This window comes from Enterobacter sp. RHBSTW-00975 (genome assembly GCF_013615235.1).
Lineage (GTDB): Bacteria > Pseudomonadota > Gammaproteobacteria > Enterobacterales > Enterobacteriaceae > Enterobacter > Enterobacter ludwigii.
The window spans coordinates 573712-689054 of sequence record NZ_CP055883.1 but is presented as its reverse complement, the minus strand read 5'-3'; the positions used below and the strand labels follow the sequence as shown (position 1 = coordinate 689054).

Annotated in this window: 115 protein-coding genes, 3 tRNA genes, 1 pseudogene and 1 other annotated feature (2 of these 120 only partly in view); of the genes and pseudogenes, 60 read left to right on the top strand and 59 right to left on the bottom strand. The window is 55.3% G+C overall.

The window, feature by feature from the left end:
* The 6 genes in view from lptD to apaH are tightly spaced (at most 53 nt apart) and all read left to right on the top strand, a layout consistent with a single transcriptional unit that may run on beyond the window.
* Positions 1-312 carry the end of an LPS assembly protein LptD gene (gene lptD, locus HV340_RS03325; protein ID WP_059306549.1) on the top strand. Its footprint begins 2040 nt before the window's first position, so the window shows 312 of its 2352 coding nt (coding positions 2041-2352); its start codon lies beyond the left edge, outside the window; its stop codon occupies positions 310-312.
* A 53-nt stretch (positions 313-365) separates the two neighbouring features.
* Entirely contained in the window at positions 366-1652 is a 1287-nt protein-coding gene (gene surA, locus HV340_RS03320; protein WP_014168597.1) for a peptidylprolyl isomerase SurA, read from the top strand.
* The gene (gene pdxA / locus HV340_RS03315) at positions 1652-2638 is read left to right on the top strand and encodes a 4-hydroxythreonine-4-phosphate dehydrogenase PdxA (protein WP_020882559.1); all 987 of its coding nucleotides are present in this window, start codon (positions 1652-1654) and stop codon (positions 2636-2638) included. The genes surA and pdxA overlap by 1 nt, the downstream gene beginning before the upstream one ends.
* Positions 2635-3456: a 16S rRNA (adenine(1518)-N(6)/adenine(1519)-N(6))-dimethyltransferase RsmA gene (rsmA, locus tag HV340_RS03310; RefSeq protein WP_014168595.1), complete on the top strand. Its 822-nt coding sequence runs from the start codon at positions 2635-2637 to the stop codon at positions 3454-3456. The genes pdxA and rsmA overlap by 4 nt, the downstream gene beginning before the upstream one ends.
* A 3-nt stretch (positions 3457-3459) precedes the next feature.
* Positions 3460-3837: a Co2+/Mg2+ efflux protein ApaG gene (gene apaG, locus HV340_RS03305; RefSeq protein WP_014168594.1), complete on the top strand. Its 378-nt coding sequence runs from the start codon at positions 3460-3462 to the stop codon at positions 3835-3837.
* Between the two features lie 4 nt (positions 3838-3841).
* Positions 3842-4690 carry a bis(5'-nucleosyl)-tetraphosphatase (symmetrical) ApaH gene (apaH, locus tag HV340_RS03300; protein WP_014168593.1) on the top strand — a complete coding sequence of 283 codons (849 nt, stop codon included), beginning with the start codon at positions 3842-3844 and terminating at the stop codon, positions 4688-4690.
* Positions 4691-4729: 39 nt separating this feature from the next.
* On the opposite strand, the gene folA is transcribed toward apaH, so the two are convergent.
* The 8 genes from folA to HV340_RS03260 form a co-directional block, all read right to left on the bottom strand.
* Positions 4730-5209, bottom strand: a complete 480-nt coding sequence (gene folA / locus HV340_RS03295) for a type 3 dihydrofolate reductase (protein WP_008502023.1) — start codon at positions 5207-5209, stop codon at positions 4730-4732.
* Between the two features lie 114 nt (positions 5210-5323).
* Complete coding sequence (gene kefC, locus HV340_RS03290; RefSeq protein WP_025205450.1) at positions 5324-7189, bottom strand: glutathione-regulated potassium-efflux system protein KefC; 1866 nt, start codon at positions 7187-7189, stop codon at positions 5324-5326.
* On the bottom strand, positions 7182-7712 hold the full coding sequence (gene kefF, locus HV340_RS03285) for a glutathione-regulated potassium-efflux system oxidoreductase KefF (protein ID WP_020882557.1): 531 nt from the start codon (positions 7710-7712) through the stop codon (positions 7182-7184). Before kefF ends, kefC begins: the two co-directional genes overlap by 8 nt.
* 105 nt (positions 7713-7817) lie before the next feature.
* The gene (locus HV340_RS03280; RefSeq protein ID WP_010427047.1) at positions 7818-8051 is read right to left on the bottom strand and encodes a YgdI/YgdR family lipoprotein; all 234 of its coding nucleotides are present in this window, start codon (positions 8049-8051) and stop codon (positions 7818-7820) included.
* A 138-nt stretch (positions 8052-8189) separates the two neighbouring features.
* Positions 8190-11414, bottom strand: coding sequence for a carbamoyl-phosphate synthase large subunit (gene carB / locus HV340_RS03275; protein ID WP_014168589.1), 3225 nt, complete (start codon positions 11412-11414; stop codon positions 8190-8192).
* A gap of 18 nt (positions 11415-11432) precedes the next feature.
* Positions 11433-12581 (bottom strand): glutamine-hydrolyzing carbamoyl-phosphate synthase small subunit, encoded by a 1149-nt coding sequence (carA, locus tag HV340_RS03270; protein WP_020882556.1) that lies wholly within the window; start codon positions 12579-12581, stop codon positions 11433-11435.
* Between the two features lie 454 nt (positions 12582-13035).
* Positions 13036-13857, bottom strand: a complete 822-nt coding sequence (gene dapB, locus HV340_RS03265; protein ID WP_047955034.1) for a 4-hydroxy-tetrahydrodipicolinate reductase — start codon at positions 13855-13857, stop codon at positions 13036-13038.
* 133 nt (positions 13858-13990) lie between these two features.
* Positions 13991-14998: a LacI family DNA-binding transcriptional regulator gene (locus tag HV340_RS03260; protein WP_020882554.1), complete on the bottom strand. Its 1008-nt coding sequence runs from the start codon at positions 14996-14998 to the stop codon at positions 13991-13993.
* A gap of 188 nt (positions 14999-15186) precedes the next feature.
* On the opposite strand from HV340_RS03260, the gene HV340_RS03255 reads away from it, so the two are divergent.
* From HV340_RS03255 to HV340_RS03235, 5 genes are read left to right on the top strand one after another with little or no spacing between them, the layout of a single operon-like run.
* Positions 15187-16929 (top strand): class I mannose-6-phosphate isomerase, encoded by a 1743-nt coding sequence (locus tag HV340_RS03255; RefSeq protein WP_063925660.1) that lies wholly within the window; start codon positions 15187-15189, stop codon positions 16927-16929.
* A 2-nt stretch (positions 16930-16931) separates the two neighbouring features.
* On the top strand, positions 16932-17360 hold the full coding sequence (locus tag HV340_RS03250) for a PTS fructose transporter subunit IIA (RefSeq protein WP_025205457.1): 429 nt from the start codon (positions 16932-16934) through the stop codon (positions 17358-17360).
* 9 nt (positions 17361-17369) lie between these two features.
* Positions 17370-17864: a PTS sugar transporter subunit IIB gene (locus tag HV340_RS03245; protein WP_025205458.1), complete on the top strand. Its 495-nt coding sequence runs from the start codon at positions 17370-17372 to the stop codon at positions 17862-17864.
* 10 nt (positions 17865-17874) lie between these two features.
* Positions 17875-18672 (top strand): PTS sugar transporter subunit IIC, encoded by a 798-nt coding sequence (locus HV340_RS03240; protein WP_086463026.1) that lies wholly within the window; start codon positions 17875-17877, stop codon positions 18670-18672.
* On the top strand, positions 18672-19490 hold the full coding sequence (locus tag HV340_RS03235) for a PTS system mannose/fructose/sorbose family transporter subunit IID (protein ID WP_040018597.1): 819 nt from the start codon (positions 18672-18674) through the stop codon (positions 19488-19490). Before HV340_RS03240 ends, HV340_RS03235 begins: the two co-directional genes overlap by 1 nt.
* A gap of 26 nt (positions 19491-19516) precedes the next feature.
* Here HV340_RS03235 and HV340_RS03230 read toward each other — a convergent pair whose 3' ends face one another.
* The 8 genes and pseudogenes from HV340_RS03230 to HV340_RS24390 form a co-directional block, all read right to left on the bottom strand.
* Positions 19517-20287, bottom strand: coding sequence for a glucose-6-phosphate isomerase family protein (locus tag HV340_RS03230; protein ID WP_063925662.1), 771 nt, complete (start codon positions 20285-20287; stop codon positions 19517-19519).
* Positions 20280-20834 carry a glucose-6-phosphate isomerase family protein gene (locus HV340_RS03225; protein WP_063925663.1) on the bottom strand — a complete coding sequence of 185 codons (555 nt, stop codon included), beginning with the start codon at positions 20832-20834 and terminating at the stop codon, positions 20280-20282. The genes HV340_RS03230 and HV340_RS03225 overlap by 8 nt, the downstream gene beginning before the upstream one ends.
* Before the next feature lie 158 nt (positions 20835-20992).
* On the bottom strand, positions 20993-21943 hold the full coding sequence (gene ispH / locus HV340_RS03220) for a 4-hydroxy-3-methylbut-2-enyl diphosphate reductase (RefSeq protein ID WP_020882547.1): 951 nt from the start codon (positions 21941-21943) through the stop codon (positions 20993-20995).
* 1 nt (position 21944) lies between these two features.
* The gene (gene fkpB, locus HV340_RS03215; protein WP_020882546.1) at positions 21945-22394 is read right to left on the bottom strand and encodes an FKBP-type peptidyl-prolyl cis-trans isomerase; all 450 of its coding nucleotides are present in this window, start codon (positions 22392-22394) and stop codon (positions 21945-21947) included.
* 92 nt (positions 22395-22486) lie between these two features.
* Positions 22487-22987, bottom strand: a complete 501-nt coding sequence (gene lspA / locus HV340_RS03210) for a signal peptidase II (protein ID WP_020882545.1) — start codon at positions 22985-22987, stop codon at positions 22487-22489.
* The gene (gene ileS / locus HV340_RS03205) at positions 22987-25803 is read right to left on the bottom strand and encodes an isoleucine--tRNA ligase (RefSeq protein ID WP_063925664.1); all 2817 of its coding nucleotides are present in this window, start codon (positions 25801-25803) and stop codon (positions 22987-22989) included. Before ileS ends, lspA begins: the two co-directional genes overlap by 1 nt.
* 34 nt (positions 25804-25837) lie before the next feature.
* Positions 25838-26776 carry a bifunctional riboflavin kinase/FAD synthetase gene (gene ribF, locus HV340_RS03200; RefSeq protein WP_014168574.1) on the bottom strand — a complete coding sequence of 313 codons (939 nt, stop codon included), beginning with the start codon at positions 26774-26776 and terminating at the stop codon, positions 25838-25840.
* Positions 26777-26783: 7 nt separating this feature from the next.
* Positions 26784-27002, bottom strand: a pseudogene (locus tag HV340_RS24390) (DUF2575 domain-containing protein).
* Between the two features lie 102 nt (positions 27003-27104).
* Between HV340_RS24390 and rpsT the strand changes: the two are divergent.
* Complete coding sequence (gene rpsT, locus HV340_RS03195) at positions 27105-27368, top strand: 30S ribosomal protein S20 (protein ID WP_008502037.1); 264 nt, start codon at positions 27105-27107, stop codon at positions 27366-27368.
* Between the two features lie 59 nt (positions 27369-27427).
* Here the strand turns inward: rpsT and nhaR are convergent, their stop codons facing one another.
* From nhaR to dnaK, 4 genes are all read right to left on the bottom strand, one after another.
* Positions 27428-28327, bottom strand: coding sequence for a transcriptional activator NhaR (gene nhaR / locus HV340_RS03190; protein ID WP_014168572.1), 900 nt, complete (start codon positions 28325-28327; stop codon positions 27428-27430).
* Positions 28328-28384: 57 nt separating this feature from the next.
* Positions 28385-29560 carry a Na+/H+ antiporter NhaA gene (nhaA, locus tag HV340_RS03185; RefSeq protein WP_181216289.1) on the bottom strand — a complete coding sequence of 392 codons (1176 nt, stop codon included), beginning with the start codon at positions 29558-29560 and terminating at the stop codon, positions 28385-28387.
* 181 nt (positions 29561-29741) lie between these two features.
* The gene (gene dnaJ / locus HV340_RS03180) at positions 29742-30887 is read right to left on the bottom strand and encodes a molecular chaperone DnaJ (RefSeq protein ID WP_020882543.1); all 1146 of its coding nucleotides are present in this window, start codon (positions 30885-30887) and stop codon (positions 29742-29744) included.
* A gap of 87 nt (positions 30888-30974) precedes the next feature.
* A complete protein-coding gene (gene dnaK / locus HV340_RS03175; RefSeq protein WP_014168568.1) occupies positions 30975-32888 on the bottom strand; it encodes a molecular chaperone DnaK in 1914 nt (637 codons plus the stop codon).
* 297 nt (positions 32889-33185) lie between these two features.
* Between dnaK and satP the strand changes: the two genes are divergently transcribed.
* On the top strand, positions 33186-33752 hold the full coding sequence (gene satP / locus HV340_RS03170) for an acetate uptake transporter (protein WP_049023055.1): 567 nt from the start codon (positions 33186-33188) through the stop codon (positions 33750-33752).
* Here the strand turns inward: satP and HV340_RS03165 are convergent.
* From HV340_RS03165 to tal, 3 genes are all read right to left on the bottom strand, one after another.
* The gene (locus HV340_RS03165) at positions 33729-35051 is read right to left on the bottom strand and encodes an MFS transporter (protein WP_181216288.1); all 1323 of its coding nucleotides are present in this window, start codon (positions 35049-35051) and stop codon (positions 33729-33731) included. The genes satP and HV340_RS03165 overlap by 24 nt on opposite strands.
* A 122-nt stretch (positions 35052-35173) precedes the next feature.
* On the bottom strand, positions 35174-35761 hold the full coding sequence (gene mog, locus HV340_RS03160) for a molybdopterin adenylyltransferase (protein ID WP_020882540.1): 588 nt from the start codon (positions 35759-35761) through the stop codon (positions 35174-35176).
* A gap of 111 nt (positions 35762-35872) precedes the next feature.
* The gene (gene tal, locus HV340_RS03155; RefSeq protein WP_014168563.1) at positions 35873-36826 is read right to left on the bottom strand and encodes a transaldolase; all 954 of its coding nucleotides are present in this window, start codon (positions 36824-36826) and stop codon (positions 35873-35875) included.
* A 262-nt stretch (positions 36827-37088) separates the two neighbouring features.
* On the opposite strand from tal, the gene HV340_RS03150 reads away from it, so the two are divergent.
* Positions 37089-38519 carry a sodium:alanine symporter family protein gene (locus HV340_RS03150; protein ID WP_181216287.1) on the top strand — a complete coding sequence of 477 codons (1431 nt, stop codon included), beginning with the start codon at positions 37089-37091 and terminating at the stop codon, positions 38517-38519.
* 66 nt (positions 38520-38585) lie between these two features.
* A complete protein-coding gene (yaaA, locus tag HV340_RS03145) occupies positions 38586-39359 on the top strand; it encodes a peroxide stress protein YaaA (RefSeq protein WP_025205476.1) in 774 nt (257 codons plus the stop codon).
* Positions 39360-39390: 31 nt separating this feature from the next.
* Here the strand turns inward: yaaA and HV340_RS03140 are convergent, their stop codons facing one another.
* The 7 genes from HV340_RS03140 to yjjY form a co-directional block, all read right to left on the bottom strand.
* Positions 39391-39690 (bottom strand): DUF2502 domain-containing protein, encoded by a 300-nt coding sequence (locus tag HV340_RS03140; RefSeq protein ID WP_020882537.1) that lies wholly within the window; start codon positions 39688-39690, stop codon positions 39391-39393.
* A 211-nt stretch (positions 39691-39901) separates the two neighbouring features.
* Positions 39902-41188, bottom strand: a complete 1287-nt coding sequence (gene thrC / locus HV340_RS03135) for a threonine synthase (RefSeq protein WP_020882536.1) — start codon at positions 41186-41188, stop codon at positions 39902-39904.
* 3 nt (positions 41189-41191) lie between these two features.
* A complete protein-coding gene (gene thrB / locus HV340_RS03130; protein WP_014168558.1) occupies positions 41192-42121 on the bottom strand; it encodes a homoserine kinase in 930 nt (309 codons plus the stop codon).
* Position 42122: 1 nt separating this feature from the next.
* Entirely contained in the window at positions 42123-44585 is a 2463-nt protein-coding gene (gene thrA / locus HV340_RS03125) for a bifunctional aspartate kinase/homoserine dehydrogenase I (RefSeq protein WP_059306843.1), read from the bottom strand.
* A 24-nt stretch (positions 44586-44609) separates the two neighbouring features.
* Positions 44610-44727, bottom strand: a sequence feature (Thr leader region).
* On the bottom strand, positions 44666-44734 hold the full coding sequence (thrL, locus tag HV340_RS03120; RefSeq protein WP_015572623.1) for a thr operon leader peptide: 69 nt from the start codon (positions 44732-44734) through the stop codon (positions 44666-44668). Its footprint overlaps the feature before it by 62 nt.
* A gap of 211 nt (positions 44735-44945) precedes the next feature.
* A complete protein-coding gene (locus HV340_RS03115) occupies positions 44946-45632 on the bottom strand; it encodes a tRNA/rRNA methyltransferase (protein ID WP_032679596.1) in 687 nt (228 codons plus the stop codon).
* Positions 45633-46031: 399 nt separating this feature from the next.
* The gene (gene yjjY / locus HV340_RS03110) at positions 46032-46172 is read right to left on the bottom strand and encodes a protein YjjY (protein WP_001541509.1); all 141 of its coding nucleotides are present in this window, start codon (positions 46170-46172) and stop codon (positions 46032-46034) included.
* A 95-nt stretch (positions 46173-46267) separates the two neighbouring features.
* Here yjjY and arcA point away from each other — a divergent pair, with 95 nt between their 5' ends.
* Positions 46268-46984 carry a two-component system response regulator ArcA gene (gene arcA / locus HV340_RS03105; RefSeq protein WP_003856501.1) on the top strand — a complete coding sequence of 239 codons (717 nt, stop codon included), beginning with the start codon at positions 46268-46270 and terminating at the stop codon, positions 46982-46984.
* Positions 46985-47026: 42 nt separating this feature from the next.
* Here arcA and creD read toward each other — a convergent pair whose 3' ends face one another.
* Genes creD through creA form a run of 4 tightly spaced genes read right to left on the bottom strand, consistent with a single transcriptional unit; the run spans position 47027 to position 51034 of the window.
* Complete coding sequence (gene creD, locus HV340_RS03100; RefSeq protein WP_059306844.1) at positions 47027-48379, bottom strand: cell envelope integrity protein CreD; 1353 nt, start codon at positions 48377-48379, stop codon at positions 47027-47029.
* Positions 48380-48435: 56 nt separating this feature from the next.
* Positions 48436-49860, bottom strand: a complete 1425-nt coding sequence (gene creC, locus HV340_RS03095; protein WP_059306845.1) for a two-component system sensor histidine kinase CreC — start codon at positions 49858-49860, stop codon at positions 48436-48438.
* On the bottom strand, positions 49860-50549 hold the full coding sequence (creB, locus tag HV340_RS03090; RefSeq protein ID WP_014168553.1) for a two-component system response regulator CreB: 690 nt from the start codon (positions 50547-50549) through the stop codon (positions 49860-49862). The genes creC and creB overlap by 1 nt, the downstream gene beginning before the upstream one ends.
* Positions 50550-50563: 14 nt before the next feature.
* Complete coding sequence (gene creA / locus HV340_RS03085) at positions 50564-51034, bottom strand: protein CreA (RefSeq protein WP_014168552.1); 471 nt, start codon at positions 51032-51034, stop codon at positions 50564-50566.
* 211 nt (positions 51035-51245) lie between these two features.
* Between creA and robA the strand changes: the two genes are divergently transcribed.
* Positions 51246-52115, top strand: a complete 870-nt coding sequence (gene robA / locus HV340_RS03080) for an MDR efflux pump AcrAB transcriptional activator RobA (RefSeq protein WP_059306846.1) — start codon at positions 51246-51248, stop codon at positions 52113-52115.
* On the opposite strand, the gene gpmB is transcribed toward robA, so the two are convergent.
* Positions 52112-52759, bottom strand: coding sequence for a 2,3-diphosphoglycerate-dependent phosphoglycerate mutase GpmB (gene gpmB, locus HV340_RS03075; protein ID WP_014168550.1), 648 nt, complete (start codon positions 52757-52759; stop codon positions 52112-52114). The genes robA and gpmB overlap by 4 nt on opposite strands.
* A 50-nt stretch (positions 52760-52809) precedes the next feature.
* Here gpmB and yjjX point away from each other — a divergent pair, with 50 nt between their 5' ends.
* A complete protein-coding gene (gene yjjX, locus HV340_RS03070; RefSeq protein WP_014168549.1) occupies positions 52810-53325 on the top strand; it encodes an inosine/xanthosine triphosphatase in 516 nt (171 codons plus the stop codon).
* On the opposite strand, the gene trpR is transcribed toward yjjX, so the two are convergent.
* Both trpR and sltY read right to left on the bottom strand, forming a co-directional pair.
* Positions 53316-53645 (bottom strand): trp operon repressor, encoded by a 330-nt coding sequence (gene trpR / locus HV340_RS03065; protein ID WP_020885267.1) that lies wholly within the window; start codon positions 53643-53645, stop codon positions 53316-53318. The two genes, yjjX and trpR, sit on opposite strands and share 10 nt — an antisense overlap.
* 54 nt (positions 53646-53699) lie before the next feature.
* Entirely contained in the window at positions 53700-55637 is a 1938-nt protein-coding gene (sltY, locus tag HV340_RS03060; RefSeq protein WP_014168547.1) for a murein transglycosylase, read from the bottom strand.
* A 227-nt stretch (positions 55638-55864) separates the two neighbouring features.
* On the opposite strand from sltY, the gene ettA reads away from it, so the two are divergent.
* The gene (ettA, locus tag HV340_RS03055; protein WP_014168546.1) at positions 55865-57532 is read left to right on the top strand and encodes an energy-dependent translational throttle protein EttA; all 1668 of its coding nucleotides are present in this window, start codon (positions 55865-55867) and stop codon (positions 57530-57532) included.
* A gap of 67 nt (positions 57533-57599) precedes the next feature.
* On the opposite strand, the gene HV340_RS03050 is transcribed toward ettA, so the two are convergent.
* On the bottom strand, positions 57600-58499 hold the full coding sequence (locus HV340_RS03050; RefSeq protein ID WP_025205491.1) for a LysR family transcriptional regulator: 900 nt from the start codon (positions 58497-58499) through the stop codon (positions 57600-57602).
* Between the two features lie 108 nt (positions 58500-58607).
* Between HV340_RS03050 and HV340_RS03045 the strand changes: the two genes are divergently transcribed.
* Positions 58608-59609, top strand: coding sequence for a zinc-binding alcohol dehydrogenase family protein (locus tag HV340_RS03045; RefSeq protein ID WP_020885270.1), 1002 nt, complete (start codon positions 58608-58610; stop codon positions 59607-59609).
* A gap of 58 nt (positions 59610-59667) precedes the next feature.
* Here the strand turns inward: HV340_RS03045 and nadR are convergent, their stop codons facing one another.
* Genes nadR through serB form a run of 3 tightly spaced genes read right to left on the bottom strand, consistent with a single transcriptional unit; the run spans position 59668 to position 63301 of the window.
* A complete protein-coding gene (nadR, locus tag HV340_RS03040) occupies positions 59668-60900 on the bottom strand; it encodes a multifunctional transcriptional regulator/nicotinamide-nucleotide adenylyltransferase/ribosylnicotinamide kinase NadR (protein WP_014168543.1) in 1233 nt (410 codons plus the stop codon).
* A 35-nt stretch (positions 60901-60935) separates the two neighbouring features.
* Positions 60936-62321: a DNA repair protein RadA gene (gene radA, locus HV340_RS03035; RefSeq protein ID WP_181216286.1), complete on the bottom strand. Its 1386-nt coding sequence runs from the start codon at positions 62319-62321 to the stop codon at positions 60936-60938.
* An 11-nt stretch (positions 62322-62332) separates the two neighbouring features.
* Positions 62333-63301 carry a phosphoserine phosphatase gene (gene serB, locus HV340_RS03030; RefSeq protein WP_020885272.1) on the bottom strand — a complete coding sequence of 323 codons (969 nt, stop codon included), beginning with the start codon at positions 63299-63301 and terminating at the stop codon, positions 62333-62335.
* 117 nt (positions 63302-63418) lie between these two features.
* On the opposite strand from serB, the gene HV340_RS03025 reads away from it, so the two are divergent.
* The 9 genes from HV340_RS03025 (at position 63419) to HV340_RS02985 (ending at position 72761) form a co-directional block, all read left to right on the top strand.
* Positions 63419-64063, top strand: coding sequence for a YtjB family periplasmic protein (locus tag HV340_RS03025; protein WP_020885273.1), 645 nt, complete (start codon positions 63419-63421; stop codon positions 64061-64063).
* A gap of 39 nt (positions 64064-64102) precedes the next feature.
* A complete protein-coding gene (gene lplA, locus HV340_RS03020) occupies positions 64103-65119 on the top strand; it encodes a lipoate--protein ligase LplA (protein WP_059306847.1) in 1017 nt (338 codons plus the stop codon).
* Positions 65120-65527: 408 nt separating this feature from the next.
* Positions 65528-66220: a DUF1120 domain-containing protein gene (locus HV340_RS03015; protein WP_020885274.1), complete on the top strand. Its 693-nt coding sequence runs from the start codon at positions 65528-65530 to the stop codon at positions 66218-66220.
* A 271-nt stretch (positions 66221-66491) separates the two neighbouring features.
* On the top strand, positions 66492-67202 hold the full coding sequence (locus HV340_RS03010; protein WP_014168535.1) for a DUF1120 domain-containing protein: 711 nt from the start codon (positions 66492-66494) through the stop codon (positions 67200-67202).
* A 251-nt stretch (positions 67203-67453) separates the two neighbouring features.
* Positions 67454-68170 (top strand): DUF1120 domain-containing protein, encoded by a 717-nt coding sequence (locus tag HV340_RS03005; protein WP_014168534.1) that lies wholly within the window; start codon positions 67454-67456, stop codon positions 68168-68170.
* Between the two features lie 71 nt (positions 68171-68241).
* Positions 68242-68946, top strand: a complete 705-nt coding sequence (locus tag HV340_RS03000) for a fimbria/pilus chaperone family protein (protein WP_044867940.1) — start codon at positions 68242-68244, stop codon at positions 68944-68946.
* 15 nt (positions 68947-68961) lie between these two features.
* Positions 68962-71376 (top strand): fimbrial biogenesis usher protein, encoded by a 2415-nt coding sequence (locus tag HV340_RS02995; RefSeq protein WP_032681696.1) that lies wholly within the window; start codon positions 68962-68964, stop codon positions 71374-71376.
* Positions 71373-71942, top strand: a complete 570-nt coding sequence (locus HV340_RS02990; protein ID WP_223398459.1) for a hypothetical protein — start codon at positions 71373-71375, stop codon at positions 71940-71942. Before HV340_RS02995 ends, HV340_RS02990 begins: the two co-directional genes overlap by 4 nt.
* Before the next feature lie 117 nt (positions 71943-72059).
* Positions 72060-72761, top strand: coding sequence for a DUF1120 domain-containing protein (locus HV340_RS02985; RefSeq protein ID WP_063925670.1), 702 nt, complete (start codon positions 72060-72062; stop codon positions 72759-72761).
* Between the two features lie 46 nt (positions 72762-72807).
* Here the strand turns inward: HV340_RS02985 and deoD are convergent, their stop codons facing one another.
* The 4 genes from deoD to deoC form a co-directional block, all read right to left on the bottom strand.
* On the bottom strand, positions 72808-73530 hold the full coding sequence (gene deoD / locus HV340_RS02980; RefSeq protein ID WP_059306849.1) for a purine-nucleoside phosphorylase: 723 nt from the start codon (positions 73528-73530) through the stop codon (positions 72808-72810).
* A 104-nt stretch (positions 73531-73634) separates the two neighbouring features.
* A complete protein-coding gene (gene deoB / locus HV340_RS02975; protein WP_020885280.1) occupies positions 73635-74858 on the bottom strand; it encodes a phosphopentomutase in 1224 nt (407 codons plus the stop codon).
* A 53-nt stretch (positions 74859-74911) separates the two neighbouring features.
* On the bottom strand, positions 74912-76234 hold the full coding sequence (gene deoA / locus HV340_RS02970) for a thymidine phosphorylase (RefSeq protein WP_020885281.1): 1323 nt from the start codon (positions 76232-76234) through the stop codon (positions 74912-74914).
* Between the two features lie 56 nt (positions 76235-76290).
* The gene (gene deoC, locus HV340_RS02965; RefSeq protein ID WP_020885282.1) at positions 76291-77070 is read right to left on the bottom strand and encodes a deoxyribose-phosphate aldolase; all 780 of its coding nucleotides are present in this window, start codon (positions 77068-77070) and stop codon (positions 76291-76293) included.
* A 261-nt stretch (positions 77071-77331) separates the two neighbouring features.
* Here deoC and HV340_RS02960 point away from each other — a divergent pair, with 261 nt between their 5' ends.
* Positions 77332-78879, top strand: coding sequence for a YjjI family glycine radical enzyme (locus HV340_RS02960; RefSeq protein WP_059306850.1), 1548 nt, complete (start codon positions 77332-77334; stop codon positions 78877-78879).
* Positions 78854-79714, top strand: a complete 861-nt coding sequence (locus HV340_RS02955; RefSeq protein WP_059306851.1) for a YjjW family glycine radical enzyme activase — start codon at positions 78854-78856, stop codon at positions 79712-79714. Before HV340_RS02960 ends, HV340_RS02955 begins: the two co-directional genes overlap by 26 nt.
* Here the strand turns inward: HV340_RS02955 and HV340_RS02950 are convergent.
* From HV340_RS02950 to HV340_RS02915, 8 genes are all read right to left on the bottom strand, one after another.
* Positions 79709-80491 carry a TatD family hydrolase gene (locus HV340_RS02950; RefSeq protein WP_181216285.1) on the bottom strand — a complete coding sequence of 261 codons (783 nt, stop codon included), beginning with the start codon at positions 80489-80491 and terminating at the stop codon, positions 79709-79711. The genes HV340_RS02955 and HV340_RS02950 overlap by 6 nt on opposite strands.
* Entirely contained in the window at positions 80488-81540 is a 1053-nt protein-coding gene (locus tag HV340_RS02945; RefSeq protein ID WP_063925671.1) for a patatin family protein, read from the bottom strand. Before HV340_RS02945 ends, HV340_RS02950 begins: the two co-directional genes overlap by 4 nt.
* Positions 81541-81660: 120 nt before the next feature.
* Positions 81661-81822, bottom strand: a complete 162-nt coding sequence (locus HV340_RS02940) for a DUF1328 domain-containing protein (RefSeq protein ID WP_003856556.1) — start codon at positions 81820-81822, stop codon at positions 81661-81663.
* Positions 81823-81951: 129 nt separating this feature from the next.
* The gene (gene osmY, locus HV340_RS02935) at positions 81952-82569 is read right to left on the bottom strand and encodes a molecular chaperone OsmY (RefSeq protein WP_020885287.1); all 618 of its coding nucleotides are present in this window, start codon (positions 82567-82569) and stop codon (positions 81952-81954) included.
* A 303-nt stretch (positions 82570-82872) separates the two neighbouring features.
* Entirely contained in the window at positions 82873-84462 is a 1590-nt protein-coding gene (gene prfC / locus HV340_RS02930) for a peptide chain release factor 3 (protein ID WP_014168520.1), read from the bottom strand.
* 91 nt (positions 84463-84553) lie between these two features.
* Positions 84554-85231: a pyrimidine 5'-nucleotidase gene (yjjG, locus tag HV340_RS02925; RefSeq protein WP_014168519.1), complete on the bottom strand. Its 678-nt coding sequence runs from the start codon at positions 85229-85231 to the stop codon at positions 84554-84556.
* Between the two features lie 19 nt (positions 85232-85250).
* Entirely contained in the window at positions 85251-85694 is a 444-nt protein-coding gene (gene rimI / locus HV340_RS02920; RefSeq protein ID WP_025205607.1) for a ribosomal protein S18-alanine N-acetyltransferase, read from the bottom strand.
* Positions 85663-86076, bottom strand: a complete 414-nt coding sequence (locus HV340_RS02915) for a DNA polymerase III subunit psi (RefSeq protein WP_014168517.1) — start codon at positions 86074-86076, stop codon at positions 85663-85665. Before HV340_RS02915 ends, rimI begins: the two co-directional genes overlap by 32 nt.
* A gap of 102 nt (positions 86077-86178) precedes the next feature.
* Between HV340_RS02915 and rsmC the strand changes: the two genes are divergently transcribed.
* The 4 genes from rsmC (at position 86179) to HV340_RS02895 (ending at position 87701) form a co-directional block, all read left to right on the top strand.
* Positions 86179-87207 (top strand): 16S rRNA (guanine(1207)-N(2))-methyltransferase RsmC, encoded by a 1029-nt coding sequence (gene rsmC / locus HV340_RS02910; RefSeq protein ID WP_014168516.1) that lies wholly within the window; start codon positions 86179-86181, stop codon positions 87205-87207.
* Between the two features lie 173 nt (positions 87208-87380).
* Positions 87381-87467: transfer RNA gene (locus tag HV340_RS02905), tRNA-Leu, on the top strand.
* Positions 87468-87495: 28 nt separating this feature from the next.
* Positions 87496-87582: transfer RNA gene (locus HV340_RS02900), tRNA-Leu, on the top strand.
* Between the two features lie 32 nt (positions 87583-87614).
* Positions 87615-87701 (top strand) — tRNA-Leu (locus HV340_RS02895).
* A gap of 40 nt (positions 87702-87741) precedes the next feature.
* On the opposite strand, the gene HV340_RS02890 is transcribed toward HV340_RS02895, so the two are convergent.
* Positions 87742-88011 carry a DUF1435 domain-containing protein gene (locus HV340_RS02890; RefSeq protein ID WP_059306528.1) on the bottom strand — a complete coding sequence of 90 codons (270 nt, stop codon included), beginning with the start codon at positions 88009-88011 and terminating at the stop codon, positions 87742-87744.
* A 215-nt stretch (positions 88012-88226) separates the two neighbouring features.
* On the opposite strand from HV340_RS02890, the gene HV340_RS02885 reads away from it, so the two are divergent.
* On the top strand, positions 88227-89291 hold the full coding sequence (locus tag HV340_RS02885) for a GGDEF domain-containing protein (protein ID WP_025205608.1): 1065 nt from the start codon (positions 88227-88229) through the stop codon (positions 89289-89291).
* A 94-nt stretch (positions 89292-89385) separates the two neighbouring features.
* A complete protein-coding gene (fhuF, locus tag HV340_RS02880) occupies positions 89386-90174 on the top strand; it encodes a siderophore-iron reductase FhuF (protein WP_020885292.1) in 789 nt (262 codons plus the stop codon).
* 47 nt (positions 90175-90221) lie between these two features.
* On the opposite strand, the gene HV340_RS02875 is transcribed toward fhuF, so the two are convergent.
* Positions 90222-91568, bottom strand: a complete 1347-nt coding sequence (locus tag HV340_RS02875) for a PTS cellobiose transporter subunit IIC (protein ID WP_014168512.1) — start codon at positions 91566-91568, stop codon at positions 90222-90224.
* A 328-nt stretch (positions 91569-91896) separates the two neighbouring features.
* On the opposite strand from HV340_RS02875, the gene HV340_RS02870 reads away from it, so the two are divergent.
* Complete coding sequence (locus HV340_RS02870) at positions 91897-92355, top strand: YbaK/EbsC family protein (protein WP_014168511.1); 459 nt, start codon at positions 91897-91899, stop codon at positions 92353-92355.
* A 38-nt stretch (positions 92356-92393) separates the two neighbouring features.
* Here the strand turns inward: HV340_RS02870 and bglJ are convergent, their stop codons facing one another.
* On the bottom strand, positions 92394-93029 hold the full coding sequence (gene bglJ, locus HV340_RS02865) for a DNA-binding transcriptional activator BglJ (protein ID WP_032681707.1): 636 nt from the start codon (positions 93027-93029) through the stop codon (positions 92394-92396).
* Positions 93026-93763: a LuxR C-terminal-related transcriptional regulator gene (locus HV340_RS02860; protein WP_014168509.1), complete on the bottom strand. Its 738-nt coding sequence runs from the start codon at positions 93761-93763 to the stop codon at positions 93026-93028. The genes bglJ and HV340_RS02860 overlap by 4 nt, the downstream gene beginning before the upstream one ends.
* Before the next feature lie 411 nt (positions 93764-94174).
* Between HV340_RS02860 and HV340_RS02855 the strand changes: the two genes are divergently transcribed.
* The 13 genes from HV340_RS02855 (at position 94175) to HV340_RS02795 (ending at position 104511) form a co-directional block, all read left to right on the top strand.
* On the top strand, positions 94175-94951 hold the full coding sequence (locus HV340_RS02855; protein WP_014168508.1) for a threonine/serine exporter ThrE family protein: 777 nt from the start codon (positions 94175-94177) through the stop codon (positions 94949-94951).
* Positions 94942-95415: a threonine/serine exporter gene (locus tag HV340_RS02850; RefSeq protein WP_059306530.1), complete on the top strand. Its 474-nt coding sequence runs from the start codon at positions 94942-94944 to the stop codon at positions 95413-95415. The genes HV340_RS02855 and HV340_RS02850 overlap by 10 nt, the downstream gene beginning before the upstream one ends.
* A 67-nt stretch (positions 95416-95482) precedes the next feature.
* Positions 95483-96124, top strand: coding sequence for a TetR family transcriptional regulator (locus HV340_RS02845; protein ID WP_059306531.1), 642 nt, complete (start codon positions 95483-95485; stop codon positions 96122-96124).
* Positions 96125-96165: 41 nt separating this feature from the next.
* A complete protein-coding gene (locus tag HV340_RS02840) occupies positions 96166-96618 on the top strand; it encodes a MarR family transcriptional regulator (RefSeq protein WP_059306532.1) in 453 nt (150 codons plus the stop codon).
* Between the two features lie 84 nt (positions 96619-96702).
* Entirely contained in the window at positions 96703-97131 is a 429-nt protein-coding gene (locus tag HV340_RS02835; protein ID WP_059306533.1) for an organic hydroperoxide resistance protein, read from the top strand.
* Between the two features lie 148 nt (positions 97132-97279).
* A complete protein-coding gene (gene dnaT / locus HV340_RS02830; RefSeq protein ID WP_025205613.1) occupies positions 97280-97825 on the top strand; it encodes a primosomal protein DnaT in 546 nt (181 codons plus the stop codon).
* Positions 97822-98559, top strand: coding sequence for a DNA replication protein DnaC (dnaC, locus tag HV340_RS02825; protein ID WP_014168503.1), 738 nt, complete (start codon positions 97822-97824; stop codon positions 98557-98559). Before dnaT ends, dnaC begins: the two co-directional genes overlap by 4 nt.
* 85 nt (positions 98560-98644) lie before the next feature.
* Positions 98645-99127, top strand: coding sequence for a DUF2501 domain-containing protein (locus tag HV340_RS02820; RefSeq protein WP_059306534.1), 483 nt, complete (start codon positions 98645-98647; stop codon positions 99125-99127).
* A 269-nt stretch (positions 99128-99396) separates the two neighbouring features.
* Positions 99397-101688: a phosphatidylglycerol--membrane-oligosaccharide glycerophosphotransferase gene (opgB, locus tag HV340_RS02815; protein ID WP_014168500.1), complete on the top strand. Its 2292-nt coding sequence runs from the start codon at positions 99397-99399 to the stop codon at positions 101686-101688.
* 261 nt (positions 101689-101949) lie between these two features.
* On the top strand, positions 101950-102489 hold the full coding sequence (locus tag HV340_RS02810) for a helix-turn-helix transcriptional regulator (protein WP_040018564.1): 540 nt from the start codon (positions 101950-101952) through the stop codon (positions 102487-102489).
* A gap of 270 nt (positions 102490-102759) precedes the next feature.
* On the top strand, positions 102760-103500 hold the full coding sequence (locus HV340_RS02805) for a winged helix-turn-helix domain-containing protein (protein ID WP_014168498.1): 741 nt from the start codon (positions 102760-102762) through the stop codon (positions 103498-103500).
* 1 nt (position 103501) lies between these two features.
* Positions 103502-103975, top strand: a complete 474-nt coding sequence (locus HV340_RS02800; protein ID WP_068795238.1) for a hypothetical protein — start codon at positions 103502-103504, stop codon at positions 103973-103975.
* A 29-nt stretch (positions 103976-104004) separates the two neighbouring features.
* Complete coding sequence (locus HV340_RS02795) at positions 104005-104511, top strand: GNAT family N-acetyltransferase (RefSeq protein ID WP_181216284.1); 507 nt, start codon at positions 104005-104007, stop codon at positions 104509-104511.
* A 67-nt stretch (positions 104512-104578) separates the two neighbouring features.
* On the opposite strand, the gene tsr is transcribed toward HV340_RS02795, so the two are convergent.
* Positions 104579-106243 carry a methyl-accepting chemotaxis protein gene (gene tsr, locus HV340_RS02790; RefSeq protein WP_032682055.1) on the bottom strand — a complete coding sequence of 555 codons (1665 nt, stop codon included), beginning with the start codon at positions 106241-106243 and terminating at the stop codon, positions 104579-104581.
* A gap of 85 nt (positions 106244-106328) precedes the next feature.
* Complete coding sequence (gene hpaR / locus HV340_RS02785; RefSeq protein WP_014168494.1) at positions 106329-106769, bottom strand: homoprotocatechuate degradation operon regulator HpaR; 441 nt, start codon at positions 106767-106769, stop codon at positions 106329-106331.
* A gap of 269 nt (positions 106770-107038) precedes the next feature.
* Here hpaR and hpaG point away from each other — a divergent pair, with 269 nt between their 5' ends.
* The 9 genes from hpaG to hpaB form a co-directional block, all read left to right on the top strand.
* Positions 107039-108316 carry a 4-hydroxyphenylacetate degradation bifunctional isomerase/decarboxylase gene (gene hpaG, locus HV340_RS02780; protein ID WP_063925677.1) on the top strand — a complete coding sequence of 426 codons (1278 nt, stop codon included), beginning with the start codon at positions 107039-107041 and terminating at the stop codon, positions 108314-108316.
* The gene (gene hpaE, locus HV340_RS02775) at positions 108313-109779 is read left to right on the top strand and encodes a 5-carboxymethyl-2-hydroxymuconate semialdehyde dehydrogenase (RefSeq protein ID WP_014168491.1); all 1467 of its coding nucleotides are present in this window, start codon (positions 108313-108315) and stop codon (positions 109777-109779) included. Before hpaG ends, hpaE begins: the two co-directional genes overlap by 4 nt.
* Positions 109780-109781: 2 nt before the next feature.
* Positions 109782-110639, top strand: a complete 858-nt coding sequence (gene hpaD, locus HV340_RS02770; RefSeq protein WP_020885307.1) for a 3,4-dihydroxyphenylacetate 2,3-dioxygenase — start codon at positions 109782-109784, stop codon at positions 110637-110639.
* Between the two features lie 9 nt (positions 110640-110648).
* Positions 110649-111029, top strand: coding sequence for a 5-carboxymethyl-2-hydroxymuconate Delta-isomerase (locus HV340_RS02765; RefSeq protein ID WP_020885308.1), 381 nt, complete (start codon positions 110649-110651; stop codon positions 111027-111029).
* Between the two features lie 78 nt (positions 111030-111107).
* Positions 111108-111911 (top strand): 2-oxo-hept-4-ene-1,7-dioate hydratase, encoded by an 804-nt coding sequence (gene hpaH / locus HV340_RS02760; protein ID WP_020885309.1) that lies wholly within the window; start codon positions 111108-111110, stop codon positions 111909-111911.
* Between the two features lie 9 nt (positions 111912-111920).
* Positions 111921-112718: a 4-hydroxy-2-oxoheptanedioate aldolase gene (gene hpaI, locus HV340_RS02755; RefSeq protein WP_063925679.1), complete on the top strand. Its 798-nt coding sequence runs from the start codon at positions 111921-111923 to the stop codon at positions 112716-112718.
* Between the two features lie 21 nt (positions 112719-112739).
* Complete coding sequence (hpaX, locus tag HV340_RS02750) at positions 112740-114092, top strand: 4-hydroxyphenylacetate permease (RefSeq protein WP_047356938.1); 1353 nt, start codon at positions 112740-112742, stop codon at positions 114090-114092.
* Positions 114093-114101: 9 nt separating this feature from the next.
* The gene (hpaA, locus tag HV340_RS02745; RefSeq protein WP_181216283.1) at positions 114102-115013 is read left to right on the top strand and encodes a 4-hydroxyphenylacetate catabolism regulatory protein HpaA; all 912 of its coding nucleotides are present in this window, start codon (positions 114102-114104) and stop codon (positions 115011-115013) included.
* Between the two features lie 164 nt (positions 115014-115177).
* A protein-coding gene (gene hpaB, locus HV340_RS02740; RefSeq protein WP_014168483.1) for a 4-hydroxyphenylacetate 3-monooxygenase, oxygenase component crosses the window boundary here: on the top strand, positions 115178-115343 show its beginning. It continues 1397 nt past the right edge of the window; only the first 166 of its 1563 coding nucleotides appear in the window; the start codon lies at positions 115178-115180; its stop codon lies beyond the right edge, outside the window.

The window sequence follows — 115343 nt, the reverse complement described above, 5'->3', positions numbered from 1 at the left end:
ATCTCGCAGGTGGGTGGCGCAGCGAGCTGGCCAATCGCCGATCGCTGGTCAATCGTCGGTGCTTACTACTTTGACACCAACACCAGTAAACCTGCTGACCAGATGGTTGGTCTGCAATATAACTCCTGCTGCTACGCGCTACGTGTCGGTTACGAACGTAAGCTTAACGGCTGGGATACCAAGAATGAACAGGGCAAATACGATAACGTGATTGGCTTTAATGTCGAACTGCGCGGCCTGAGCTCCAACTACGGCCTGGGCACGCAGCAGATGCTGCGCTCGAACATTCTGCCGTACCGCAGTTCCTTGTAATGTGCTTAATTTGCAACGTAATCCGCTTTGCGGTTAATTGAAATGGAAAAAGTATGAAGAACTGGAAAACGCTGCTGCTCGGTGTCGCTATGGTTGCGAATACCAGCTTCGCGGCCCCCCAGGTTGTTGATAAGGTCGCCGCTGTGGTTAACAACGGCGTCGTGCTCGAAAGCGACGTTGACGGTTTGATGAAATCTGTGAAGCTCAATTCGGGTGAAGCAGGTCAGCAACTTCCGGATGACGCTACCCTGCGCCACCAGATCCTGGAACGTCTGATCATGGATCAGATTGTCCTGCAAATGGGTCAGAAAATGGGTGTGAAGGTCACTGACGAGCAGCTCGATCAGGCCATTGCTAACATCGCGAAACAGAACAACATGAGCCTGGACCAGATGCGCAGCCGTCTGGCCTATGATGGCATCAGCTATGCAACGTACCGTAATCAGATCCGTAAAGAGATGCTGATTTCGGAAGTACGTAACAATGAAGTCCGTCGTCGCGTCACGATCCTGCCTCAGGAAGTGGACGCGCTGGCAAAACAGGTGGGTAACCAGAACGACGCCAGCACCGAACTGAACCTGAGCCACATTCTGATCCCGCTGCCAGAGAACCCAACCTCCGACCAGGCTGCGGAAGCTGAAAGCCAGGCGCGTTCGATTGTCGAGCAGGCACGTAACGGCGGTGACTTTGGCAAACTGGCCATCACCTACTCCGCTGACCAACAGGCGCTGAAAGGCGGCCAGATGGGCTGGGGACGTATCCAGGAGCTGCCTTCCATCTTTGCCCAGGCGCTGAGCACGGCGAAGAAAGGTGACATCGTGGGTCCCATTCGTTCAGGCGTGGGCTTCCACATCCTGAAAGTGAACGATCTGCGCGGTCAGAGTCAGAACATTTCGGTTACCGAAGTTCACGCTCGCCATATTCTCCTCAAGCCGTCACCTATCATGACTGACGATCAGGCGCGCGTGAAACTGCAACAGATTGCTGCAGACATCAAGAGCGGAAAAACCTCGTTTGCGAATGCCGCGAAAGAGTTCTCTCAGGATCCCGGCTCTGCTAATCAGGGCGGCGATCTGGGCTGGGCGGCCGCGGATATCTACGATCCTGCGTTCCGTGACGCACTGATGAAGCTGAACAAAGGCCAGATGAGCGCCCCGGTGCACTCCTCCTTCGGCTGGCATCTGATCGAACTGTTGGATACCCGCAATGTTGATAAAACGGACGCGGCGCAGAAAGACAGAGCCTACCGCATGCTGTTTAACCGTAAGTTCTCTGAAGAAGCAGCAACCTGGATGCAGGAACAACGCGCCAGCGCTTATGTGAAAGTACTGAGCAACTAATGAAACAGCATCGTGTTGTGATCACTCCCGGCGAACCTGCCGGGATTGGGCCTGACCTCGTTGTCCAGCTCGCCCAGCGCAGCTGGCCGGTGGAACTGGTTGTCTGCGCTGATGCAACACTGTTACAAGACCGGGCAACGCTGCTCGGTCTGCCTTTAACGCTCATCCCCTACGTTGAAGGCCAGCAGCCTGCACCACAGCAAGCCGGCACGCTTACGCTTCTTCCTGTTCCACTTCGTACTCCCGTCATCCCGGGTCAGCTCAGTACCGAAAACGGCCACTATGTTGTAGAGACGCTGGCGCGTGCCTGCGACGGTTGCCTGAAGGGCGAATTTGCCGCCCTGATCACCGGTCCCGTGCACAAAGGCGTTATCAACGAGGCGGGGATACCGTTTACCGGGCACACGGAGTTCTTTGAAGAGCGCTCGCACAGCCCGAAAGTGGTCATGATGCTGGCGACAGAAGCAATGCGCGTTGCCCTCGTGACGACCCATTTGCCCATCAGGGCCATTCCGGATGCCATTACTCCGTCTCTTTTACGGGAGATCATCGGGATCCTGCATCACGACCTGCAAACCAAATTCGGCATCAAACAGCCGCATGTGCTGGTCTGCGGCCTGAACCCGCACGCCGGTGAAGGCGGGCATATGGGTACCGAAGAGATCGACACCATTATTCCGGTGCTTGAAGAAATGCGGGCAAAAGGGATGAACTTAAGCGGGCCGTTGCCTGCCGATACCCTTTTCCAGCCAAAATACCTGGATAATGCGGACGCCGTGCTCGCGATGTACCACGATCAAGGCCTGCCCGTGCTAAAATACCAGGGCTTTGGCCGCGGGGTGAATATCACCCTCGGTTTACCTTTTATTCGAACGTCCGTTGACCACGGTACTGCGCTGGATCTGGCAGGCCAGGGGAAAGCGGATGTCGGCAGTTTTATTACGGCGCTTAATCTCGCCATCAAAATGATTGTTAATACTCAATGACTAATCGAGTCCATCAGGGCCACTTAGCCCGAAAACGCTTCGGGCAAAACTTCCTCAACGATCAGTTCGTGATCGACAGTATCGTGTCTGCCATTAATCCGCAGAAAGGTCAGGCTATGGTCGAAATCGGCCCGGGTCTTGCCGCTCTGACTGAACCCGTAGGCGAACGCCTGGACGAACTGACCGTTATCGAACTCGATCGCGATCTCGCCGCACGCCTGCAAACTCATCCGTTCCTGGGGCCAAAGCTGACGATTTATCAGCAGGATGCCATGACCATGAACTTTGGTGAGCTGTCGGAAAAAATGGGCCAACCGCTGCGCGTGTTCGGTAACCTGCCGTACAACATTTCCACACCGCTAATGTTCCACCTGTTTAGCTATACTGATGCCATTGCCGACATGCACTTCATGTTGCAAAAAGAGGTGGTTAACCGCCTGGTTGCAGGGCCGAACAGTAAAGCGTATGGTCGTTTGAGCGTGATGGCGCAATATTTCTGCAACGTGATCCCGGTGCTCGAAGTACCGCCAACCGCCTTTACGCCGCCACCAAAAGTGGACTCTGCGGTAGTGCGTCTTGTACCGCATAAAATAATGCCGTACCCGGTGAAAGACCTGCGCGTGCTGAGCCGCATTACTACTGAAGCCTTTAACCAGCGCCGTAAAACGATCCGTAACAGCCTGGGCAATCTGTTTACCGTTGAAGTGCTGACTGAGTTGGGTATTGACCCGGCAATGCGTGCAGAAAATATTTCCGTAGAACAGTACTGCAAGCTGGCTAATTACATCAGCGAAAATGCGCCGCCGAAGGAGAGTTAAGCCATGATTGATTCGCCCCGCGTATGTGTCCATGTACAAAGCGTTTATGTTGAATCCCAGTCTTCACCGGATGAAGAACGTTTTGTCTTCGCTTACACCGTGACCATTCGCAATCTGGGGCGGATGCCTGTGCAACTGCTTGGGCGCTACTGGCTTATCACCAACGGCAACGGCCGCGAAATCGAAGTTCAGGGTGAAGGTGTGGTTGGTGAACAGCCCCACATCGACCCTGGCGAAGAGTATCAATATACCAGCGGTGCCGTGATCGAAACGCCGCTGGGTACCATGCAGGGCCATTACGAAATGGTCGACGTCGATGGCAATGTGTTCCGCGTTGCTATTCCTGTGTTCCGTCTCGCCGTTACAACACTCATTCATTAATCTAATGTCTACATATCTGATTGGCGACGTTCACGGTTGCTACGATGAACTGATCGCATTGTTAAAACAGGTCGACTTTACGCCTGGACAAGATACGCTCTGGCTGACGGGCGATTTAGTGGCGCGTGGCCCTGGCTCGCTGGACGTTCTACGCTTCGTCAAATCACTGGGCGACAGCGTGCGCATGGTACTGGGCAACCACGATCTGCATTTGCTGGCCGTCTTTGCCGGGATCAGTCGCAACAAACCCAAAGATCGTCTCTCGCCTTTGCTGGATGCCCCGGACGCGGATGTTCTCATCAACTGGCTACGCCGCCAGCCGCTGCTGCAGATCGATGAAGAGAAAAAACTGGTCATGGCGCATGCCGGGATCACCCCTCAGTGGGATCTTGAGACGGCGAAAACCTGTGCGCGTGACGTTGAAGCGGTGCTGGCAAGCGACTCGTATCCTTTCTTCCTCGACGCGATGTACGGCGATATGCCGAATCACTGGAGCGAAGATCTTAGCGGTCTGGCCCGCCTGCGCTTTATTACGAACGCTTTCACCCGCATGCGTTTTTGCTTCCCGAACGGGCAGCTGGATATGTATTGCAAAGAGACACCGGAAAGCGCACCTGCGCCTCTTAAACCGTGGTTTGCCATTCCCGGTCCGGTGACCAACGCCTATAACGTGGTGTTTGGCCACTGGGCGTCGCTTGAAGGAAAAGGCACACCGGAGGGGATCTACGGTCTCGATACCGGCTGCTGCTGGGGTGGAGAGTTAACCTGCTTGCGCTGGGAAGATAAAACGTACTTTGTTCAGCCATCCAACCGACAGCTGGACTTAGGGGAAGACGAGGCCGTTGCCTCCTGATGAGGATTTCCCTCCCCCGGACGGGAGAGGGACATTCACTTAGCGACGTTCCAGAATTTCGAAGCAGTAGCTGTGGGAGTTCTGCGCATCCGCGTCGTGGAATTCACTGAAGACAGATTCCCACTCATCAGGATCGTAGTCCGGGAAATGCGTATCCCCTTCCACTTCCGCATCAATGTGGGTCAGATACAGCTTCTGTGCTTTCGGCAGGAACTGTTCGTACACACGCCCACCACCAATCACCATGATCTCCTCGGCATTACCGCATGCGGCAATGGCCTCGTCTACGGACTTCACCCATTCGACGCGATCGTCAGTGCCAGGCTGGCTACTGATAACGATATTTTTACGGCCCGGTAATGGACGACCAATCGACTCCCAGGTCAGGCGGCCCATCACTACCGGCTTGTTTAACGTAGTACGTTTAAACCATGCGAGATCGGCAGGCAGGTTCCACGGCATGGCATTTTCCATACCGATAACACGGTCCACCGCCAGCGCTGCAATCAGACTGATCATTGAAAATTTCCCGGATGCAAAAAATTGCCGCCACTATACGGAAAGCTTAATCTTTCGTCGACTGGCGGCTGAGTAAAGATAGAGAAATTTTTTAATATTGCTGGCAACTCCACTTCACGCGGAAGGTTTACTCTCCGGTTCGTCCGCCGGATCGCCGGTATGCTTGCCCTCTTCCGTGCCCTGCCAGCCGTGACGCTGGATAAGCGACAGGTGATTGCGGTCCTCGTTAATGATTTCCGTCAGCATCGCGCTGGTGCGTTTAAACACCGCTGCACGCTCGGTGGCCGTGCTGCCCGCCATCGCCGCCATCTCTTCCACCATCTCGGTATTAAAGCGGCGGAAAAGGTCCGCACGCTCACGTGCTTCATAGGCCCCTAGCCCCAGATTTTCCAGCGCCATCCGGCCAGACTTGAGCGCACCTTCGAACGTTTCACGCTCTGGCGCCTCCACCCCTGCCTGACGCAGCCGGATGTAGTGATCCACATCGCGGGCGCGGGAGATAATGGTCAGCTCGGGGAAGTGCTCCTTGACCAGCTCCACCATCTGCATGCTGGTCTCCGGATCGTCGATCGCGTTAATCAACACTTCGGCTTTCGCCGCCCCGGCGGACTCCAGCAGATCGACACGCGTTGCATCCCCGTAAAACACTTTCATGTCGAATTTCCGCAGGGTCTCAACATGGTCGGGATCGTGGTCGAGGATCACCATTTTGACCCCGCTCGACAACAGCAAACGGCCCACGATCTGCCCGAAGCGACCAAACCCGGCGATGATCACCCGTGGCTGCTCCTCGTCGATCTCGTCGGCTTCGCGTTCTTGCTCGCTCCCCGTTTTTTCCAGACGCGCCAGCACCACCAGCAGAACAGGCGTTGCGGCCATCGACAGTGCGACGGCAAGCGTCAGCGCTTTCGCCCACTCAGCATCCAGTACGTTGGCCATCTGCGCCGCGCCAAAGACCACGAATGCAAACTCACTCCCCTGCCCCAGCAGTACGGCAAACCAACGACGCTGCTTGTTAGGCACCGTTAATGGACGCGCTATCAGCCACAACATGCCCATCTTAATGACCAGGAAACCGACCAGCAGGATGAGGATCCGCAGCGGATGCGTTACCAGCGTGCCAAAGTCGATAGACATCCCCACGCCGATGAAAAACAGCCCCAGCAATAATCCCTTAAACGGCTCGATATCACTTTCCAGCGCATGGCGATATTCAGAACTGGCCAGCAGCACCCCTGCCAGGAACGCCCCCATAGCCATCGATAAGCCGGCTTCCTCGAGCAGCAGACCAAAGCCAAACACCAGGAACAGCGCAACGGCACTGAAAACTTCACGCAGGCCGGAGCGAGCGACAAAGCGCAGCAACGGACGGGTCACGTAGCGGCCAAGCAGAATAACCAGCGCCAGGGCACCAACCACTTTCAGCGCGGAAAGCGCAAAAGCCCCCATGGTCGTTGAAGCACCGCTTGCGGCCAGCAGCGGGATCATCGCCACCAGCGGGATGGCGGCAATATCCTGGAACAGCAGCACCGAAAACGCGCTGCGCCCCATCTGAGAGACCGTCAGGTTACGCTCGTTCATTGCCTGCATGGCAATGGCCGTAGAGGAGAGTGCCAGCGTCAGGCCGATGAGAGTCGCGACTTTCCAGTCCATGCCCAGCAGGATACAGAACCCACCCAGCAGCAGACCACAGGCCACCATCTGCAACGCTCCCCCACCAAATACCGAAGCGCGCAGTTTCCATAACCGCCGGGGATCCAGCTCCAGGCCAATTACAAACAGCATCAGCACGACGCCGATCTCAGCGAAATGGAGAATCGCCTCGGCATCGGTCACCAGACGGAAGCCCCACGGTCCAATGACACAGCCGGCAATCAGGTAGCCCAGCACCGAACCCAGCCCCAGACGTACCGCCACGGGTACAATCAGCGCAGCCGCGCCGAGGTAAATCAGCGCCTGTATCAGCGTATGGCTATCCATTGTTCGCCTCCTGCCACTCAAGTAACCGTTGTTTATAATGGCGTGCCTGCGCCTGCAACGTCTCATCATCGCAAACGAACGTACAGTGCATCGCAAAAGGAGGGAGCCAGTTCAGCCCACAATAGAGCGCCGTCGCCTGCAGCGGCTGTGACAGCACCTCAAAGCCCGGGAAAGCACCAATATCGAAGTGGCTTTCTCCCCCGCCGGTGGTCACGGCCCACATCAGGCTTTTACCTTTAAGCGCGTGACCGTTGTGGCCATACGCCCAGCCGTGGGAAAAGACTTTATCGATCCACAGTTTGAGGAGCGGAGGGGTGCTGTACCATTGCATCGGATGCTGCCAGATAATTAAATCGGCACGAGAGAGCGCCTCCTGTTCGGCGGCGATATCGATATTAAAATCGGGATAAAGTTGATAGAGGGAACGTATCTCTACGTTATCAAGCGTCCTTACCTGCTCAAGCATCCGTTTATTTGCATGCGAGTGATGCGGATACGGATGTGCGTAAATTATCAGAATCATTAATTAGCCTGTTGTTTTACTGCCTTCTTTTACCAAAAGAGTGTAGTCAGTAATTCAACAGGCTAATAGTGAATATTATTGACGGGCTAACGTCAGAAATCTGAACTAGTTATCCAGTTCGCCCATGGATTTCACCTGGTCACGGTTGATCTGTTCAGTTTGACCCGTTTCGGCGTTTTTATAGGAAACCAGACCGGTGTCATCATCGACCTGCGGCTTACCGTCAGTCACTATCGTACGGCCATCCGTGGTTTTTACTGCCTGATTAGATGAACAGCCCGCAACGGTAAACATGGCGGTGGCAGCCAGAACGGATGCAATCAGTAGTTTATTTTGCATGGTGTTTTCCCCTGCTCTCAGTTGAATTTCGTTATCGACCTAACCATTTTAGGCTAACTGACTGAATGCGGTTGGAAAACCAGAAGGTTCTGAAGGTGGGAATAATACCCGGCAGCGAATACTGCCGGGTATGTTGGCTTACTTGTTAATCTGAGCGTGCATTTCCTGAACGGAAATCACCTTCTCGGTGGCATCAGCGTTCAGTGCCATCGCGGTGGCGAAACCACCGTTCAGGGTGGTGTCGTAATGCACTTTGTACTGCAGCGCGCTGCGGCGAATCAGCTTGGAGTCTTCAATCGCCTGACGACCTGCGGTGGTGTTAATGATGTAGGTGTATTCGCCATTCTTGATGCGATCCTGAATGTGCGGACGACCTTCATGCACCTTGTTCACCAGACGCGGATTAATGCCCGCTTCACCCAGCACAATGGCCGTGCCGTGGGTTGCATCCAGCTCGAAGCCCTGTTTCAGCAGCTTAGCCGCCAGGTCAACCACGCGCTCTTTATCGCCTTCGCGAACAGAGAGCAGCGCACGGCCAGATTTTTTCATGGTGGAGTTACTGCCTAACTGCGCCTTCGCAAACGCTTCTGCGAAGGTGCGGCCCACGCCCATCACTTCCCCGGTAGAACGCATTTCTGGCCCTAACAGCGGGTCGACGCCCGGGAATTTGTTGAACGGCAGTACCACTTCTTTCACCGAGTAGTACGGTGGGATAATTTCTTTCGTCACGCCCTGCTGTGCCAGCGTCTGGCCCGCCATCACGCGCGCCGCCACTTTCGCCAGCGGAACACCGGTAGCTTTAGAGACGAACGGTACGGTACGTGCTGCACGCGGGTTCACTTCAATCAGGTAGACTTCGTTGTCTTTGACAGCGAACTGGACGTTCATCAGACCGCGAACCTGCAGTTCGAAGGCCAGCTTCTGCACCTGCTGGCGCATCACGTCCTGAATTTCCTGGCTCAGGGTGTACGCTGGCAGGGAACATGCGGAGTCACCGGAGTGAACGCCTGCCTGTTCGATGTGCTCCATGATACCGCCAATCAGCACCATTTCGCCGTCACAGATGGCATCCACATCCACTTCAACGGCATCGTCGAGGAAGCGGTCGAGCAGAACCGGCGCATCGTTGGACACGCTCACTGCCGTCTGGAAGTAACGACGCAGATCAGCTTCGTCGTAGACGATTTCCATCGCGCGGCCGCCCAGCACGTACGAAGGACGTACCACCAGCGGGTAGCCAATCTCTTTCGCCTTCTCAACAGCCATCTCGATAGCGGTGACGGTGGCATTGGCCGGCTGTTTCAGCTTCAGACGGTCAACCGCCTGCTGGAAACGTTCACGGTCTTCTGCACGGTCGATTGCATCCGGGCTGGTACCGATTACCGGCACACCAGCGGCTTCCAGCGCGCGCGCCAGTTTCAGTGGGGTCTGGCCACCGTATTGCACGATTACGCCTTTAGGCTTCTCGATACGCACGATTTCCAGCACATCTTCCAGCGTTACCGGCTCAAAGTAGAGGCGGTCGGAGGTATCGTAGTCGGTCGACACGGTTTCCGGGTTACAGTTGACCATGATGGTCTCGTAACCGTCTTCGCGCAGTGCCAGGGAGGCATGAACGCAGCAGTAGTCAAACTCGATGCCCTGGCCGATACGGTTAGGACCGCCGCCCAGCACCATAATCTTGTCGCGGTCGACGGACGGATTCGCTTCACACTCATCTTCATACGTGGAGTACATGTAAGCGGTGTCGGTCGCGAACTCCGCTGCACAGGTATCCACGCGTTTGTAGACCGGGTGCAGGTCATACTGGTCACGCAGCTTGCGGATTTCCGCTTCACGTACGCCCGCCAGTTTGGCCAGACGCGCATCGGCGAAGCCTTTACGCTTCAGTACGCGCAGGAAGTCAGCGTCCAGGCCATTAATGCCCAGGTCCGCGACTCTTTCTTCCAGACGTACCAGCTCTTCAATCTGCACCAGGAACCAGCGGTCGATGTTGGTCAGGTTGAACACGCCATCAACAGAGAGGCCCGCACGGAACGCATCGGCGATGTACCAGATACGCTCTGCGCCTGCGTCTTTCAGCTCGCGGCGAATTTTGGTCAGCGCTTCAGGGTCTTCCAGGCTCACTTTCGGGTCAAAACCCGTGGCCCCCACTTCCAGGCCGCGCAGCGCTTTCTGCAGGGATTCCTGCTGAGTACGCCCAATCGCCATCACTTCGCCAACAGATTTCATCTGTGTGGTCAGACGGTCGTTTGCGCCGGCGAACTTCTCGAAGTTAAAGCGAGGGATCTTGGTCACAACGTAGTCGATGGACGGCTCGAAGGACGCTGGAGTGCGGCCACCGGTGATGTCGTTCATCAGCTCATCGAGGGTATATCCTACCGCCAGTTTCGCGGCCACTTTCGCAATCGGGAAGCCGGTGGCTTTCGAGGCCAGCGCGGAGGAGCGAGAAACACGCGGGTTCATTTCGATAACAATCAGGCGACCGTTTTTCGGGTTCACCGCAAACTGAACGTTAGAGCCACCCGTTTCTACGCCGATTTCACGCAGTACCGCCATCGAGGCGTTACGCATGATTTGATACTCTTTGTCGGTCAGCGTCTGGGCTGGCGCTACGGTGATGGAGTCGCCGGTGTGGATACCCATCGCATCGAAGTTTTCGATGGAGCAGACGATGATGCAGTTGTCGTTTTTATCACGCACCACTTCCATCTCGTACTCTTTCCAGCCAATCAGCGATTCATCAATCAGCAGCTCTTTGGTGGGGGAGAGATCCAGACCGCGTTCACAAATCTCTTCGAACTCTTCGCGGTTGTAGGCGATACCGCCGCCGGTGCCACCCATGGTGAAGGATGGACGGATGATGCACGGATAACCAACGTCAGCCGCAACAGCCAGCGCTTCTTCCATGGTATGTGCGATACCGGAACGCGCGGTGTCGAGGCCGATTTTCTTCATCGCCACGTCGAAGCGACGACGGTCTTCAGCTTTATCAATGGCGTCGGCTGTCGCACCAATCATGGTCACGCCGAACTCTTCCAGCACGCCCTGACGCTCCAGCTCCAGCGCGCAGTTCAGCGCCGTCTGGCCGCCCATGGTAGGCAGAACCGCGTCCGGACGCTCTTTTTCGATGATTTTGCGTACCACTTCCCAGTGAATCGGCTCGATGTAGGTTGCATCTGCCATTTCCGGGTCGGTCATGATGGTGGCCGGGTTAGAGTTCACCAGGATAACGCGGTAACCCTCTTCGCGCAGGGCTTTACACGCCTGGGCACCGGAGTAGTCGAATTCGCAGGCCTGGCCGATCACAATCGGGCCAGCGCCAAGGATCAGGATGCTTTTTATGTCTGTACGTTTTGGCATGGTCTTCTCGGCTCCTGATTATTTAGCGGTCTTACGGTATTGCTCAATAAGTTCGATGAAGTGATCGAACAGCGGCGCGGCATCGTGCGGGCCCGGGCTGGCTTCAGGGTGACCCTGGAAGCTGAACGCTGGTTTATCGGTACGATGAATCCCCTGCAGGGTGCCATCGAACAGAGACTTGTGGGTCACGCGCAGGTTAGCCGGCATTGACGCCTCATCCACTGCGAAGCCGTGGTTCTGTGCCGTAATCATTACCGTGTTGTTATCGATATCTTTCACCGGGTGGTTCCCACCGTGGTGACCGAACTTCATCTTCACGGTGTTAGCACCGCTCGCCAGCGCCAGCAGCTGATGACCCAGACAGATGCCGAATACCGGGATATCGGTTTCCAGGAAGGATTTGATGGCGTCGATAGCGTAATCGCACGGTGCCGGGTCGCCAGGACCGTTGGACAGGAAGATACCGTCCGGATTCATCTTCAGTACCTCTTCAGCAGAGGTTTTCGCCGGGACGACCGTCAGGCGGCAGCCGCGGTCGACCAGCATACGCAGGATGTTGCGCTTGGCACCAAAATCGTACGCCACTACGTGGAATGGCAGGTCGCTCTCTTTTTTCGCTTCCGGCAGGTCTCCCGCCAGCGTCCAGCTTCCCTGCGTCCAGCTGTAGGCTTCTGCTGTGGTCACTTCTTTCGCCAGGTCCATGCCGTTCAGACCCGGGAAAGCTTTCGCTTTTTCCAGCGCCAGGGCTGCATCGAGGTTATCTCCTGCGATGATACAACCGTTTTGTGCACCCTTCTCGCGCAGCAGACGCGTCAGCTTACGGGTATCGATATCAGCAATCGCCACGATGTTATGGCGCTTCAGGTAGGAAGAGAGGTCCTCGGTATTGCGGTAGTTGCTGGCAATCAGCGGCAGGTCGCGAATGACCAGGCCTTGCGCATGTACCTGAGAGGATTCTTCGTCAGCAGCATTGGTGCCGACATTGCCGATATGAGGATAAGTAAGAGTAACGATTTGGCGAGAATAGGAAGGATCAGTGAGGATTTCTTGATAACCGGTCATTGAAGTATTGAAAACGACTTCCCCAACCGCCGAACCCGTTGCCCCTATGGCCCGACCGATAAACTGGGTTCCGTCTTCCAGAACCAATAGCGCTGACTTAATCAAAACACCCTCCAGAGAATATTCACTCACTTTATTTGCATATTAATTCATAACCGCGTCATGAATCAATGCAAATGTGTTGCCAGCGGATTTTTGGCAAACGGCGGCATTCTGGGGATTTGGTGGCTAAAAGTCAACTTAAAACGGAGATTTGTCATATTCTTTTGCGAGCCTGAGAGAGCCAGGAGAGCTTAAGCGGCAAAAAGATCAGGTAAATCACTGCGGGAAACGCTTGCGCGGCAAGTTTAATGGGAAAGACCGCTTCGTGGCATCAAAAAGTGGACCAGACGGTCAAAATTTACATTCAGATAACACAAAACACGTGGAAGAGATGAATTTTAGTGTGCAAATTAATAAAATTACTATGAAACACATAAAATAAAAGGGCAATAAAATATTGCCCTATGCAATCAAAGCATTACGACTGCAATAACCACATCACGATGGGTAATAACGGTTACAAATTATTGAGATCAAGCACATCTCGCATATCAAAAAGACCATTTCCCTTGCCTTTTAACCACAAGGCGGAGCGTACAGCGCCATTTGCAAACGTCATCCGGCTGGATGCCTTATGCGTAATCTCGACGCGTTCCCCAATATCGGCGAACATCGCCGTATGTTCGCCGACGATATCGCCCGCGCGGACGGTAGCAAAACCAATCGTGCCGGGAACACGTTCACCGGTGTGCCCTTCACGGGTGTAGACCGCGCAGTCTTTCAAATCTTTATCCAGTGCATGAGCAATCGCTTCCCCCATCGCCAGCGCCGTACCGGATGGCGCGTCGACTTTATAACGATGGTGCGCTTCAACAATCTCAATGTCGGTATAACTGCCCATGACCTTCGCTGCCTTCTCCAGCAGCTTCAGCATGACGTTCACCCCCACGCTAAAGTTTGCGGCGAAGACAATCGCAATCTCGTGTGAGGCATCCTGAATGGCCTGCTTCCCGGCATCATCAAAACCGGTGGTGCCGATCACCATTCCTTTACCGTGCTGACGGCAAAATGCCAGATGCGTGAGCGTGCCTTCCGGACGGGTAAAATCGATGAACACATCAAAGTCATCTTTTACCGCCTCCAGGCTGCTCTGCACGGTAACGCCTGTCTTACCCGCGCCCGCCAGCTCACCCGCGTCAGCGCCAAGCAACGATGAGCCGTCACGCTCCAGCGCCGCGCCCAGTGCCACGCCATCCATCTGTAGTGCCGCCTGAATCAGCTGGCGACCCATACGTCCACCCGCGCCCGCAATGGCGACACGGATCTGTGCATCATGCATAGTTATTCTCTTACGTTAAAATGATGTAAACCGTTTTCAGATTAACCAGCCTTTGCAGATGCTGCCAACTGAAAACGACGATAATTAGAATTTAATGATAAACAGGAAGAAATATCAGCAAAAGGCATAATCTTCAGCGAAAACCGCACGATTCGCGGACCACCAGCGCGGGCGGTAAAATAATGCGTTTCGCCGGCTCCCGGTTCCCCTGTATCCGGCTGAAAAGCAGCTCGCCGGCCTTACGCCCTATCTCCTTCGCGGCAACGGAGACGGTAGTCAGTGCAGGCTGTACCAGCCCGGCCTCGGTAATATCGTCAAAGCCCACCAGGGCAAAATGACGTCCCGGCTCGCGTCCCATTTTGCGTAAACACTGCATAACGCCAAGGGCAACAATGTCCTGGTAACACACTGCCGCGGTAATCTGCGGATGGTTCATCAACAACGCTTCCGCCACGCGCGCGCCATCACTCTGGCTTGCCTGTGAGGTGACGATCCATTCGGGATTCGGCGTCACACCATACTCCAGTAATTTACTGGTAAATCCGCCGATACGCTGAGCGCGAGACCCCGAATTCAGGCTACCGCCGATAAAGGCAATCTGACGATGCCCCATCCTCAGAAGATGCTCTGTCGCCATTTGCGTGCCAAGGAAGTTATCGGTTCCCACAAAATCAAAGTCCGGATCGTTTAGCGGTCGCACGACCATAATTGCCGGAATATTGCGTCGCTTAAGACCATCGAAAAAGGCCTGCGGGGTTTCTCGCGCGGCACACAGCACCATGCCACAGACGTTGTTACGCATCAGCGAATCCACAAACTTTTGCTGTCGCTCGGACGACTCTTCGCTGTTTGCCAGAAACAGCAGAAGGTCGTGGCGTTCCATCTCATGGCTTAGACCTGCCGTCATTTCGCCATAAAAAGGGTTCGTGATGTCATGCAACAGGAGCCCCACCTGATTACTGCTGCGGTTTCGCAGGTTGGCTGCCGTCTGATTGTAAACATAGCCCGATTCATCCAGCGCCTGAAGTACGCGCTCCCGGGTCCGTTGCGAGATCCGCCCTTTATTACACAGCACCATTGATACGGTGGCGGTTGAAACCCCGGCGCGTTTTGCCACATCAGCCAGCGTGATACCCGTCATGATCGCTCCTTGTCGTTCACATCAGATTAATCGAATAACCTCAATTTTGCACTTTTGCGCGTGAGCCTCTTCACATAATGGCCGCCTTTTCGCCACTTATCGCCAGAACTGGCGGGTTAATCGCGTTAATCACCCTTCCCAAACAAGGTTAATCGAATAACCTTAAGCAACGAAGACGGAGAGAAAAGATGGCAACTTACGATAAATTCCCGGAAGTCGCAGTAGAGGGGTATGACGATTGTGCCTGGCAGGGCTGGGACGCGATTGTGCGCGAGCTTACCCACAGAGCGGGTCAATATACACGAATCGTGCTGGTCATTGACTGCTACCCCGGCGTCAGGCTGGAGGAACTGGAGACAAAACTGCTGCCAGCATTGGGAGCCACGCTGACGCTCAATGCCGAACAGATTCGTCTCGACGAACATGCTTTAAGCGGGTTGCTGGCCCGACATCTCACTGACGACCGCGTCTTCGGCGTGCTCTCCTGTCACCAGCTCGAGGAATTCATCGACCCGGTGAAACGCGAGGCGTTGCAGGCGCAGGTCGAACGGTGCCGCGAAGGGATAATCGTTATTTACGGGCCGGGTGCCGCGCTGGTTACTGCAGGCGATATTCTGGTCTACGCCGATTTACCGCGCTGGGAGATCCAGCAGCGCATGCGCAGCGGTGAACTGGCTAACTGGGGCGCGGCTAACCAACACGAGGATATTCTGCGTCGCTATAAACGCGCCTTTTTCATCGAGTGGCGCGTATTCGATCGTCACAAAACCCCGCTGCTACGGCGTACTGATTATCTCCTGGATACCACCCAGGCGGATAATCCGGCGATGGTCGGCGGCGATGCGCTGCGCGCCGGGTTGCAACACACCACCCAACGTCCTTTTCGTGTAGTGCCCTTTTTCGACCCCGGCGTCTGGGGCGGACAATGGATGAAACAGAAATTCGATCTCGATCCCTCTGCGCCTAACTACGCATGGTGTTTTGACTGCGTGCCCGAGGAAAACAGCCTGTTGCTTCGTTACGGCGCGGTGCGGATCGAGATCCCCTCTCAGGATTTGGTGCTGCTGCATCCCCGGGCGCTGCTGGGTGAAAAAGTGCATGCCCGTTTTGGTGCGGAATTTCCCATCCGCTTTGATCTGCTAGATACCCTCGGCGGGCAGAACCTGAGTTTTCAGGTGCATCCGACCACGGAGTACATACAGCAGCATTTTGGTATGCATTACACCCAGGATGAGAGTTATTACATCCTTGAGGCAGAGCCAGGGGCTCAGGTGTATCTGGGGACCCGAACGGGTACCCGGCCCGAAGAGATGATGGACGACCTCAGACGGGCCAGCCGCGGTGAAAAGCCGTTCGACGACGCCCGCTTCGTCAATCATCTTGCGGCGAACAAACACGATCATTTTTTGATCCCCGCCGGTACGGTTCACTGTTCTGGAGCAGGAACCGTGGTACTTGAGATCAGCGCCACGCCTTACATTTTCACCTTCAAGCTCTGGGACTGGGGACGACTGGGAATGGATGGGCAGCCCCGCCCGGTTCATCTGGCACATGGCGAAAAGGTGATCGACTGGCAACGCGATACGCAGTGGATAGAACAGCATCTTGTGAATCAGTGTGAACCCCTCGGCGAAGGCACCGGCTGGCGCGAAGAGCGGACCGGGCTTCACGAGCGTGAATTCATCGAAACGCGTCGCCACTGGTTCATTGAACCGGTGACGCACTCCCCCCACGGAGGCGTGAATGTCCTTAATCTTGTTGAAGGTGAAGAGGCGACGGTAGACAGCCCCGGCGGCGCATTCGCCCCGTTCGTCGTGCACTACGCAGAAACGTTTATCGTCCCCGCTGACGCAGGCGAATACCGTATTTCTCCGTCAGGGCCGAGCTGCGGTAAATCCATTGCCACCATTAAAGCCTGGGTAAGAGGTTAACCATGATTCACATTATTGTGGCGACACACGGCCCGCTGGCCACCGCCCTGCTGGAAAGCGGAAAAATGGTGTATGGCGATCTTCCTCATCGACAGGCGGTATGTCTGAATGCACAGGCTGGCATAGCGGGGTTTCGCCGTGATTTCGCTGCGGCATACCACCGCGCAGGTGCGGGCGCAGACGGCATCGTCGTCCTGTGCGATATGCAGAGCGGAACACCGTGGAATGTGGCCTGCGAATACGCGTTTAATCCCCAGACGCATCCACCGGTCGCCGTGGTGGCGGGAGTCAACTTCCCCATGCTCTTGCTCACCGACGACATTCTGATGGCCCGGGATGTCCATGCCGCCGCCGCGCAGCTCATCGAATTAACGCAGCCCACCCTGGTTCAGGCAAAACGGGTGGAATCCGCCCAGAACGACGATTTCTAAGGAGCTTATATGAGCATTTCGTTTGTACGTATTGACGACCGGGTGATCCACGGGCAGCTCGTCACGCGCTGGGCCAAAGAGCTGCCCTGTGATGGCATCGTGGCAATTGACGATGCCGTCGCGGCCGATCCGCTGCTCTCGTCGGTAATGAAAGGCGCGGTGTCAGATACCAGAGTGTGGCTGTTCGATACCCTGACCGCCATCGAAAAGCTGCCGAAAGTGATTGCCAGCGATAAGCGCTACTTCGTGATTGGCAAATCGCCTGTCACCCTGCAACGCCTTGAACAGGCAGGCATAAGCCTGAAGAACGGCAATGGCAAAATTAACGTCGGGCCAATGAGTGCCCGCGCCAACACCACCACCATTGGCCCTAATCAGTCCGTAACGCCAGAGGAGGCAGCAGCCTTTGACTGGCTGACTGAACAGGGACATGCCATCGAGTTTCGTCTGGTGCCCGATGCCAGTTTTTACAGCTGGCAGGACGCCCGGCAAAAACTGAAATAAGGAGCGCATGATGATTTTCGAAGCTTCTCTCATCGGTCTGCTTTGCTATCTCGGTGCACTCAGTAGTCCCTGGCTGTTTGGCCTGACGGGCGGCTGGTATCTCATCTCCCGCCCGCTGGTTTCGGGGATGCTGGTGGGCCTGATTCTGGGCGACGTTAAAACCGGGATCATGATTGGTGTGGCGGTGCAGGCCGTTTATATCGCGATGGTCACCCCCGGCGGTTCAATGCCTGCCGACCTCAATTTTGTCGCTTATCCTGCTATCGCGCTGGGGATTCTGTCGGGCAAAGGGCCAGAGGTGGCCGTGGCGCTGGCGGCGACCATTGGCATTGCCGGAACGATACTGTTTAACGCCATGATGGTATTGAACTCGTTCTGGAACCACCGCGCCGACGTGGCGCTTGAGCGCGGGGATGAGCGCGGAATTTATCTTAACAGCGCGGTCTGGCCACAGGTGATGAACTTTGTTCTGCGCTTTGTGCCGACGTTTATCGCCGTCTATTTTGGCGCGCAGTACATCAGCGAGTTTATGGACAGTCTGCCCGGCATCGTGCTTTCGACCATGAACGTGCTGGGGGGCATCTTACCGGCCGTTGGGATCGCCATCCTGCTTAAGCAGATCATCAAAAGCTACAGCATGCTGATCTACTTCCTGGTGGGCTTCATATGCATTGTGTTCCTGAAGCTCAACATGGTGGCGCTGGTGATTGTGGGCGCCCTGCTGGCGTTAATTCATTACAACTACAAGCCGGAAGCGCCGCAGGCTGTCACGCCGGGTAGGCCCGCCGACGATGAGGATGAATTCTGATGGAAGACCGTAAACTGACCCGAAAAGATCTGCGCCGCTGCTGGCGAGCGTGGATGATGCATAACCTCTCTTCGATGAGCTTCGAGCGTCTGGAATCGTTCGGCTTCTGTCTGAGCATGTTACCGGTCGCCAAAAAACTCTACCCGGATGCCGCCCAGCGCACCGAGATGCTGCGCCGCCACGCCTCGTTTTACAACACGGAGCCGCAGATCGGTGCCATCGTAAACGGTATGGCGCTTGGGCTGGAAGAGAAAAAAGCCAACGGCGAGCCCATTGATGGCGAAACGATCAATACCCTGAAGGTGGGGCTGATGGGACCAATCGCGGGGATTGGTGACTCAATGATCCCCGGCATGCTGATCCCCATTTTGCTGAGCATCGGTATGGCACTTGCCGCCGGAGGAAATGTTCTTGGCCCGTTGTTCTACACCGTCGCCTGGCTGGCCATCATTATCCCGGGATCCTGGTTTCTGTTTCTGAAAGGCTACCAGATGGGCTCAGGATCGGTCGAGATGCTGGTGAGCAGCAAGTCAACGCGACTGCGCGAAGCTTTGTCTCTGCTGGGTGTATTTGTGATGGGCGGCGTGGCGGCAAGCTACGTTAAGCTGGGCACCGGGCTGGAATTTATCACCCGTGACGGGGTTAACATCCATGTTCAGCAGATGCTTGACGGTATCTTTCCGCAGCTATTACCGCTTCTGGTGGTTCTGGGCACCTGGTATCTGATGGCAAAACGTGGCGTCTCCCCGGTCAGGGCCATGATTGTGTTGCTTGCGCTGGCGGCGCTGGGCGTCGCATCAGGTCTGTTTGCCGGATAAGACAGCCGGGGCAATGCCCCGGTTTTTTATGGGTGGAAGTTATGCCACAGTTCAGCCACTTTATCCGGGCGAGAGATAAACTGAAAGCGAGCAGGATCGGCAATAAACTGCGTATAGACAGGCTCATCCGTCAGGCCGAATTCGCTGTAGCGACGCGGTGTGATCATCTGTAGCCGCCCCGGCAGATAATGCGTGTTGTGCTGCCAGATGATATGGCTCCCCTGCAGCAGCGGATACCAGGCCAGTCCTTTACGCGCCCGCACAGCATCATATTCAAAACCATATTCCCTGTCGCACCACGCACCGAAGGTCAGTGGTTCATCCGGCGAGGCAGAGATAGTGGCATGCCCCCAGCCAGGCGGAACCAGCACCTTTTCGCCCGGCCCGGCCAGTACGGCGAAACAGCGCCCGGGATCGTCCGCAACATACTCCTGCATATAGATAATGGCGCGCCCCTGCCAGATTTCATACAGCTCGGGCGGAGACCAGCCGCTGTGACTGCTTTTACGGTGAACATGCCCCTGGCTGCGGATCGGCTCTTCACCCAGCGTTCCCGTCGCGTAGGTCACGACCCCAAACAGCAGCATGCGTTTTTTCAGCTCCTGCCGGTCTGCCAGACGGGCGACATCCATCGCGATAGCATAAACGTCTTCCGGCCCTGAGCAGTCAGGATCCCGTAACGACGCGCGGATCTCATCAAGCGTACGGATCTCTGGCATCGGGCCAGTGACGTCCTCACCGTAGCTGAACCCCAGCGGGTGCCGGGTGATGGTCATGTCCAGCCCAAAGTTATTCATTCTGAACCTCCCAGCCACCGTCAGTGGCCAATACCCGCACGGCAAAACCGTGGGGTAACGCGGCATAGTCGTGTCCGGCGACGGCGGGCCAGACCGCGAGTGAAGAGAGCGTGGTCTCACCGGTATTGATTAAACGGTGGGCGGTAAAAGGCGCAATAATATGGACGGATCCCGGCATCACGCACTCCAGACGGGTTTCGCCGGATGTCGTCTGGAGTAAAAGCAGGCCACGTCCCCGCAGGCCAAAATAGACTTCGCCCTGTTCACGACGTTGATGAAAATGGCCGCGGGTCATAAAAAATTCCCGGCCAATTTTACCTGCATGTAAATGGGTAACGCCGACAAACAACGCCCCTTCTTGTGCAGGCGATTCCAGCATTTCGACGTCATACACCGTCTGATGCGGATCGCATTGTGCCCAGGCGTCTCGATCGGCAAACAAACCATTGAGATCGGCAAGGCGTGTGGATTTAAGAATAAGTGCGCCGCGGGCAAGTGTACCACTGGCCCAGGCCACCAGAGGCGGCAGGATAATATCTGAAGTCATCGTCTTCTCCGGCCCGAGGAGAACAACCCGCCCAGCATAACAATTTAAACGATTAACCTGCGCATCAAAGACGCAATGTGTCAGGTGAATCACAGTTAATCAGCAATAAAAATGCCGGCCACTGACGTGGCCGGCATTCGGGTCATGCGCGAGGAAACTTACTCGACTTCGCGTGCGTCGATACGCAGCTCTTTCGGGACCTCGAAAACAATATTCTCTTCGCGTCCTTCCAGCGGGACCGCTTCGCCGCCGCCCAGTTCCTGCAGACGGGAAATCACGTTCTGCACCAGGATATCCGGAGCCGAGGCGCCTGCGGTTACCCCGACACAGGCCACGTTTTTCACCCACGCTTCCTGGATATCGCTGGAATCATCAATCAGATAGGCCGCTTTCCCCATTCGCTGCGCAAGTTCAGCCAGACGGTTGGAGTTAGAGGAATTTTTCGAACCGACAACCAGCACCACGTCCGCCTGTTCAGCAAGAGCACGCACCGCTTCCTGACGATTGGTGGTGGCGTAGCAAATGTCGTCCTTACGCGGGCCGACGATTTTCGGGAAGCGCTGGCGCAGGGCGTCAATCACGTCCGACGTATCGTCAACGGAGAGCGTCGTCTGGGTCATAAACGAGAGACGCGTTTCATTTTTGACGTTCAGCGTAAACACATCTTCCGGCGACTCCACCAGGTACATCCCCCCTTCCGGGTTGCTGTACTGGCCCATGGTACCTTCGACTTCCGGGTGGCCGGCATGGCCAATCAGGATCGACTCTTCACCACGACGGCTGGCGCGCGCCACTTCCATGTGCACTTTGGTCACTAATGGGCAGGTGGCGTCGAAAACGGTCAGATCGCGGCTTTTCGCTTCGTTACGCACCGCCTGAGAAACCCCGTGCGCGGAGAAAATCAGGATTGCGCCGTCAGGCACTTCGCTGATCTGCTCAATGAAAATCGCGCCACGCTCGCGCAGGCTGTCGACGACATAACGGTTATGCACCACTTCGTGACGCACATAAATCGGCGCGCCGTAAATCTCGAGCGCGTTTTCAACAATGCTGATAGCGCGGTCTACACCGGCGCAAAAGCCGCGCGGGTTAGCCAACAGGATCTGCATTTCAGGCCTCCAGTACCGGATCGATCTCCAGCACTTCAATATCAAAATGGACGGTGCGCCCGGCAAGCGGATGGTTGAAGTCAACGGTGATGGAGTCACCATTGATTTCGCGGATCACGCCAGGCATTTCGCTGCCATCCATAGCGGTAAAGAGCATGATCGCCCCGATTTCCGGCTCACCTGCATCCATAAACTCGCGGCGCGAGAAGTACTGAACAAGGTCCGGGCTTGGCACGCCAAACGCGGCATCTGGCTCCAGCGAAAATGCCTTTTTCTCGCCTTCTTTCAGGCCAAGCAGCTGTTGCTCAAGACCTTCAGACAGGGAGGTGTCGCCGAGACGAAACAGGGCGGGTTTGCCGTTATTGCGGGTGGATTCAGCCGTGGAGCCATCATCCAGTTTCAGCGTGAAATGAACGAGAACCGCGCTGTTGCTCTGTACGGATTTAGACATGCAAATTGCTCGCTTGTTTTGACCCACCGGTGAGAGACGGGAGGCCAGACATTCTGTAGGCCGGGGGCGCATGCGCCACCCGGCATTTACATTTAAGCCTGTTTCTTCGCGGCCGCGTTCGGCAAGAAGCCTTCCAGCACGATTAACGCCGCGCCGATGCAAATTGCGCTGTCGGCGAGGTTAAAAGTCGCGAAGTGCCAGTCGCCGACATAGAAGTCGATCATATCGACCACAAAGCCGTGCCACAGGCGATCAAACAGGTTGCCCAGCGCGCCACCGATAATCAGCGCATAGGCGATGTTATTTAGCTTTTGTGTTGCCTTCGAACGGTACATCAGCAGCGATAGCACCACACAGATACCGATAGCGATACCTGCAAAGAACCAGCGCTGCCAGCCACCGCTGTCAGCAAGGAAACTAAACGCCGCACCGTAGTTACGTGCGTAATGCAGGTTAAGCGACGGGAACAGCGACACCGTCTCCCCCAGAGCAAAATTCTGGAGGATCAGGAACTTGCTACCCAGATCGATAATCAGCACTACCACCACCAGCCACAGCCAGCGCAGTCCTGTTGAACAGAGAGTTTTACTCATCAGGCAAACTTACGTTTCTCGCCGTCACCGGCGACGTTGCTGACACAGCGTCCGCAGATATCTGCGTGTTCCGCCACCTGGCCGACATCAGTGGTGTAATGCCAGCAACGCGGGCATTTATCACCTTCGGCTTTGCTCAATGCGACTTTCAGTCCTTTGAGCAGTTCGCTCTGCTGTGCATCAGCAAACGCCTGGGCATAATCCGCAACTTTCGCACCGGAGGTCAACAGGACAAATCGTAATTCATCGCCCAGCGCCGTCAGTTTCGCCGCCAGCTCTGGCTCGGCGTACAGGGTAACTGCCGCTTCCAGCGAGCCGCCGACTTTCTTGTCAGCACGCGCCTGCTCGATAACCTTGTTCACTTCGCCACGCACTTTCAGCAGATCGTCCCAGAAGGCATCGTTCATCGCTTCGGTGCTGGAGAGATCGAACAGACCTTCATACCACTCGCCGGTGAAAACATACTTCTCACGGTCGCCTGGCAGGTAACCCCAGATTTCATCTGCGGTGAAGGACATGATCGGTGCCATCCAGCGAACCAGCGCTTCTGCGATGTGGAACAGCGCAGTCTGGCAGCTACGACGCGCCACGCTGTCCGCTTTCGCGGTGTACTGGCGGTCTTTGATGATGTCGAGGTAGAACGAGCCCATCTCGATGGAGCAGAAGCGCATCAGGCGCTGCACCACTTCGTGGAAATCGTAAGATTCGTAAGCCTTCAGGATATCTTCCTGTGCCGCCTTCGCGCAGCCTACTGCCCAGCGATCCAGCACCACCATCTCTTCCGGTTTCACCATATCCTTTACCGGATCGAACCCGTTCAGGTTCGCCAGCAGGAAGCGCGCGGTATTACGGATACGACGATAGCTGTCGGCAGCACGTTTCAGGATCTCGTCCGACACCGCCATTTCGCCGGTATAGTCGGTAGAAGCAACCCACAGACGCAGAATGTCCGCGCCCAGTTTGTTCATCACGTCCTGCGGAGAGACGGTGTTACCGATCGATTTAGACATCTTACGGCCCTGACCATCCACGGTGAAACCGTGGGTCAGCACCTGGCGATACGGTGCTTTACCTTTCATGGCGGTGGAAATCATCAGCGATGACATGAACCAGCCGCGGTGTTGGTCAGAACCTTCCAGATACATATCTGCCGCGTGGCCGGCAAATTCCGGACGCACGTCAACAACAGACGCGTGCGTTGAACCGGAGTCAAACCACACGTCCAGGGTATCAGGCACTTTCTCGTAGTTGTCTGCATCAGCGCCCAGGATGTCGCGGGAATCGAGATCCCACCATGCCTGAATGCCGTCAACTTCAACACGCTTCGCGACTTCTTCCATCAGCGCCAGGGTGTTCGGGTGCAGTTCCTGTGTCTCTTTGTGCACGAACAGAGACATTGGCACGCCCCAGGTACGCTGACGGGAGATACACCAGTCAGGACGGTTAGCGACCATGGATTCGATACGCGCCTGACCCCAGTCCGGGATCCACTGCACGCCTTTGATCTCTTTCAGGGACTGCTCGCGCAGGCCTTTCTGATCCATGCTGATGAACCACTGTGGGGTCGCACGGAAGATGATCGGAGATTTGTGACGCCAGCAGCACGGATAGCTGTGCTGCATTTTCTCAACGTGCAGCAGCGCGCCGCTGGTGCGCAGCATGTCAACGATGATGTCGTTCGCTTTGAAGACGTTGATACCGTCCAGCGCCGGGTAGGTGCCTGGCAGGTAAGAACCGTCAGGACCCACCGGGTTAGCGATTTCAAGACCGTATTTCAGGCTGATGCTGTAGTCGTCAGGACCGTGGCCACCGGCGGTATGTACCGCACCGGTACCCGCATCCAGCGTCACGTGATCGCCCAGAATCGCCGGCACATCGAAGTCCAGGAACGGGTGTTTGAAGCGCATCAGCTCCAGCGCGTCACCTTTCACGGTGCCCAGCACGGTGTAGTCGGCGATGTTCGCGCGTTTCAGCACGCTTTCGACCAGATCTTTCGCCAGGATCAGCGCCTGACCGTCAACCTGCACCAGCGCGTACTCGAACTCACCGGACAGGGAGATCGCGCGGTTTGCTGGCAGCGTCCACGGGGTGGTGGTCCAGATAACCAGCGAGATGGGGCCGTTGACAGAGGTCACGCCAAATTTGGCTTTCACCGCCTCCTGATCGACCGCGTGGAAGGCCACGTCGATAGACGGAGAGGTTTTGTCGTAATACTCCACTTCCGCTTCTGCCAGCGCAGAACGGCAGTCCACGCACCAGTGCACCGGCTTCGCGCCTTTGTGCAGATGGCCGTTACCGATGATTTTACCCAGCGCACGGATGATGTTGGCTTCGGTTTTGAAGTCCATGGTCAGGTACGGACGTGACCAGTCACCCAGCACGCCCAGGCGGATAAAGTCCTGACGCTGACCGTCAACCTGCGTGGCCGCGTATTCGCGACATTTTGCGCGGAATTCTGCCGCGGTGAACTTCTCACCCGGCTTACCAAACTCTTGCTCAACTTTCAGTTCAATTGGCAGACCATGGCAGTCCCAGCCCGGAACGTAAGGCGAGTCATATCCCGCGAGGCCTTTGGACTTCACGATAATGTCTTTCAGAATCTTGTTTACAGAGTGACCAATATGAATGCTGCCATTCGCATATGGAGGGCCATCATGCAGAATGAAGGTTTTTTTGCCTTTTTTGGCTGCACGGATGATGCCGTACAGGTCATCATCGGTCCAACGCGCCAGCATTCCCGGTTCGCGCTTGGCGAGATCGCCGCGCATCGGGAACCCTGTTTCCGGCAAATTCAGGGTTGATTTATAGTCACTCATCAGATTCTCGGTTCCGTATTTTTCACGTAGGCATTTAAGCCGGGTTTACTCGCCCAAAAAACTCGCGGGCCGTTAATTCATCTCGCGCGATTTGCGCCTTTAGTTCATCCAGCGAAGCAAATCGCTGCTCATTGCGTATTTTTTTACGCAGTATCACATCTATATGGCGACCATAAAGGTCCATTACAACGTCCAGCAGGTGCACTTCTAATTGTTGACGGACACCGGCGACTGTAGGACGTGTGCCAATATTGGCGACACCGAAATACGGTTTATCGCCCAGACCAGCCACTTCCACCGCATATACCCCTTTAACCGGGGAGACCTGACGACGTAGCGGTATATTCGCCGTCGGGAAACCTATGGTGCGGCCCAGCGCATCGCCATGGACCACACGGCCTGAAATGCTAAACGGATGTCCCAGCAGCGTTTCCGCCGTATCCAGTTCATCGTTGGCCAGCGCCTGACGCACCGCAGTGCTGCTAACCCGGACGCCACCTTCGCAAAAGGTCATTGCGCTGGTGACATCAAAGCCGTACTCGAGGCCAGCCTTCTGTAATAGCAAGAAATCGCCCTGACGACCAGCGCCAAAGCGGAAATCATCCCCCACGGCCAGAAACTGCACGCCAAGGCGCCTGACCAGCAGGTCACTGACGAAATTTTGTGCTGTGAGCGCGGCAAAGCGGCGATCGAAACGCACGCACAATACGTAGTCCACCCCGGACTCTGCCAGGTAGCGCAACTTCTCGCGCAGGCGAGTGAGGCGAGCCGGTGATTTATCGCCGGCAAACAGCTCCAGCGGCTGCGGCTCAAAAATCATCACTACAACGGGCAGGCCACGCGCCTCCCCTTCTTTACGCAATCCCTGCAGCAGCGCCTGATGACCACGATGCACGCCGTCGAAATTACCAATGGTCAGCACGCACCCGTGCGGTGCTCTGCTGAGATTATGTATGCCGCGTATCAGCTTCATGTCTGGCTCAAAACAGTGAAAATCGCCAAAGTATACCTTGTACAGCGGTTAAGGTTAACCGGCGATTGTTCGCGCAAAACAGAAAGCCGTAATGATTTCATCAGGCTGACCTTTCACAGCAAAAAAATCTGCCCGTGAACTGCGTTTTTTGTGCCGAAAAGCTGTATTCACGAGCGACAAGCTGGTAGAATCCTGCGCCATCACTACGTAACGTAGCGTCGCCAATCAACGGCGCTTATTTGCACAAATCCATTGACAAAAGAAGGTATAGAGGGCATATTCCTCGGCCTTTGAATTGTCCACATAGATCATATTTGGGAGTTGGACCTTGGCTAATATCAAATCAGCTAAGAAACGTGCTATCCAGTCTGAAAAGGCTCGTAAGCACAATGCAAGCCGTCGCTCTATGATGCGTACTTTCATCAAGAAAGTATACGCAGCTATCGAAGCTGGCGACAAAGCTGCTGCGCAGAACGCATTTAATGAAATGCAACCAATCGTGGATCGTCAGGCTGCTAAAGGTCTGATCCACAAAAACAAAGCAGCGCGTCATAAAGCAAACCTGACCGCGCAGATCAACAAACTGGCTTAATCGCCACTTGTTGTTGCTTGTTTTAAAAGAACCCGCTTAACGCGGGTTTTTTTATATCTTCAGATTGCCGGTGGCGTAAACAGCGCCGAGTAGTCGCGGTTACAGATGCGCTGTACCGCTGGGTGTTGAATCATCCTTTCTGCAAATATCGCGTGATACTCCTCCATCACGTTATCGACCCGGCCAATCTCCGTAATCTTGTTATCTGAATAGAGATCGTGCACGTACAGCGTCGGTGCAACGAAGATGGCGTTATGCGCCTCACCAAAGGCTTTCATTAGCGCCGCATCGTCAAACTCGCCGAGGATCTCCACCTTCAGTCCCTGAGAGTTAAACCAGTTCAGCAGTTTGCGCCCAAGCATGGAGCGCCGGCCTGGCACCAGCAAACGACGCTCCTCCAGACAGGCAGGAAACGGTTTTTCCGGCGGCGGGTTAATGCACCAGAAGCTGACCCCGCATTCGCCAATCTTCACAGAGAACAGCCCTTCCTGCTGCGTAGAGTCGATCGGGCAGTCCGAGATAATCATATCCAGCTTATGCTGGCTCAGCTGCTCCAGCAGCATCTCGTGCGTGGACTCAAAACAGCGCAGATGGATTTGCTCATCTTCGACCACCGCCGCATCCAGCACGCCGCTGACCAGCCGTTTTGACAACGCATCCGCCACGCCGACGTCAAAGAGCAGGTTTGACTCTTTGCGGTAGTTAACGATATCCAGCATCTCCTGACTTAAGGTAAACATCTTATCCGCGTAGCGGAAAACCAGTTCGCCCAGCTCACTTGGCTCAATCCCACGGCCCTTGCGCTTAAAGAGCTTGCCCTGCAGCCGCTCTTCCAGTGCCTTGATTTGCCCGGTGATGGTCTGCGGCGTCAGGTAGAGCGCCTCTGCCGCCCCCACGACCGAGCCCTGCTTATAGACGTGCCAGAAGTAGTAAAGGTGGTTGTAATTCAAATGAGACATCGTGTCTTCGCTCCCTGATCGTGTAGCGGGAGAAGGTGTTCTTCTCCCGGTTTCCTGTTATGCCTGAACGACCGGTCCGGACAGTTTGACCTTCAATAAGGTATAGCCAGTGACTGCGGCCAGTAACGATCCGATAAGGATACCCAGCTTCGCCCAGACGATAAGCTCAGGCGCATGGGCACCAAAAGCCAGCGTTGAGATAAAGATCGACATGGTAAACCCAATGCCACACAGCACGCCCACCGCCATGATCTGCTTAAACGTGGTGCCGTGCGGCAGTGACGCCAGCTTCAGCTTCAGCGCCAGCCAGCAGAACAGGCTAATGCCCACCGGCTTACCAATAAACAGTCCGGCAATAATGCCCAGCGGCAACATTGAGGTCAGTCCCTCAAGGGTTACCCCTTCCAGCGAAACGCCTGCATTAGCGAAAGCAAACAGCGGCAGGATCATAAAGGCGACCCACGGGTGCAGCACATGCTCCAGCTGTTTGGCAGGCGATTTCCCCTCCTGCGGCTTAAGCGGAACGAAGAAGCCGACGATGACCCCGGCGAGCGTAGCGTGCACGCCTGATTTCAGTACCGCGGTCCACAGCACCATCCCCACCAGCACGTAGATCCCGATGCGGCGCACGTTGCAAATGTTCAACAGCGCCAGTACCGCAATCGCTCCTGCGGCAACGCTCAACGACAGGATCGACAGGTCGCTGGTGTAGAACAGCGCAATAATGACAATCGCGCCCAGGTCATCAATGATCGCCAGCGCCATCAGGAAGATTTTCAGTGCCACCGGCACGCGGCTTCCCAGCAAGGCCAGCACACCCAGGGCAAACGCGATATCCGTTGCCGCCGGAATGGCCCAGCCATGACGCGATACCGGATCCTGCCAGGTGAACGCCAGGAAGAGCAACGCCGGAATGACCATCCCCCCGAATGCGGCAATCACCGGGAACGCGGCACGCTGACGGCTGGCAAGCGAGCCCAGGACCAGCTCACGCTTAACCTCCAGCCCTACCAGCAGGAAAAACACGGCCATCAGTGCATCGTTGATCCACAGCAGCATGTTCTTGTTAATTTCCAGCGCCCCGACTTTCAGCTCGACGGGAGTTTCCAGAAACGCGTGGTAAAAGTCGCGTGTGAAACCCATATTGGCCAGCGCCATCGCGGCCGCAGCGGCAATAATCAGGATGATGCCGCCTGATGCTTCACTGCTAAAAAAACGGTGTATTAATTTCACGTAGGCTCTCTCTTACAGCAATACTTCGGTAAAACCATAATACCAGGCCAAACAGCTCGGCAAAAGCAGATTAATGTTGAGTATATATTCAGTTTTACCGAATGATAGCCATGAGGACAGCTACAAAAAGAAAAGCCCGAAATCGCTTCCGGGCTTTTTGAGATGAACACCAGCTAACGGATCAGCGGGTCAAATCGTCGAAGAATTTTTTGACGCCATCGAAGAAGCTTTTGGAGCGCGGGCTGTTTTTCTCACCCGTCGGGCCGCCAAAACTTTCCTGCAGCTCTTTCAGCAGCTGTTTCTGCTTGTCGTTCAGGCCAACCGGGGTTTCAACCACCACGCGGCACAGCAGGTCGCCCTGCGCACCACCGCGAACGGATTTAACACCTTTACCACGCATGCGGAACAGCTTGCCGGTCTGGGTTTCGCCTGGAACCTTCAGATTGACGCGACCATCAAGCGTTGGCACTTCAATTTCGCCACCGAGTGCCGCCATGGCGAAGTTGATGGGCACTTCACAGTACAGGTTGTTGCCTTCACGCTCGAAGATGGCGTGCTGCTTGACCTGAACCTGAACGTACAGATCGCCTGCCGGTGCACCGTGCTCGCCGGCCTCACCTTCACCTGCCAGACGGATACGGTCGCCCGTGTCCACGCCTGCCGGGATTTTAACGGACAGCGTCTTGGTTTTCTCAACGCGACCATGACCGTGGCATTTTGTGCAGGGGTCTTTAATCAGCGTACCGCGACCATGACAGTGCGGACACGCCTGCTGCACGGCGAAGAAGCCCTGACGCATCTGCACCTGACCGGAACCGTGACAGGTTGGACAGGTTTGCGGCTGGGTGCCTGCTTTCGCGCCGCTGCCGTGGCAAACGTCACACTCTTCCAGCGTCGGAATACGGATCTCTTTGGTGACGCCGCGTACGGCCTCTTCCAGCGTCAGATCCATGTTGTAGCGCAGGTCGGCACCGCGCGCCGCGCGCTGACGGCCACGACCGCCGCCAAAAATGTCGCCGAAAACATCGCCAAAGATATCGCTGAAGTCAGCGCCGCCGCCAAAGCCGCCGCCACCGAATCCACCGCCGCCCATGCCGCCTTGTTCGAAGGCTGCGTGGCCGTACTGGTCATAGGCCGCACGTTTCTGTGCATCGGTCAGGACTTCGTAGGCTTCTTTGATCTCTTTAAATTTGGCTTCAGCCTCTTTGTCACCCTGGTTGCGGTCCGGGTGGAATTTCATGGCCAGGCGCTTATACGCCTTTTTGATTTCACGCTCTTCCGCAGTTTTCGGAACGCCTAAAATCTCGTAATAGTCTTGCTTTGCCATTGGTTTTTTTAAGCCCCTTAACATGCGAGCACGGGCGTGGAGAGTTCTCCTACGCCCGTGCCGATTAATTACCCTGCATCAGGGCGATTATTTTTTGTCTTTCACTTCTTCGAACTCAGCGTCGACAACGTCGTCGTCTTTCGCGTTGTTCTGAGAAGCGTCAGCGCCAGCCTGCTGTTGGGCGTGCTGCTGCTGAGCGATTTCCATCAGCTTCTGAGAAGCCTGTGCCAGCTCCTGCATCTTCGCTTCGATATCCGCTTTATCTTCGCCTTTCAGAGACGTTTCCAGCGCGCTCAGTGCAGCTTCGATAGCCGTTTTGTCTTCAGCTGGCAGTTTATCGCCGGCTTCTTCAACCTGCTTACGGGTGCTGTGCAGCAGATGGTCGCCCTGGTTACGGGTCTGAACCAGCTCTTCGAACTTACGGTCAGATTCCGCGTTCGCTTCTGCTTCACGAACCATTTTCTGGATCTCTTCTTCGTTCAGACCGGAAGAGGCCTTAATGGTGATCTTCTGCTCTTTACCGCTGTTTTTGTCTTTCGCGGAAACGTGCAGGATACCATCAGCATCGATATCGAAGGTTACTTCGATCTGCGGCATACCGCGTGGTGCCGGGTTGATGCCATCCAGGTTGAACTGACCCAGTGACTTGTTATCCGCCGCACGCTTACGCTCACCCTGCAGCACATGGATGGTTACTGCAGACTGGTTGTCTTCAGCAGTAGAGAACACCTGGCTGTGCTTAGTAGGGATAGTGGTGTTTTTGGTGATAAGCGCCGTCATCACACCGCCCATGGTTTCGATACCCAGAGACAGCGGGGTAACGTCCAGCAGCAGAACGTCTTTCACATCACCCGTCAACACACCACCCTGAACGGCAGCACCGATAGCCACTGCTTCGTCCGGGTTAACGTCTTTACGTGGCTCTTTACCAAAGAATTCAGCCACTTTCTTCTGAACCATTGGCATACGGGTCTGGCCACCGACGAGGATAACGTCGTTGATATCAGACACGGACAGGCCAGCATCCTGCAGAGCAACTTTCAGTGGCTCAATGGAACGGTTCACCAGGTCTTCTACCAGGCTTTCCAGTTTCGCACGGGTCACTTTAATGTTCATGTGTTTAGGACCGGTCGCGTCTGCAGTGATATACGGCAGGTTCACGTCGGTCTGCTGAGCGGAAGACAGTTCGATCTTCGCTTTCTCAGCGGCTTCTTTCAGGCGTTGCATTGCCAGCGGGTCGTTACGCAGGTCAATGCCCTGATCTTTCTTAAACTCGTCAACGAGGTAGTTGATCAGACGGGTATCGAAGTCTTCACCACCCAGGTGGGTATCACCGTTGGTTGCCAGAACTTCGAAGGTTTTTTCGCCATCAACTTCGTCGATTTCGATAATAGAGATATCGAAAGTACCACCACCCAGGTCGTAAACCGCGATAGTACGGTTGCCAACTTCTTTATCCAGACCGTAAGCCAGTGCCGCTGCGGTTGGTTCGTTGATGATACGTTTTACTTCCAGACCTGCGATACGGCCAGCATCTTTCGTTGCCTGACGCTGAGCATCGTTGAAGTAAGCAGGAACGGTGATAACAGCTTCAGTTACCGGTTCACCCAGGTAATCTTCTGCGGTTTTCTTCATTTTTTTCAGCACTTCAGCAGAGATCTGCGGTGGTGCCGTTTTGGTGCCTTTCACATCAAGCCATGCATCGCCGTTATCTGCTGCGATGATTTTGTAAGGCATGATAGAAACGTCACGCTGAACTTCTTCGTCCTGGAAGCGGCGGCCAATCAGGCGTTTAATCGCAAACAGGGTATTTTGCGGGTTTGTCACTGCCTGACGTTTAGCCGGCTGACCAACCAGAGTTTCACCATCCTGGGTATAAGCAATGATAGAAGGCGTGGTGCGATCGCCCTCGGCGTTCTCCAGCACGCGTGCGGTAGTGCCATCCATAATCGCTACACAAGAGTTGGTAGTACCCAGGTCGATACCAATAATTTTACCCATCTAAACGTCTCCACTTAAAATTCAGTCAACATGTGGTTGTGTACCTGTAATAAGGGCAGAACGTGCTTTTTCAACTGCCCACAATTGATTTTTTTCAGGTCCACACACTGCGGTTGACTACAAGATGGGGTCGCGCCAGCGTCCATCAAGGGGGAACGGTAAAAAAAATTTTTAATTTCACCCTGATGAGATCATAGACGGCATTGATTGCGCCCATTATGATGCCGCGCCCCGTCAGGGAGAACTGACGCGGGTTTAACCATTTCACCATATTAATGATGATTTTTTTGAGGACTTATGGGCAACACTAAGTTGGCTAATCCGGCTCCGCTGGGCCTGATGGGTTTTGGCATGACCACTATCCTGCTGAACCTGCACAACATCGGGATGTTCCCGATGGATGGCATTATCCTGGCGATGGGCATTTTTTACGGCGGTATCGCGCAAATCTTCGCGGGCCTGCTGGAATATAAGAAAGGCAACACCTTCGGCTTAACCGCATTCACCTCTTATGGTTCTTTCTGGCTGACCCTGGTCGCGATCCTGCTGATGCCTAAAATGGGCCTGGCAGACGCGGCAAACGCACATTTCCTGGGCGTTTACCTTGGTCTGTGGGGCATCTTCACGCTGTTTATGTTCTTCGGCACCCTGAAAGGCAACCGCGCACTGCAGTTTGTTTTCCTGAGCCTGACCGTGCTGTTCGCCCTGCTGGCGATCGGCCACCTCGTGGATAACGAAAGCATCGTGCATATTGCCGGCTGGATTGGTCTGGTGTGCGGCGCAAGCGCTATCTACCTGGCAATGGGTGAAGTGCTGAACGAGCAGTTTGACCGCACCATTCTACCGATTGGTGAAAAACACTGATCCATCTGTCGTGTCCGCCTCGCGGGCACGACATCCCTGTTTCTGCCGAAGCCAAATGCCTAACACCAGCCCCATCACCGACAGCGCGAGCACATACCAGGCGGGTGCCATCGGGGATACTCCCATCAACACCGTGACCGCAATCGGCGTCAGCCCGCCAAAGATGGCGTAAGAGACGTTATAGGAGAAAGAGATCCCGGTGAAGCGGACCTCTGGCGGAAAAGCTCGCACCATCACATACGGCACTGCACCGACAACCCCCACGCACAGCCCGACCGTACCGTAGAGCAGGAACAGCTGTTCAGGATGGTTGCCTGCCAGGTGGTAAAACGCCCAGCTCGACGCAGCCAGCAGCAGACTGCCGATGATGAAAGTCAGGCCGGCACCGATACGGTCAACGGCCAGCCCCGCGGCCAGACAGCCAAAGCAGAGCATAATGGTAGCGATACTGTTTGCCTGCAACGTTACCGCCGGCGCAAAACCGTACTGCTTTTGCAGCCATACGGGAGACATTAAGATAACGACCACGATGCCCGCCGACAGCAGCCAGGTGAGCAGCATCGACACCACAACCGCGCTCCGGTGGCGCACCACCACGGCTTTTACCGGCAACTCCTGTGCCAGCGCCTTGCGCTGCTGCATCTCAAGGAAAATAGGTGTCTCCTGCAGCCAGCGGCGAAGATACATCGCCACCAGGCCAAACGCCCCGCCGAGCAGGAACGGTACGCGCCATCCCCAGTCGTGAACCGCCTGTTGCGTCATGCTGGTATTCACGATAGTGGCCACCACTGAACCGAGGAGGATACCGACAGTCAGCCCCGCCGTTAAGGTTCCACAGGCGATGCCGATGCGGCGCGCCGGCACATGCTCCGCCACAAACACCCAGGCCCCCGGCACTTCGCCGCCAATTGCCGCCCCCTGAAGAATGCGCATCAGCAACAGCAGCAGCGGAGCAACAATGCCCATTGAGGCGTAAGTGGGCAGCAGACCAATGGCCAGCGTCGGCACGGCCATCAGTAAAATGCTAAGCGTGAACATCTTCTTACGCCCGACCAGGTCACCAAAGTGGGCCATCACAATGCCACCCAGCGGTCGTGCCAGATACCCGGCGGCAAAAATGCCGAAGGTTTGCACCTGGCGCAACCACTCCGGGATATCTGCCGGGAAGAAAAGCTCCCCCACCACGGCGGCGAAGAAGACGAAGATGATAAAGTCGTAAAACTCCAGCGCACCGCCTAAAGCCGCGAGCGTGAGGGTTTTGTAGTCCTGTCGATTCAGAGGTCGGGTGTTATGTGACATAGCGAACCATTTGGCTTGTGTTGTGGATTTATTTTTACAGCAAACGTAAAGAAAAAATTACTATACCGTAAAACCCTTACCACGCTACCGTCGCTTCAGCTAATGTCACATATTGATTAATTTCAGGAGATTGTCTCGCGACGGGCGTTTTTCGGACGAAAAGCTGCTACCACTTTCTCATCGGTCTCCACATACGGGCCGTCAAGCAACTGTATACAATACGGTACACTTGCAAAAATCCCGTGCACGATCACGCTGCCATCTTCCGCTTTCAGTCCTTCAAGCGTCTCTTTGATGGACTTCGGCTGGCCCGGCAAATTCAGAATCAATGCCTGCTTGCGGATCACCCCGACCTGACGGGAGAGGATCGCCGTCGGGACAAAGTGTAGACTGATCTGGCGCATCTGCTCACCGAAGCCAGGCATCTCACGATCGGCAACCGCCAGCGTGGCATCCGGAGTGACGTCCCGACGCGCAGGTCCGGTGCCTCCCGTGGTCAATACCAGGTGGCAGCTCATCTCATCCACCAGCTCACAGAGTGTCTGTTCGATAATTGGCTGTTCGTCAGGGATCAGGCGGGTCTGGATCTCAAAGGGGGTTGTCAACGCACTGCCCAGCCATTCTTCCAGCGCGGGGATGCCTTTATCCTGATAAACACCGCTGGAGGCGCGGTCAGAAATCGACACTAAGCCGATGCGTAAGGTATTCATATCCATTCCATTCAAAAAAGTACTGATTAAAGGGAATGATACACGCAGAGGGGAAATTCAGACAGAGTACGAAAGAAGTAGCGTGACCGGGAACCCGGTCACGCAGAATGATTACAGCAGGTCGCCGATCATTTTTTCCAGTTTTTCCTGGTCGATAGCAAACTTACGGATACCGTCCGCCAGTTTATCTACAGCCATTGGATCCTGGTTATGCTGCCACAGGAACTCAGATTCAGTGATGCGCTCCGGACGCGCTTTCACTTCACCGGTGTAGGATAGTTTACGCTCGATAGCACCTTCGCTTTCAGCCAGCTCTTTCAGCAGTGCCGGGGCGATGGTCAGGCGGTCACAGCCAGCCAGTTCGATGATTTCACCTACGTTACGGAAGCTTGCGCCCATCACCACAGTCTCATAACCGTGCTGTTTGTAGTATTCGTAGATTTCGGTCACGGAAACGACGCCTGGATCTTCAGATGCCGCGTACTCTTTCTTATCCGTGTTGGCTTTGTACCAGTCCAGAATACGGCCAACGAATGGAGAAATCAGGTATACGCCGGCTTCCGCACATGCACGCGCCTGTGCGAAGGAGAACAGCAGCGTCAGGTTACAGTTGATACCGTCTTTTTCCAGCTGTTCAGCTGCACGAATACCCTGCCAGGTCGACGCCAGTTTGATCAGGATGCGGTCATTGCTGATGCCGGCATCGTTGTACATTTTGATCAGACGTTTTGCTTTGGCGATAGACGCTTCGGTGTCGTAGGAGAGACGTGCGTCAACTTCGGTAGAGATGCGGCCAGGAACCAGTTTCAGAATTTCCAGACCAATGTTCACGGCCAGTTTATCAGTGGCATCAACAACCTGCTGCGCGCGGTCGTTGCTCTGTGCTTTCGCCCAGGTCACTGCGTCGTCAATCAGTTTGCGATACTCAGGGATCTGTGCGGCGTTAAGGATCAGAGAAGGGTTGGTGGTGGCATCCTGCGGCTGGTACAGCTTCATTGCCGCGATATCTCCGGTGTCAGCTACGACAGTGGTGAACTGACGAAGGGAGGTCAATTTATCCGTCATGATAGTGTTTCTCTTTTAACGTGCCCTGGATAATTCACGCTACCGACAGCATGCCTGCAGCGGAAAAATGACAGGTTTACTTGTTAGGGGGATGTAACCAGTCTGCCCTGATGATAACACGACGGAGGGGTAGCGCAACCGCAGACAGTGCGCTTAGACAGAGTATGATAAACTCAGAATATTAACAGGCTGCTAAGTAACAGCATGTCCAATCAGTGGTAGCGCTTACATATTCATTTTGGCATCAACAAGAGGGACGTTAATGCCTGATTTCCTTTTCTTTATTAATGAAGTCCTTTGGGGTTCGATAATGATATACCTGCTGCTGGGTGCAGGTATTTGGTTTACGCTACGCAGCGGGTTTATCCAGTTTCGTTATATTCGCAAATTTGGCAGAAGTCTGAAAAACAGCGTCACGCCCCAGCCGGGCGGATTAACCTCTTTCCAGGCCCTCTGCACCAGCATTGCCGCACGCCTCGGCAGCGGTAATATGGCAGGGGTGGCATTGGCCATCAGCGCCGGTGGCCCGGGCGCCGTTTTCTGGATGTGGGTCACGGCGCTTATCGGGATGGCCACCTCCTTTGCCGAGAGCGCCCTCGCCCAACTCTACAAAGAAAAAGATAAAAACGGACAGTTTCGCGGCGGCCCGGCTTGGTACATGGCGCGTGGCTTAGGAATGCGCTGGATGGGCGTGCTGTTTTCGCTGTTTTTACTGCTCGCGTACGGTCTGATTTTTAATACCGTTCAGGCGAATTCTGTCGCCCATGCCTTGCGCTATGCCTTTGCGTGTCCGGAGTGGATCACCGGGCTTGTTTTAGCCCTCTGTATCCTGCTGACCATTTCGACCGGCCTAAAAGGTGTCGCCCGCCTGATGCAGTGGCTGGTGCCGGTCATGGCGCTGCTGTGGGTTGCCGCCAGCCTGTTCGTCGCCGCACGGCATATCGAGCAGGTGCCGGAAGTGATTGCAACCATCTTCAAAAACGCATTTGGCTGGCGCGAGGCGGCATCGGGCGCACTGGGCTATACCTTCAGCCAGGCGCTGATGTCGGGCTTTCAGCGCGGAATGTTCTCCAATGAAGCCGGTATGGGGTCAACCCCCAATGCCGCCGCCGCCGCCGCGTCCTGGCCGCCTCACCCGGCGGCACAAGGCATTGTTCAGATGATTGGCGTTTTTACGGACACCATTATTATCTGTTCCGCCAGCGCCATGATCCTGCTGCTGGCCGGCCCGGTACCTCACTCATCGGAAACAGCCGGCATACAACTGCTTCAGCAGGCACTGGTGAATCTGACGGGCGGCTGGGGAGCCGGGTTTGTCTCGCTCATCCTGCTGTTATTCGCCTTCAGCTCGATTGTTGTGAATTACCTCTACGCCGAAAATAACCTTATTTTCCTGAAAGTGGACTCCCGCCGTATGATCACGCTGCTGCGCCTCGGGGTGATACTGATGGTGTTAGCAGGTTCGCTGCTCAGCATGCCGCTGGTCTGGCAACTGGCGGATGTCTTTATGGCGCTCATGGCCATCACTAACCTGACGGCGATCCTGCTGCTCTCACCCGTGGTTACGCTTATCGCACGGGACTATCTTCGTCAGCGCAAACTGGGCGTACCGCCGGTCTTTGATGCCTCGCGTTATCCCGACATCCAGGCGCAAATTGCGCCCGGCACCTGGGATGATTTGCCACGGCAATAACAGCTATCGATCAATTGAGGGCGATTTTTTGCTAAAGTCGCTCTAAATTTCCTGCAAGGACTGGATATGCTGATTCTGATTTCACCTGCTAAAACGCTCGATTACCAGAGCCCGCTCGCCACCGAGCGCTATACCCAGCCTGAACTGCTGGACTATTCGCAACAGCTGATTCACGTCGCGCGTAAGCTCTCTGCGCCACAAATTGCCTCGCTGATGAGCATCAGCGACAAACTGGCGGATCTTAACGCGACCCGTTTCCACGAGTGGCACCCGGACTTCACGCCGAACAACGCCCGCCAGGCGCTTCTGGCGTTTAAAGGTGATGTGTATACCGGCCTGCAGGCGGAAGATTTTAGCGAAGCCGATTTCGACTTCGCCCAGCAGCATCTGCGCATGTTGTCAGGTCTGTACGGCGTGCTGCGCCCGTTGGACCTGATGCAGCCATATCGTCTGGAGATGGGTATCCGCCTGGAAAACCCTAAAGGCAAGGATCTGTACCATTTCTGGGGCGATATCATCACCGACAAACTGAACGCTGCGCTGCGTGCTCAGGGCGATAATGTGGTGATCAATCTGGCCTCCGATGAATACTACAAATCGGTGAAGCCGAAAAAGCTGGATGCGGAAATTATTAAGCCCGTTTTCCTCGATGAGAAAAACGGCAAGTTCAAGGTCATCAGCTTCTACGCCAAAAAAGCGCGTGGGTTGATGAGCCGCTACATCATTCAGAACCGCCTGACGAAGCCGGAGCAACTGACCGGCTTCAACAGCGAAGGCTACTTCTTCGATGAAGAAGCGTCAGGAAAAGGCGAACTGGTGTTTAAGCGCCACGAGCAGTAAAACAAACCCCGCCAGATGGCGGGGTTTTGCATTAATGGTGTTTCCAGTCCGGGCCAGGACGCGGGTCGTCGTGACGATCGTGATGGTGGTCATCATGATGACGATCGTGATGCTCGTCATGTGGGCGCCAGTGATTATCGCGCCAGTCATAGTGAGCCTTCCACCAGTCATGGTCGCGCCAGCGACCACCATCCCAGTAGTGACCACGATTATCCTGATCGCCAATCTGCAGTTTTACCGCAGGGACGAGGGTGATTTCAGAGGCCTGAACCGCCATCGGAGCGACCAGCATCATTGAAAGCACCAGCAGAGCAGGTTTCAGTTTAGACATAGGTGACTCCTTATTCATTTACCCGATGTGGGCCGATGTAAGGAGAATACGTGAGGAGGACGGGGGATGTTATTCTCTGCAATCCTAATCGCTAAGTGACCGCATTTATTGGGAATTTCTGCTTTTTTACTGCTATTTTTCTCCTTAATTTCTCCATAAAAAAAGCCGGGTAAGTTTCACCTTACCCGGCCAGCACAGGAGGACAGAACCGTTATCCGCGCGTCATCATCAACTTACGCAGCGCGGCGAAATCCGCGGGCAGTTCATGCGAAAGCAGCGGCAGGTCCGCACGCTCGGCCAGCTCTTTTGGCAGCGGCAGCGTTTCACCCAGAATCACTTCCACGCTCTCTTTGAACTTCGCCGGATGAGCCGTTCCCAGGAACAGGCCATACTCCCCCGGATTCAGCTGATCGCGCAGCGCACGGTAAGCGATCGCCGCATGCGGTTCAGAGGTGTACCCCACCGCTTTCAGCTCACGCAGGGTGGCTTTGGTGGTCTCATCCGTCACCGCGGCATAACCCAGATCGCCCAGACGCCAGACCTTACGGCGGAACAGCTCTTCCACACGCGGCCAGTTATTCGGCTGGCTTACGTCCATCGCATTCGAAAGCGTCGCCTGCGTGGCGTTCGGCGCCCATTTACCGTCTTTCAGGAAGCGCGGCACGGTGTCGTTGGCGTTGGTGGCGGCGATAAAGCGTTTTACCGGCAGGCCGAGCGATTTCGCCAGCAGGCCCGCCGTCAGGTCACCAAAGTTGCCGCTTGGTACGGAAACGACCAGCTGATTGCGCGCCTCCTGTGGCAGCTGTGCAACCGCTTCGAAGTAGTAGCAGATCTGCGCCAGCAGACGGCTGATGTTAATGGAGTTCGCCGAGTTCAGACCCAGCGCCACTTTCAGCTCTTCATCATCGAAGGCCTGCTTGACCAGCGCCTGACAGGCATCGAAATCGCCGTCAATCGCCACGGTTTCAATGTTGCCCCCGAGAGTACAGAACAGTTTCTCCTGCAGCGGACTGATTTTGCCTTTCGGGTAGAGGATCACCACGCGAACGTTCTTCAGACCGTAGAACGCATGGGCAACGGCCGCACCGGTATCGCCGGAGGTCGCCGTCAGAATCGTTACCGGTTTGTCGCCGCTGATGTGGGTCAGCATCTGCGCCATAAAGCGGCCACCGAAGTCTTTAAACGCCAGGGTTGGACCATGGAACAGCTCAAGGCAGCCGACATCCGGCTCAACCTGCTTAACCGGTGCCGGGAAAGCGAACGCTGCACGCACGCGCTCTTCCAGCAGCTCCTGCGGGATTTCATCGCCGATAAAGGCAGAGAGAATTTTAGTGCTGCGGGTGACAAAGTCCTGCTTCAGCAGTTCATCAATGTCGGTCAGCTGAAATTCCGGCAGGTCATGGGGGAAGAACAGCCCCTGATTTTTGCCCAGTCCCTGAGTCACCGCCTGCGCGAAGCTGACCTGCTCGTTATGATCTTTAAGGTTGTAGAGTTTCATTCGTTATCCCAGTACTCGTGCGCCAGCCGTGTCCAGACGGCAAATATGAACAAAGCCTTCCTGATTTTGCAGGTAGTGTTTAGAGAGCCAGTCCGCCACGCGCTGCGCCGTGTCTGGCTTATCGCACAGGGCGAACAGCGTCGGGCCGGAGCCGGAGATACCGCACGCCAGTGCGCCGGTATCCATTGACGCCTGTCGCGCCTCGTTAAAGCCAGGCAGCAGCTTAGTGCGGTACGGCTCGGCGATAACGTCTTTCATTAATTTTGCTGCCAGCTGCGGCTGACGGGTGTAGCAGGCGTGTATAAAGCCGGCCAGATGACGTCCGTGAGCGATACAGTCCTGACGACGATACTGCGCAGGCAGGATCGCACGCGCTTCAGCGGTGGATACCTTAATGCCGGGATAGGCCAGCACCCACAGCCACTCATCAAACCCTGGCACCTGCTGGCTGATGATGCCATTTTCTTCAATCATCAGCTGCATACCGCCGAGGAAGCAGGGGGCGACGTTGTCATAATGAATGCTGCCGGAGATGCGCCCTTCCAGCTCGCCCATTAACCCGAGCAGACGGTTATTATTCAGCGGCTTGCCGCAGTGCTCATTCATGGCCACCAGTCCGGCGACCACGGAGCAGGCGCTGGAACCCAGACCAGAGCCAATCGGCATACTTTTCTCCAGCGTCATGGCGACCGGCACATTTTTGCCGATCTCCTGACAGAACCGCTCCCAGCACTGATAAACGATATTCTCGCGCGGGTCTGTCGGCAGTTTGCTGGCGAAGCGGCCCACGTTATTCAGGCTAAAGCTCTCTGCCGCTTCAACCGTTACCGTATCGCCCAGCAGCGAACCATCCACCGGCGTCACCGCCGCACCCAGCACATCAAATCCGACGCTCATATTGGCGCTGGAAGCCGGGGCATAAACTTTCACCATGTTAAACTCCTAACTTCCATGACAGGGTACGCAGCAAATCGGCAAATACACCCGCCGCGGTAACATCATTCCCTGCGCCATAGCCGCGAAGCACCAGCGGCAGTGGCTGATAATAGTGGCTGTAAAACGCGAGGGCGTTTTCGCCGTTTTTTACTTTGAACAGCGGGTCGTTGCCATCCACTTCAGCAATCTTCACGCGGCACATACCATCGTCTTCAATATTGCCAACATAGCGCAATACCTTACCTTCATCACGGGCTTTCGCAACGCGTGCGGCAAAGGCGTCGTCTAGCTGCGCTAAATTGGCCATAAAGGTGTTCACGTCACCGCTGTCGTCAAACCCGGCAGGCAGAACAGGCTCAATCACGATATCGGAAAGCTCCAGCTCACGGCCCGTTTCACGCACCAGTATGAGCAACTTACGCGCCACATCCATACCGGAGAGATCGTCTCGCGGATCCGGCTCGGTGTACCCCAGTTCACGCGCGGCACGGGTCGCTTCCGACAGGCTCATGCCCTCATCCAGCTTGCCGAAGATAAACGACAGCGAGCCGGAAAGAATGCCGGAGAAACGCTGCAGTTCATCCCCCGCGTTCAGCAGGTTTTGCAGGTTCTCGATCACGGGCAGGCCCGCGCCCACGTTGGTGTCGTAGAGGAACTTACGCCGTGACTTGCTCGCCGCCAGACGCAGCTGGTGATAGTAATCCATCGACGAGGTGTTGGCCTTTTTGTTTGGCGTCACCACGTGGAAACCTTCGCGCAGGAAATCGGCGTACTGATCGGCCACCGCCTGGTTCGAGGTACAATCGACAATGACCGGGTTAAGCAGGTGATACTCTTTCACCAGACGGATTAACCGGCCCAGATTAAAGGGCTCTTTGGCATCATTCAGCTCAGTCTGCCAGTTTTCCAGGTTCAGACCATGAACGTTGGTCAGCAGCGCTTTTGAGTTCGCGATACCGCACACGCGCAGATCAATGTGCTTTTTCTTCAACCACTCCTGCTGACGCTTCACCTGCTCCAGCAGCGCGCCACCCACACCGCCCACGCCAATCAGGAACAGCTCAATCACCTGATCGGTGTTGAACAGCATCTGATGAACCACGCGAACGCCGGTTGTCGCATCGTCGTTGTCAACGACCACCGAGATTGAACGCTCAGATGACCCCTGGGCAATGGCCACAATGTTGATGTTGGCCCTGGCCAGCGCGGCAAAGAATTTGGCCGAGATACCGCGCAGCGTACGCATACCGTCGCCCACCACCGAGATGACTGCCAGGCGTTCCTGGATAGAAAGCGGCTCCAGCAGCTCTTCTTTCAGCTCAAGGTAAAACTCTTCTTCCAGCGCACGACGGGCGCGCAGACAATCCCCCTGCGGTACGCAGAAGCTGATGCTGTATTCAGAAGAGGACTGAGTGATCAGCACAACCGAGATACCGTTGCGGGACATGGCCGCGAAAACGCGGGCCGCCATACCGACCATGCCTTTCATTCCCGGGCCGGAAACGCTGAACATGGCCATATTGTTCAGGTTAGAAATGCCTTTCACCGGCAGGCCGTCTTCATCGGTACTGGCGCCAATCAGCGTGCCCGGCGCTTGCGGGTTACCGGTGTTTTTAATCAGGCAAGGGATCTGGAACTGGGCAATGGGAGAGATGGTGCGAGGGTGAAGAACTTTAGCGCCGAAGTAGGAAAGCTCCATCGCTTCCTGGTATGACATCGACTTCAGCAGCCTGGCGTCCGGCACCTGGCGCGGATCGCAGGTGTATACACCGTCGACGTCAGTCCAGATCTCACAACAGTCGGCGCGTAAACAGGCTGCCAGCACGGCAGCAGAGTAGTCGGAGCCATTACGGCCCAGTACGACAAGTTCACCCTTCTCGTTTCCGGCGGTGAAGCCCGCCATCAGGATCATATGGTCAGACGGAATTTTGCTCGCGGCAATGCGGCGGGTTGATTCGGCTATATCAACGGTAGACTCGAGGTAGTGACCCACTGCCAGCAGTTTTTCAACGGGATCGATAACCGACACATTGTGGCCACGCGCTTCCAGCAGGCCCGCCATGATGGCAATCGACAATTTTTCACCACGGCAGATTAACGCCGCGTTGATGCTGTCCGGGCACTGACCTAAAAGGCTGATACCGTGCAGCACGTGTTTGATTTGGGCGAACTCTTGATCAACAAACGATTTCAGCTGTGCGAGCGGGAAACCCGGCTGCGCCTCCGCCAGTCCCTGCAGCAGCTCAGCGAAGATACGCTCGGCGTCGCTCAAGTTCGGGAGTGCATCCTGGCCACCGATGGTCTTTTCAATCATCGCCACCAGGTGGTTGGTGATTTTTGCCGGGGCAGAGAGCACGGTCGCGACCTGCCCCTGCCTGGCGTTGCTCTCCAGGATATCGGCAACACGCAGAAAACGTTCTGCATTTGCCACTGATGTACCGCCGAACTTCAACACTCGCATGGTTCTACCTCGTTTCCTTTAGCCGAAAAAAAAGCCCGCACTGTTTGGGTGCGGGCTTTTTTCTGTTTTTCCTGTACGCGTCAGCCCGCATCATTTCCTGTGGTAATGATGATGGTTGTTGTAATGGTGGTGATGCTGATGCGTTTCATGGATGTTGTGTACTCTGTCATTATTATCTGTCTGTGCTGTATTCTTTTAGGGTTAAAGGATTGGGCACCTTAAGTCAATGAATTTTTAATTTGATCACAATTCGGGACGCTCTCACGTCCCGCTGCTTGCAGATTTATTTTCATCCGATTCCCCCAGATGCACCCCACCCAGACAGACGGATACGCCATAGTAAAAACTTATGACAGCATTTTACTCGGCCAATTTTTTTTCAATATCATGCAGCAAACGGTGCAACATTGCCGTGTCTCGCTGCTCAAGACGCCCAAGTCGCTGATGCAACCAGTCCGCCATTTTTTGATCTTCCGCGACACCGAGTTGTAATAACAGATGGTCAACGCGAGCGCGCAGCGCGGCCAGCTGGTTTTCATCTGCCCCTTCAGCCTGGGGTTGAGGAATTTGTATTAGGGAGGCTAATTGATAGCAATACACCATTACCGCCTGGCCTAAATTCAGCGACGGATAATCCGCCACCATCGGCGCACCGGTCAGGACGTCCGCCAACGCCAGCTCCTCGTTCGTCAGACCGGAATCTTCCCGCCCAAAGACCAGCGCGGCCTTCGTCAGCCACTGGCTTTTCTCCGTTAACATCGGCACCAGTTCCGCCGGCGTGGCGTAATAGTGGAACTTTGCCCGGCTGCGTGCCGTGGTCGCCACGGTAAAAGAAATGTCGTGCAACGCAGCGGCGAGCGTGTCGTAAGTGGTTATATTATCGAGAATATCCCCTGAACCGTGCGCCACCCAACGGGCCGCGGGCTCGAGGTGCGCCTGGCTGTCCACGATGCGAAGATCGGTAAACCCCATGGTCTTCATGGCACGCGCCGCAGCGCCTATATTTTCGGCTCTGGCTGGGGCGACCAGTACAATCGACAGATGCATTTATGCTCTCTTTTTAATCAGTTAGCGGGTAAAAACGTGATGCACTTCAACATATTACGCGGCGCGAATTTACAAAAATGCAACACAAATCACCGAAATAGCATTTCAGAACAAATTAAAAACGCTAAACTATTTTGTGGCTGAACAATCAGTTAGAATGTTAACAGAAGGCTATTATCCTTATGTTTTATAATGGTAATGACCTCATGAATACTCTTTTCTGATTGGATTCGTATCGTTTATAAATCAAGGTACGCAACTAGTTGGTTTATTGAAAAATTGTGACAAAGGCTAGCATTCGGCTACGATGATTTCATCAAACTGTTAACGTGCTACAATTGAACTTGATATATGTCAACGAAGCGTAGTTTTATTGGGTGTCTGGTGTCACTTAGCCTGTTATGTTGCTGTTAAAATGGTTAGGATGACAGCCGTTTTTGACACTGTCGGGTCCAAAGGGAAAGTACCCACGACCAAGCTAATGATGTTGTTGACGTTGATGGAAAGTGCATCAAGAACGCAATTACGTACTTTAGTCACGTTAGGCCGGTCATGTTAATTTGCGACATGCATCAGGCAGGTCAGGGACTTTTGTACTTCCTGTTTCGATTTAGTTGGCAATTTAGGTAGCAAACATGCAGACCCCGCACATTCTTATCGTTGAAGACGAGTTGGTAACACGCAACACGTTAAAGAGCATTTTCGAAGCAGAAGGCTACGATGTCTTTGAAGCGACCGATGGCGCAGAGATGCATCAGATCCTTTCTGAAAATGATATCAACCTGGTGATTATGGATATCAACCTGCCGGGCAAAAACGGCCTTCTTCTGGCGCGCGAACTGCGTGAACAGGCGAACGTCGCGTTAATGTTCCTGACAGGCCGTGATAACGAAGTTGATAAAATCCTTGGCCTGGAAATCGGTGCGGATGACTACATCACTAAACCGTTTAATCCACGCGAGTTAACCATTCGTGCACGCAACCTGCTGTCCCGCACCATGAACCTGGGCACGGTCAGCGAAGAGCGTCGTAGCGTAGACAGCTACAAGTTCAACGGCTGGGAACTTGATATCAATAGCCGTTCACTGATTAGCCCGAACGGTGAGCAGTATAAACTGCCGCGCAGTGAATTCCGCGCGATGCTGCACTTCTGTGAAAATCCGGGCAAAATTCAGTCCCGTGCAGAACTGCTGAAGAAAATGACCGGCCGTGAGCTGAAGCCGCACGACCGTACCGTAGACGTGACCATCCGTCGTATCCGTAAACATTTCGAATCTACGCCTGATACGCCGGAAATTATCGCCACTATTCACGGTGAAGGTTATCGTTTCTGCGGCGACCTGCAGGAGTAATCCGGCAACTGAAGTAAAAAAACGGCGCTTTCGCGCCGTTTTTTATTTCCAGACTCGCATTGTATCCGCATCAGGTTCAACGGGGGGGACGGGACGCTTCGGCTGAGAGAGTGAATACCAGTCAAGGTGACGCGTCAGGTACATGACCGCAAACAGTGCCATCGCCAGTACGGCAGCTCCCAGCAGCAACGCGCTGTCCTCAGAACGCAGCAGGAACCACATCACGACATCCAGCCCCAGCAGCGCCAGAATAAACACCCCGCTTCGCCTCCAGCTTTTCAGTACCGCCTGCAGGTACACACCATTCATCATCGCGCCGACAAGGCTTGCAATAATCCAGGCCGGCGTAAACCCGACATGCTCAGACAGGGCAAGTAAGACGAGATAGAAGAGGACCAGCGACAACCCTACCAGCAGATACTGCATTGGGTGCAGACGCAATCCGGTGAGGGTTTCGAACACGAAGAAGGCCATAAACGTCAGGGCAATCAGTAAAATAGCGTACTTGATCGCGCGGTCTGTCAGCTGGTACTGATCTGCTGGCGTGGCAACCGTCACGCTAAAGGCCGGGATAGAACTCCACTCTGGTGACTCGCCCTCGGCGAACCAGCTTTGCATGTTGTTAGCAAACCAGCTGCTCTGCCAGTTTGCCTGGAAACCAGACTCGCTAATCTGATGTTTAACAGGCAAGTAATATCCCATAAATCCCGGGTGCGGCCAGTTACTGCTCAGCGTCATTTCGCTGTTACGCCCGACTGGCACCACCGCAAAACTGCCCGTCCCCGCCAGGTTAAACGACATATCAAGGGCGAGCGTTTTCGGCTCAAGGGCTTTATCACTCAGCGGAATATGAATACCGGCAAGTGTGCCATACACGCCGGTTCCCGGTTCTACGCTGAGCGCCTCACCGTTGATTTTTGCGACCTTCACCGTACCAATGCCCCGGGCATCACCCACGCCAATCACCAGGAATGGTTGCCCCAGCGTCATGGTTTCGCCCTTCAGTTGCGCCATTTTCTCCGTCGAAAACTGCGCTTTTATTTTGAGATCGGTGTTCCAGATTTGCCCGTCATAAATACCGATGCTTCTGGACTCCACGCGCTGATTTCCCTCAACGAGCAGAGATTCCGGCAGGATAAAGTGCAGGTAGCTTTTTTTGTATTCGACCTTTTTCTCATCCTCAAGTTTGTAAAAAACCTCGGTGACAGGAATGGCAATCAGCGGTCCTACCAGCTTTTGCGGCCCGCTGGTGCTTTGGCGAAGCGAGTGTTCAACATCGTTACGGTAGCTCTCACGCTCCGAAATCAGGTTACTGACCATAAAGAGCGGGACTAACAACAGCAGAATGCACCCCAGCAGGGTGCTTACTTTCCAGAACAGGGGGGATTTCATCATTACGTCTCCTTTGTGATGAGGAGAGCGTACCGGGGCTATGTGGGGCCAGTTTGAAGTTATGTGAAGTGACGGTGAAGTGTCAGCGTGGCTTTCACGCCGCCTTCTGGCTGGTTATGCAGAGCAATGTCCCCCTGATGCAGACGCGCCACCTCCTGCACGAATGCCAGACCCAGCCCGCTGCTTTTCAACCCGTTCTCGCGGGGGAGCGAGTAAAAACGTTCAAAAATACGCGCCATGGCATAGTCTGGTATCCCGCTTCCGCTGTCGCTTACGGTAAGCCGGATCTCGGTTGGCGTCTCCTCGGCAGCCAGCTGAAGCGTCCCGCCCTGCGGGGTAAAATCGATGGCGTTATCCAGCAAATTGCCCAGCGCCTGTTCAAGCAGCTCGGGGTCGCCCTGCACCTGCAGCGAAGTGGGCTGGCAGGTCAGGATGATATTTTTCGCCGTGATAACGGCGGAGCGTGAATCCGCAAGCCGTGAAAACAGCGTGCTGATACTCACGCTCACCGGCTCTATCTCTACCCGGTTTTCAAGACGCGCCTGAGAGAGCAGTTTTTCCACCAGCGACTGCATACGCGCGTTTTGCACCAGAATATTATCGATAAACCGCGCGGCCACCGCCGGCGGCGGCTGCTCATTAAGGATCTCTGCCGCGCCGCGGATCGCCGCCAGCGGGCTTTTGAGTTCGTGAGTAAGCGCATGCACATAATGCTCGATGTAATTCTTACCCTCGAGGCGAATGCGCATATTTTCCAGCGCCTGCGCCAGCTTTCGTAGCTCACTGCTGCCGGGGTTAGGCAGCGGGAGAGGCGTGTCCGTGGTCACCGCATCGGCGTAGCGCGACAATCTGCCAATGGAACGATTGATCCATCCCGCCACCAGCAGACCAATCAGCAGGGCAATGCCGAGCAGCGCCCCACCCGCCCACAGGATCCGCCGCTCGCTACGGTGAATAACCGGCGCCATGGCGCTGTTAGGTTTTCCGACCGACAGCACGCCGATAATGTTGCCCCTGTCCATTACCGGTGCGGCAACATACATCACCGTACTTTCCGGATCGTCAGGATTGCTCTGGGTGCTGCGCGCGCCATATTCCCCGCGAAGCGTCAGCCAGACGTCATTCCAGCGGGAGTAGTCTTTTCCTACCGCCAGGCCCGCCGAATCAAACACCACCTTGCCCGTGGCATCGGTCATGTAGACGTGGTATTCGTTGCGGACTTTATGAATGCCGCCAATGTTGGCGCGAAACGGCCGCTGATGGAGCCGTGAAAAGGCCTGAGCCAGCTGGCCCTGCTGCGGATCGCCTGCGAGCAGGTCGTCTCGCCCCACTTCCGCCAGCAGGGTCGCGGTGTCAATCAGCGTGCCTTCGGTGGCTCTGCGCACGCCGGGCTTGACCTCCTGCACGAAGATAGACAGCACAAACCACGCGGCGATAGCGACAATCAGGAAATAGCCCAGCAGCAGACGCATGCCAATACGCATTAATAAAGCCCCAGACTGTAACCCATCCCGCGATGGGTACTGATGGGCGAAAGCCCGTCATTGACCGCGCGCAGCTTGGCGCGCAAGGTTTTGATATGCGTATCCACGGTACGATCGAAGCTATCGCCGTCTTCGCCCCACACTTTGTCCATAAGCTGCTGGCGAGAAAAGACCCTGCCCGGCGCCTGCAGCAATGTTTTGAGCAGCAGGAATTCGTAGCGCGTGAGCGGTAAAGGCTCCCCATACCAGCTGATTCTGGCGGCGGGTTCATTCAGTTCAAACTGCCCGATACGCACGATCTCGGCGGGGGCGGTGGATTTTTGTAACCGCCGTAGAATAGTCCTCACCCGGGCACAGACTTCACGCGGGGAGAAGGGTTTAGCGACATAATCATCCGCGCCCATCTCCAGTCCGAGCAGCTTATCCACCTCGTCACTTCGCGCCGTCAGGAACAGGATCGGCAGTGACGGATGCTGCGCCAGAAGCTGACGGCAGAGTTCAAAGCCGCTGATGTCAGGCAACCCAACATCCAGAATCGCCAGCGCGGGGACCTGCCGCCGCGCCTCTTCCAGTACCGGTAACCCACGCCCGAAAGCCTTCACCGCAAACCCCTCCTGCTGAAGCATGTAGAGTAGCGTGTCGGCAATACTGATTTCGTCCTCAACCAGCCAGACCAGAGGTTGCTGCATGATTCATCCCTGAATTAGTGCCATGGCATGATCGGCACGGCGCTGATGGCGTTTTTCGGTGAGCCTTCAACCACTTTGTCGGAATAGGCCAGATAGGCGAGCGTGTTGCGTTTGGCGTCATAAAAACGCACCACCTGCAGCTTTTTAAACACCAGCGAGGTCCGTTTCTGGAAAACCACGTCGCCCTGCGCTTTGCCGTTTTTGATTTTGTCACTCAGCTCCACAGGGCCGACCTGCTGGCAGGAGATTGCCGCATCGGAGGTATCTTCAGCCAGCCCAAGCCCGCCTTTAATGCCCCCGGTTTTCGCCCGACTAACGTAGCAGGTGACGTTTTTAACGTCCGGATCGTCAAACGCCTCCACCACAATCTTATGGTCCGGGCCGAACACTTTGAAAACGGTATCGACAGAACCAATCTGTTCCGCCTGCGCGGCGTGCCCCACCGTCAACATCAGGGCAGTGAAGATCAAAGTCTTGTATTTCATATTGTTACCATTTTTAAGAATTACGCTGAGCGATTATTCAACACTGTAGACAAAAATGTAGCAAGATCACAGGATTAGAATATATTCACCCAAAAGGAGGAACAAAAGGCATTAATGAGCAAAAAAAACACTGAATGCTAAAACATCAAAAAATGCTATTATCCGCTAACCTGTTATCAGGCACCTGCTGTTTTAAGGATGAGGATAGTATATGGATCAGGCTGGAATTATTCGCGACCTGCTCACCTGGCTGGAAGGTCACCTCGACCAGCCTTTGTCACTGGATAATGTGGCGGCTAAAGCAGGCTATTCCAAGTGGCATCTGCAAAGGATGTTCAAGGATGTCACCGGTCATGCTATCGGGGCCTATATCCGCGCACGTCGTCTGTCAAAATCAGCGGTGGCATTACGCCTGACCGCGCGGCCGATTCTGGATATTGCACTGCAATATCGTTTCGACTCGCAGCAAACCTTTACCCGCGCCTTTAAAAAACAGTTCTCGTTAACGCCAGCGCTCTATCGCCGCTCGCCTGACTGGAGCTCGTTTGGCATGCGTCCGCCGCTGCGTCTGGGTGAGTTTGCAATGCCGAAATATGAATTTATCACCCTGCCAGAAACGCACCTGATTGGTACGACGCAAAGCTACTCCTGTTCGCTGGAGCAGATTTCCGAATTCCGTCATCAGATGCGCATTCAGTTCTGGCGCGACTTCCTAAGCCATGCACCGGCGATCCCGCCCATCCTGTATGGTCTCAACGAAACGCACCCAAGCCAGGAAAAAGACGACGAGCAGGAGGTGTTCTACACCACCGCGTTAACGCCAGAGCTGGCGAATGGCTATATTCAGGGTTCAAAGCCCGTGGTGCTGGAAGGCGGCGAATACGTGATGTTCGCTTATGAAGGGCTGGGAACGGGTGTACAGGAATTTATCCTGACCGTTTACGGAACCTGCATGCCAATGCTGAACCTGAATCGCCGTAAAGGTCAGGATATTGAGCGCTACTATCCGGCAAGCGATGCTAAACCGGAAGAAGGCCCAATCAATCTGCGTATGGAATTCTTAATTCCGATACGTCGTTAACGCTGAAGTTCGTCAAGTGCAGGGGCATCAAGATGCGAAATGTCCCCTGCCATCTCTACGACCCAACCTGACGCCAGCCACGCGCTTTCCTGATAGTCGATACGGGAAATAGAGCAGTTGCGCAGACGCAAACGGCGCTCTGCATACGCTGGTAACCCCAGAATCGTGCTCACCAGGCAGCCCAGCGCAATACCGTGACTCACCAGCAGCGGACGGCTCCCGGCCGGAAGCTTCAGGCATTCCGCCAGCGCGGCATGCATGCGCACGCTCAGCTCCTGCATGGATTCGCCTTCCGGAATACGGCCATCTTCGGTGCCGTTGACCAGCGTGCGACGCCAGCCCTCTTCCGTTTCCGTCAGCGTATCAATATGCCGTTTTTCCAGCACGCCCATATCCAGCTCGCGCAGACGCGGCTCAATCATGACATCACAACCACAGGCATCGGCAATGATGCGCGCCGTCTGCTGTGTGCGACCTAAGTCGCTGGTGATAACATGCGTAATGCCCAGCGTTCTGGCGCGTTCTGCCACCTGCCACGCCTGCTGCACACCCTTTTCAGTAAGAGGACTGTCTGACTGGCCTTGAATACGTCGCTCGGCGTTCCACTGCGTCTCACCGTGGCGAACAAGGTATACCTGTAACATGCTTTTTTTCCGTTATACTGCGATGAGTTTTTTTTGAATCGAGCTTAATTATGCACCATGTTGTCTCTGCTACCACCAATCCTGCCAAAATTCAGGCAATTCTAAGGGCATTCGAAGAGATTTTCGGCGAAGGATCCTGCCATATTGATGCCATCGGCGTCGAGAGCGGCGTGCCTGAACAGCCGTTTGGCAGCGAGGAAACGCGCGCTGGCGCACGAAATCGCGTGGCAAATGCCAGGGCTGCCGCACCGGATGCTGACTTCTGGGTGGCAATTGAAGCGGGTATCGACGAAGGTGCGACGTTCAGCTGGGTGGTCATCGAGAACCGTGAACAGCGTGGAGAAGCGCGTTCAGCAACCCTGCCGCTGCCAAAAATCATTCTGGAAAAAGTATCCGCGGGTGAAGCGCTCGGGCCGGTGATGTCTCAGTACACCGGCATCGATGAAATTGGCCGCAAAGAAGGCGCGATTGGCGTCTTTACCGCTGGCGCACTAACGCGTTCAGGCGTTTACCACCAGGCGGTGATTCTGGCCCTGAGCCCGTTCCATAACGCGATTTATCGCTGAGCGCCCAGCAGCACAGACTCCAGCCACTGACGCAGTTCCACCGGCGCGGATTTCAGGCTGTTCGATCCGCGGGTGATCGTCGCGATACCCGCGCCCAGTTCATTTTTGAGCTCACGCTGGCTCATCTCACCGCGCAACAGCTCTTCGATGATCCGCACGCGTGTGCCCAGGGCTTCACGCTCATCCGGCGTCAGCATCAGCTGCAATAAAGGCAAATGCAGATCCTGGTCGTAAGACTGGCGGAGCAACTCCACAAAACGAAGCCACTCCTGATGACGTTGTTCGGCCATTGCCGAGGAATACGGGGAATGCTGGGTCATGTTATGCCGCCTGTTGTACTCATTAACGAGTACAGCATAACACAACCCGCTCCATCAGTAACGTCTCTGCCACTCAGCATCGCTCATCAGGGTATCTTTTTGTCCCATGAAATAGCGATAGTAGGCGTCATAAGCCAATACGTTCTTCACATAGCCGCGGGTTTCCGAGAACGGAATACTTTCCACAAACGCGACGGCGTCAATGCGCCCGGCGCTGTTGCCAAGCCAGGTGCGCACGCGGCCCGGGCCTGCGTTATACGCCGCCGAGGAGAAGATGCGGTTATTGCCGAACTGCTGATAAACATACTGCAGGTAGCTGGTACCGATATTGATGTTGGTCTCCGGATCCAGCAGCTGCGACGGACTGCTGTATCCCGGGATGTTAAACATCTTCACCGTGTGCGTCGCGGTTCCCGGCATCACCTGCATCAGGCCGCTGGCCCCGACCGGGGAACGGACTTTCGGGTTCCACGCACTTTCCTGACGGGCAATGGCCATGGCGTAGCTTTGCGGAATGTCTTTACCGCTGGTGTAGCGCTCGAACAGATCTTTATAGGCCAGCGGGAAACGTTCTTCGAGATGATCCCACAGCTTGCCAGCGATCGTTGCCTGCACGCTCAGATCCCACCAGTGGTTATCAAAAGCATAGCGGGCAAGCTGTGCCTTCTCATCGGTCGTACGGCTGGTCACCAGATTCGCCCATTCGCTACGGGCGGTATTGTCCATGTTCCAGTACATCAGCTCGCGAACGCGCGCCATTTCTGGCCCCTGAGTCAACGCCGGGTTGGCGTTAGCAGGTGCTTTATCAATGCGGAACGTGTACTCCTCACCCAGTCGCTGCGCGGCCGCCATCGGATAGAACCCACGCTGCTGCATCAGCGCATGGAGGATCTCTTTGGCTTCATCGTCACGCCCGCGCTCCATCAGCAGATCCGCCTGCCAGTAACGCCATTCGTCTTTCTCTTTGGCATCCATTGGCAGACGCGCAAGCCAGGTATTCAGCCCCCGGCGATCGCCCGTCCCCAGCGCCATACGCACGCGGCGCTCCACCAGCGATGTGGAGTTCGAACGCATAATCGCATCGTCTCGCCAGCGCGCCTGCTCGTCGGTTACATCGGTGCTCATCAGTCGCCACGCCACAATGTCGCGCAGCTCCTGAGTTTGATCTTCATTGAGCTGCTGCGCCTGCACCAGCTGCGGGATCATCAGCCGCGCATTTTCCACGTCGTCACGCGCCACGCTGGCAAAAGCCACCGCGGCCATCTGGCGGGTAAAATCGGTCGCGCCGGTGCTGCGGGCAAAGGTCAGTACGCTGTTCGGATCGTTCGCCAGGGCGATAACGGCGGTTGAGATCGTCTGATAATCAGACGGCATTTGTCCCGCAAGCGTGGTAACCAGCCGCGTGTTTCCGGCTTTCATCGCCAGGCGAATACGTTCAAGGTACGCCAGCGGATCCTGCTTACCTGACGCACGCCATGCGCCAAAGAGGGAATCACAGGCATTTGGCTGGCTTTTTCCGGTCAACCACAGATCTTTCGCGCCCGCCCAGGCCTCTTCCTGCTGTCCGGTAACCCACTTCGCATAGTAATAGTTACACTGGGCTTCGGTGGTGTTCGGTTTTTCCGGGCTAAACGCCAGCAGCCCACGCCAGTCTTCACGACGTGCCAGCTCGTTCACAAAACGAGACTGCAGCGTCCGCGCGGGTGGCAGCGTCGGGTTCGCCTGAATAAAGTTATTCACGGTGACCGTGGGTTGATTCATGAGATCGTCAGTGATCTGCCGATACTCCAGATACGGATAGAGAGGATACGCTTTTAAGGTCGGCATCAGCGCCTGCACGGTATCCATCTGCTTATTGTCCCACGCCTGTTTAATCTGGGCGTAGCGATTACGTTGTTCATCCAGTGAATCGGCATGCACCGCCTGGCTTGCCGCCATCACGCATACGCTGGCAGCCAGCAGACGCCAGACCACCTGTTTGGCTTTTCCCACAAGCTCTTCCTCATTGTTTTTTCGTCAATTGCAGCGTCTTGCCACGTCAAAGTCTAATTAACTTATGCTAACCAAGCATCCTGCAACGCGCCACGTCGCGGACACTTTTTTACCTTTCTTGCGCGTTTTAACACTCCCGACGTTCCTGGCTGGGATTAGGACGGGAAAAAGGCTACACTTCGAGGCTGATATTCTTTCTCATCACGATAAAAGAGGCGAAGTCCAACGTGGCTCAATTCGTTTATACCATGCATCGTGTCGGCAAAGTTGTCCCGCCGAAACGTCATATTCTTAAAAATATCTCGCTGAGCTTCTTCCCGGGCGCAAAAATCGGTGTTCTGGGTCTCAACGGTGCCGGTAAGTCCACCCTGCTGCGCATCATGGCCGGCATCGATACAGACATCGAAGGTGAAGCCCGTCCGCAGCCTGGCATCAAAATTGGCTACCTGCCGCAGGAGCCTCAGCTCAACCCGGAACACACCGTTCGTGAATCCGTTGAAGAGGCGGTTTCTGACGTCGTTAACGCACTGAAAGGTCTGGATGAAGTGTATGCCAAATATGCTGAACCGGATGCGGACTTCGATAAACTGGCCGCTCAGCAAGGCAAGTTTGAAGAGATTATCCAGGCACATGACGGCCACAACCTGAACGTGCAGCTTGAGCGCGCCGCTGACGCCCTGCGTCTGCCAGACTGGGATGCGAAAATCGCGAACCTCTCCGGGGGTGAACGCCGCCGCGTGGCGCTGTGCCGTCTGCTGCTGGAAAAGCCAGACATGCTGCTGCTCGACGAACCGACCAACCACCTGGATGCGGAATCCGTGGCATGGCTGGAGCGTTTCCTGCACGACTTCGAAGGTACCGTTGTGGCGATCACCCACGACCGTTACTTCCTCGACAACGTTGCAGGCTGGATCCTGGAGCTTGACCGTGGTGAAGGCATTCCATGGGAAGGCAACTACTCCTCCTGGCTGGAGCAGAAAGACCAGCGTCTGGCGCAGGAAGCCTCTCAGGAAGCCGCGCGTCGTAAGTCTATCGAGAAAGAGCTGGAGTGGGTTCGTCAGGGCGCTAAAGGCCGTCAGTCTAAGGGCAAAGCCCGTCTGGCACGCTTTGAAGAGCTGAACAACACCGAATACCAGAAACGTAACGAGACCAACGAACTGTTTATTCCGCCTGGCGCACGTCTGGGGGATAAAGTGGTTGAAGTCACCAATCTGCGTAAGTCTTATGGCGATCGCCTGCTGATTGACGACCTGACCTTCTCCGTACCGAAAGGTGCCATCGTGGGGATCATCGGTCCGAACGGCGCGGGTAAATCCACCCTGTTCCGCATGATGTCCGGTCAGGAACAGCCAGACAGTGGTTCAATCACTCTGGGTGAAACCGTGAAACTGGCTTCCGTTGACCAGTTCCGTGACGCCATGGATAACAGCAAAACCGTGTGGGAAGAAGTCTCCGGCGGCCTGGATATCATGCGTATCGGTAACACCGAAATGCCAAGCCGCGCTTACGTTGGCCGCTTTAACTTCAAAGGCACCGACCAGGGTAAACGCGTGGGCGAGCTCTCCGGTGGTGAACGTGGTCGTCTGCACCTGGCCAAACTGCTGCAGGTTGGCGGTAACGTGCTGCTGCTCGATGAACCGACCAACGACCTGGACATTGAAACCCTGCGCGCACTGGAAAACGCCCTGCTGGAGTTCCCGGGCTGTGCAATGGTTATCTCGCACGACCGTTGGTTCCTTGACCGTATCGCAACCCACATCCTGGACTACCAGGACGAAGGGAAAGTGGAGTTCTTCGAAGGTAACTTCACCGAATACGAAGAGTACAAGAAACGTACGCTGGGCGCGGATGCGCTGGAGCCGAAACGTATTAAGTACAAACGTATCGCGAAATAAATGTAAAACGGCAACGTCAGTTGCCGTTTTTTTTGTTTGTTCCTACACCCTGTGAGTGACGCACCGTTCACCCCCCCACGTAAAACCGCTTCACCTCATCACACTGCATCGCAAAGTCGATATAACGCATCAGCGCCGGCGAGTTCAGCTTGCGGCTCGGGTAAGCCAGCCACAGATCGTTCCCCTCGACGTTCCACTCCGGCAGCACCTTCACCAGCGCGCCCTTTTCAACCTTATCCTCAAGCAAAAAAGCGGGAAGCAGCGTGATCCCGGCGCCGGCGATGGCACATTCGCGCGCATACACCAGATTATCCGTCAGATGGGCGTTATCCGGCAGATAACGGTAATCCTCACTTTCGCTTTGCAGCAGCCACTCAGACCACGCCTTGTGGGTAATACAGCGGTGATCCACCAGCTGCCGGGGATGCGTCAGCGGCTCCCGGCGCGCCAGGTAAGTCGGTGAGGCCAGCATATAACGCGGGCAATGACCGATCATACGGCCAATCAGGGAGGAGTCCTGCGGCTTACCGGTACGCAGCGCCACGTCAAAACCTGACTCGACCAGGTCGAGCACGTCGTCAGAAATGGACACGTCAAGCGAAACGTCCGGATAGCGGAGCTGGAACTCCGCATTCAAATGCGCCAGCAGTGTCGCGCCGATCCCGGCCGGGCAGGTGATGCGCAGTCGACCGCTGGGGTTTTCACGCAGCCGCTGAATGGCGTACTCCGCCCGTTCACTTGCCGCCAGCATCTCACGGCAGTGAACCAGATAGTGCTCGCCGGCGAACGTCAGGTTCAGCCTGCGCGTAGTACGATTGAGCAAGCGGATCCCCACCTGCTGCTCAAGCTGACTGATTCGCTGGCTGACGCTGGATTTCGGCAGCTCAGCTTTCTGCGCCGCCGCGGTAAAGCTGCCCAGCTCTGCCACCAGCGCAAACAGCGCCATATCCTGAAGTTGTTTAAACATGATTGTTCATCCTGTACGAACACTTCGTTCTTAATTGTCCATCTTATCACGCGGCTGAGCACTTAATAGACTAGTCTCAACAACACGCTTTCCATAAAGGAGCTCACCATGTCAGTTAAAGCCATTGCCGTTAATCCAGACAGTCCTGCTGATTTCATTGAAATTACCCAACCGATGCCGCAGCCCGGCGAGCACGATCTGCTGGTTGAGGTAAAAGCCGTTTCCATCAACCCGGTCGATACCAAAGTTCACGCGGGCATCGTCAGAAGCGGCCTGACGGAACCACGCGTTCTCGGCTGGGACGCCAGCGGCATTGTGAAAGCCGTGGGTGCAGGCGTTAGCGGTTTTAAACCGGGGGATGAAGTGTGGTACGCGGGCGATATTACCCGCCCGGGCAGCAATACCACCCATCAGCTGATCGATGCGCGCATTGTCGGGCATAAGCCGGTAAGCCTCGGCTGGGCTGCCGCAGCCGCCTTGCCGTTAACCGCCCTCACCGCCTGGGAAGGATTGTTTGAACGGCTGAATATCCAGGATGCCGGCCCGGACAAAACGCTGCTCATTATTGGCGGCGCGGGCGGCGTAGGATCGCTGGCGATCCCGTTTGCGAAACATCGCAGCAATGTGAAGATCGTCGCGACCGCCTCGCGGGAAGATTCTGCTCAGTGGTGTCGCGATCGCGGTGCCGATCACGTGGTGAATTACCGTGACCTGAAAGGTGAACTGGCTAAACAGGGCCTGACGTTTGTGGATTACATTTTCATTCTCAATGATACCGACGGCCACTGGGATGCCGTCAGTGAACTGATCGCACCGCAGGGGCATATCTGCTCCATCGTTGAGAACGCACATCCGTTGAACCAGGATAAGCTGAAATCCAAATCTGCCGCGCTGCACTGGGAGTTTATGTACACCCGCAGCATGTACCAGACCGCCGACATGGCGCGTCAGGGCGAGATCTTAAACGAGGTTGCGAAGCTGGTGGATAACGGCGTGGTGGAAAGCTCACTGAGCGAAACGCTGCACGGGCTGAGCGTCGAAAGCATCACCGAAGCGCACCGAAAAGTGCTGGACGGGCATATGCGTGGCAAAGTGGTGGTTGAGTATTGAGGGGGGTGTTCCCCCTCACACCGGCCCTCTCCCTCAGGAGAGGGTTAGGATGAGGGATTTACCCCTGCTCCCCCATCATCTCTTTCACCAGCTCTACGCAGCGCAGGAAACGGCTGTCGTAATCTGACTCCTCCACATGCACAAACTCCACGTTATTTTCGTGCAGCATGTCGATGAGCATGCTCTGGAACTCTTTTCTGTCGACGGAACTGCCGAGGCTGCGGATCCCGTCGGCAACCCACGGGGTGTTGTTTTCGAGCAAAATCACCAGGTCAAAACGGTATTCGTCTATCAGCGCCTGCACAAACGGATGCTCGCGTCCCTCGTATTTTTTGCAAAACGCCTGGGTGGTGACGAAATCGGTATCAATGAAGGCCACTTTATTGGCGTATTTCACCGCGAAATCAATGTACTGCGCATGACCGAGCGCGATTTTATCGTAGTCGGAGTACTGCAACGCCATCTCGTCACCGCCCAGATGTGAGAAGACGTAATCACGCCCGTACTCCCACGCACTGGTGGTGTTAAAGATGTTGGCCAGCTTGTTGACCAGCGTCGATTTCCCGCTCGACTCGCCGCCCAGAATCGCAACGGTGCGCACAAAGAACGGTTTTACCTCGGTTGGGATGTAATCCCAGTAGCGGAACGGGTTTTCGCGGATCAGCGCCCCGCTGATGTTCATAAAGGTACGCTTTGGATCGATCAGCACGGTTTCAATGCCCAGATGCTCGCGGAACTGCGGCGCATCGGACTCTTCAGAGGTGTAGATCCAGTTCGGGGTGATCCCCTTTTCGTCCATGAACGCTTTGACGCCATTGCTCCACACATCCCAGCCGTGCGGATACGGCTCCATGCCCTCTTCATTAAAAGCATGAATACGAATGTTTTTCTGGTACTTAAAGGTCTGCAGCAGCCAGCGCAGGCGGTCCGGCACGGTTGGCTGCTGCGACATGGCGCTGTCCTCGAACAGCTGACGGTCGCGGGTTTCATCGTAACCCATGATGATATGCAGCTCGTCCACCTGGCTACAGGCACGCTGGATCAGATAGATGTGCCCGGTATGCAGCGGGTAAAACTTGCCAAATACCACGCCGACGTTCTTTTGCATACGCGGGAATTCAAGCCCCAGAAAGCGGTGCAACGCTTCCAGCTTTTGTGCGCTGGGGCTTTTGATTTTGGCGTTCAGCAGTTGGCTCAGGTAGCCTTTGGTCATGCCGCTGGCATCCGCCACCTGCTGCAGCGTGCAGCCTTTCTGGCGGATTGCGGTCTTGATGTAGTCAAATGATGACATAAATTACGGTGCCTCCTGCAAAATCGAATACGTAATTATAAGTCGTCAAAGACATTTAACGCATCTGCGAGTTTCTTCACGCCAAAGACCTGCATCCCTTCGGGGATTTTTTTCGGCACGTTGGCGGCGGGCACAATGGCGCGGCGAAAGCCGTGCTTCGCCGCCTCGGAGATGCGCTCCTGGCCGCTTGGCACCGGGCGTATCTCCCCGGCCAGACCCACTTCACCAAACACCACCAGGTCCTGCGGCAGCGGTCTGTCACGCAGGCTGGAGACCATTGCCAGCAGCAGCGCCAGATCCGCACTGGTCTCAGTGACTTTGACCCCGCCGACCACGTTGACGAACACGTCCTGATCCGCCATCTGCAGGCCGCCGTGGCGGTGCAGTACGGCCAACAGGATCGCCAGGCGGTTTTGTTCCAGGCCAACGGCCACACGCCGTGGGTTACCCATCATTGAGTGATCCACCAGCGCCTGAATTTCCACGAGCAGCGGACGCGTCCCTTCCCAGAGCACCATCACCGAGCTACCGGAGGTCACTTCATCGCCCCGGCTGAGGAAGATGGCAGACGGGTTGCTGACTTCACGTAGCCCCTGCTCGGTCATGGCAAACACGCCCAACTCGTTCACCGCACCAAAACGGTTTTTGTGGCTGCGCAACGTACGGAAACGGGAATCGGCATCGCCGTCGAGCATAACGGAGCAGTCGATACAGTGCTCCAGCACTTTCGGCCCCGCCAGGGAACCATCTTTCGTGACGTGGCCGACCATCACAATCGCCACACCGCGCGTTTTGGCAAAGCGCGTGAGATAGGCGGCGGTTTCACGCACCTGCGCCACGCTCCCCGGTGAAGACTGGATATCCGCCATGTGCATCACCTGAATGGAGTCGATAACCATCAGCTTCGGCTGCTCTTCTTCGGCAATCATGCAGATTTGCTCGATGCTGGTTTCCGAAAGCATGTTGAGGTTGCCGGTTGGCAGGCCAAGACGGTGCGCACGCATCGCCACCTGCTGCAGGGACTCTTCACCGGTGACGTACAGGGTTTTCATCTGTTCGGCGAGCTTGCAGATCGTTTGCAACAGCAGTGTTGATTTACCCGCTCCCGGGTTACCGCCGATCAGGATCGCACTGCCCGGCACCACTCCCCCGCCGAGCACACGGTCAAACTCTTTGAAGCCGGTCGAGAAACGCGGCAGCTCTTCGAGGCTAATATCCGAGAGCTTTTGCACTTTCGCGACACCGGCGTTGCCGGCATAACCGCTCAGGCGTTCATTGCGGGCCACGCTCGGCGAAGCCGCCACACCACGCACTTCGGTGATGGTGTTCCAGGCATGACAGGCGCTACATTGCCCCTGCCAGCGCGGATAATCCGCACCACATTCATTACAGACAAATGCGCGTTTTGGAGCTTTCGCCACGGTTTACCTCGTTATTTCTGATTCACGCTGCCGGAGAGAATGCAGAACACCCCCATCAGGTCAGCATGACGGATGGTGACTTCCGTCTTTTCATTCACTTTAGGCTTGGCATGGTAGGCAATGCCAAGGCCTGCCGCTTTGATCATCGGCAGGTCGTTCGCGCCATCACCGATGGCAACGGTCTGGACGACAGGAATTTCATATTTTTCCGCCAGACGGGTCAGGGTATTGGCTTTGTACTGGGCATCCACGATATCGCCGATCACCTGGCCGGTCAGCTTGCCGTCCATGATTTCCAGCTCATTCGCCACCACGGTGGTCAGGCGCAACGTGTCGCGAAGGTAGTCGGCGAAGAAGGTGAACCCGCCCGAGGCGATAGCCACTTTCCAGCCCAGCGTTTCTAACTTCAGCACCAGCTGCGTCAGCCCCGGCATTAACGGCAGCTCATCACGCACCTGGCGCAGGATGTTCGCGTCCGCCCCTTTCAGGGTCGCCACGCGCTGTCTCAGACTGGCGGTGAAATCCAGCTCGCCGCGCATTGCCCGTTCGGTCACATCGGCCACCAGCTCGCCGCTGCCGGCAAGCCTGGCGATCTCGTCGATGCACTCGATCTGGATGGCGGTGGAATCCATGTCCATCACCAGCAGACCCGGCGTTTTCAGGTGTGGAATTTTGCCGAGAGGCGCCACGTCCAGGCCGGCATCATGTGCCAGGCGGGTCGCGCGCTGCGTCAGGGAACCTGCCAGGCGGATGACCTGATAATCCTCTACGCACCAGGCCGCCACGATGACCATCGCTGCACCCAGTTTGGTTTGATATTGGGTCAGGCGTTGTTTGTCCAGGCCGCGTCCGTACAGCAGCCAGCCGCTACGGCCAGCGTGGTAATCCAGAGGCATCACCTCATCACCACTTAAAGAGAGCGGCAATCCTGGCCATAAAGAGACATCCGTAGGCAGGTCGCACCAGGTAATGTTCGGCATTGAAGCTCCTGTGAATTCGTTCGCGCCGGAAGGTTCCAGAGGGAAAATAACGCATGAGGCTACCTTGTAACCATCACTTCTGGCAACATTAAGCCGTAAATTTTCAGCAGGTGGAATATGGCTCGCGCAAAACTGAAATTCCGACTTCATCGTGCCGTGATTGTCCTGATATGTCTCGCACTCTTGGTCGCGCTGATGCAAGGAGCATCGTGGTTCAGCCAGAATCACCAGCGGCAACGTAACCCGCAGTTTGAGGAACTGGCGCGTACTCTGGCGCGTCAGGTCACGCTCAACATCGCCCCGGCGATGCGCACCGAAACGCCGGACGAGAAGCGCATAGGTCAGATATTACGCCAGTTAACCGAAAACAGCCGCATTCTTGATGCTGGTGTCTACGACGAACAGGGCGACTTGATCGCCCGTGCCGGTGAGCACGTTGACGTCCGTGACAGGCTGGCGCTGGACGGCAAAAAAGCCGGCGGCTATTTCAATCAGCAGATCGTCGAACCCGTGCAGGGGAAAAATGGTCCGCTCGGCTATTTGCGCCTGACGCTCGACACCCACACCCTGCCCACCGAAGCAAAACAGGTGGACAACACCACCAATATTTTGCGCCTGATGCTGCTACTCTCGCTGGCCATCGGTGTGGTGCTGGCACGCACGCTGCTGCAGGGTAAACGCACCCGCTGGCAGCAATCGCCTTTCCTCCTGACCGCCAGTAAATCGGTGCCCGAAGAGGACGAGGGCGATAAGAAAGAATAGTGATAAAGTAGGCTTACGATTCGGAAAAGGAACTTTGCCATGACGACGTTACGCCTGCTTATCTCTGACTCTCACGATCCCTGGTTCAATCTCGCGGTAGAAGAGTGTATCTTCCGTCAGATGCCAGCCACTCAACGGGTGTTATTTTTATGGCGCAACGCCGATACGGTGGTGATTGGCCGTGCGCAGAATCCCTGGAAAGAGTGTAATACCCGGCGTATGGAAGAGGATAACGTCCGCCTGGCGCGACGCAGCAGCGGCGGCGGCGCGGTATTTCACGACCTCGGCAATACCTGCTTTACCTTTATGGCGGGCAAACCTGAATACGATAAAACCATTTCCACCGCGATTGTGCTTAACGCCCTGACATCGCTGGGCGTGACTGCCGAAGCGTCAGGCCGCAACGATCTGGTCGTCAAAACCCCCGACGGGGATCGCAAAGTCTCCGGCTCCGCCTACCGTGAAACCCTGGACCGGGGGTTCCATCACGGGACATTGTTGCTGAATGCCGACCTCAGCCGTCTTGCGAATTACCTTAATCCCGATAAGAAAAAGCTGCAGGCCAAAGGTATCACCTCCGTGCGAGGCCGCGTCGCCAACCTGATCGAATTACTGCCGGGCATCACCCACGAACAGATCTGCGATGCTATCCGCGAAGCGTTTTTCGATCACTACGGTGAGCGGATCGAAGCCGAAGTGATCTCCCCGGATAACACCCCTGACCTGCCAAACTTTGCGGAAACCTTTGCCCGTCAGAGCAGCTGGGAGTGGAACTTTGGTCAGGCGCCGGCCTTCTCGCACCTGCTGGACGAGCGCTTCACCTGGGGCGGCGTGGAGCTTCATTTTGACGTGGAAAAAGGCCACATTACCCGGGCACAGGTCTTTACGGACAGCCTGAACCCTGCGCCGCTGGAGGCGCTGGCCAGCCGCTTACAGGGCTGCCTGTATCGTGCCGACACGGTGCAGCTGACATGTGAGGCGTTACGTGGCGAGTTCCCCGATCAGGCAATCGAGCTGGGCGAGCTTTCTGCCTGGCTTTCGCAGGCCGTACGCTAAACTATGTTGCCCGGCGTGCTTCGCCGGGTGAGTGATGTAACCTGTTTACGCGATAACCTCTTATTCTTATTTTTTAAGCAGGCTTCAGGGATCCAGCCTGCCCCATCTTATTAAAAAATATTATATTATCGTCGGGAAGGGCATTGAATGCTTCCCGGCCTTACGAAAACCGCTAATAACTTTCAATAATAAATTGAACAATAAAAGCGGAAATATGCCCGTAAAATGCGTGAAAATATTCACACCATCTATGCTTTTATATTTTCATTACTGCCCGTTTAGAAATTCTAAATACACCATTTAGAGCAGCCACAATATACTACTGCCCGTGGTTACACCCATATATAAAACCTATTGATTACATTACTAGTCGACAGCTCTATAATTTCTCTTCGTTAAGGAACAACAATGAAAAAAATTCTTCTTGTCGCGGCCATCGCTGCGGCAACGTCCATGACCGCAGCCCATGCGGCTAACACCGCCGTCATGAAAGTGCAAGGCAAACTGACCAACGCGTCATGTACTCCTACAATGAGCAACGGCGGCGCAGTGGATTATGGCAAAATATCAATGGGCTCACTGAGCGCGACTGAGGATAACCAGCTCGGCCAGCGTGATATCACCATGACAATTACCTGTAATTCTGCGACCAAAGTCGGCTGGACAATGTACGACAACCGCAAAGACAGTCTGGCTGATGGCCATTATATTGAAGTCGATGATTCTGCCGTTGATGGCAGCTCGACATTCAGCCCTCAGTACACAAGCGGTTTAGGTTTTACCAAAGAGGGCCAGAAGATTGGCGGATGGGCAGTGTATACCAACCTGCCATATGTCACGGTAGACGGCGCACCTGCTGATGCGATTACCGCGGGAGGCACTAATCTGACTAAATGGAATAAAAATACGACGGGTCGTCTTGTTCTGGATGACTACGAAACCATGTCCGTCGCCAAACCGGGTGAACTCGTGCCGATGGCCTTTACCGAAGCCGTATTCCCAATGAAAGTCTCCATGGCAATCAGGAATACCAACAGACTGAGCATTACCGAAGATACCGAACTGGATGGTCAGGCGACCATTACGCTGAAATACCTCTAATTAAATTATCGCTCAGGCGATAACGTATCTCTGACGGCGAATTTAATTCGCCGTTTTTTATTCCTTTATTCATACTGCATCCATCATATTATTCGCAAGACGTAAATACATACATGATTGTATTTACAGCCCTTAATTAAACTCACAACCGAGTGTAGAATTTCTCATTTCACAAATAACTCTGACCATTAATAGAATTCCCGCGCTTGTGAATCAATACGTTAATTACACGCACATAAGAAAATGTCCACTTTTTGGTTAAGGAATAACAGTGAAAAAACTTCTTCTCGCCACTCTGATTGCCGTGGCTTCGCACGCTGCGCTCGCCGACTCTACCGTTGTGATGAAGGTGAAAGGCAAAATGAATAATGCGTCCTGTACGCCTGAATTAAGCAATGGCGGTTCTATCGATTTTGGCACCATCGCCCTGGATCAACTTTCTCCTACCCAGACGAATCAGATGGGTCAAAAGGACATGTCGTTAACCATTAACTGCCCTTCAGCGACCAAAGTGGCCTGGAGCATCGCGGACAATAAAGAAGATACCAATGCGGCAAATGACCTGACGTCCAGCCAGTTCTACATCCGCGATGCGGCGGATAACGGAGGTGATGCCTGGGGCGCTGGCACCACCTATGGCGTTGGCACCACGGCGGCGGGCGAAAAGATTGGGGCGTATGCCATCGCAACGCGCGTGAATGAAGTTACCGCCAATGGTCTTCCGGCTCAGGCCATTTATGCCCCGGCGTACGTCAACAGCAATGGCGAATACATGTGGCGTAACCTGAGTACCGGTATTATTGCCAACGGTAACGCAGAAATTATGACGGCGACCACCCCAGGCAAATCTTCTCCGCTGGCGATTACCAACGTCGTCTTCCCGTTTAAAGTCTCGATGGCCATTGTGAATACCGATCGCCTGACCACGACCGATGAAGCTCAACTGAGCGGCGAAACCACCATTACGCTGGTTTATCTCTGATACGTTAAGGTCATGTTTTCTTTTCTCCGGCGGGATATCCCGCCGTTTTAAAGCAGAATATAAATCCATTCATATCTGATTGTAATGACTTAATAAAATCTCAATGTGCTCGTTAGAAAATCTAATTATTGCATTCTGTGAATCATTAATAGAATCAGCGGCGCTTGTTATTTAACACGTGTATTCATGCAAGCACTTTGCGGACTAAAAATATCTTTTTTAGTCACTCTCTTTCAGGTTAAGGAATAACAATGAAAAAGCTTCTTCTTGCCACCGTGCTATCCATGGCGGCAACAGCCGTTTGCGCAGAACCGACCGCCATGCTCAAAGTACAGGGCTCACTGACCAGCGCAGGCTGCGTGCCGGAAATCAGCAACGGGGGTCTGGCCAACTTCGGTGAAATCGGTCTGGACTCCCTCTCCTCCAGCGTGCCATATCAGGCAGGCCATAAAGATGTCACCCTGACCATCAAGTGCCAGTCCGCCACACGCGTGGGCTGGACGCTTCACGACGATCGCGCGGATTCCAACGCCGGTGCCAGCCTGCCAGCCAACCAATTCCACGTGGATAACGCTACCGCAAACGGTGGCCAGGCTTCTGGCTCCAGCCAACTGAACGGCGTAGGTAAAACCAGCGCCGGCGAGAACATCGGTGCGTATGCCATTTCTACCTACCTGACCTCCGTTACCGCAGACGGCGCGGCGGTACAGCCTATCGCGGCTACCCTGTATACCGGCGGCACGATCAGCAGCAGAAGCTGGATGAACATGTGGACCAGCGGCATCCTCTCCAACGATGGCACCGACGTCATGACCGTTTCCAAAAGCGGCCAGCGTGCACCTTTAGCCTTCATGAGCGCGGCATTCCCGCTGAAGATTGCGCTGGCCGTAGCCCCAAGCGACAAGCTGACCCTGACCGACAAAACCGAGCTTGAAGGCCAGTCAACGATCACCCTGGTTTACCTCTAATCCAGCCCCCTGACGCAAAACTCTCCAGTTACATGGGGAGTTTTTTTCCTGACCAGCGAATGAAACCCACTATGTCTACGATCCACACATCAACACGTTTGATCTGCTCACTGTGCCTCGCCCTTCCGGCTTCGCTTTTTGCCGCAGGAATGGTGCCTGAAACCACCCTGCTGCTGATTGACGAAGCGAACCACGGCGGCGTCATGAGCGTGAAAAACACCGACAGCATTCCCACCCTGCTTTACACCTCCATCCGGGATATCGGGGGCGACCAGGGGGTAAAACTCAACGTCACCCAACCGGTAGTGCGCCTTGAGCCAGGCCAGGAGCAACAGGTTCGCTTTATTCTTGAAACCGACAAACCGCTTAGCGTTGAACAGTACAAACGCGTGGTGTTCGAAGGTATTCCGCCCAAAAGCACGGATAAAAACGTGAAGGTCGGGATCAACCTGCGTCAGGATTTACCGGTCCTGATCCATCCCAAAGATCTGCCGGTGGTCACCGACGCCTGGAAATTACTGACCTGGTCAGTCACCGGGAAAGAGGTCAAGGTGCAGAATCCGTCCGCCTACGTGGTCCGTTTCTCCACCTCTGTCACCTTACTGCCTTCGCATACGGAAGGCCTGGTCAACAAGACGTTTATCCTGCCGGGAGAGACCATGACGGTGCAGACCGACACCCCGGTTAACGGCACCGATAACGCCATTGAGTTCAATCCGGCCAGCCGCTACGGGATTGAAGTTGAGAGCTTTACCGCTTCCCTGACGCGCCAGTAAGACAGGGATGTTTTGGTGATTGAGTTCTCTTTGCGTAATCAGACGCTTCGCGCCGCCATACTGGGGGCTTTGACGTTGCCCGCCCAGTCGGTATCGGCGGCCGGTATGGATTTTAATACCGATATTCTGGCGACCCGGGGTATCAGCACCAACCTCGCCCACTACTTCTCCCAGGCCCAGCGATACCTGCCGGGGCCGCATGCCGTGCAGGTAAAAATTAACGGCGTCGATAAAGGCACGCTTGCGATCCGCGTGGGAGAGGAAGGGCAACTGTGTCTGGATGATGACTTTACCCGTGCGGCAGGTCTTCTTCCGCTGAATATCGATGCAAAAGAGCCCTGCCATAATCTTCTGCAAGATTACCCGACGGCCACCGTCACGCTGCTGCCCAACGCGGAGTCGCTTGAGATTTATGTTCCCGCAGAGGCGATGGACAATGGTTTTTATGCCGCGAAATACTACGCGCACGGCGGTGCGGCGGGTCTTATCAATTACAGTGCGTTCAGCAACTACAACGAGTACGGCAGCGGCGGAAACAGTACCTTTTCCCAGGGCAATATTGGCGCCGGTCTCAACGTGGCGAACTGGACGCTGCGCAGCAACTTTATCCTGACCGACGATAACGGAACCCGCAGCACAGAGAATCTCTATACCTACGCGGAACACGTCTTCGAAGAACGGAAGCTTCGCATTCAGGCGGGGCAGATTAACGTCAACTCGGCGCTGTTCAGTGGCGCACAAATTAATGGCGTTCAGTTCCTGCCGGAAACGGGCCTGCAACCGAATATTCCGGCGACGACTATTTCCGGCATCGCCCGCACCAACCAGGCGCGCGTTGACGTTCGTCAGTCCGGGCAGGTTATCTACTCTTCGCTGGTGAATGCCGGTCCGTTTACTCTGACCGATGTCCCGGTGGTGCGTGGCAACGTGGATCTGGACATCAGCGTGGTCGAAACCGACGGTTCCACCACGACGTTTACGGTTCCCTCCTCCTCACTGAACGTGAGCGGGATGACGCGCACCGAAGGGCTCAGCGTCTCGTTGGGTAAAGTTCGCGATACCGGGGATGAACAGGGGTCGCCCTGGGTATTTAATTTTTCTGACGGAACCCGGTTTACGCCCCAGCTCACCGGCGTCACGGCGGGCGTGCTGGCAGAGCAGTATCAGGCCCTCGGGGCGATGCTGGAATGGTCGCCAGCCGAGTACTGGCTCCTTTCTCCCAGCATTCAGATGAGCCGCGCGCAGTTCTACGGTCAACAAAATGGCCGCAAGATAGAATTGCAAAGTCACCTTTCCCTGCCCGAGCAACTCACGCTTGGGGTCAGCGCATCAACCTACAGCACCGGCTACCGGGAGTTAAACGAGGCGATGGACGCTGAATCCCAGCGCTATCAAAGCGCCTGGAATACCAGCCTCAACTGGAACAACGCATGGGTTGGCTCGCTTTCATTCCAGTACAGCGAGAATGCCGGGGATGAAGAGAGCAGTAGCTCCCGCTACCTGATGGTCTCCTGGGGCAAGAGTCTGGGGCACACGTCGCTCTCAGTGAACTGGCAGCACGCCCTCAGCAGCAGTGAGACGGAGAAGGGCGGCACAAGTGATGGCGACCTGCTCTATCTTAATCTGGTCATTCCGTTTGGTACTGAGCGCATCAGTACCTATATGCGCAGCCAGGGTGAAAAACAAAACCTCGGTATTCAGGACAGCGGATCGTGGGGTCAAAACACCAATTACAACCTCTCGGTCGATCGCGACAATCAGGACAAGACCCAGTCGTTTAACGGTAATGTCAGCACCAACCTGCACTACACACAGCTGGGCATGGCCGCAGGGCTGAACGACGGGAACCAGCATAATTACAGCACCTCCCTCAGCGGCGGCATCGCCCTGCATGGTCATGGCATTACGTTTGCACCCTACCCGATTAAAGACACCTTTGGCATTGCGCGATTAAGCGAGCCGGAAAGCGGTATTCAAATCGCCACGCCCGATGGAACCGTCTGGACCGATGCGTGGGGACAAGCCGTGGTGCCGGGTCTGCGCGAGTGGCAAACCTCTCAGATTGTCATTGATGCCAGCTCCCTGCCACAGGGAATGGATTTATCGAACGGGATACAGACCGTTTCCGCAGCTTACGGCTCATTCGCGCAGGTGGATTTCCACGTGCTGAACACGCGTCGTCTAATGCTGAGCGTGAAACGCCCTGACGGGTCATGGCTCGCCAGAGGGCTTAGCGTGGTGGATAAAGACAGCCGTTATATCGTGAGCGTAATGGATAACGGCAGCGTGTTTATTCCCGACGCCACGGATGCGCCCGCCCTGTATGTGGTGGACGACAACATGGCAAAAATTTGCCACATCACGTATTCGCTCAGCGAAGACAAAAATACCGAGTCCTATTACGAAAAAGCAGAAGGAATGTGCCAGTGAAAACCTGTTATTCCCTTTTATTCGCGGCGTTTGCCAGCATGATTTTGCTCTTCTCCGCACGCGCGTCCAGTGAAGAGTGTCAGGTTACGTTTTCGCAGCCTGTTGTCTCGTTTGGAAAACTCAAACCGTCGGATATCGCCGCCTCGCAGAAGAACTGGAACCGGATGCCGGCCAAAGAAATTACGGCCAACGTTTTCTGCCCGGAGCCGAGAGTGATGGCCTTGTTTCTGCAGTCCACTGCCGGCGTCAACGGAGGAGTTCTCTTTGGTCAGGACGGGCGACTGGCCATTATTGCCGACAATATGGTGGTTGACGGGCATGCCTGCACGCTGGCGAAAACGACGGACCGTATCGGTTTTACGCCCTCCTCCAGCCCGACGCAACGCGCGTTTATCAAAAATAATGAAGGTCTCGTTGCCCGGCAAAATGCCGTGCCGGTGCGGGGTAAACACATGAGCTTCACCCTTAAGATTGTTCCCGTCATTAATAACAGCCAGCTTCGTCATGTTGCTGACAATACCCTTCTTGAGAGCAATATGGCCTGGGAATTATTAACACAGGAATAACCCCATTCACGCGTCAGGTACCTGCCTGCGTGAAGCGTAGAAAAGCACTACCGTTACAAATACTGACGGGTTAATACCCCGCAATGTCATGCTTTTTATTTATGTTAAGGATTAACAATGAAAAAATGTTTACTCGTTGTCGCGCTGGCCCTGGCGGCCACATCCGCACACGCGGGCGATACCGCCGTGCTGAAAGTCAAAGCCTCGCTTGCCGGTGCCTCGTGTGTACCGGAGCTGAGCAATAATGGCGTGATCGATTTTGGCAGGATTCATATTGGCGATTTGTCGCAAACCCAGGCTACGCAGCTGGGCGAAAAAGGGGTGATGCTGACGATCAACTGCCCCACGCCAACAAAGGTGGGCTGGAGTATCGCGGATAACCGTACCGATTCCAACGCCAGCACGGGCAGCAGTAACCTGAAGGTGAAAAACGCCAATGCTAACGGCGGTGAGCTTCGCGGTGCGATGAACACCTTTGGGCTGGGCAAAACGCGCGATGGTAAAAACATCGGCGCGTACTCCATCTACACCACGCCAGGCGATGTGACGGCGAACGGCAATAACGCTGAGCCTATCCGTACGGCCGTGACCGCGGGAGCGGGCGTGAGCCGCTGGCAGAAAGCCAACGGTGGTACCATCGCCAATAAAGATTTGGGTCTGATGAGCGTTGCGCCGGCGGGCAAAAACGACCCGATGGCGGTCACCAGCGTCTCTTTCCCGCTGAACGTGTCGCTGGCGGTCGAGAATCTGAAGAATCTGTCTTTAACGGAAGATACGGAGTTTGACGGTCAGGCGACCATCAGCGTGGTGTATTTGTAACCGGGAAGAGCATGCCGGGCAGCAGACGCCGCCCGGCAGTACAACATTACTCTTTGTCGCCCAGCAGAACGGATTCCAGCGCGATTTTGATCATGTCGTTGAAGGTGGTCTGACGCTCAGCAGCGGTCGTCTGCTCGTGCGTACGGATATGGTCAGACACGGTGCAGATGGTCAGAGCTTTCGCGCCAAACTCAGCCGCAACACCGTAGATCCCTGCCGCTTCCATTTCCACACCCAGGATGCCGTACTTTTCCATCACGTCGAACATCTCGCCGCCGTCTGGTGCATAGAACAGATCAGCAGAGAACAGGTTACCCACGCGTGCGTCTACGCCCAGCGCTTTTGCGGCGTCAACCGCGTTACGCACCATGCCGAAGTCAGCGATGGCGGCAAAGTCATGGTCTTTGAAACGCATACGGTTAACTTTAGAGTCCGTGCACGCGCCCATGCCGATAACCACATCACGCAGCTTAACGTCCATACGTACTGCACCGCAGGAGCCTACGCGAATGATTTTCTTCACGCCGAAATCGGTGATCAGCTCTTTGGTGTAGATGGAGCAGGATGGGATACCCATACCGTGACCCATCACGGAGATTTTGCGGCCTTTGTACGTACCGGTGAAGCCCAGCATGCCGCGAACGTTGTTCACTTCATGCACGTCTTCGAGGAAAGTTTCTGCAATGTGCTTCGCGCGCAGCGGGTCGCCCGGCATCAATACGACGTCAGCGAAATCACCCATTTCGGCATTAATGTGAGGAGTTGCCATCTTCAGTTCCTTTTATCGTGTTTTTGCCGGGTGGCGGCGGCGCCTGCCCGGCCTGCATGGTGTTCCCCCTCTCCCGGAGGAAGAGGGGATACGCCCGGATGTGTTTAGAACATGGCCTTGCCATATTCCATGTCGGACGTACCAAAGTATTTCGCAATAGTCTGACCGATATCGGCGAAGGTTTCACGGTGGCCCAGTGAGCCAGGTTTCACTTTCGGGCCGTACACCAGCACAGGAATATGCTCGCGCGTGTGGTCGGTACCGGTCCAGGTTGGGTCGCAGCCGTGGTCGGCGGTCAGGATCAGAATGTCATCTTCACCCACCAGCTCCATCAGCTCCGGCAGACGGCGGTCAAACAGTTCCAGGCCCGCGGCATAACCGGCCACGTCACGACGGTGGCCCCAGGAGGAGTCGAAGTCCACGAAGTTAGTGAAGACGATAGTCTTGTCACCCGCTTCTTTCATCTCTTTGATGGTGGCGTCAAACAGCGCATCCAGACCGGTGGCTTTGACTTTTTTGGTGATACCGCAGTTGGCATAGATGTCTGCAATTTTCCCCACGGACACCACGTGGCCGTCTTTCTCGTCAACCAGCTTCTGCAGTACGGTCGGTGCCGGTGGCTCAACGGCCAGGTCATGACGGTTACCGGTGCGCTGGAAGTTACCCGCTTTATCACCGATAAACGGACGTGCAATCACGCGACCGATGTTATAGCCGCCTTCGGTCAGCTCTTCACGTGCGATTTCGCACAGCTCGTAAAGCTTATCCAGGCCAAAGGTCTCTTCGTGGCAGGCAATCTGGAACACGGAGTCGGCAGAGGTGTAGAAAATCGGCTTGCCGGTTTTCATGTGCTCTTCACCGAGTTCGTCCAGAATCACGGTACCGGAAGAGTGACAGTTACCGAGGTAGCCCGGCAGATTGGCACGCTTAACCAGCTTGTCCAGCAGCTCCTGCGGGAAGCTGTTCTCGTGATCGGAGAAGTAACCCCAGTCGAAGAGAACCGGCACGCCGGCGATTTCCCAGTGGCCAGACGGGGTATCTTTACCGGAAGAGAGCTCGTGCGCCCAGGCGTACGCGCCTACCACTTCCGCATTGCCGTCCATACCGGCTGCAATTTTACCGGTAGAACCTTCATGGGCTTTCACCAGACCCAGACGGGTCAGGTTTGGCAGAGTCAGAGGGCCTTTACGACCATTGTCCGCTTCGCCTTTCGCACAGGCTTCAGCGATGTGACCCATGGTATCGGAACCCACGTCACCAAAACGTTCTGCATCTTCGGTTGCGCCGATGCCGAATGAGTCCAGCACCATAATAAATGCACGTTTCATAATTGTTCTCCGTACGTAGTGCTTCAAAAATTATCGATCAGATCAGTATACCGCTATTCGGTGATACGGCGATAGACAGTCGGTGTGCTTTGCGGTGCTTTATCATCAAGCGTAATGGCCGCTTTCACCGCCTTTGCCGCTTCCTGCCAGCTGGCTTCATCTTTCGCGTGGATCACGGCCAGCGGACGTTGACCATCGACGCTGTCACCCAGACGCGCCATATCGGTAAAGCCGACGCTGTAATCAATGGTGTCCGAGGCCTGACGACGACCCCCGCCCATCGACACGACCGCCATGCCGAGCGCGCGCGTATCCATCGCCGAGACAAAGCCTTCGGTATCGGCGTAGACCGCTTTGCTGAGCGTCGCCGTTGGCAGGTATTTCGCGTAGTGTTCCACGAAGTCGGTCGGGCCTTTCTGCGCCGCTACCATGCGGCCGAAGATCTCTGCCGCTTTGCCGTTATCCAGCACCGCCTGAAGTTTGGCGCGTGCATCGGCATCATCGCTGGCGAGCTTGCCGGAGATCAGCATCTCCACGCACAGGGCCATGGTGACATCGAGCAGACGCGGGTTCCGGTATTCACCGGTGAGGAACTGCACGGCTTCACGCACTTCCACGGCGTTGCCTGCGCTGGACGCCAGCACCTGGTTCATGTCCGTCAGCAGGGCGGTAGTACGCACGCCCGCACCGTTGGAGACGCCCACAATGGCTTCTGCCAGCGCCGCGGAAAGCTCATAGGTCGGCATAAAGGCGCCGCTGCCCACTTTCACATCCATGACCAGCGCATCCAGGCCTTCCGCCAGTTTCTTGGCGAGGATAGAGGCGGTAATCAGGGGAATAGAGTCAACGGTCGCGGTGATATCGCGGGTCGCGTAGAAGCGCTTGTCTGCAGGAGCAAGAGAGCTGGTCTGGCCGATAATCGCCACACCAACGTCTTTAATAATGTCGCGGAAGCGATTGTCATCCGGGAAGATATCGAAGCCCGGGATGGCTTCCAGTTTGTCCAGCGTACCGCCGGTATGTCCCAGGCCACGCCCGGAGATCATGGGGATATAACCACCACAGGCCGCCACCATTGGGCCCAGCATCAGCGACGTCACGTCACCTACACCGCCGGTTGAGTGTTTATCCACAATCGGGCCATTGAGGTTAAGGCTTTTCCAGTCCAGAACGGTTCCTGAATCTCGCATCGCCATGGTCAGCGATACACGCTCAGGCATCGACATATCGTGGAAGAAAATGGTCATCGCCAGAGCAGCAATCTGCCCTTCAGAGATGGTGTTATCACGAATGCCATTGATAAAGAAGCGGATCTCTTCGTCGCTTAATGCATGACCATCACGTTTTTTACGAATAATTTCTTGTGCGAGAAACACGGTAACCCCCGAGAAAACAGGTTAAATGCGGCGGATGGCCCGCCGCAGGATAAAAATCAGTAGCTGCTTGCGCTCTTACCGTCGCCGTGACCCAGCGCTTTCAGCAGGCTCGCCAGCAGGCTGGATGCACCAAAGCGATAATGACGGGAATCCGCCCACGCCGGACCAAACAGTTCGTCGGCAATCGCCAGGAACTGCTGCGCATCTTCAGCCGTGCGCACGCCGCCCGCGGGTTTGAAGCCTACGGTTTTTTCCACGCCCATATCACGGATCACTTCCATCATGATGCGCGCGCTTTCCGGTGTTGCGTTCACCGGCACTTTACCGGTAGAGGTTTTGATGAAATCCGCACCCGCGTTGATGGAGATTTCAGACGCTTTACGGATCAGCGCTTCTTCTTTCAGCTCACCGGTTTCGATGATCACTTTCAGCAGCACGTTTGCCGCAGCACAAGCGTCTTTACACGCTTTCACCAGGTCAAAACCAACCTGCTCGTTACCGGCGATCAGCGCACGGTACGGGAATACCACGTCCACTTCGTCAGCACCGTACGCGATGGCCGCGCGAGTTTCAGCCAGCGCAATCTCGATGTCGTCATTGCCGTGCGGGAAGTTAGTCACGGTTGCAATGCGTACATCCGGCGTGCCCTGCTCTTTCAGCGTCTTACGGGCAATGGGGATAAAGCGCGGGTAGATACAGACGGCTGCAGTGTTCCCGACGGGCGTTTTCGCCTGATGGCACAGGGCGATGACTTTCTCATTGGTGTCGTCATCATTCAGGGTGGTCAGGTCCATCAGTTTCAACGCGCGCAGGCTGCTTGCAGTTAAATCGGTCATAACATTCTCCAACGGCATCGCCGTATAAATTTCACCTTGCGGTCTGTGACTATTCTAACATCCAGCCGCACTTACACTTCGACATTCATCACAGTTAATGAAAACTGCGTACAAATTTGCATTACTGTAATGAGATGAACTTCAAATTTTACTGCTGTCGCTGCTGATTAAAGCAGCGATACCCGGTGTGGGATCAAAAGTCCCCCCGGGATGACTTCCTACAATTCGGTCATCATCCGCAGAACCATAAAGGAAGCGAATATGTCCCACGCCAGCCCTCACGCACTGCAACAACGTTGCCAGCAAATTGTGACAAGCCCGGTATTGACCCCAGAGCAAAAACGTCATTTTCTGGCGCTGGAGGCGGAGAACAATCTTCCCTACCCCGCGCTGCCTCAGGCCGCTCGCACCGCGCTGGAAGAGGGATTTATCTGCGACATGTTCGAAGGCCATGCGCCTTATAAACCGCGCTATGTTCTGCCTGATTACGCCAGATTCCTCGCCAACGGCTCGGCATGGCTGGAACTGGAAGGGGCAAAGGATCTGGATGACGCGCTCTCACTGCTGACCATCCTGTACCACCATGTTCCTTCTGTCACATCGATGCCGGTCTTCCTCGGTCATCTTGATGCATTACTGCAACCATATGTTAGGATTCTAACACAAGAAGAAATCGATAGCCGAATAAAACGTTTCTGGCGCTATCTCGACAGAACGCTTCCGGATGCGTTTATGCATGCCAATATTGGCCCGGCGGACACGCCCGTTACCCGCGCGATTTTACGCGCTGATGCAGAGCTGAAGCAGGTCGCACCGAATCTGACCTTTATTTATGATCCCGATATCACGCCAGACTCGCTGCTGCTCAGGGTGGCCGAAAACCTCTGTGAATGCAGCAAACCCCATATTTCTAACGGCCCGGTGAATGATAAAATTTTCACAAAAAGCCGTTATGGTATCGTGAGTTGTTACAACTCCCTGCCGCTGGCAGGCGGTGGCAGCACGCTGGTGCGCCTGAACCTGAAGGCCATTGCCGAACACAGCGACTCGCCCGAAGACTTTTTTACCCGTACGTTGCCCCACTACTGCCAGCAGCAGCTGGCCGTCATCAATGCCCGCTGCGAGTTCCTGTATCAAAAATCCGGCTTCTTTGAGAATAGCTTCCTCGTCAAAGAGGGGATGATTGATCCCGACCGCTTTGTGCCGATGTTCGGCATGTACGGCCTGGCCGAAGCGGTGAACGTGCTGTGTGAGAAAGCGGGTTCACCGGGCCGTTACGGTAAAGACGACCAGGCCAACGCGCTGGGGTATCGGATCAGCGAACAGCTCGCGGCGTTTGTTGAAAGCACACCGGTAAAATACGGCTGGAAACAGCGTGCAATGCTGCATGCCCAGTCCGGAATAAGCTCTGATATCGGTACGACGCCGGGCGCGCGGTTGCCTTACGGGGAGGAGCCGGACCCGATTAGCCACCTGCTGAGCGTGGCGCCACACCACAAGCACTATCACGCCGGGATTAGCGACATCCTGACGCTGGACGAGACGGTCAAACGCAACCCGCAGGCCGTGGTGCAACTGTGTCTGGGTGCGTTCAACGCGGGAATGCGGGAGTTCACCGCCAACGTGGCCGGTAACGATCTGGTACGCGTGACCGGATATATGGTGCGGTTGTCCGACCTGGAGAAATACCGTGAAACAGGGTCACGCACTAACACCACCTGGCTTGGAGAAGAAGCCGCCCGACACACCCGCATCCTGGAGCGCCAGCCACGCGTGATAAGCCATGAACAGCAGATGCGCTTTAGTTAGTCAGGTGATCCCCTTCTCCTGCGTGGACGGGCCGGGCAGCCGCCTGGCTCTGTTTCTCCAGGGGTGCAACCTGCGCTGCAAAACCTGCCACAATCCGTGGACCATCGGACGCTGCAACGACTGCGGCGACTGCGTACCCCACTGTCCGCACGATGCGCTGAACATACAGGCCGGGCGGGTCTGGTGGCAGGAGAGTCTGTGTCAGCAGTGTGATACCTGCCTGCAGTTGTGCCAGCAGCAGGCAACGCCAATGGCACACCGTTTTAGCGTCGACGAGATCCTCATTCAGCTCTCTAAATCCGCCCCCTTTATTGAAGGCATTACCGTGAGCGGCGGTGAAGCGACAACGCAGCTGCCGTTCCTGGTGGCGCTCTTCACGGCGATCAAAGCCGATCCCGCCCTGCAACACCTGACGTGTCTGGTGGACAGCAACGGTCTGTTAGGGGAAACCGGCTGGCAAAAACTGCTGCCGGTATTCGACGGGGCAATGGTGGATTTGAAGGCCTGGGGGAACGAACACCATCGCTTCCTGACCGGACGCGAAAATCCGCAGATTAAGCACAGTATCCGCTGGCTGGCACACCACCAGCGGCTGGCGGAACTGCGATTACTGGTGATCCCGGAGCAGTGCGATTATCTGGAGCATCTCAAAGCGCTGACGGCGTTTATCCACGCGTTGGGCAATGTCCCGGTACGCATTAACGCCTTTCATGCTCACGGCGTTTACGGTGAAGCGGCGTCCTGGCGCAGCGCCACGCCAGAAGATATTGAGCCGCTGGCGCGGGCGCTGGAACAACAGCAGATCGTGGTGATCCGACCGGCGCTTTATCTATAACGTAATACCAAATACCGCGCGGGTATTCTCCAGCAGGGCATGCGCAATCACCTCTTCCGGCTCCTCGCGCAGCTCACAAAGCGTGTCAAAGACCCGAGCGGCCTGCTCCGGGCGATTTGGCTGCCCCTGAAAACCGTTGAGCGGCATATCCGGCGCGTCGGTTTCCAGTAATAATGCTTCGAGCGGCAGCTGCGCCATCACATCGCGGGTTTTACTGGCGCGTGGATAGGTGATGGTACCCCCGACGCCAATTTTATAGCCCAGCGCAATAAAGCGCTGCGCCTGCTGCAGGCTCCCTGAAAAACCGTGCACAACGCCCCTTCGCGGAAGATCGATACGCTTCAGATGCATTGCCAGTTTGTCATGGGTTCGACGGGAGTGAAGGATCACCGGCAGATCGTGGCGCTTCGCCAGCCGCAGCTGCGCATCAAGGATCGTCTGCTGGCGCGCAAACTGCGGATCGTCGCGATAGAGATCGAGGCCGATCTCACCGATGGCGACAAGTTTGTCGCCAGCCGTCTGCACAATGCCGTCCAGCGCGTCGATATGCTCATCAAGATGGTGTTCAATCACAATGGGATGCAGGCCGAGCGCGGCGTACAGCGCCTGGTGCCGCCTTGAGAGATCCAGTACCCGCTCAAAGTATGCCGCTTCAACCGCCGGCACAATTAACGCCTCTACGCCGGCTTGTGCAGCTCGCGTGATGCTTTGCTCTTCATCCCCCGTAAACGGTGGAAAATCAAAATGACAGTGGGTATCGATAAACCGGTACGTCACGCCAGATCCTCATTATCTAACAATGCGTCATTCGCCTGCGGAGCATCCACCAGCGGCATCGCCAGCGCATCATTCGCCACCACCGCCGGTGGGGTAATAATGGCTTTATGACGATGTATAGGCGGTTGTTCAGCCAGCAGTTTGCCTATTGTCGCCAGGAAGTAACGCCCGCACAGACGCCCCGTTTTATAATCGGTACGCAGCGCAGGAACGCGGCTGCCCAGCGCCATGCTGACCAGCGGTTTAGGCGGATAAATTTCAAATATACGCAGCTTACCCGGCGGTTTTTCAATAAAGCGCTGCATGGCGCCGTAGGTCGTTTCATGCTTCTTCGCGATATTGACCAGATGTTGCAGGCTGCTGTCGCCTAACCAGCGCTCCATGCGTTTAAACCATTGCGGGGTATAGTACATTTGCGACGGGACGGTGCGGATCACCACAATGGTTTTTGCCCCGCGTCGCGCAGCTTCCTGTACCGGCACCGCGTCACTGATGCCGCCGTCCAGATAGCTGATGCCGTCCAGCAGCGCGCCGGAACGATAGAAACCGGGAATGGCGCTGGAGGCGCGAATGATATCCAGCCAGTTCTCTTTTTGAGGAGAGAAATACCCCGGCGTGTAGTCATCACCACGGCTGGCGCACATCCAGAACTCTTTTCCGCTGTCGAACAGGCGCGCCGCCGTATCCATTGCCAGCGGCATCTGGCTTGAGGTCGAATCCAGCAGCCAGTCAAGGTCAATCAGGTTCCCGCCGCGCACAAAGCGCACCGGGTTGAAAAATTCTTTCGCCGTGGTGTAGCGCATGATCACTTTTCGCGCGTAGCCGGGCTGGTTACAGACATAAGCAGAGAGGTTTTGCGCCCCGGCAGAGGTCCCGAAGTACAGGTCAAACGGGTTGAATTGCGCGCGCATAAACTCGTCCAGCACACCGGCCGTAAAAATGCCGCGCTGTCCGCCACCTTCACACACCAGCGCAAGCGGGCCTGCGCGAAACGGCTTTAACGCCAGCGGCGCAATATTGCCGAGCGTAACGGGAATTCGTTGCCCCACCTCTGCTTTCCTGTTTTCATTTTTCTGTTATGACACAGTAGCGCACCCGACCAGCGACTGAAACAAGAAAAAGCCAGTCACGAGGACTGGCTTTTTTTTGTTGAAGGAATATTGCGTTTGCTACGGACGTCGACGACCCGTAAACAGGCTGACCAGGAACAGAATAATACCCACGACGAAGACAATTTTTGCTGCCCATGCCGCTGTACCTGCCAGACCACCAAAGCCCAATGCGGCGGCAATTAACGCGATAACCAGAAATATAATGCCCCAACGAAACATAAGCTTCTCCTTTACCATAGTTAATGTCGGCCGCTAAATGTGAGCGCGCTCAGGTCACTCACCGGCGATTTTCCAGAGTCATTTTTATTTCGCCCGCTGACGTTAGCCAGACGGGCGAATGGTGCAGATTTACTTCGTTTTCAGATCGTTTTTAACGCTTTTAACACCATCGATCGCTTTCGCGATGGACTCGGCGCGCTCACTTTGCGCCTGAGAATCGACCGTACCGGAAAGCTGAACCACGCCATCGGTGGTTTCCACTTTCACTTTACGAGACGGCACGATGTCATCTGCTAAAAGTTTAGCTTTGATTTCGCTGGTGGTGGCTGCATCTCCGGCATACCCTTTCACCGACGCGTTTTTGCTGTCCCGAACGTGCAGTTTGTCGCTCACGGACGCTACACCTTCAACACCCTTCGCCACTTTTACCGCCTGTTCGGCCTGGGCCTGGCTTTCTACAAAACCACTCAGGGTGACAACTTTCTTGTCAGTTTTAACGGAAATATCGGTGCTCTTGATAGCTTCATCATCCACCAGTGCGGCTTTCACTTTTGCTGTGATTGAGCTGTCATCCATGAAATTACCGACTTTATTCATAGAGCTATCGATTTTTTGCCCTGCGGTATCGGCGGTGGACTGCGCTTTATCCATAGTGCTGGTTTCAGCCAGAGCAGAACCACTTACCAGGATGCTACCCAGTGTCACAGCCAGCAGAGTTTTAGAAATCTTCAGTCTTGTCATATTCATCGATGTATTCCTGTGTATACCCGTCATTCGGGCGACATACTTCCCTAATTGCTAGTTTTATATATTGCGAATGAACACACGGGCAAAATGGAGAACCCAAAGTCATGCATTGAACAGTTAATTCATCCACGCCCGGTGTTAAACACTGAGTTAAATATAGATCACTCTCACAGTGCCGCTTTCAGATTTGGGGAAAAAACGAGCAAAAGACGCGAAATAATGTTGAATTAAGAACATTCCGCAAGAGATTAATAAGACAGGAAATAAAGAAGAGCACGGCGATTGCCGTGCTCTGAGAGGGGATCAGTGTTCGCGCGTTTTGCGGAACTGGACATCAGGATAACGTTCCTGCGTCAGGTTAAGATTGACCATGGTTGGAGCGATATACGTCAGGTTATCACCACCATCCAGCGCCAGCTGCACTTCGTTCTTACGTTTAAATTCTTCGAATTTCTTCACGTCAGAACACTCTACCCAGCGCGCGGTCGCCACGTTAACCGATTCATAGATCGCTTCCACGTTGTACTCGCTCTTCAGACGCGCAACGACCACGTCGAACTGCAGCACACCGACAGCGCCTACGATCAGATCGTTGTTAGCGATTGGGCGGAACACCTGGACTGCGCCCTCTTCGGAAAGCTGAACCAGCCCTTTCAGCAGCTGTTTCTGCTTCAGCGGATCGCGCAGGCGAATACGACGGAACAGTTCCGGTGCGAAGTTCGGAATACCGGTGAACTTCATCATTTCACCCTGGGTGAAGGTATCGCCGATCTGAATCGTACCGTGGTTGTGCAGACCGATGATGTCGCCCGGATAGGCTTCTTCAACGTGCGAACGGTCGCCCGCCATAAAGGTCAGCGCATCGGAGATCACCACATCTTTACCGATACGTACCTGACGCAGCTTCATGCCCTTTTCATACTTACCGGACACCACGCGCATAAAGGCGACGCGGTCACGGTGTTTCGGGTCCATGTTGGCCTGAATTTTAAAGACGAAACCGGTGAACTTCTCTTCTTTCGCTTCCACTTCACGGGTGTCAGTTTTACGTGACATCGGTTGTGGCGCCCACTCCACCAGGCCGTCAAGCATATGGTCAACGCCGAAGTTACCCAGCGCGGTACCAAAGAAGACCGGGGTGATTTCACCGCTCAGGAACAGCTCTCTGTCGAATTCGTGAGATGCACCTTGAACCAGCTCCAGCTCGTCACGCAGCTGCGCGGCCAGCTCTTCACCCACAGCCGCATCCAGCTCCGGGTTATCCAGACCTTTTACGATACGGACTTCCTGAATGGTATGGCCTTTACCGGTCTGGTAAAGATAGGTTTCGTCTTTATAAAGGTGATAGACACCCTTGAACAGCTTGCCGCAGCCAATGGGCCAGGTGATAGGCGCACAGGCAATTTTCAGCTCGTTTTCCACTTCATCCATCAGCTCCATCGGGTCGCGGATGTCACGGTCGAGTTTGTTCATAAAGGTGAGGATCGGCGTATCGCGCAGACGGGTAACTTCCATCAGCTTACGGGTACGATCTTCTACCCCTTTCGCGGCGTCGATGACCATCAGACAGCAGTCCACCGCCGTCAGCGTACGGTAGGTATCTTCCGAGAAGTCTTCGTGCCCTGGGGTATCCAGCAGGTTGACCAGGCAATCATGATACGGGAACTGCATCACGGAGGTGGTAATGGAAATACCACGCTGCTTTTCCATCTCCATCCAGTCAGATTTTGCATGCTGGTTGGAACCACGGCCTTTTACAGTACCCGCAGTCTGAATCGCCTGTCCGAACAGCAACACCTTCTCGGTGATGGTCGTTTTACCGGCATCCGGGTGAGAGATAATGGCAAAAGTACGGCGCCTGGCCACCTCTTGCAGATAAGGAGACAACGTCATAATGAAATCTTCTATATAAGCGCGGCGTCAGGCCGCGCATCATGGGATACGAAAAATGCGGCTATTTTACCCATCAATGGGGGGCAGGCAATCATTGTTTACACAGGAGCTGCTCCAGTTCGTTCAATGACGTGACGGTCCAGGTCGGCTGGATACCTTCCGGCAACGTGCGACCGTGTGCATTCAGCCAGACGGTCGACAGGCCGGCGTTCATCCCGCCACGAATATCCGACTCCGCGGTGTCCCCGACCATCAGCACACGTTCACGATCGGGATTGCCCGCTTGTTCCAGCGCATAATCAAAAATACGCGGATCCGGCTTAGGTACGCCCACCTCTTCAGAGATCACCAGCGCGTCAAAATGATCGCGCAGGCCCGTACGCTCAAGGCGGATCTGCTGCAGGGCGGTAAACCCGTTGGTAATAATGCCCAGCTTCGCCTTGCCCTTCAGGGCGTCCAGCAGGGAAACCGCGCCCGGCAACGGCGCGCAGATATCCGCCATAGCATTAAGGAAGGCATCGTTAAGCGCACCCGGGCTGACGTTTAACCGCTCGGCCCAGACATCAAAGCGCTGGTGCTGCAGCTGTAACGCGGTGATGGCACCGTTCTGGTAATCCACCCACAGCGGTTTGTTTACCGCCTGATAGTCCTGAAAGTCTTCAGCGGTGAAGGTAACGCTATAATCGAGAAACATCCGCTGTAGGCCGCCAAACGAGTCAAACGTAAACAGCGTTTCGTCGGCATCAAAGAAAATCCAGTCCCATTTCATCGTTACAACCTTATTTTAGTTATCCAAGCGGCAGAGCCATTATGATGGCGTCTTCACGTCCCTCTGCGGTGGGGTAGTAGTTACGGCGGATAGTCGCCTCGTTAAAGCCTAAGCTTTCATAGAGTGCGATGGCGGCGACATTCGACGCGCGCACCTCCAGCCACAGGGTGAAAACGTCACGGGTTTCGAGCTCGCGAATGAGATGCTCAAGCAGTTCTCTTCCCAGCCCCCGGCGCTGATACGCGGGATCAACCGCGATATTAAACAGCGTCGCTTCGTCCAGAACGACCTGCGTGATGGCAAAAGCGGCCATCGCGCCGTCGACGTCCAGACGGTAATTCAGATACCGCTCGCCCTGATTGCTGGCGAGGGTTTTTTCGCTCCATGGAAAAGCATGGGCGCGCGTTTCAATCGCGTACGCCGCGGTCAGATCAGGCGTCGTGAGGGAAGAAATCGTGTTCATATTCGCAGATTTGTTGCCATAGCGCGCTGCGCGCTTTTGGGTTGGCTTTCAGTTCGTCCAGCGCTGGCGAGCAGATCTGGCTCCCTTCCAGGGAGACCTCATCGATGTCTCCCATACGCCAGCTGTTGCAGCGGCTGTCGGATGGCAGCATGGTGACCCTGTCTGGCGTAAGCTGTAAAACCTGTTCAGTGGTCAGCTTCAGGCTACGAAGGACATCACCAATAAGGGGTTCATTCAGGGCAGGCAGTTCCTCCGCCACCATCACCAGCCGGACGTGCGCAGGGATGGAGATGGCGATTTCGCCCTGCAACGCCGTCGGGCGACGCAAGGCCCACTGGGTGATGCCCAGTTGCTGCAACTGCCAGTCTCGTCGGGATGTCATAGGGAAAACTCCTGTCTCTCAGGCGCGCAAATATAGCAAATGTGTCGAAACTGCGCCATCTACCTACTATAATCCCCGCCTGAGTTAATTGAGGAACAATTCATGTCTGCATTTACCCCGGCAAGTGAAGTCTTGCTGCGTCACAGTGATGATTTCGAAGAAAGCCGTATTCTGTTTGCCGGAGATATGCAGGATGACCTGCCCGCACGTTTCGACTGTGCTGAAAGCCGTGCCCACACCCAATACTACCACCACTGGCAGGTACTGAGCCGCCAGATGGACGACCGCGCGCGCTTTAGCCTGGTCGCTGAACAGAGCGACATCGCCGACTGCGACACGCTCATCTACTACTGGCCGAAGAACAAGCCAGAAGCCCAGTTCCAGCTGATGAACCTGCTTTCTCTGCTGCCCGTTGGCTGCGATATTTTCGTGGTTGGTGAGAACCGCAGTGGCGTTCGTAGCGCAGAACAGATGCTGGAAGGCTATGCGCAGCTGAATAAAATCGACAGCGCCCGTCGCTGTGGCCTGTATCACGGCCGTCTGGAAAAACAGGCGACCTTTGATGCTGAGAAATTCTGGGATGAGTATCAGCTTGACGGTCTGACCATCAAAACTCTGCCAGGCGTCTTCAGCCGCGACGGTCTGGACGTGGGCAGCCAGCTGCTGCTCTCCACCCTGACGCCGCATACGAAAGGCAAAGTGCTGGACGTCGGCTGTGGCGCGGGTGTACTGGCGACCGTACTGGCGAGCCATTCGCCAAAAGTGCGCTTAACCCTGTGCGATGTGAGCGCCCCGGCGGTCGAAGCAAGCCGCGCAACGCTTGCTGCAAACGGCCTGGAAGGCGACGTGTTTGCCAGCAACGTCTTCTCTGACGTGAATGGCCGTTTCGACATGATCATCTCCAACCCACCGTTCCACGATGGTATGGAAACCAGCCTTGAAGCGGCGCAAACGCTGATCCGTGGTGCAGTACGTCATCTGAACAGCGGGGGTGAACTGCGTATCGTGGCTAACGCCTTCTTGCCGTACCCGAAAGTGCTGGATGAAACCTTTGGCTTCCATGAAGTCATCGCCCAGACGGGTCGCTTTAAGGTTTACCGCACCGTGATGACGCGTCAGGCTAAGAAGTAATCCCCTTATCTGGCAGACCGGATACGCGTAACCGCTATCCGGCAAAACCTGGCGCTACCATCGGCCATTTTTGCAGCAATCAAAACAGCGTGCGCATTTTTCTGTTGACGTAAAGCTGAAAACATCTAGAATGCGCCTCCGTGGTTACGATACTTTTACAGTGTCGATGGTATGCGAAGGTGGCGGAATTGGTAGACGCGCTAGCTTCAGGTGTTAGTGTCCTTACGGACGTGGGGGTTCAAGTCCCCCCCCTCGCACCATAAATCACGTTGATATTGCTCGCACTGGGCGAAGGTGGCGGAATTGGTAGACGCGCTAGCTTCAGGTGTTAGTGTTCTTACGGACGTGGGGGTTCAAGTCCCCCCCCTCGCACCAACGAGGCGATATCAAAAAAGTAAGATGACTGTGCGAAGGTGGCGGAATTGGTAGACGCGCTAGCTTCAGGTGTTAGTGTCCTTACGGACGTGGGGGTTCAAGTCCCCCCCCTCGCACCAATTATCTTGCATCCTTTCTGACGTTTTTCTCGCTTTCCGCTTATTTCAAACTCATTAGTATCACCAGAATTCCACTGACCAGTGCTACGCATGACGGCAGTAACACAAAGTGGCGTAGCTGTTTATGCCAGATCATCCCTGACGTCACTAACAGTCCTGACACAATGAGCGCTTTCCAGACATCAATGGAGAGATCGGCAAACATCAGACCGCCGAGAATCGCCCCCGGCAGTAACACTCCCCAACCACTTCCCAGCGCCCTGTTCAACATGGTTCGACCTTTCACATTGATAATGATAACCAATATCATATGATATCAATTATCATTTGTCAGCACGATTAATCAAAAACTCTCCCCCTTTACCTTTCCTGTAATGACAGGAAATGCCTAAGGTGATAAATTGCTCACCTGTTAACTAGACCTAAAGTTTTTCTGATAATTACTCTTTGAGTTTTTTGCATCTTTCATTGCGAAACAACACCTATTTACCTGTTTTAATTAAATATTAATAAAAACGCACTACTATGACATCACAATCCTGGCGGTCTTTGGTCCACAGTAAATATCAATTATCGTTACGTTTATTTTTATTTCTGAACGCGACCTCTGCTGTGTTCTCGGTAACAAACCCGCTCTATTCTATTCGCCTGTTATCAGTCCCCCTGATTTCTATTTTTGTTATCAGCACCGGGCTGCTCGTCTGGCACTGGAAAAAGAGAACCCGCAAGGTAAATATTCCTGCCGTTTCAGCGATCTTCGGTATTTTATGGGCGTGGCAGGTGGCCTCGAAATTTTCGTTAATTACCCACGATCAGGCGACCTATTTGATCATGGCATTATTAACGGTACTGTTTATTGGTACGCTGGCCTTCGCCAGTAATATCAAAGCATTTACGCTGCACTCCTTCCCCACCTTTATTGTCTGCCTGTGGTTAAGTAATCATGATATATGGCTAAGAATGACCTATTCTTTCGCACTTCCTGTGGTAGCAATTGCGATTCATAACATTTTGCAAAGACGTAACGATCGCTTCGCGCAGGAACTGCTCTCCCGTTTGCTGGAGGAGCGTGAGACCCTCACCGATCTGAGCATGATGGACCCGCTTACCGGCCTTTATAACCGTCGCGGACTGCAAAGCCGGCTGGAGAATCTTCCGGCAGTGGAGAACGGCGAGCACTTTGTCCTGCTGATGGATATCGACCACTTTAAGGCTTACAACGACCACTACGGCCATATGATGGGCGACCAGGCGCTGATCCGTGTCTCTGCTGCCATCCGTGATGCCGTGCGTTCACGCGATATTGTGGCGCGCTTCGGCGGGGAAGAATTTATGGTTCTGCTGACCAATATTTCTCTCGAGCATGCCCGCCAGACGGCAGAGCGGATCCGCCAGAAAGTCTACGATTTAAAAATCCCGCATATGTTCAATGAAAGCGTGGCGACAAACGTCACCATCAGCATTGGAATTGCCATTTTTGAGGATGAAGATGCCGAAGGCGCACTGGAGAAAGCGGACAAAGCCCTCTACGAAGCAAAGCATATGGGTCGCAATAACATCCTGCTGAGCGAAGAGCTTCAGACCGCGTAAGCGCGGCGTCATATAACGCGGACAAAAGTCTTGCCATCGGTATGAGCAATAGTTAGGATTGGCAATCATTATCATTTAGATTTGTATCTCTACTATGGCCACTCATACCGCACAAATCGTTGAACCCCTTCTCTGGAGAGCCCGCCTCCCCACCGGGAATGTTTCGCTTGCGGATGCCATCAGGGATAAGATCGCTAAAACCCGCGCCCACCTGCTGGACTTTATCAGGCTGGATGAAGCGCACCCGCACCACGCCATGACGCTGGAAGAGTGGCGACAGCCGTCGACACTGCAGTCGTTGCTGGCAACCTATTCCGACCATATCTATCGCAATCAACCGACCCTTACGCGGGAAAACAAACCCCTGCTCTCCCTCTGGGCGCAGTGGTATATCGGGCTGATGGTGCCCCCACTCATGCTGGCGCTGCTCACTCAAAAGGGCATGCTGGAACTCTCCCCGGAATATTTTCATGTCGAGTTCCACGAGACCGGCCGTGCGGCCTGTTTCTGGATTGATCTCCACGAAGACCAGAATGCGGAGCACCTCTCTGCTCAGGAACGTATGGAGCAGCTCATAACTCGCGCCCTGATCCCGGTAGTGGATGCGCTGGAAGAGACGGGGGAAATCAACGGGAAGCTTATCTGGAGCAATACCGGGTATTTAATCCACTGGTATTTGACGGAAATGAAACCTCTGCTCGGTGATGAGAAGGTCGAGGCCCTGCGCCAGTCCTGTTTCTTTGCAAAACAGCTTTCCGATGGTCGCGATAACCCGTTATTCCGCACCGTGGTCCTTCGTGACGGGCTTCTGGTTCGTCGCACCTGCTGCCAGCGTTATCGCCTGCCGGACGTTCAGCAGTGTGGAGATTGTACGCTCAAGTAAGGTCAGGTGTTGCCGGGCCGCATTAACGCTGACCCGGCGTCCGTTTCTCACGCTATCTGCTGATTTTCCTCTTCCGCATTACGTTGCGCTTCTTCCGCTTCCTGCTCCAGCAGTTGCTTCTCGTACACTTTAAAGAACGGGAAGTAGATGATGGCCGATACGCACGCCAGGACCACCACCAGAATGGCTGCACGGAAATCCCAGCCCAGCGCCCATGCGGCACCTACCGGTGCAGGTGCCGTCCACGGCACAACGGAGATCACGCGGCCAATCAAATCGAACTTCATCGCCGACCAGGCCAGCACGGCGTTAACCATGGGTGCCAGCAGGAACGGAATAAAGAACACCGGGTTCATGACAATCGGCGTACCGAAAATAACGGGTTCGTTGATGTTAAAGAGGCTTGGCACCACGCTCAGGCGGCCGATAGAACGCAGATGAGCGGAGCGGCTGCGCAGGTAGCAGAACACCAGCCCCATCGTGGCACCTGACCCCCCGATGACGATAAAGAACGTCCAGAATGCTTCCATAAAAATATGCGGCAGCGGCTGGCTGGCGGCCAGCGCGGTCTGGTTAGCGCCCAGGTTGGTCAGCCAGAACATCTGCAACATCCCGGAGACAATCGCGGCGCCGTGGATCCCGGCGAACCACAGCAAATGTCCAATCAATACCGCCAGCAGGATTGCCGGCAGGGAGTCTGCGGCGGAAACCAGCGGTTTGAAGACAGACATAATCGCCTGCGGGATCAGCATGCCAAACTCAGACTGAATCACCAGACTCAGCGGGTAAAGCGTCAACACCACCACCAGCACCGGGATCAACAGATCAAAGGAGTTTTTGATCATCGGCGGAACCTGGTCCGGCAGACGGATCCCGATGTTATGCGCTTTGAGAAAACGCATCATCTCAACGCAGTAGATAGCCACCAGAATCGCGGTAAAAATGCCAGTCCCGCCGAGGCTGTCGACCGGAAGCGTGCCTTTGGTTTTCGGCGCCGCGACCAGCAGAAACGCCATCAGCGACAGCATGGCGCACATAAACGGGTCTAACTGATGCGATTTGACATAGTGTTTGCCAAGGTTATAGGCAATGGCCGCGCAGATATACAGGGACATAACGCCCATGGTCATATCAAACGGCGTGAGGATCTGACCTTCAAATTGCTTCGCCATGTCCAGCCAGGCGCGCGCGAAACCCCAGGTGGTATCAGGCGAAAACGGTGGATACGCGAAGACGAGTAAAAATGAACCCACAATCATGAACGGCATCGCGGAGATAAAGCCATCACGAATAGCCATAACATGACGCTGGGAGGAGATCCGCCCGGCAATCGGGCTGACGTAATTTTCTACAAAACGAAATATCAGATTAAACGCAGCATGGTTGGCAGACATAGCAGATCTCCTTTCAGACGTTTATGACGGGCGCATACACGCCATACGTTGGTCCATACATCACCTTCACAACCTTGCCGGCGCGTTTACCAGCGGTACTGCTCAGACGGAATGGTTTCATATTTAGCTCTTATTATTGGATACAGGGGACGTTACATAGTCAGTATTAATCTCTCACTCACGGTCTGCAACCGGTTACTGTAACCGGTTTCTGTGAATGTGAAGGCGATCCAGAAATCGACCGTGTGGGATATTTGTTACTGAAGAGATATTTACAGAGCATAAATTCTTATGACAGATTACGCGGGATATTTGTCAGGAGGAAACAATGAGTTTGCAGTCTGTACAGCAGTTTTTTGCCGACAACGCTCCGGATATAGAGGTTATTGAACTTAGCCAGAGTACCGCAACCGTTGCGTTGGCTGCTGCCGCCCATCGTGTTGAGCCGGGACAAATCGCCAAGACGCTGTCGTTGAAGGTTAAAAATGACGTCATTCTGGTGGTCGCGAAAGGTGATGCGCGTCTGGATAATAAAAAACTGAAAGACACGTTTGGCGCAAAAGCACGCATGCTCAGTTGTGATGAAGTGGTGACCATCACGGGTCATCCTGTTGGCGGCGTGTGCCCGTTTGGGCTGGAAAATCCGCTCGCGGTTTATTGCGATATTTCACTGAAGCAGTATGCTGAAGTGCTGCCGGCCGCGGGTGCAATTCACAGTGCCGTGCGTATTTCACCAGACAGAATGGCAGAACTGACGTCCGCAAAATGGGTGGATGTTTGCATCTGAATGAGGCGCCAGAGCCTGTCTGGCGCACAGATATCAGCTTATAAAAATGTCGGCTGGCTTAATACTGATGTTCGCGGATCCCGGGCCGGGAGATGAGTCAGAATATCTGCCGCATCAAGCAGTCCCACGTCAGAATTGACCCCAAGCTTCACCATCGCATTAAACTTGTGCGCCCGGATGGTCTTAATATTGCGCTCAAGCTGCGCGGCGATTTCAGGAATAGAAAACCCGCAGGACATATACCGCAAAATCGCCCGCTCCGTTGGGCTTAACATCCTGTTTTGACTCTTGTACCAGTGGTTGAGCATATTGTCATTGATGTGCAGCGTTTCACTCAGCAACACCAGCAGTTCCTCCTGCAGGCGGTCGAGCGACACCGATTTACTGACGACACCGTGAAGGCGTGAAGGGGAAAGATGGCTGATTAACCGCGCTTCCATTTCATCTGCCGCCAGGATGATGCGCTGAATATGATTATGCGTAAACGCGAGATCCCGCAGGGATGCCAGGCAGTTTCGACGCTCTTCTCGCGCATCAGAAAGTGAATAGATCAGCGAGAAAAAAGAGACATGAGGAAGCGCCTTCTTAAAGCTGTCAAACTCACTGAACATGTGCAGTTGATAATGGCTGAGCGTGGGCAACGCAAACAGGTGCTCCAGCCCGACGGCACTCATCGCGCAATTTTCGATGACGGCAATATGTCTTGTTGAACCGGTTTTATCCATTCCTCGAACTCTCCATAGGCTGACATTAAACTCAGCTCTCTCAATCCCTGAGTACTGTTGATCCAGGCGTACAGATCGGCATTACTCCGTAATGACAACCGTCGCATCGCACTGTTTTTCTGTGCACTGATCGTTTTATTGCTCTTCTTGAGCAAAGTGGCAATTTGGTTAATCCCCCAGCCCTTGCCTAACAGACGCAATACCTTGCGTTCAGAGTGGGTGAGCGCAATGACGCGGTCGTCTTCATCATCGTTACAGGCAGGCTCGGGCGTTAATAACGTCTGGCTTATCCGCTCTGCCCGTTCACTGCCTGCACGGATGGCGTTAATTACGCCTTCTATCGGCTCCATATCAGAAAGCAACGTGCTTTCCGGACGCATCAGCAGCTCAACGGCAATAGGGTAAAGCGGCCGGGAGACTAAAAAAATCCAGTGAATATCCCGATATTGATTTAATAAACCGTAATATTCTTCGAGCGTGCCCCGGGGATTCCTGTATTCACCTGAAATATCAGCGATAATGACGTCTGCACGCCGTAACTGCAGCAGGGTTAATTCCTGCAGCGAACGGCAAAACGTTAAATCAAAATCGGCAAAATGGCGTGTCATCACGCCCCCCAACCCGTTTTGCATTACGGGTATTCTGCTAATGACGACGCCATGTTTACCATTCAATGACGACATAGACCCTCCGTGTCCATTTTCATATGATGAGTAACGTTAAAACGCATCAAGGTATAAGTGTATTCGTCCCTGAGTGTAAAACTGATTAATACAAGCAGAAGATGAGATGTGTGTTTCATTTAAGAAATGCCTAAAACAGCGGTAATATCTCACAAAGCACAGATAAATTTAATTATAAAGGCCTTAAAATAATTAAAATATAAACTTAGTAAAACTAAATATAAATATCTTATATTTCTCAATTAATAATTCATCATATTTATGACCCAAAACCGCATCCCGCCGCCAGACAGCCCGCAACTGTTTGCATAAATCTTGATCTGACCCACAGCTAGAGGCACTGCAGTTTGTGCTAAAAGTAAGCATGACGGGCCATCAGGCAAGCTATTCACCTTCTCTTCAGGACATGACATGCAGGCAGATCGATCAACGCAGCGTGCCATCACGCGGCTCTGTATTCAGTGCGGTCTTTTTCTGCTCCAGCACGGGGCGGAAAGCGCGCTGGTCGAGGAACTCTCCACCCGGTTGGGGCTGGCGCTGGGTATGGATAGCGTTGAGAGCGCCATTTCATCCAATGCTATCGTGTTGACCACCATAAAAGACGGTCAGTGCCTGACCTCCACCCGCAAAAACCACGACCGCGGCATCAATATGCACGTTGTAACCGAGGTCCAGCATATTGTCATTCTTGCTGAGCATAAGCTTCTCGACCTGCACGACATTGAAAAACGGTTCAACCAGATTAAGCCCTTACGTTATCCCCGCTGGCTGGTGGTGTTAATGGTCGGGCTGTCCTGCGCCTGTTTTTGTAAGCTCAACAAAGGCGGCTGGGACGGCGCGGTCATCACCTTTTTCGCCAGCAGCATCGCCATGTACGTGCGCCAGCTCCTGACGCACCGCCAACTCCACCCGCAAATTAATTTCTGCATTACCGCTTTTGTCGCCACCACGGTGTCTGGCCTGCTGCTTCGTCTGCCGCAGTTTGCCAACACGCCGACGATTGCCATGGCGGCCAGCGTGCTTCTGCTGGTGCCCGGCTTCCCGTTGATTAACGCCGTAGCCGATATGTTTAAGGGGCACATCAATACCGGTCTGGCACGCTGGGCGATTGCCAGCCTGCTGACGCTTGCAACCTGCATTGGTGTGGTAATGGCCATGACACTCTGGGGGTTACGCGGATGGGCGTGATCGATTTTCTTCTGACGCTGGCGCAGGATATGCTGCTGGCCGCGATCCCTGCCGTCGGTTTTGCGATGGTCTTTAACGTTCCGCAACGCGCGCTACCGTGGTGCGCGCTGTTGGGTGCTATTGGTCATGGCTCGCGAATGGTGATGATGACGGCGGGATTCAACATTGAATGGTCAACATTTATGGCCTCAATGCTGGTCGGTAGCATCGGCATTCAGTGGTCGCGCTGGTATCTGGCGCATCCCAAGGTGTTCACCGTCGCCGCCGTTATCCCGATGTTCCCCGGGATATCTGCCTATACGGCCATGATTTCCGCGGTGAAAATCAGCCATTTCGGCTACACCGAACCGCAAATGATCCTCCTTCTGAGCAACTTTCTTAAGGCTTCGTCCATTGTCGGTGCGCTCTCTATCGGACTGTCGATCCCCGGACTGTGGCTGTACCGCAAACGTCCACGGGTTTGAGATTTGTGTTATTACGCTGCCGTGAGGATAATCACTCCCATCCGTTTGGTGACGATAAGGAAAGGATGTGGCTAACCCAGGCAGCGAACTCCCCGAGCACAATGAAGAATCCAGCCTGAAAGAGAAAATCTTTCAGAGCGCTATCACGCTGTTTGCCGAATACGGGTTGAACGGTGCCCGCATGGAACAAATTGCGGAGAAAGCCGGCACCACCAAACGCATGGTTGTTTACCACTTCAAAAACAAAGAGAACCTGTATCTTCTCGTGCTGGAGTATGTTTACACCCAGATCCGCGCCAGTGAACAGGCGCTCAGCCTGGCGGGAATGCCCCCTGTCGAAGCGCTGGTTCATCTGGTTGAAGCCACCTTTGACTACCATGCCGACCACCCGGATTACATCCGTATTATCTGCATGGAAAACATGCAGCGTGGCCGTTTTATGCAGCAGTCCAGCGACCTCCGCCAGGTCAACCGCAGCGCGCTTGATCTGCTGGAAGCGATCCTCCGTCGCGGGAAAGAAAAGCAGTTGTTCAATCAGACGGTAGAAGCCCGCGATCTGCATCGTTTGATCAGCAGTTTCAGCTTCCACTACGTTGCCAACAGCTACACCTTCACCCTGCTGTTTGAAGAGGGTGCGGACGAACAGGCACAGCGCGAGCACTACCGTAAAATGGCCGTTCAGGTGGCGCTCCGCTATACCTGCCCATAAAATAGCTTGCAATTAAATCGTACACTATCTATATTCATCTCATGAACGCGAAAACGAACGACACGACCGCTGCGCTCCTGCTGGATAACCAGCTCTGCTTTGCTCTCTATTCAGCAAATCTGGCGCTGAACAAGCTGTACCGGCAACTGCTGGCACCGCTGAACCTGACTTACCCGCAATACCTGGTGATGCTGGTGCTGTGGGAGCAGGATGACATTACGGTGTCGGACATCGGTGAACGGTTGTTCCTTGACTCAGCCACGCTGACGCCGCTGTTGAAGCGTCTGGAAAGCGCGGGGCTGATAAACCGCCACCGCTCACGTAAAGACGAGCGTCAGGTCGCCATCACCCTGAGCGATGCGGGACGTCATCTCCAGCAGCAGGCTTCCGGGATCCCCCATGCAGTGGGATGCGCCACCCAGTGTGATACTGAGACCATGCTGTCACTTAAGCAGCAGCTGGAACGTTTGCGACAACAGATCCAACGCGCGTAAGGCTATACTTTACGCGTATTTATTTATCCATATATATCGCACGCTATTTAATAGCGCACATTAATGTAAGATGAGGAATCTGCCATGTCTTTAGAAAAAGTTGTCTACACTGCCAAAGCAAAAGCTACCGGAGGCCGTGATGGCCGTGCGACCTCTTCCGACGGCGTACTGGATGTTAAACTCGGCGTGCCAAAAGAGATGGGCGGCATGGGCGGTGACGTCACCAACCCTGAGCAGCTGTTTGCTGCCGGCTACTCTGCCTGCTTCCTGGGTGCCATGAAGTTTGTAGCCGCTCGCGACAAATTTACCCTGCCGAAAGAGGCCTTTATTGACGGCGAAGTGGGGATTGGGCCGCTGCCAACCGGTTTTGGTATCGAAGCAAAACTGAACATCCACGTTGAAGGTATGGATTCTGCAGAAGCCAAAAAACTGGTCGATGCAGCACACATTGTGTGTCCGTACTCTAACGCGACCCGCGGTAACATCGACGTAACGCTGAACATTATCGCCTGATAACTGCCTGATGGCGTTACGCTTATCAGGCCAGCCGTTGACGCCCCGGCAGGCATCGCGCCGCCGGGGAAAACCCCTCCTTCCCTTCCCGCTCTCTGTGCTACCATAAGCCCATATCACGCCCGTAGTTATCAGTAGAGTAAGCGTTATGTCCTCCAGAATTCTGACCACCAGCATTGCTGGTATTGATGCCTTTATGCGCGATCCCCGCGGTGTGCTGACCCACGCCGAAGGCGGCACGGTTGCGGTATTTGCTGACAACGCTCCGGCGTTTTATGCCATCACACCGGAACGTCTGGCACAGCTTCTGGAGATTGAAGCGCAGTTGTCCCGCCCGGCGAGCGACGTAACCCTCGATAACCAGTTCTTTGACGAGCCGGTTAACGTCCCCATGGCCGTTCCCATGGGAAAATTTGCCCTGTATGCGGGCTGGCAACCTGATGCGGATTTTCAACGGCAGGCGGCATTGTGGGGCATAGCGTTAACGCAACCGGCTACCCCCGAAGAGCTGGCCGCGTTTACCGCGTGGTGGCAGGCGGAAGGCAAAGTATTCACTCATATTCAGTGGCAACAGAAGCTCGCGCGTCATCTGCAAATTAATCGCGCCAGCAATAACGGCCAGCCAAAACGTGATATCAACGCGTTTTCCGAACCGGATAAACAGATCCCTAATGGATTCCGAGGTGCGAAATGAAGAACGTCGGCGACCTGATGAAACGTCTGCAAAAGATGATGCCAGCCAACGTGAAGCCCGCCTTCACGACGGGTGAAGAACTCCTGGCGTGGCAAAAGGAGCAGGGTAAGATCCGCGCCGCCGCGCTGGCCCGCGAAAACCGGGCGATGAAAATGCAGCGCACCTTTAACCGTTCCGGTATTCGCCCCCTGCACCAGAACTGCTCATTTGATAACTATAAAATTGAGACCAACGGGCAGATGAATGCACTCGCTGCCGCACGTCAGTACGTGGATGAATTCGACGGCAATATCGCCAGCTTCATTTTTAGCGGCAAGCCTGGCACGGGGAAAAACCACCTGGCGGCCGCTATCTGTAACGAGCTGCTGCTGCGCGGGAAATCGGTGCTGATCATCACCGTGGCCGATATCATGTCCGCCATGAAAGACACCTTCAGCAACCGCGAAACCAGCGAAGAGCAACTGCTTAACGACCTGAGTAATGTCGATTTACTGGTTATTGATGAGATTGGCGTCCAGACCGAATCCCGCTATGAAAAAGTGATCATTAACCAGATTGTCGATCGCCGCTCTTCCTCCAAACGCCCCACCGGCATGCTGACTAACCATAACATCGACGAAATGACCCGCTTGCTGGGCGAACGCGTCATGGATCGCATGAAGCTCGGGAACAGTCTGTATGTCATCTTCGACTGGGAAAGTTACCGCAGCCGTGTCACCGGTAAAGAGTATTAAGATATTTCCAGGAAAGACCGGTGGCCCGGAGGTATATACTGACTCCACTTTCGCCCCAAAACGGACCTTTTTTGAGTAAGCCATTATGAAAAAACAGTTTCTTTTCAGCACCGTATTAGGCGCCCTGCTGGTTACCGGCGCGGCACAGGCCGCATCCTGGCAGGATTCGCTGTCCAGCGCAGCGAGCGAACTGACCAAAGAGAACAGCAGCACCCAGGGCGGGCTGTCAGCCTCTTCCCTTACCGGCCTGCTGGGTAACAGCACTCAGAGCCTGAGTGCAGGCACAATGAACAACGCCGCGGGGATTCTGGAATATTGCGCGAAGCAAAAACTGGCCTCCGTGACCGACGCGCAAAACGTGAAAAATCAGGTGCTGGGCAAACTCGGTCTGGATACACAGGAGCAGAAACAGGACACCAACTATATGGATGGTATTCAGGGCCTGCTGAATGCGCAAAACGGTCAACAGCTCAACCTGAGCACCATCGGCAACTCCTCGCTGGCGAAACAGGTGAAAACCAAAGCCTGCGATCTGGTGCTGAAACAAGGCGTTAATTTCATCTCCTGATCCCCGCCTGTATTGCCATTACACGCCGCGTTTAAGACGTTACTCTTTTAACGCGGCGTTAAAGCCGTCTTTTTCCTGCCTGCCACCGTCTGAGCGTCCATATGTCAGGATGCGACCCCCTTCAAAAAAACGATTTTCTAAACCAAATCCTAACAACAGCACACTTTCGTGACACTAAAATTGCAGCTACACGACAACGCAATTACATTGTATAACCCAAAAAATAATCAGTTAGCCAGCTAAGCGCCTGGCGTCATGAGGATAGACTGTTGTCAGAGTTAATGTCCCTTGTCCTTTTTCTGGCCTCTGTCGGCGTTTACGCCTGCAAAGCGGGCCGTAACACCTGGTGGTTTATCGCCACGCTGGTGGTGCTCGGCATTTTTATTATTTTAAACATTACCTTATACGCCAGCGATTACTTTACCGGTGACGGCATTAACGATGCGGTGCTCTACACGCTGACGAATAGCCTGACGGGCGCGGGCGTAGGTAAATACATTCTTCCCGGGCTTGGCCTGATTGCGGCGCTGGTGATTATTTTTGGCGCCCTGGCCTGGGTGCTGCGCCGCCGTCGACATCTTCCGCATCATGGCGGCTACAGCCTGCTGGCACTCTGTCTGGCGCTGGCGTCCGTGGATGCCAGCCCGGCATTTCATCAGATAACCGAGCTGGTAAAGTCACAGTCGCGCGACGGCGACCCGGATTTCATGGCCTGGTATAAAGAGCCGTCCAAAAAAATAGCCAACCCGAAGCTTAACCTGGTGTATATCTACGGCGAGAGTCTGGAACGCACCTGGTTTGATAACAATGCCTTCCCGAACCTGACGCCGGAGCTGGGCGCGCTAAAAAACGAAAGCCTTGATTTCAGCCATACCGCGCAGCTGCCCGGTACGGATTACACCATCGCCGGGATGGTTGCCTCGCAGTGCGGTATCCCGCTCTTCGCCCCCTTTGAGGGTAATGCCTCGGCCTCAATGTCGAGCTTCTTCCCGCAGAACGTTTGCCTCGGCGATATCCTGAAAAACTCCGGCTACGAAAACTACTTCGTACAGGGGGCTAACCTGCGCTTTGCCGGAAAAGATGTGTTCCTGAAATCCCACGGTTTTGACCATCTGTATGGCTCAGAAGAGTTAAAAACGACCGTTGCCGATCCGCATTACCGCAACGACTGGGGCTTTTACGATGACACGGTACTGGACGAAACCTGGAAAAAGTTCGAGGAACTGTCCCGCGCCGGCAAGCGCTTCTCCCTCTTTGCCCTGACGGTAGATACCCACCATCCGGACGGGTTTGTCTCGCGCACCTGTAAGCGAAAACGCTATGAGATTGACGGCAAAAACAACACGTCGTTCAGCGCGGTAACCTGCAGCCAGGAGCATATCGCCGCTCTGGTCGAGAAAATCAAAGCCTCGCCGTATTTTAAAAACACGGTCATCGTCGTCTCATCTGACCATCTGGCGATGAAAAACAGCGCCTGGGATCAGCTCAGCAAACAGGATCGCAGCAATCTGTTCTTCATTCTGCGCGGCGACCAGCCGCAACAGGATGTGATCGCCACCAAACGCAACTCCATGGATAACGGCGCAACCGTGCTGGACATTCTGGGCGGGGATAACTTTATTGGCCTTGGCCGCAGTACGCTCTCGGGGCAGTCACTGTCGGAAGTGTTCCTCAACATGAAGGAGAAAATCCTCGCGTGGAAGCCGGACATCATCCGCCTGTGGAACTTCCCGAAAGAGATGAAAGACTTCACCATCGATCAGGATAAAAACACCATCGCCTTCTCCGGCAGCCATTTCCGTCTGCCGCTGCTGCTGCGCGTGTCGGATACGCGCGTCGAACCGCTGCCGGAAAGCGAATACTCTGCGCCGCTGCGTTTCCAGCTGGCCGACTTCGCCCCTCGCGATAATTTTGTCTGGGTCGACAGGTGCTACAAAATGGGCCAGCTCTGGTCCCAGCCACTGGCTCTCTCAACCGACTGGTGCGTTTCTCAGGGACAGCTTGGCGGGGAGCAAACCGTGCAGCATGTCGATAAAGCGCAATGGAAAGGCAAAACCGCATTCAACGATACGGTCATCGATACCGCGCGCTATCAGCGAAATGTCGACATGCTGAAGATCGTGGATAACGATATTCGCTATAAAGCAGACAGCTTTATCTTCAACGTGGCCGGGGCACCGGAAGAGGTCAAACAGTTCAGCGGCATCTCGCGTCCGGAATCCTGGGGGCGCTGGTCTAATGCGCAGCTGGGCAGTGAAGTGAAGATTGAGTACGCGCATCCTCTGCCGGAAAAATTCGACCTGGTGATCACCGCCCGGGCCTATGGTCCAAACGCGAACCGTCCCATCCCGGTGCGTGTGGGCGATAAAGAGCAAACGCTGACGTTGGGAAATGACGTCACCACCACCACGCTGCATTTTGATAATCCTTCCCGCAGCAATACGCTGGTGATTGTTCCGCCGGACCCGCAGCCGACGAATGAGGGAAATATTCTTGGCCATTCACCGCGCGAGCTCGGCATCGGGATGGTAGAGATTAAAATTGTCAGTAAAGAGAGCTGATCCCTTCTGCGCCCGGCGTTCTGTCGGGCGCTTTATGTAAATATATAATCCTATAAAACCATTAAAAATAAGACATAAACACCATATATCTCTCATTTCTATTTATAAATTCACCAGAAAGAAATCATATCTCAGAATGTGTAACTCCTTACACCCTGAGAGAGTTACCCACTTTTTATCATGCTAACCGGCCATACGTTCGAATCCACCCTGGCACAGCGCAGCGGAGTACGACCAGCGCTACCAGGGGAACAAACCCTGATGCCGCAGACACTGAATGCCGACTATAAGGTCATCGTTTTAAGCGGCAATGCCTTCTTGTGGCTGGGCCTGAAGACGTTCATCTCGCAGAGTGTGGACCCCTGCCCTGAAATTTTCTGGATTAACGACGTGAGCCCTGAGGGGATCCTGCCCCTGCGGCAACTGATGTTGAATATCCGCGTCAAAAAAGGGTGGCTGGTATTCACCGATGCGTCCCGCGTCAACGATATTAAAATCATTCTGGGGGGTGAGCGTGTCCACGTGGTGGCGGGAAACCTGTCACTCGCGCAGCTCAGCCGCTGTTTTCAGAACACGCCGTTCGCAAGCGTAAAAAACGCCACGCTCACCTGCCAGGAGCTTCGGGTTTGCATGCTGTTCCGCAACGGGTTCAGCCCGGTTCGCATCGCGCAGATCCTGAATAAATCCCCGAAAACGATCTACACCCACAAGCGTAACGCGATGAACAAATTTCACTGCCAGAACCTGGCGGAATTCCATCGCAAACTCTTCCTGCTCGACTACCCGGCATCGTGTTTGTAACTGCACGGCTAATCACGTCGGGAAATAAGATCATGCGGCGTCATCTTCCCTGTCTCATTCTCTGGCTGTTGATGCTGGCGCTGCTGTCTCGCTATGCCCTTCCCGCCACGTTGGGATGACGTGGTAATCCGACTGCACGAGTAAATTGCCTTAAATCTTGTCTGGATCAATGTTATCGGTAACAATGACGCTAAAATAGCCAGCGTGTTATGTCCGACAAGGCACAGCCTTATCTTCTTTTTTGTTATTTTTTCTGTATTACAATAACTTATGAAATACCTGCTTGCTGACGCCATCGTCTATAACGACGAAGACGGTTCTGTTTCTCTTATCAATGCACCCGATCTGGACAGACAAATCCTCACCTGTACCGCCAACGCCATCATGAAGCTGCTGGTTCAGCATCACGGCAACGTCGTCGAACGTGACACCTTTCTGAGTGATGTCTGGGATCAACGTGGGCTCCAGGGGTCCAACAATTCGTTAAATCAATACATCAGTATTGTGCGCAAAATGCTGTCGAGCCTGCTGCCCGACACCCTGTTTATCGTCACCGTGCCGAAAACGGGCTTTATGCTCAGTGCTGATATCGCGGTAACGCCCCTGGAGGACGATTTTCCCGTCGTGGAGTCGGTCCCGGCCTCACGACGCATTCAGCCAGAATGGCTATTCTGCGGTGTACTCACGCTGATGGTCGTGGCGCTGTGCATCGGCGCCTGTTTGACGAAACAGGCGCACCAGTACAGTGACACTCATCTGCTCACCCACATTGGCACCTGTCCGGTCTACACCTTCTCCCCGCTGGCAGATGTGTTTCACACTAAGGCCATGGCGCTGGCGCAGACGCTTCAGCGCGAAGGTAATCTGCCCTGCCTGAAAAACTCTATTTTCTATATGCACATCCAGAGAACACTTTTCTATGGCCACGAAGGGCGGCTGGTCCTTTCCCAGTGTTCTCTCACGGACGGTAAAGCCAGCGCCTGCCGAACGCTTTACTTTTACGAGTGGTGATATGAAACAAAAAAAAGTGTGGCTTATTCTGGTGCTCAATCTGTTGCTGATTGGCGTGACGCTGGCGTGGTACGTCTACACGCCTCCGCTGTCCGGAACCTGTGCAGGAAACCTGACATTTTCAGCCCGACATGACGATCATGATTTCTCCTTTGAAGGGGAGGTTACGCTGCGCTTTCAGCCCGACAACACAGGGTACCTTACGCTTAACGGCGACGTGGTTAACGAGCCACATCACTGGGATGTTTCCCGCCAGGAGATGTTTACGTGGCGGCACGTTGAGGGCTCACTCTATGAAATATTCATACAAAGCGTGGCGCGCTTTAGCCATGACACCCTGCCACCGGGGGTCTTTGAAAAGTACGTCGCCGGCCTGACGCCGGGGAACAAAAGACTCCTGAAGATTGAACGCACGCCGGAAGACGCGCTGGTGATCAGCAATTTCTATGCGCCGGTCCTGATTTGTTCAGAATAGGCGCGGCTGGTCGGGGTATACTTTCCGCCATGAACATTCTCTTACGACCGACGACGCCCAAAGATGTTGCAGCCCTGCCCGCCATCGAGCGCGCGGCAGGCGAGCGTTTTCGGGACGTCCCCGAACTGGCCTGGCTTGCAGACGGCGACGTCATTTGCGCGGAACAACATCTTGATTACGCGAAACGCGGGTTAAGCTGGCTGGCGCTGGCAAACGACCTACCCGTCGGGTTTATCCTTGCAGAAGCCCATCCGTCATCGCTGTTTATTGTCGAACTCTCGGTTCATCGGGAGTGGCAGGGAAGAGGAATAGGTCGGCGACTTATCGCCTGCGTCGCAGACCATGCCCGCACGCTGGGGCTGACATCGCTGACGCTGACCACCTTTTGCGAGGTGCCGTGGAATGCGCCGTTTTATGCGCGACTCGGGTTTGAAACGGTGACGATGCTAACGCCTGAACTGCGTCAGAAAAGAGAGGAAGAAGCGGCGCACGGTTTCGCGTATGACTCCCGCTGTGCCATGCGCCTGCCTCTGTGATATCGGCCTGCAAAACCCCCATTACAGGCCGGGTCAGGCGTAGCCGCCCCCCGGCACTGTGGCAGGATTAAAACGTTTCCCAGTTTTCGCCCGCATCGGTGGTCGCGGCTTTACGCGCCATCATAGGGGCAGCAGCGGTTTTCGCTGAAGCCTGCTCGCGGGCTTTCATCTGCTCCTGCTGAATGCGGAACACGGCCACGGCCTGAGTCAGACGGCTCGCCTGCTCTTCCAGTGCCGCTGCCGCCGCGGCAGACTCTTCCACCAGCGAGGCGTTCTGCTGGGTCACGCGATCCATCTCAGCTACCGCCAGACCCACCTGATCGATACCGCGGCTCTGCTCATCAGACGCAGAGGCGATTTCGCCCATGATGTCCGTCACGCGGGTTACCGCATTAACGATTTCGCCCATGGTTTCGCCGGCGCTTTCTACCAGGGTAGACCCGACTTCCACGCGGCCAACAGAGTCTTCAATCAGGCTCTTGATCTCACGTGCTGCCTGGGCGCTGCGCTGTGCCAGGTTACGGACTTCACCCGCAACAACGGCAAATCCGCGGCCCTGCTCGCCCGCACGTGCCGCTTCTACTGCAGCGTTCAGTGCCAGGATGTTGGTCTGGAACGCGATGCCGTCGATCACGCTGATAATGTCGGCAATTTTCTGCGAACTGCCCGCGATGTCACGCATGGTTTGCACCACGTTATCCACCACTTTACCGCCCTTCTGCGCGGTTTCAGACGCGCTCAGCGCCAGGTTGCTCGCCTGACGGGCGTTCTCGGCGTTCTGCTTAACGGTCGCCGTCAGCTGCTCCATGCTGGCAGCGGTCTCTTCCAGGGATGCGGCCTGCTGTTCCGTACGGGAAGAGAGATCGTTGTTACCCATCGCGATTTCGCTCGCGCCGCTGTAGATGGCATTAGCACCGTTACGCACATCGCCAACGGTACGGACCAGCTCGCCCTGCATATGACGCAGCGAGTCGGCCAGTTCACCCATCTCGTTAGCGCCCTGCACCTCGATGCGCTTCACCAGATCGCCGCTGGCGATATGACGAATGTTGTCGATAAGACGGGTAAGTGGCGAAATCAGCGCCTGCTTGATACCCAGCCACACGGCCACGATCACCACCAGCACCGCAATCAGTACGCTAATCAGCACCCAAATTGCCTGGCTGTAGGAGCTATTGCTGTTTTCCACCGCCATCTGATACAGCTTGTCGTTCTGCTGCAGATAGTTCACGTACTGCTTCTCAAAACCATCCTGATAGCTCTGGGTAGGTTGATCGAAGAAGGCGTTGATTTTGCCCGCGCCCAGCAGCTGGATCAGCTCCGCCAGTGCACCGTGGTAGATATCGTAGTTACGTTTGATCTCCGTCGCGTCGGCGTCGTTTTGACGCGGATCGCGTGGCAGGGCTTCGTATTCAGCCCAGTTTTTTTCTGCCTGTTTCAGGGAAGCCGCCGCAATTTGCATCAGATCGTTCACGGTCGCGCCGCTGCCGATATTGCTCTGATCCATCATGTAGCGGATACCCGCACGGTTCAGGGTATTACGGGTTTGCAGCAGGGCAACCCAGCTGGCGTTCAGCGTGGACTGTTGCTGGCGAATGGTTTGCAGGACGGTGAAATTCTCTTTGTCATGCTTGAGGGCATTGAAGAAAAGACCACCGGATGTGAGTTGTAAAAGGCCAAATATCGCTAATACCAGCATTAAGCTGGTGACAATCTTGATACGGTTTAACATGTTTTCGCTTTCCATCAGACAGATAACAGGATTTTCGGCCTGGAAAGGGAAAACTTTACGAAAATCATCCTTAAATTTGTGGTTTTTACTCTTCTTCGCGCGCTGTGATATGCCGGTTCCCCAGTTCAATAAACTCTTCCAGCAGCGCTGTCAGCTGTTGCATCTTCGCCGGCGTATATTCGGCCTCGATTTGCTGATACGCCTCTTCCACCTGGGCCTGGGCACGCTCGTATAGCCTGTTCCCCTCTTTGGTCAGCGATACGTACAGCTTGCGCTGATCGTTTACGGGCTTAAGGCGCAGCACCAGACCGTCACGCTCCATGCGCGTCAGAATGCCCGTCAGACTGGGACGCAAGATACAGGTGCGAAACGCCAGATCGTGAAAATCCATCGACGGATGTTCGGCCAGCACGCGCACGATGCGCCACTGCTGCTCGGTCAGGTTATGCCGTTTCACAATCGGGCGGAAGTAAGACATCGCCGCTTCCCGCGCCTGTAACAGGGCGATAGTTAATGAATCATGCATAGCCTCTCCCGGTAATCATTAACACATGAACAATTCAGTTCTGCTGGTTTTACACACAACGCGTTTTACGACAAAAAGTCTAACAGAAACAAGCCTGATTTATTAACGCAATGATAAATATAGCCTTTAATCTCTTTATGTAAATTTATTGTTATTCATATCACAAATTATTCACTTCTGGTTGCGAAATAAACAGCAAAGGCATACAACCAGATCATTAACATATTAATGAAATCACAGACCGGACGTCCGGCCTGAGGAGTAAGTGAATGAAAGGTACTGTTTTTGCCGTAGCGCTGAACCACCAGAGCCAGCGCGATGCCTGGCGCGACGCGTTTGAAAAAGCCCCCTACAACACGCCGCCAAAAACCGCCGTGTGGTTTATCAAACCGCATAACACCGTGATCCGCACGGGCGACCCCATTCCCTTCCCGCAGGGAGAAACCGTGTTAAGCGGAGCCACGGTTGCGCTGGTTGTGGGTAAAACGGCGCGTAACGTTCCCGTGGACGAGGCGGCGGAGTACATCGCCGGTTACGCGCTTGCCAACGAAGTGAGCCTGCCGGAAGAGAGTTTTTATCGCCCGGCGATCAAGGCCAAATGCCGCGACGGCTTTTGTCCGCTGGGAGAGCTGGCCGCCCTCGACCACGTTGATAACCTGACCATTGTCACCGAAATTAACGGCCGGGAAGCGGACCACTGGAACACCGCTGACCTGCAGCGCAATGCCGCCGAACTGCTGAGCGCCCTGAGCGAGTTCGCCACCCTCAGTCCGGGCGATGCCATTCTGCTCGGCACCCCACACTCGCGCGTCCCGCTGCAGCCGGGCGATCGCGTACGCATTCTGGCGAAAGGCTTCCCGTCCCTGGAAAACCCGGTGGTTGATGAACGCAAGGTCGCCCATGCGCAAGGCCCACATCCGCACGCCACGCTGTTCGCGCTTGGTCTGAACTACGCCGATCACGCCAGCGAGCTGGCGTTTACGCCGCCAACGGAACCGCTGGTGTTTATCAAAGCCCCCAACACCGTGACCGGCGATAACCAGACCTCGGTCCGCCCGAACAACATTGAGTACATGCACTACGAGGCGGAGCTGGTGGTGGTCATCGGCAAAACGGCGCACAAGGTCAGTGAGCGCGAGGCGATGGACTATGTCGCGGGCTATACCGTCTGTAACGATTACGCCATCCGTGACTACCTGGAAAACTACTACCGCCCGAACCTGCGGGTGAAAAGCCGCGACGGGTTGACCCCCCTCAGCCCGCATATCGTGCCGAAAGAGGCCATTCCCGACCCGCATAACTTAACCCTGCGTACCTTCGTGAACGGAGAATTGCGCCAGCAAGGGACCACTGCCGATCTGATCTTCAGCATCCCGTTCCTGATTGCCTATCTCAGCGAGTTTATGACCCTGCAGCCCGGCGACATGATTGCCACCGGCACGCCAAAGGGTCTGTATGACGTACAGCCAGGCGACGAAGTGGTCGTGGAAGTGGAGGGCGTGGGCCGCCTGGTGAACCGCATTGTCAGTGAGGAGACTGCAAAATGAAAAAAATAAACCATTGGATTAACGGTAAAAACGTCGCAGGAAGTGATTACTTCCACACCACTAACCCGGCCACCGGAGAGGTGCTGGCGGAGGTCGCGTCCGGCGGTGAAGCTGAAATTCATCAGGCCGTGGCGGCGGCTAAAGAGGCATTCCCGACGTGGGCTAACCTGCCGATGAAAGAGCGCGCACGCCTGATGCGTCGCCTCGGAGATCTTATCGATCAACACGTTCCGGAGATTGCGGCCCTCGAGACCGCCGACACCGGCCTGCCGATCCACCAGACCAAAAACGTGCTTATTCCACGCGCGTCGCACAACTTCGCGTTCTTCGCCGAAGTGTGCCAGCAGATGAACGGTAAAACCTACCCGGTCGACGACAAGATGCTCAACTACACCCTGGTGCAGCCGGTGGGGGTCTGCGCGCTGGTGTCGCCGTGGAACGTGCCGTTTATGACCGCCACCTGGAAGGTTGCGCCGTGCCTGGCGCTGGGCAACACTGCGGTGCTGAAGATGTCTGAGCTCTCCCCGCTGACCGCCGACCGTCTGGGCGAGCTGGCGCTGGAGGCCGGTATTCCGGCGGGCGTGCTGAACGTGGTGCAGGGCTATGGCGCAACGGCGGGCGATGCGCTGGTACGTCATCACGACGTGCGCGCCGTCTCCTTTACCGGCGGCACCGCCACCGGGCGCAACATCATGAAAAACGCCGGACTGAAGAAATACTCCATGGAGCTGGGAGGGAAATCCCCGGTGCTGATTTTTGAAGATGCGGATATCGAACGCGCGCTGGATGCCGCCCTGTTCACCATCTTCTCCATCAACGGCGAGCGTTGCACCGCTGGCTCACGCATTTTCATTCAGCAGAGCATCTACCCGGAATTCGTCAGGCGCTTTGCCGAGCGCGCGAACCGTCTGCGCGTGGGTGACCCGACCGATCCGAACACTCAGGTTGGCGCGCTGATCAGCCAGCAGCACTGGGAAAAAGTCTCCGGCTATATCCGTCTTGGCATTGAAGAAGGCGCGACCCTGCTGGCGGGCGGCCCTGACAAACCCACCGATCTCCCTGCTCACCTGAAAAACGGCAACTTCCTGCGCCCGACCGTGCTGGCAGACGTCGACAACCGGATGCGCGTGGCCCAGGAAGAGATTTTCGGGCCGGTTGCCTGCCTGCTGCCGTTTAAGGACGAAGCCGAAGGGCTGCGTCTGGCTAACGACGTGGAGTACGGCCTGGCGTCATACATCTGGACCCAGGACGTCAGCAAAGTGCTGCGCCTGGCGCGCAATATCGAAGCCGGAATGGTGTTTGTAAACACCCAGAACGTGCGCGACCTGCGTCAGCCGTTTGGCGGCGTGAAGGCTTCCGGTACCGGGCGCGAAGGGGGCGAATACAGCTTCGAGGTGTTCGCTGAAATGAAAAACGTCTGCATCTCCATGGGCGACCATCCGATTCCAAAATGGGGGATCTGAGTATGGGCAAGTTAGCGTTAGCGGCAAAAATTACCCACGTTCCGTCAATGTACCTCTCTGAACTGCCGGGAAAAAACCACGGCTGCCGCCAGTCCGCCATCGACGGACATAAAGAGATCAGCAAGCGCTGTCGGGAGCTGGGCGTCGATACCATTATTGTGTTCGATACCCACTGGCTGGTGAACAGCGCCTACCACATCAACTGTGCGGATCATTTCTCCGGCATCTACACCAGCAACGAGCTGCCGCATTTTATCCGCGACATGACCTACGACTACGACGGTAACCCGGCGCTCGGCCAGCTTATCGCCGACGAAGCGGTGAAACTCGGTGTACGTGCCAAAGCGCACAACATCCCGAGCCTCAAGCTGGAGTACGGCACGCTGGTACCGATGCGCTACATGAACAGCGATAAGCACTTCAAAGTGATCTCTATCGCCGCGTTCTGCACCGTCCACGACTTCGCCGACAGCCGCAGGCTGGGCGAGGCCATCGTCAGCGCGATTCAGAAATATGACGGCACCGTGGCGGTGCTCGCCAGCGGTTCGCTGTCGCACCGTTTTATCGACGACCAGCGCGCCGAAGAGGGAATGAACAGCTACACCCGCGAGTTCGACCGTCAGATGGACGAACGCGTGGTGAAGCTGTGGCGTGAAGGCAAGTTCAGGGAGTTCTGCAGCATGTTGCCGGAATATGCCCACTACTGCTACGGCGAGGGCAACATGCACGACACGGTGATGCTGCTGGGGATGCTCGGCTGGGACACATACGACGGCAAGGTGGAGTTCCTCACCGAGCTGTTCCCCAGCTCCGGCACCGGCCAGGTTAACGCCGTTTTCCCCCTGCCCGCGTCCGCGTAAGGAGCCACCATGCCGCACTTTATTGCTGAATGCACTGACAACATCCGCGAGCAGGCGGACCTGCCAGCACTGTTCGCCAAAGTGAACGACGCGCTTGCCGCCACGGGAATCTTCCCACTCGGCGGTATCCGTAGCCGTGCGCACTGGCTGGACACCTGGCAGATGGCCGACGGTAAGCACGATTACGCCTTTGTGCATATGACGCTGAAGATTGGCGCCGGGCGCAGTCTGGAGAGCCGGGAGGCGGTGGGAAAGGCACTGTTTGAGCTGATTAAAACCCACTTCGCCGACCTGATGGCATCGCGCTATCTGGCGCTCTCTTTTGAAATAGACGAGCTGCACCCGACGCTCAATTACAAACAAAACAACGTGCACGCTTTGTTTAAGTAGCGCCCTTACCGGGCCGACAACGGCTTTGAACGCAAGCCGGGTGAGCAGCACGCCACCCGGCAACAACAGGAAATCGCCATGCTCGATAAACACACCCATACCCTGATCGCCCATCGTCTGCATCAGGCGGAGCAGTCCCGGGAGCAGATCCGCCAGATCTCGCTCGACTACCCGACGATCACCCTTGACGACGCCTACGCCGTACAGCGCGAATGGGTGAGCCTGAAAATCGCCGAAGGTCGCGTGCTGAAAGGCCACAAGATTGGCCTCACCTCCAAAGCGATGCAGGCCAGCTCGCAGATTAGCGAGCCGGACTACGGTGCTCTGCTCGACGACATGTTCTTCCACGACGGCGGCGATATCCCTGCCGACCGCTTTATCGTCCCGCGCATCGAAGTGGAGCTGGCCTTCGTGCTGGCAAAACCCCTGCGCGGCCCAAACTGCACCCTGTTCGACGTCTACAACGCCACGGATTACGTCATCCCCGCGCTGGAGCTGATCGACGCCCGCTGCCACAACATCGATCCCGAGACCCAGCGTCCGCGCAAGGTGTTCGACACCATCTCCGATAACGCCGCCAATGCAGGTGTGATCCTTGGCGGTCGCCCGATTAAGCCCGACGAGCTGGATCTGCGCTGGATCTCCGCGCTGCTCTACCGCAACGGCGTCATTGAAGAGACTGGGGTCGCCGCGGGCGTGCTCAACCACCCGGCCAACGGTGTGGCATGGCTTGCCAATAAACTCGCGCCGTACGACGTTCAGCTGGAGCCTGGCCAAATCATCCTCGGCGGTTCGTTTACCCGCCCGGTGCCGGCCAGCAAGGGCGATACCTTCCACGTGGACTACGGCAAGATGGGCTCCATCAGCTGCCGTTTTGTTTAGGAGACCACCATGGAAAACAGATTCAAAGCGGCGCTCAGCGCCGGAAAACCGCAAATCGGCCTCTGGCTGGGGCTGACCAGCAGTTACAGCGCCGAGCTGCTGGCCGGTGCGGGTTTCGACTGGCTGCTGATCGACGCAGAGCACGCGCCCAATAACGTGCAAACCGTCCTGACCCAGCTGCAGGCGATCGCGCCTTACGCCAGCCAGCCGGTGGTACGCCCGTCGTGGAACGATCCGGTCCAGATCAAACAGCTGCTGGACGTCGGGGCGCAAACCCTGCTGGTGCCGATGGTACAAAACGCCGATGAAGCCCGGCTGGCGGTGCGCGCCACGCGTTATCCACCGGCGGGGATCCGCGGCGTGGGCAGCGCGCTGGCTCGCGCCTCGCGCTGGAACCGCACGCCTGATTACCTGCAGCGCGCTAACGATGCCATGTGCGTGCTGGTGCAGATTGAAACGCGCGAGGCGCTGAAAAATCTGCCGCACATCCTCGACGTGGAAGGCGTGGACGGGGTGTTTATTGGCCCGGCGGATCTGAGCGCCGACATGGGCTTTGCCGGAAATCCGCAGCACCCGGAAGTCCAGGCCGCCATCGAGAAGGCCATTGCGCAGATCCGTGCGGCAGGCAAAGCGCCCGGCATCCTGATGGCTAACGAGCCGCTGGCAAAACACTACCTCGAGCTTGGCGCGCTGTTTGTCGCCGTCGGGGTCGACACCACCCTGCTTGCACGCAGCGCCGAGGCGCTGGCGGCACGTTTTATCGATATCCCGGTTACGTCAGTAAATAACAATAAATCCGTCTACTAAACGTACGATGTGGAGCGCAACATGACGACCTCTACCCTGCAAACCCATGATAATAAAGCTGTAGAACACCGCGTTATTCAGAAGCTGTTTCGTCGTTTGATCGTGTTTCTCTTTATCCTGTTTGTCTTCTCGTTTCTTGACCGCATTAACATCGGCTTTGCCGGGCTGACGATGGGCAAAGATCTGGGCCTCACCTCGACCATGTTTGGCCTGGCCGCCACCCTGTTTTACGTCACCTACGTGATATGTGGGATCCCCAGCAACATCATGCTGGCGAAGGTCGGCGCCCGGCGCTGGATCGCCGGGATCATGGTGGTGTGGGGCATCGCTTCCACCTGCACCATGTTCGCCACCAGCCCGCACACGCTCTATGTGCTGCGCATGCTGGTGGGCATTGCCGAGGCCGGATTCCTGCCGGGGATCCTCGTCTATCTCACCTGGTGGTTCCCTGCCTACCACCGCGCCCGCGCCAATGCGTTGTTTATGATCGCCATGCCGGTGACCATGATGCTCGGCTCGATCCTCTCCGGTTATATTCTGGCCATGGACGGGCTGTGGAACCTGAAAGGCTGGCAATGGCTGTTCCTGCTGGAGGGGCTACCGTCCGTGGTGCTCGGCGTAGTGACGTGGTTCTACCTGAACGACACGCCGGATCAGGCCAGCTGGCTGGATGACGACGAAAAGCAGGCGCTTAAAACAATGATCGCCCGCGAGCAGGAGTCGGCCATCGCCCGCCCCGTAACGCCGCGTTCGACGCTGCGCGAAGTGTTTACTCCGGCCGTGCTGCTCTATACCCTGGCCTATTTCTGCCTCACGAACACCCTGAGCGCGATTAATATCTGGACGCCGCAGATCCTGCAGAGCTTTAACACCGGCAGCAGCAACATTGTGATTGGCCTGCTGGCGGCGATCCCGCAGTTTTGTACCATCATCGGGATGATCTGGTGGAGCCGCCGCTCCGACAGGCTGAAAGAGCGAAAAAAGCACACCATTCTGCCGTATCTCTTTGCGGCGGCAGGATGGTTACTGGCCTCGGCGACCCACCACAGCCTGATCCAGCTGCTTGGCATCATCATGGCCTCAACCGGATCGTTTACCGCCATGGCGATCTTCTGGACCACGCCGGATCGGGTTATTAGCCTGCAGTCGCGGGCGGTCGCACTGGCGGTGATCAATGCCATCGGTAACGTCGGATCCGCCGTCAGCCCGCTGTTGATCGGTATTCTGCGTGACAGCACCGGCAGCTTCAGCTCCGGGTTGTGGTTTGTTGCCGGCTTGCTGGTGGTCGGCGCGCTGGTGCTGACACGTATCCCGATGACGCAGCGGGAGAGCCTTGAGCACGAGCCGGGTATGGCGGCGCAGAAAATCCCGTAAGGAGCGGCTATGTGCCAGAACCCGATCGCGAATATCGACATCAGCAAAGAGTACGACGAAAGTCTGGGAACGGATGATGTTCACTATCAGTCGTTCGCCCGCATGGCGGCCTTTTTTGGCCGCGACATGCAGGCTCACCGTCACGACCAGTATTTTCAGATGCACTTTCTGGATACCGGACAGATCGAACTGCAGCTCGACGATCACCGCTACTCGGTGCAGGCTCCGCTGTTTGTGCTCACCCCCCCGTCGGTGCCGCACGCGTTTATTACCGAATCCGACAGCGACGGGCACGTTCTGACGGTGCGCGAGGATCTGATCTGGCCGCTGCTGGAAGTGCTCTACCCCGACACGCGGGAAGCCTTTGGCCTGCCGGGGATCTGCCTCTCGCTGGCCGATAAGCCGGACGAACTGGCGGCGCTGAAGCACTACTGGCCGCTGATTGCCCGGGAATCGACGGCGCAACTGCCCGGGCGCGAACACACGCTGGTTCTGCTAGCCCAGGCGGTGTTCACCCTGCTGCTGCGCAACGCGAAGCTCGACGATCATGCCGCCAGCGGCATGCGCGGCGAGCTGAAACTGTTCCAGCGCTTTACCCAGTTGATTGACGTCCATTTTCATGAGCACTGGACGGTGCCGGAATATGCCAGCGAACTGCACCTGACCGAATCGCGTCTGACCGATATCTGCCGGCGCTTCGCCAACCGCCCGCCGAAGCGGCTGATTTTTGACCGTCAGCTGCGTGAAGCGAGGCGGATGCTGCTCTTCTCCGACAGCGCGGTCAGCGAAATCGCCTGGCAGCTGGGGTTTAAAGACCCGGCCTATTTTGCCCGGTTTTTTAATCGGTTAGTGGGGTGTTCGCCGAGCGCGTATCGGGCACAAAAAGTACCGGTGTCGTCTGTTACCCCACCCCAGCCCTGACCCTCTCCCGGGTTCAGGGTGAGGGAAATCACACTCTGCGATCATATGCGAAAAGTACCAGCCGTTGTCCCAATCGTCCCTTCACGTTCACCCCCGCTCAGGCTTCAATTAAACAACAAAAACAAAACATAAATTTAACATCACTATTCCGATACGAGGTCCCTATGAAGCCTGAAGATTTCCGCGCTGATGCCAAACGTCCGTTAACCGGTGAAGAGTATTTAAAAAGCCTGCAGGATGGCCGCGAGATTTATATCTACGGCGAGCGCGTCAAAGACGTGACCACTCATCCGGCGTTTCGCAATGCGGCAGCCTCCATCGCGCAGATGT

Coding starts and splice junctions, on each gene's coding strand:
- HV340_RS02765 (WP_020885308.1), top strand. CDS start 110,649: ATGCCGCACTTTATTGCTGAATGCACTGACAACATCCGCGAGCAGGCG.
- HV340_RS03235 (WP_040018597.1), top strand. CDS start 18,672: ATGGAAGACCGTAAACTGACCCGAAAAGATCTGCGCCGCTGCTGGCGA.
- HV340_RS02860 (WP_014168509.1), bottom strand. CDS start 93,763: ATGTCGTCATTGAATGGTAAACATGGCGTCGTCATTAGCAGAATACCC.
- hpaR (WP_014168494.1), bottom strand. CDS start 106,769: ATGCATGATTCATTAACTATCGCCCTGTTACAGGCGCGGGAAGCGGCG.
- dapB (WP_047955034.1), bottom strand. CDS start 13,857: ATGCATGATGCACAGATCCGTGTCGCCATTGCGGGCGCGGGTGGACGT.
- apaG (WP_014168594.1), top strand. CDS start 3,460: ATGATTGATTCGCCCCGCGTATGTGTCCATGTACAAAGCGTTTATGTT.
- yaaA (WP_025205476.1), top strand. CDS start 38,586: ATGCTGATTCTGATTTCACCTGCTAAAACGCTCGATTACCAGAGCCCG.
- yjjX (WP_014168549.1), top strand. CDS start 52,810: ATGCACCATGTTGTCTCTGCTACCACCAATCCTGCCAAAATTCAGGCA.
- HV340_RS02940 (WP_003856556.1), bottom strand. CDS start 81,822: ATGTTTCGTTGGGGCATTATATTTCTGGTTATCGCGTTAATTGCCGCC.
- HV340_RS03045 (WP_020885270.1), top strand. CDS start 58,608: ATGTCAGTTAAAGCCATTGCCGTTAATCCAGACAGTCCTGCTGATTTC.
- thrB (WP_014168558.1), bottom strand. CDS start 42,121: ATGGTGAAAGTTTATGCCCCGGCTTCCAGCGCCAATATGAGCGTCGGA.
- creD (WP_059306844.1), bottom strand. CDS start 48,379: ATGATGAAATCCCCCCTGTTCTGGAAAGTAAGCACCCTGCTGGGGTGC.
- HV340_RS02840 (WP_059306532.1), top strand. CDS start 96,166: ATGAACGCGAAAACGAACGACACGACCGCTGCGCTCCTGCTGGATAAC.
- robA (WP_059306846.1), top strand. CDS start 51,246: ATGGATCAGGCTGGAATTATTCGCGACCTGCTCACCTGGCTGGAAGGT.
- HV340_RS02795 (WP_181216284.1), top strand. CDS start 104,005: ATGAACATTCTCTTACGACCGACGACGCCCAAAGATGTTGCAGCCCTG.
- HV340_RS02890 (WP_059306528.1), bottom strand. CDS start 88,011: ATGATATTGGTTATCATTATCAATGTGAAAGGTCGAACCATGTTGAAC.
- HV340_RS02870 (WP_014168511.1), top strand. CDS start 91,897: ATGAGTTTGCAGTCTGTACAGCAGTTTTTTGCCGACAACGCTCCGGAT.
- trpR (WP_020885267.1), bottom strand. CDS start 53,645: ATGACCCAGCATTCCCCGTATTCCTCGGCAATGGCCGAACAACGTCAT.
- tsr (WP_032682055.1), bottom strand. CDS start 106,243: ATGTTAAACCGTATCAAGATTGTCACCAGCTTAATGCTGGTATTAGCG.
- yjjG (WP_014168519.1), bottom strand. CDS start 85,231: ATGAAATGGGACTGGATTTTCTTTGATGCCGACGAAACGCTGTTTACG.
- apaH (WP_014168593.1), top strand. CDS start 3,842: ATGTCTACATATCTGATTGGCGACGTTCACGGTTGCTACGATGAACTG.
- HV340_RS03240 (WP_086463026.1), top strand. CDS start 17,875: ATGATTTTCGAAGCTTCTCTCATCGGTCTGCTTTGCTATCTCGGTGCA.
- dnaT (WP_025205613.1), top strand. CDS start 97,280: ATGTCCTCCAGAATTCTGACCACCAGCATTGCTGGTATTGATGCCTTT.
- HV340_RS02820 (WP_059306534.1), top strand. CDS start 98,645: ATGAAAAAACAGTTTCTTTTCAGCACCGTATTAGGCGCCCTGCTGGTT.
- deoD (WP_059306849.1), bottom strand. CDS start 73,530: ATGGCAACTCCTCACATTAATGCCGAAATGGGTGATTTCGCTGACGTC.
- hpaI (WP_063925679.1), top strand. CDS start 111,921: ATGGAAAACAGATTCAAAGCGGCGCTCAGCGCCGGAAAACCGCAAATC.
- deoC (WP_020885282.1), bottom strand. CDS start 77,070: ATGACCGATTTAACTGCAAGCAGCCTGCGCGCGTTGAAACTGATGGAC.
- dnaK (WP_014168568.1), bottom strand. CDS start 32,888: ATGGGTAAAATTATTGGTATCGACCTGGGTACTACCAACTCTTGTGTA.
- dnaC (WP_014168503.1), top strand. CDS start 97,822: ATGAAGAACGTCGGCGACCTGATGAAACGTCTGCAAAAGATGATGCCA.
- HV340_RS03115 (WP_032679596.1), bottom strand. CDS start 45,632: ATGCATCTGTCGATTGTACTGGTCGCCCCAGCCAGAGCCGAAAATATA.
- HV340_RS02800 (WP_068795238.1), top strand. CDS start 103,502: ATGAAACAAAAAAAAGTGTGGCTTATTCTGGTGCTCAATCTGTTGCTG.
- HV340_RS02955 (WP_059306851.1), top strand. CDS start 78,854: ATGAACAGCAGATGCGCTTTAGTTAGTCAGGTGATCCCCTTCTCCTGC.
- folA (WP_008502023.1), bottom strand. CDS start 5,209: ATGATCAGTCTGATTGCAGCGCTGGCGGTGGACCGTGTTATCGGTATG.
- lspA (WP_020882545.1), bottom strand. CDS start 22,987: ATGAGTAAAACTCTCTGTTCAACAGGACTGCGCTGGCTGTGGCTGGTG.
- HV340_RS03250 (WP_025205457.1), top strand. CDS start 16,932: ATGATTCACATTATTGTGGCGACACACGGCCCGCTGGCCACCGCCCTG.
- HV340_RS03230 (WP_063925662.1), bottom strand. CDS start 20,287: ATGAATAACTTTGGGCTGGACATGACCATCACCCGGCACCCGCTGGGG.
- carB (WP_014168589.1), bottom strand. CDS start 11,414: ATGCCAAAACGTACAGACATAAAAAGCATCCTGATCCTTGGCGCTGGC.
- HV340_RS02985 (WP_063925670.1), top strand. CDS start 72,060: ATGAAAAAATGTTTACTCGTTGTCGCGCTGGCCCTGGCGGCCACATCC.
- rsmA (WP_014168595.1), top strand. CDS start 2,635: ATGACTAATCGAGTCCATCAGGGCCACTTAGCCCGAAAACGCTTCGGG.
- fhuF (WP_020885292.1), top strand. CDS start 89,386: ATGGCCACTCATACCGCACAAATCGTTGAACCCCTTCTCTGGAGAGCC.
- hpaD (WP_020885307.1), top strand. CDS start 109,782: ATGGGCAAGTTAGCGTTAGCGGCAAAAATTACCCACGTTCCGTCAATG.
- tal (WP_014168563.1), bottom strand. CDS start 36,826: ATGACGGATAAATTGACCTCCCTTCGTCAGTTCACCACTGTCGTAGCT.
- deoB (WP_020885280.1), bottom strand. CDS start 74,858: ATGAAACGTGCATTTATTATGGTGCTGGACTCATTCGGCATCGGCGCA.
- arcA (WP_003856501.1), top strand. CDS start 46,268: ATGCAGACCCCGCACATTCTTATCGTTGAAGACGAGTTGGTAACACGC.
- HV340_RS02915 (WP_014168517.1), bottom strand. CDS start 86,076: ATGACATCCCGACGAGACTGGCAGTTGCAGCAACTGGGCATCACCCAG.
- HV340_RS03015 (WP_020885274.1), top strand. CDS start 65,528: ATGAAAAAAATTCTTCTTGTCGCGGCCATCGCTGCGGCAACGTCCATG.
- nadR (WP_014168543.1), bottom strand. CDS start 60,900: ATGTCATCATTTGACTACATCAAGACCGCAATCCGCCAGAAAGGCTGC.
- HV340_RS03000 (WP_044867940.1), top strand. CDS start 68,242: ATGTCTACGATCCACACATCAACACGTTTGATCTGCTCACTGTGCCTC.
- HV340_RS03025 (WP_020885273.1), top strand. CDS start 63,419: ATGGCTCGCGCAAAACTGAAATTCCGACTTCATCGTGCCGTGATTGTC.
- HV340_RS02875 (WP_014168512.1), bottom strand. CDS start 91,568: ATGTCTGCCAACCATGCTGCGTTTAATCTGATATTTCGTTTTGTAGAA.
- thrC (WP_020882536.1), bottom strand. CDS start 41,188: ATGAAACTCTACAACCTTAAAGATCATAACGAGCAGGTCAGCTTCGCG.
- HV340_RS03165 (WP_181216288.1), bottom strand. CDS start 35,051: ATGTCACATAACACCCGACCTCTGAATCGACAGGACTACAAAACCCTC.
- mog (WP_020882540.1), bottom strand. CDS start 35,761: ATGAATACCTTACGCATCGGCTTAGTGTCGATTTCTGACCGCGCCTCC.
- HV340_RS03005 (WP_014168534.1), top strand. CDS start 67,454: ATGAAAAAGCTTCTTCTTGCCACCGTGCTATCCATGGCGGCAACAGCC.
- HV340_RS03255 (WP_063925660.1), top strand. CDS start 15,187: ATGGCAACTTACGATAAATTCCCGGAAGTCGCAGTAGAGGGGTATGAC.
- fkpB (WP_020882546.1), bottom strand. CDS start 22,394: ATGTCTAAATCCGTACAGAGCAACAGCGCGGTTCTCGTTCATTTCACG.
- hpaE (WP_014168491.1), top strand. CDS start 108,313: ATGAAAAAAATAAACCATTGGATTAACGGTAAAAACGTCGCAGGAAGT.
- lplA (WP_059306847.1), top strand. CDS start 64,103: ATGACGACGTTACGCCTGCTTATCTCTGACTCTCACGATCCCTGGTTC.
- kefF (WP_020882557.1), bottom strand. CDS start 7,712: ATGATTCTGATAATTTACGCACATCCGTATCCGCATCACTCGCATGCA.
- surA (WP_014168597.1), top strand. CDS start 366: ATGAAGAACTGGAAAACGCTGCTGCTCGGTGTCGCTATGGTTGCGAAT.
- HV340_RS03050 (WP_025205491.1), bottom strand. CDS start 58,499: ATGTTTAAACAACTTCAGGATATGGCGCTGTTTGCGCTGGTGGCAGAG.
- HV340_RS03280 (WP_010427047.1), bottom strand. CDS start 8,051: ATGCAAAATAAACTACTGATTGCATCCGTTCTGGCTGCCACCGCCATG.
- prfC (WP_014168520.1), bottom strand. CDS start 84,462: ATGACGTTGTCTCCTTATCTGCAAGAGGTGGCCAGGCGCCGTACTTTT.
- osmY (WP_020885287.1), bottom strand. CDS start 82,569: ATGAATATGACAAGACTGAAGATTTCTAAAACTCTGCTGGCTGTGACA.
- HV340_RS02835 (WP_059306533.1), top strand. CDS start 96,703: ATGTCTTTAGAAAAAGTTGTCTACACTGCCAAAGCAAAAGCTACCGGA.
- ispH (WP_020882547.1), bottom strand. CDS start 21,943: ATGCAGATCCTGTTGGCTAACCCGCGCGGCTTTTGCGCCGGTGTAGAC.
- hpaX (WP_047356938.1), top strand. CDS start 112,740: ATGACGACCTCTACCCTGCAAACCCATGATAATAAAGCTGTAGAACAC.
- HV340_RS02805 (WP_014168498.1), top strand. CDS start 102,760: ATGAAATACCTGCTTGCTGACGCCATCGTCTATAACGACGAAGACGGT.
- ileS (WP_063925664.1), bottom strand. CDS start 25,803: ATGAGTGACTATAAATCAACCCTGAATTTGCCGGAAACAGGGTTCCCG.
- HV340_RS02850 (WP_059306530.1), top strand. CDS start 94,942: ATGGGCGTGATCGATTTTCTTCTGACGCTGGCGCAGGATATGCTGCTG.
- rsmC (WP_014168516.1), top strand. CDS start 86,179: ATGTCTGCATTTACCCCGGCAAGTGAAGTCTTGCTGCGTCACAGTGAT.
- ribF (WP_014168574.1), bottom strand. CDS start 26,776: ATGAAGCTGATACGCGGCATACATAATCTCAGCAGAGCACCGCACGGG.
- HV340_RS03225 (WP_063925663.1), bottom strand. CDS start 20,834: ATGACTTCAGATATTATCCTGCCGCCTCTGGTGGCCTGGGCCAGTGGT.
- serB (WP_020885272.1), bottom strand. CDS start 63,301: ATGCCGAACATTACCTGGTGCGACCTGCCTACGGATGTCTCTTTATGG.
- creB (WP_014168553.1), bottom strand. CDS start 50,549: ATGCAGCAACCTCTGGTCTGGCTGGTTGAGGACGAAATCAGTATTGCC.
- hpaH (WP_020885309.1), top strand. CDS start 111,108: ATGCTCGATAAACACACCCATACCCTGATCGCCCATCGTCTGCATCAG.
- HV340_RS02810 (WP_040018564.1), top strand. CDS start 101,950: ATGCCGCAGACACTGAATGCCGACTATAAGGTCATCGTTTTAAGCGGC.
- creC (WP_059306845.1), bottom strand. CDS start 49,860: ATGCGTATTGGCATGCGTCTGCTGCTGGGCTATTTCCTGATTGTCGCT.
- satP (WP_049023055.1), top strand. CDS start 33,186: ATGGGCAACACTAAGTTGGCTAATCCGGCTCCGCTGGGCCTGATGGGT.
- bglJ (WP_032681707.1), bottom strand. CDS start 93,029: ATGAGTGCCGTCGGGCTGGAGCACCTGTTTGCGTTGCCCACGCTCAGC.
- HV340_RS03140 (WP_020882537.1), bottom strand. CDS start 39,690: ATGTCTAAACTGAAACCTGCTCTGCTGGTGCTTTCAATGATGCTGGTC.
- nhaR (WP_014168572.1), bottom strand. CDS start 28,327: ATGTCTCATTTGAATTACAACCACCTTTACTACTTCTGGCACGTCTAT.
- HV340_RS03260 (WP_020882554.1), bottom strand. CDS start 14,998: ATGACGGGTATCACGCTGGCTGATGTGGCAAAACGCGCCGGGGTTTCA.
- HV340_RS02855 (WP_014168508.1), top strand. CDS start 94,175: ATGCAGGCAGATCGATCAACGCAGCGTGCCATCACGCGGCTCTGTATT.
- creA (WP_014168552.1), bottom strand. CDS start 51,034: ATGAAATACAAGACTTTGATCTTCACTGCCCTGATGTTGACGGTGGGG.
- HV340_RS03245 (WP_025205458.1), top strand. CDS start 17,370: ATGAGCATTTCGTTTGTACGTATTGACGACCGGGTGATCCACGGGCAG.
- pdxA (WP_020882559.1), top strand. CDS start 1,652: ATGAAACAGCATCGTGTTGTGATCACTCCCGGCGAACCTGCCGGGATT.
- hpaG (WP_063925677.1), top strand. CDS start 107,039: ATGAAAGGTACTGTTTTTGCCGTAGCGCTGAACCACCAGAGCCAGCGC.
- dnaJ (WP_020882543.1), bottom strand. CDS start 30,887: ATGGCAAAGCAAGACTATTACGAGATTTTAGGCGTTCCGAAAACTGCG.
- HV340_RS02960 (WP_059306850.1), top strand. CDS start 77,332: ATGTCCCACGCCAGCCCTCACGCACTGCAACAACGTTGCCAGCAAATT.
- gpmB (WP_014168550.1), bottom strand. CDS start 52,759: ATGTTACAGGTATACCTTGTTCGCCACGGTGAGACGCAGTGGAACGCC.
- hpaA (WP_181216283.1), top strand. CDS start 114,102: ATGTGCCAGAACCCGATCGCGAATATCGACATCAGCAAAGAGTACGAC.
- HV340_RS02885 (WP_025205608.1), top strand. CDS start 88,227: ATGACATCACAATCCTGGCGGTCTTTGGTCCACAGTAAATATCAATTA.
- HV340_RS03150 (WP_181216287.1), top strand. CDS start 37,089: ATGCCTGATTTCCTTTTCTTTATTAATGAAGTCCTTTGGGGTTCGATA.
- thrA (WP_059306843.1), bottom strand. CDS start 44,585: ATGCGAGTGTTGAAGTTCGGCGGTACATCAGTGGCAAATGCAGAACGT.
- rimI (WP_025205607.1), bottom strand. CDS start 85,694: ATGAACACGATTTCTTCCCTCACGACGCCTGATCTGACCGCGGCGTAC.
- kefC (WP_025205450.1), bottom strand. CDS start 7,189: ATGGATAGCCATACGCTGATACAGGCGCTGATTTACCTCGGCGCGGCT.